The organism is Chloroflexota bacterium, from assembly GCA_016235055.1.
Lineage (GTDB): Bacteria > Chloroflexota > Anaerolineae > JACRMK01 > JACRMK01 > JACRMK01.
The window spans coordinates 1-102,096 of the sequence record JACRMK010000012.1; the positions used below are offsets into that span (position 1 = coordinate 1).

Here is a 102,096-nt window from a genome sequence, read left to right on the forward strand (position 1 = left end):
ATTCTTAGGGGAGGTGCGCGGCGGCTGCGCCGCCGCGCACCTCCCCGTTAGCTTTTCCCCTTCTCCCCCGCGCGCGCGGGGGAGAAGGGGCAGGGGATGAGGGGGCATATTGGCAGCCGACTCCAAAATGAGAATTGCTGCGCTCTCGGTTGACCACTGGACATTGATGTGATAATATAGCTATTATTATAGCCATCTGGAGGCAACCATGTCGAAGCAATACTCCATCGCCAATGCGCGACAGAACCTCGCCGCGCTCGTGCACGAGGTCGAGCACAAGTCACCGATCGAATTGACGCGGCACGGTGAAACCGTGGCCGTGCTCGTCTCCGTGGCCGAGTACCGTCGCCTGCACGCCGGCCGGAGCAGCTTCTGGAAAGCGTACGGCACCTTCTGCCAGGCCGTTGACCTGACGCAACTCCAGATTGATCCGGACATACTGGCAGGGCTGCGCGATCAGTCGCCGGGCCGCGAGGTGCACTGGTGACGCTCAAGTACCTGCTGGATACCGGCATCATCTCTGAGCCGTTGCGCCCGACGCCGAATCCGTCCATTCTCAAGAAGCTCCAACGCCATGAAGACGAAATGGCGATCGCGACGGTCGTCTGGCACAAGCTATGGTTTGGCTGTTTCCGCCTGCCACCATCGGCCAAGCGCAAGGCGATCGAAGCCTATCTGACACAGGTCGTGGCACCTTCGCTGCCGATCCTGCCGTATGACGAGGCCGCAGCCATCTGGCATGCGGGCGAACGCGCGCGCCTGTCGCGCGCAGGCAACACGCCGCCATTTGCCGACGGGCAGATCATCGCCATCGCAAAAGCCAACGACCTGCGTCTCGTCACGCTTAATCTCGCCGACTACGCGACGTTTCACGACGTGAAAATCGAGGATTGGCGATAGATAGCTGCTGCCATGCCCCCGGGTTCGCCGACCTTAAGCAGTCGCGCTCGTTCTCGATGCCCCGGTTCGTGCCTTTCGCGGCCTTTCGCGTCATTCGCGTTCCAAACGCCCCCTACGGCGTCCACAGCGTTCCATCCGGCCAGCGGCTCTGTGTCCACTCAATCGGTGCGACGGTGATCGGATACTTCGCAGCCTTGCGCTCATCAATGTCGAGACCGAATCCCGGCTGCTCATTGGCCCACAAGTAGCCACCGCGCAATTCCGGCATGCCCGGAAAGACCTCGCGCAAGGCGTCGCCGAAGTAGATCACCTCCTGGATGCCGAAGTTGTGGCACGCCAGGTCGAGGTGCAGGTTCGCCGCGTGGCCGACCGGCGAGCAGTCGCCCGGCCCGTGCCAGGCGGTGCGCACGCCGAACGACTCGCACAGCGCGGCGAGTTTGCGCGCGGGCGTCAAACCGCCGATCGCCGACAGGTGCGCACGGATGAAGTCGATCAACTGCTCCGCGATCAACGGCTTCCACTCGGCCGCATTGACGTGCAGTTCGCCCATCGCGATCGGCGTGGCTGTCTGCTCGCGCAGGCGCCGGAACCACTCGATCTGGTCGGGCGCGAACGGGTCTTCGAGGAAGAACAGCCTGAACGGCTCCAGCGCCTTCGCCATGCGGATCGCGTCGATCGGCGCAAGCCGCTCGTGGATATCATGCAAGAGGAACAGGTCGTCGCCAACTTTGCTGCGCACATGCTCGAACAGCGGTGGGATCGAGCGCGCGTACTGGTCGGGGTCGTAGTACACGCCGGGGAAGTCGCTGTCGAGCCGGTCCAGGCCCTTGCCGCGGTGCGTCGCCTGCGGCGCTTTGCGCGACGGCCGCGCGTTGTGCTTTCGGATGTCCTGCGCGCGCCCGCCGTAGCCGCCCATCTGGCAGCGCACCGCCCGCGCGCCTTCCGCGCGGTACTTGAGCACGTTGTCCAGCACCTCCTGCTTGTCGCGCCCGTCGGCGTGGCGGTAGACCATCGCCGCCTCGCGGCACTTGCCGCCCAGCAGGTCGTACACCGGCATCCCGGCGACCTTGCCCTTGATGTCCCACAGCGCCATGTCAACGCCGGCGACGGCGTTATTCAGCACCGGCCCGTTGCGCCAGTACGAGTTGACCATCATCAGGTGCCAGAGGTCGTCGATGTTGCGCGGGTCGCGGCCACGCAGCAGCGGAGCGAGATACTCCTCCACCGCGCGCGCCACCAACGTCGGCCGTTGGGTGAACGTGGCGCAGCCGAGGCCGTACAGCCCGGGCTGGTCGGTCTCCACTTTGACGATGACCAGCGCAATGCCGTCCGGCGCGGTCAGGATGGTGCGAACTTTCGTGATTTTCATGGTCTCAGCTTGGGCTTGGGCGTTCAACTAGCGCGGTTTGCGAAATGATCCGATATGGTGACACAGGGCTGCGCGACGCATGTAGGTAGGGACAGGCCTTTGGCCCGTCCGGCGGGCAGGTCAAAGACCTGCCCCTACGCGGCGAACCGCTTGGCGTGCCCGCTGTTTCTGCAAAACACTCTAAACGCCCGTACAGTCCATGCACGGGTTCTCGCCGAGCAGGCGGCTCTTGCGCATCAGCGCGCAGGTCTTGCTCGCGCTGGCGCGCCCCGGCTACGCGTGCGTCCAGCCAAGCATGCGCTCGGCCTTGCGGCTGTCGTAGAAACTGTTGCGGCCGCTCAGGTCGCCTCGCACCGGCACCTGCGGGTGGAACTCGCGCGCCAGTTCCAGCGACGGCACATCGACGCATGTGTCGCGCGCGGTAATGAAAAACGCCTCGTGCCCGCGATAGTCGGCCTGCAGCGCGAGCAGGCACGCCTTCGCCGCCGCCTCGACCAGCGTGTACGCCCAGACCTGCTTGACCTGCTGCGGGTCACGCGCTTTCGCGGTTTTGGCCGTCGCCATATCCGGGATGACCCAGTGGAAGCGCATGCTGGAGATCGTCATCTCCTCGTACCGCCGCGCGAACGAGTCGCCCTGCGCCTCGCAGATCCACTTCGAGAGGCTGTACGGGTCTTCATTATATGTCGGGTGCGCCTCATCGAGCGGGAAGTAGTCAAAGGTGGACTTGCGGCTGTACGACAGGCCGAGCGCGTTGACGCTCGATGCCTGGCAGACGCGCCGGATGCCGTGATCGACCGCCGCGCGCAGCGCATTGTAGCTGCCAACCACGTTGTTGTTGTGCACGATATGATCTGGATGGCCGAACGGCTGGATGATCGCGCCCAGGTGCGCCACCGCGTCGCAGCCGACGAACGCGCGCGACAGCGCATCGTAGTCGGTCATGTCGGCCTGGATAAACGGCACGCCGGCTTGTAATGCGCCAGGCGCAGGCGCCACGCGATCGATGCTGACCGCTTCGTGGCCCTGAACCAATGCCACCTGAATGATGGTGCGGCCGATCAGTCCGGTGCCGCCGGTGACTGCGATACGCATAGAATCGTCTCCTGTGAGTGCGCGAAGCGCGGATAGTTGCCACCAAGGATACTCGATAATGCGCTGCCTTCGCAAAGTCGCACCTATGAGCCGTACCGTGAGCCTGTCGAAGGGTACTGCACCGTTTGACAGCCGGCAGCGGCGCGGCAGATCAATCCGGCCTCGCTGGCTGCCCGTGCCAACTCGGCTACGCGTACGACGTGGCGAATCGCCTCAAGACGCAGGCGGAGACGGTGTACGCTTTTGCCTGCGCTGGCGCTGGTGATAGACTGAAGCAGATCGTCAACGTTAGCAACGCCTCGACGTACACGCTCGACCTGAATCCTTTGGCAGGCTCAGGACACGGTGCTGGGCTGACGCGGCGCTAAGACCCGTTCAGCAATGCGCTGGCGAGCAGCCCGATGCGCCCGGGCTCGGCGTCGACTTCGATGAAGCGCTGGCGCACATGCGGGCTTATCGTTTCTGGGAAGCGCCGCACTGGCAGTGGACCGACGGTTCTGTTCAAAATTGGTAGGGTGGAGATTCCTATGTCGCAGTATGACAAGCAGATCGTTTTCGCCAGCGGCTATGCAACCGCTGCCGAGCCCGGCATCCGCGCATACGCGTTTGATACGGCTCAAGGCACCTTGAGCGCACGCGGCGCATTCAGCGGCATCATCAACCCGTCGTACATTATCCCGCACCCGAACGGACGCTGGCTATACGCGACCAGCGAAACGAGCGCCACCGCCGACGGCATGCCCGGCTCGGTCTGGGCGCTGCGTACCGAGCGCGACGCGGCAGGCAACGTCACGTTCTCCGTGCTCAACCGCCAACCGTGCGGCGGCGAGGTGACCTGCCATGCCATCTTTGATGCCACGCACCGCTGGCTGATCGTCTCGAACTACGGCACCGGCTCGGCCGCCGTGCTGCCGGTGCAGGCCGACGGCTCGCTCGGCGCGATGAGCGCGCACGTGCAGCACAGCGGGCACGGCCCCAACGCGTCGCGCCAGGCAGGCCCGCACGCCCACTCGGCCATTGTGTCGCCCGACAATCGCTTCGTCATCGTCGCCGACCTCGGCATCGACCGATTGATGATCTACCGGTTCGACGCGGACAGCGGATCGCTCGCGTCGCACGGCGAGATGGCGGCGCGCTCCGGGGCGGGACCGCGCCACATGGCGTTCCACCCTGGCGGCCGCGTGCTCTACGTCGCGAACGAACTGGGCAGCACGCTCGGCGTGTACACCTACGATCCCGCAGACGGGACGCTGAAGGAGATACAGAATCTCGACACATTGCCCGCGAACGCGCCGGAGAACATCGTGGCGCACGTCGCCATCAACGGCCAGCGGGTGGTCGTTTCCAATCGCGGCCATAACAGCCTCGCCGTGTTCGAGATGAGCGCCGATGGCCTGCTGAACCGCGCAGCCATCGCAGACTGCGGCGGCAACTGGCCGCGCAACTTCGCGTTCGCACCGGGCGGGCAGTTCGTGCTGGTCGCCAACCAGTATAGCGGCGAGATCTGCGTGCTGCCGGTCAGCAACGGCCCGCCGGTGATCGGCGAGCCGGTCGCGCGCGAGTCGTTCCCGCAGGTGTCGTGCGTGCAGTTCACGCCGAGCACTGTTCCAACCAGATAGAGCATCTCGATAGAAAGCAATACAGCCGCTGTGGATCATCGGATCCACAGCGGCTGTTGTTTTTATGCCGGACGGCGCGCTTACGCGTCGCGCAGGTCCAGCCACGCCATCTCAACCTCGCTCAGCTTCTGCGCGCAGGCGGCCAGGTTGACCTGCAGTTCTGCGCCGCTCTGATGTCCGATCAGCGCGAATATCTGCAGTGGATGGTTCAACACATAGGCCAGCGCCACCTGCGGGATCGACAGCCCGCGCTTCGTTGCCAGTTCCTGTACGCGATCGAGCCGGCGGAAGTTGTCCTCGACGCCGTACGAACGCACCGCCAGGCGGTCGTTCTCACCCGCAAATGAAGCCAGGTTGTCGCGGCGGAAGCGGCCGGAGAAGAAGCCGCCCGCCATGCTCGACCAGACGAACAGTGGCAGTCCCGCGCGCGTGTACCAGTCGCGCGCGGCCTGCTCGGCCGGGCCGCTGATCGTGATGCAGTCAGCCCACGGCGGCTCGACCTGCGCCGCAAGGCTGAAGTGCGGGCTGCCGGCCGCGAACCCCTTCAAGCCGTGCGACTGCGCGTATGCATTGGCCTCGGCGATGCGCGCGGTCGACCAGTTCGACGCGCCGAACGCGCGCACGCGCCCGGCCGACTGGTGCTCGTTCAACTTCTCGACGATCGGCCCGACCGGCACGGCCGGGTTGTCGCGATGCAGCAGGTACAGATCGATCGTATCGATCTTGAGCCGCGCCAGCGAATCGTACAGGTCGGAATCGATGTCGTGCGGCGTTACGCGCTTGCGGTCCGCGTTGTGGTGCGCGCCCTTCGTGATGATGAACACCTTCTTGCGCTGCCCGCGCGTCGCCAGCCAGCGCCCGACCTGCCGCTCCACCGCGCCATCGCGATACTGGTGCGCCATATCGAACGCATTGCAGCCCAGCGCATAGACCTCATCCAGCAGATCCGGTATGCGCGCTTCGGCGGCGGTGTCTGCTACGGAAAGCCCCTGCACGATCCGCGACACTGGGCCATCGTACCACGGCACGCGACCGTAAAGCATGCTCATTGCCTTTGCCTCCGAGCGATAGTAGCGTCAGATTGCGAATTGACGCTGGCCGGGCATCCCGTCCGGTGCCGCAAAGCACGGACAACCAATGCCGGTTTGCGCCTGCTATGCTATGGCGGATGGCGGCTACTGTCAAGCACGAAATATTCCTCGTGCGCGAGTCCATGTTTTGCGTTGGGCCTCACTATGGCGGCCTTCAGACCGAGCAGACAGCACACCCGCACGCCTCGATCGTGAGGCGGCGGGTATCTGACCCGACGGAGTGCGTACGCCGCATCCAAGTTGCGGCCGGTCGCTGGACCGCCAGCCTGGACAGGTCAGAGACCTGCCTCTACGTCATGGGCTGCATGGCCGTGTGCCGTGCGCTCCGGCCGAATGGGCCGAATGTCCTCCTTGCATCCTCTCGCCGGCTTCACTATAATCGCGACTGAAACCGCGCCATGCAGGCGTAGAGAAGATCCACTGCCAAGACCTCGCAGGTTTCTAGAACCTGCGAGGTCTGGAGATTCCATGACCAAAATCGCATTCATCGGCGCCGGCTCGACGGTGTTCGCCAAGAACCTGCTCGGCGACATCCTCTCCTTCCCGGAACTGTCCGGCGCGCAGATCGCGTTGATGGACATCGACCCGGAACGCCTGCGCACCTCGGAGATCGTGGCGCTTAAAGTCGCGGCGGCCACCGGCGCGCACCCGCAGGTGACGGCGACCGCCGACCGGCGCGCCGCCCTCGATGGCGCCGACTACGTGATCAGTATGTTCCAGGTCGCGGGCTACAAACCGGGCACGGTCATCGACTTCGATGTGCCGAAACGCTACGGCCTGCGCCAGACCATCGCCGACACGCTCGGCATCGGCGGCATCATGCGCGGCCTGCGCACCATCCCGGTGATGCTCGACCTCTGCCGCGATATGGAGGCGCTCTGCCCCGACGCCTGGTTCCTGCAGTATGTCAACCCGATGGCGATGAACTGCTGGGCAATCGCGCGCGCCTCGCGCATCAAGACCGTCGGCCTCTGCCACTCGGTGCAGGGCACGGCGATGCAACTGGCGCAGGATATCGGCGTGCCGTACGACGAGCTCGACTATCTCTGCGCCGGGATCAATCACATGGCGTTCTACCTGCGCTTCGCCCGCCGCGACGGTGAAGACCTCACGCCGTGTATCCGTCAAGTCATCGCCGACGGTCGCGTGCCCGACTGGAACCGGGTGCGCTACGAGCTCTTCCAGCGCTTCGGCCACTTCGTCACCGAGTCATCGGAGCACGTCGCGGAGTACGTGCCGTGGTTCATCAAGCGCGACCGGCCCGAGCTGATCGAGCAGTTCAATATCCCGCTCGACGAGTATATCCAACGCTGCGAGGTTCAGATCGCGGCGTGGCACGCCATGCGCGAGTACCTGGAAGGCGACGGCGACGTGGTGGTCGAGCGCAGCCACGAGTACGGCTCGCTGATTGTCCACAGCATGGAAACCGGCGCACCGCGCACCGTATATGGCAACGTAATGAACCGCCAGAGCGGGCCGGACGGCGACCGCCTGCTGATCGACAACCTGCCGCGCGACTGCTGCGTGGAGGTGCCGTGCCACGTCGGCGCGGCCGGACTGGTGCCGCAGTCGGTTGGCGCGCTGCCGCCGCAGTTGGCCGCGCTGATGCAGACCAACATCAACGTGCAGGCGCTGACTGTCGAGGCGGCGCTGACCGGCAAACGCGAGCACGTCTACCACGCGGCGATGCTTGACCCGCACACCGCCGCCGAACTATCGCTCGACCAGATTGCCGCGCTCGTCGACGATCTGCTGGCCGCGCACGGCGACTGGATTCCCCAATTGGTTTGAGACAATCTCCAACACACAGCCACAAAGTCACCAGGAAAACCGCTTTGAGTTCTTTGTGCCTTGGTGTCTTTGTGTTGAACACTTTCGATCTGGGAGGATGCGCATGAAACTATCCGGCAAAGTCGCCATCGTCACCGGCGGCGGCAAAGGCATTGGTCGCGCGACATGCCTCGCGCTAGCGCAGGAAGGCGCGGCGGTCGCCGTGAACTACTCGCGCTCGCAGGAAGATGCCGACGCCGTCGTGGCGGCGATTACGTCGGCGGGCAGGCAGGCGATCGCCGTGCGCGCCGACGTGCGTATCGATGCTGAGGCGCAGGCACTGGTCGCGGAGACGGTGGCGCGCTTCGGACGGCTCGACATCCTCGTCAACAACGCCGGGTGGACCCGCCGCACGCCGCACCACCAGCTTGAGTTGCTGAGCGACGAACTGCTCGACCGCACGTTGGATACAAACGTCAAGGGGCCGCTCTACTGCATCCGTGCCGCCGTGCCGCACATGCAGGCGGCCGGCAGCGGCTGCGTCGTCAACATCACGTCAGTCGCCGGCATCATGGGCCAGGGCAGCTCGATCATCTACTGCGGCTCCAAGGCCGCGCTGATGGCGATGACCAAGTCGCTGGCGCGCGCCTTCGCGCCGACGATCCGCTTCAACGCCGTGGCGCCCGGCTTCGTGGATACCGGCTTCGTCTACCCGTCCGGCGGCGACGCAGCCGCCAACGCAATGAAGCGCACCCACATCGGCCGCATCGTCACGCCGGAGGATTGCGCCGGCGCGGTGCTCTTCTTCTGCACCGACGGCGCTGGACTGACCGGCGAAGAGATCGTCGTCGACGGCGGCATCGTCAAGCTGGGCGCGCGGGTTTCGTAGGGGCGCATCGTGATGCGCCCGAACCATCATCGGAGGTTCCCATGACCATCAAGGTCGGTGTCATCGGCGCGGGCTTCATCGGCCCCGCGCACGTCGAAGCCGTGCGGCGAATGGGCGACGTCGAGGTGATCGCGCTCGCCGCGTCGAACGACGCGCACGCGCAGGCGCGCGCCAAAGCGCTGCACATCCCGCGCGCCTACGGCTCGTGGCGCGATCTGGTCGCCGACAAAGACGTGCAGGTGGTGCACAATACGGCGCCAAACGTTCTGCATTTCGAGATCAACAAGGCGATCATCGCCGAGCGCAAGCACCTGCTGGCCGAGAAGCCGCTCGGCATCAGCGCGCATGAAACGCGCACGATGCTGCGCGCCGTGCGCGCCGCGCGCCTCGTGCACGGCGTCTGCTTCAACTACCGCATGTACCCGATGACGCAGGAGATGCGCGCGCGCATCGCCGCCGGCGCGGCCGGGTCGCCGCGCCTGATCCACGGCCGCTACATGCAGGACTGGCTGATGTACGACGCCGACTACAACTGGCGCGTGGACGCCGCGCGCAACGGCCCGTCGCAGGCGATCGGCGACATTGGCTCGCACTGGTGCGACCTGGCGCAGTTCGTGACCGGCTTGCGCATCACGGCCGTCTGCGCCGACCTGCACGCCTTCGTCACCGCGCGCAAACGACCCGTCGGCGAGGTTGAGACGTTCGCGGGCAGCAGCACAGGCGAGACGGAGTGGATGGCTGTCACCGGCGAGGACTACGGCGCGCTGCTGCTTGAGTTCGAGAACGGCGCGCGCGGTACGTGTCTCATCTCGCAGATCAGCGGCGGCCACAAGAACGACCTAGTGGTTGAAGTCAACGGCGCGGCGGCCAGCCTGCGCTGGGCGCAGGAAGACCCCGAGAACTTGTGGATCGGCATGCGCGACACGCCGAGCGCGATTCTGCCCAAGCAGCCCAACATGCTCACGGCGGTCGCGCGCTCGTTCGCCGGCTATCCCGGCGGTCACGTCGAGGGCTACCCGGACGGCTTCAAGAACCTGATCGCGCGCTTCTATTCATTCATCCGCGACGGACGCGACCCGGCGCACGATCCGACCGACTTTCCGACCTTCGATGACGGCCATCGCGCCGCACTGGTCGTGGACGCCATCCTACAGAGCGCAAAGACGCGCGCCTGGGTGAGCGTGCCCGAACAGTAGGGGCGAAGCATTCGCGCAAGTGCGCCCGCGTCGAGGCGCGCGCCGCCGGCGCGAATGCTTCGCCCTTCCTGAAGAGTATCAATGTACGGGGGGTGATTCGGTTTCTCGCCAATGGCTATCCGGCAGACGCGAGAGCTTCATGACGAGGCGCAGCGCCTCGTTGACGGCGTCCGAATCCTTAAACGCTTCGGCCACATCGGGCGCCAGTAACACGATATTCGTGCCAGCGGCATACCGTTCCGCGTAGGGGTTGGGGCGCGCCTGCTTGAGGAGCGCGCGCAGGTCATACTCGGCGCGCAGGTCATCTGTCAGAGAATCGCTATCAGGCTGTTTCATAGGCTTCTCGTTCCGCGCCAGTCACTGTGCGCGCGCTGATGATTCGTACTGTGTCATCATGATCCACAAATGCGACGATGAGCAGGCGATGCAGTGAGGACATTCCGATCAGCAGGAACCTGTCTTCGGTTTGCGAGTGGTCGGGATCATTAACCAGATGCGCCAAAGGATCGCCAAAAACGGATGCACCTTCCAGAAACGTAACGCCATGTTTGCGCTCGTTGACGGCAGCCTTCTGAGGATCCCACTCAAACTGCATGGTAGTATTGTAAGTGCAATGAGGAAGCCGTCAAACTTGGAACGCGGTTGGAGCACATCGCGTGAATAACCCACCCACCCACCGCACCGTCACGTTCCTGTTCACCGACATTGAGGGCAGCACGCGACTGACGCCGCAATATTCTGCAAAGTGGCTGATTAGCGAACCACTAGCCATGCGAGCGCCGCTGCCAAGCCAAACACCATCGGCACGACCACCCGCAGCCGGTTGGCAATTGGCTCCGAATTGCCAAATTCCGCCGCCAGGTGGTAACGCGCCGCTTCGCGTTGCATGTTGGCAGCCCGCTTCTTCCCAATTTCCAGCGCCATAATCTCTTGACCGTCCATGTGAAGCTCCTTTCGCCCTAAGTGGTTTACCGGCCGTCAGAATCGGCGTATAATGCCCTCAAGCTCACCATCGATCGACAGCATCATTAAATCACGTTTGTCTACCCAGCATAAGTACTTTTGTGATAGCGATCGTGATATAAAAAGTGATAGATCACCCCACGCCCCCCTCGTTCGGCTTTGTGGGGGCGAAGCATTCGCACACGAGCGCCCATGTTGTGGCGCACGCTTCCCGCGCGAATGCTTCGCCCCTACTAGCGAACCATCAGCACCGCAAGCGCGGCCGCCAACCCCAGCGCCATAGGGACAACGAACCGCAGCCGGTTGACGATCGGCTCTGAGCAACCGAACGAGGTCGCCAACTGGCTCTGCGCCGCATCGCGCTGAAAGCAAGCAGCCTTGTCCTTCGTCAATTCCCACACCACAAACTCTTGACCGTCCATGTGTAGCTCCTTTCGCCCTAAGTGGTTTACCGGCCGTCAGAATCGGCGTATAATGCCCCCAAGCTCACCACCGATCGACAGCATCATTAAATCACGTTTGTCTACCCAACATAAGTACTTTTGTGATAGCGACCGTGATATAAGAAGTGATAGATCATCCAACACCCCCCTCGTTCGGCGAATGGCTGAAGTCCCGGCGCAGACACCTGGATCTGACCCAGGCTGAACTGGCCAAGCAGGTCGGCTGCGCGCGTGTCACCATCCACAAGCTCGAAAGTGACGACATGCGCCCCTCCAAGCAGTTGGCCGACCTACTGGCAAACGCTTTGCAAATCCCCGCCACGGAACGCGAGGCGTTTCTGGCGGCCGCGCGCGGCACGCAATGGCTCGAACCGCCTCGCGTCCCCGTTCCAACCGCCGGGCCAACCCACACCAATCTGCCGACTCAGTTGACCTCGTTCATTGGGCGCGAGTCCGAAATCGCCGAGGTGCGCCGCTTGCTCGGCGGCACACGTCTGCTGACCCTGATGGGCGCGGGTGGCGTCGGCAAGACGCGCCTCGCCCTACAAGTCGCCGCCGATGAACTCGCAACGTATCCCGACGGCGTCTGGCTGGCCGAATTGGCGCCGCTGGCTGACCCGGCACTGATCGCTAACACGATCGCCTCATCCGCAGGCGTGCGCGAGGAGCCGAACCGCCCGATGCTCGACACGCTGGGCGACTACTTCCGTGCAAAGACCGCACTTGTCGTGTTGGATAACTGCGAACACCTCATCGCTGACGCCGCACAAGTCTGCGACTCGCTCCTGCACACAGCACCACGGCTCAAGATTATTGCCACCAGCCGCGAGGCGCTCGGCATCGGTGGCGAACACGCCTACCGCGTGCCATCGCTCGGCCTGCCTACAGATTCGATGACGCTCGATGCGCTCTCGCATGTTGCATCGGTACAGTTATTCACCGAGCGCGCCCGTGCCGCGCGCGGCGACTTCGCGCTGACCACCGCCAATGCACCCGTCGTCGCACAGATCTGCCGCCGCCTCGATGGTATCCCACTGGCTCTCGAACTCGCAGCCGCGCGCGTGCGCAATATGACAGTGGAACAGATCGCGGCACGACTGGATGACCGCTTCCGTCTGCTGACCGGCGGCAGCCGTACCGCCCTGCCGCGCCAGCAGACGTTGCGCGCCATGATCGATTGGAGCTACCGGTTGCTCAGCGAGCCGGAGAAGACACTGCTCCGTCGTCTGTCGGTGTTCGCCGGCGGCTGGACGTTGGAAGCAGCGGAGGCGGTCTGTGTGGATCCCGCAGGGGCGAAGCATTCGGGTTCATCTCCGAATGCTTCGCCATTACTCGGAACCGACATCCTCGACCTGCTTTCGCACCTCGTCGATCGTTCGCTGGTCACGCTGGACGAGACAGGCGACGAACCCCGTTACCGCATGCTGGAAACGATTCGGCAGTTTGCGCGCGAAGAACTGAATCGATCGGACGAAGTGAGGCGCGTTCGAGACGCACATCTGAAACACTTTCTAGGCTTTGCTAGGCGAGCTGAACATGAACTGGAATCGGGCGGACAAGTCGTTTGGCTGCAACGATGCTCCGATGAGCTTGATAACATTCGAGTAGCGATCGAATGGGCCACTGGCAAAGGTGATATTGACAGCGCACTGAAAATACTCAATGACATGGGGCTTTCTTTCTGGCAGATAGGCAACAGAGTTAATGAATGGCTGTCGGTCATGTACCGGGTGCTGGGAAACTCGTCCGCTACCATATCCGCGAGCCGTGCCATAGCATACGGGACCATCGCAATGATGGAATATGGGCCACGGAATCTCGATGCAGGGGATAACGCGGGGCGCGAAGGGCTACGATTAGCCGAGATCTGCAATGACCCGGGAGCCCGTGCGTGGGTTCAACTGAATTGGGGACGCGTACTATACGGAAAGGGACACTACGCGCAGGCACAATCCGTCCTTGAAGAAAGCATGGCGCAACTTCAGATGCAAGGGCGCGCGTATTGGGTGGCCGCGGCCAAATCGGTGCTCGCGGCTATCGCGACCGGCCAGTCAGAGCATCTGCGCGCCGAGGCATTGCGTCGCGAGGTATTGGAAATCGTCAAACCGTTCGGTGTAACCATTCTTGGCGCAAATGCACTTGGCCAGCTAGGGCGCGACGCAGTACGCAGGGATGACTACAAGGCTGCTGCTTCGCTTCTGAAACAAGGCCTCACTCAGCAAATTGCACTGGGACAAACCATCTTCCTAAATGCATGCATATCGGACATTGGAGGGCTAGCTTTGGCGCGCGGAGACTGCGCCAATGCAGCCAGAATAAAAGGCGCATGCACGGCATGGCGGATGGCGAACTCTCTTGTTCTAAACGTGTTCTCTCAATCTCGCGACGACCAGGATCTCACATCGCTAAAGGAACGCATGGGTCCCGCTGCTCTTTCCGCCGTATGGGATGAAGGGCTCGCGCTGACTCTGGCACAGGCCATTGCGCTGGCGTGGGAGGTTTTGGGCGCATAGGTAGGGGCGAAGCATTCGCGTAAGTGGCGCAGTGCAGAGCCGTGGATTCCCGCGCGAATGCTTCGCCCCCGCTTCCCGCCTCGCCCGTCCTGCGGTATGATGAATGCCAAAGGACAGCCCTGACTCCATGCTCACAACCATCCTGACGGAAGCACAAGCACAACTGCTGCGCGACGAAAAAGCCGCGCTGGCCGATCTGCGCGCATCACTCGCCGGCCTCGACGTGCCGCGCGAATCGCTCGACACGCTCCAGCAGGCGATCCTGCAGCTTGACGAGCTGTTCCTAATCGTCGTCGTCGGCGAGTTCAACGCCGGCAAATCCGCGCTCGTCAACGCCCTGCTCGGCGAAAAGGTGCTGGAAGAGGGCGTCACGCCAACCACCTCGCGCGTGACACTCGTCAAGTGGGGCGCGGAGCCGAAAGAGACGATCCTCGACGAGGGCTTCGCGACGTTCACGCACCCGCACCCGCTGCTGCGCGAGCTGAACATCGTGGACACGCCCGGCACCAACGCCGTCATCCGCCAGCACGAGCGGCTGACCAGTGACTTTGTGCCGCGCAGCGACCTGGTGTTGTTCGTGACCTCCGCCGACCGGCCGCTGACGGAAAGCGAGCGCCAGTTCCTCGTGCAGATCCGCGACTGGGGCAAGAAGGTCGTCATCGCCCTGAACAAGTCCGACATCCTGGAGGACGATACCCAACGCGCGCAGGTGCGCGACTTCGTGTTGCAGCACGCCAGCACGGTGCTCGGCGCGACGCCGGAGTTCTTCCCGGTCTCCGCGAAAATGGCGCAGCGCGCCGACAGCGAGGACAGCAAGTCCGAGAGCACCCGCCTGCGCGCCACCAGCGGGCTCGACGTGCTCGTTGGCTACATCACGCAGACGCTCGACGACACGGCCCGCCTGCGGCTCAAGTTCGCCAACCCGCTTGGCGTCGCCGAGCAGATCGTGTCCCAGGCGAGCGCGGTGGCTTCCGCCGAGGCCGACGCGCTGCAGGAGGACCGCGCCACGTCCGACGCGATCGACAGCGTCATCACAGCCTACGAGCGCGAACTGCACGCCGAGCTAGGCCCGCGCTTGGCCGAGGTGGAGACGATCGTGCAGCGGCTGAAGGCGCGCGGGCTCGACTTCTTCGACAGCACGATCCGCCTGACGCGCATCTTCGACCTGGCGCGCGGCGACGCCGTGCGCGCCGAATTCGAGAAGCAGGTGCTGGCCGACGTGCCCGCGCAGATCGACGATCGGGTCCGCCGCCTAATCGACTGGCTCGTGGAGAAAGACCTGCGCCAGTGGCAGCAGATCATGACCTACCTCCAGCGGCGGCAGGCGCGCTACACCGAGCACATCGTCGGCGAGGGCGTCGCTCCGCTGGACGTGCGCCGCCGGTCGCTGATCGACACGGTCGGCCACAGCGCCAGCACGATCGTGGACACCTACGACCGCAACCAGGAGGCGAGCGAACTCGCAGCGCACGTCGAAGCGGCGGTCACACAAACCGCCCTGCTCGAAGCCGGCGCGGTCGGCTTGAGCGCTGTGCTGGTAGCATGGCTCGGCGTAACCGCCGCCGACCTGACCGGGTTCCTGGCAGCCGGCACGATGGCGCTCATCGGCTTCTTCGTCATCCCGTACAAGCGCAGGCAGGCCAAGGAGAAGTTCACCGTCAAGATCGACGACCTGCGCGCGCGCCTGCTGGGCGCGCTCGAGACGCAGTTCACGCACGAGAGCGAGAACGCCGTCACCCGCATGAAGGACGGCGTCGCGCCGTACACACGCTTCGTGCGCGCCGAGCGCGAGCGGGCCGACAAGACGCTCGACGCCCTCGGCGGCGTGCAGCGCGTGATCGAAGCGCTGAAGGCGCGCGTCCAGCAGATGTAGGCGGGCGCTGCACGCGACGTGACAACCCTCCTCTTCTACAAGCCATACGGCGTCGTATCCACATTCGCCGATGACGAACCGGACGCGGGACGCCGCACGCTCCGGGATTATGTAGACGTGCCCGGCCTGTCCGAAGCCGGACGGCTCGACCACGACAGCGAAGGCCTGCTGGTATTGACCGACGATGGCGACCTCGCGCACCGACTGACACACCCGCAGTTCGCGCATCCCAAGACGTACTGCGCGCAGGTCGAGGGCATCGCCACCGATACCGCGCTGGAGCCGATGCGACACGGCATCGTCATCGGGGGGCGCCACACGCTGCCCGCCGTGGTCAGCATCATCCCGCCGCCGCAGTTGCCGCCGCGCAGCAAACCGGTGCGGTCCGATAGCCCGACCACGTGGCTGCAGATCGAGCTTCGCGAGGGCAAGAAGCGCCAGATTCGGCACATGACCGCCGCCGTTGGCTTCCCCACCCTGCGGCTGGTGCGCGTCGCGATCGGGCCGCTGGCGCTGGGCGACATGCAGCCCGGCCAGTGGCGCGCGTTAAGTGACGCCGAACTGAACTCGCTGCAGCAGAGCCTATCCGTGCGGCCCGCCGGACGACGGGCCACACACAGCCGCGCCACCCCGCGCGGCCACACCACCCAGGGAGCCAGCGCATGGACTTCACGACCGTCACGCCGCCCGCCGCGGCGGGCATGAACCCGGAGCGCATCGCCGAATTGCAGCAGCGCGCAAGCGCGCAGGTGCGCGACGGCCGCGCGCTCGGCATGCAGGTCGTCGTCGCGCGCCACGGGCAGGTCGTGGTCGACGCCGCGCTCGGCGCGGCGCGCCGCAACCCGCCCGCGCCGGTCACGGCCGAAACGCTTTTCTACTCGTGGTCGGTCGCCAAGCCGATCACCGCGATGGCTGTGCACCTGTTGATTGAGCGCGGAACGCTGTCACTGGACACGCCGATCGCTGAGGTCTGGCCGGCGTTCGCGCAGGAAGGCAAAGAGGCCGCGACGGTCGGCCACGCGCTATCGCATCGCGCCGGCGTTCCGCTGACGCCCCCCTCGCTCGCCTGGCACCAGTACGCAAGCTGGACGGCGTCGGTGGACGCGATTGCCGCGTCGCATCTGTCATTCCAGCCCGGCAGCGCCGTGCAGTATCACTCGCTCACCTTCGGTTGGGTCCTCGGCGAAATCGTGCGCCGCGTCGATGGCCGCCCGATCGAAACGTTTGCGCGTGAGGAGTTCTTCATACCGCTCGGCATGCTTCACAGCACCCTGAAACTGCCCGAGTCGCTGCTGACCCAGACGGCCGAACTGGCCGCCAGCGCCGACTTCCCCGACGGCATGCAGGCGATTCAGGCGTGGAACCTGCCGCTGATGCGCCAGGCCGTCATCCCGGCGGCCGGTCTGCACTCCACCGCCCGCGACCTGGCACGCTTCTACCAGATGCTGCTGAACGACGGCGAACTGGAGGGGCGGTGCGTGCTCGCCCCGGAGAGCATCGCCCGGGCGCGGAAGCCGTCGACCCTGCCGGGCGAGCGGGAACAAGACACGAATGAGCTGTCGCATCGCGCGTTCGGCTTTTCGCTGGGCGGGCATGCGCAGTCGTTGTGGGGCGGCGAGGCCAGCGGCCCGACGACGTTCGGCCACAACGGCTGGGCGACCAACGCCTCGTTCGCCGATCCGGAGCGCGGGCTGGTCTGCATCATCCTGAACAACCTGATGCTGGACGACGAGGCCAATAACCGGCGACTGCGCGCATTGACCGATCTGGTTTTCGCCGCTTGCGAGTAGCCGCTCGCGTGGGGGAGCGAAATGAATGAGGCGCATCAGTGGATGCGCCTCGTGCCGTTTCACGTCGTCAGCGTGACTTTCTGGATGCCGCGCGGACGGTCGGGGTCGTAGCCGCGCGCGAACGTCAGATGATACGCCAGTAATTGCCCGGCGATGATCGCCACGATCGGCGATAGCCACTCCGGGATGCCCGCCGGCACCGGGATCGGCGCAGCCGCCAGCGCCAGCGACTCGGCGCGGTCGGAGATGACCACCGGCTGTGCACCGCGCCGCCACAGTTCAACCAGCAGATCGTCCATCTCGGCGGCGACCTGCCCACTCATATTGATCACCACGACCGGAAAGCCGTGCTCGATCAGCGCGATCGGCCCGTGCAGGAAATCGGCTGCCGAGTACGGCTCAGCCGCGAGCAGCGCCAGTTCCTTGGACTTGATCGCCGTCTCGTGCGCCGTCGCGTAGTTATAGCCGCGCCCAATCACCACACAGTGATCGGCATGCGCCAGATGCCGCGCAGCGCGCACCGCCGCGTTGTCGGGGCCGGCCAGCGCCGCCAGTGCCTGCGCCGCCCACTCCGGCACGCGCTCCAGTTCCGCCAGTCGCGCCTCATCGCCCGACAGCGCCGGCGAGAGCATCGCCACCGCCAGCAGTTGCGCCGTGAACGTCTTGGTCGCAGCGATGCTGCGCTCCTCGCCCGCATGCAGCGCCAGCACGTCGTCGGCAATCGCGGCCAGCGGCGAATCCGGCACATTGGTCAGCGTCAGCGTCCTGCAGCCTTGCCGCTTGCCTTCTGCCAGCACGGCCAGCAGGTCGGGCGACGCGCCCGACTGCGAAATGCCGATCACCAGCGCCCCATCCATGCGCGGCGGCGAATGGTAGCGCGTAAAGAGTGACGGCGTCGACAGCACCGCCGACAGCCGGTTGTGCGCGCCCAGCACATACTGCGCGTAGCGCGCGGCGTTGTCGGACGTGCCGCGCGCGGCGATCACCGCGTAGCGCGGATCGTAGGCGCGCACCCGCGCCGCAATCTCGCGCACATGCGCGCGCTCGGCCGCCAGCAGGCGACGCAGCACGCCAGGTTGTTCGTGGATTTCAGCCAGCAGTTGGGACATGCACTCAACCTCAAGCACGCTTGCCACAGAGACACGACAGTTTGTCATCCTGAGCGCGAAAGTCAGGCGCTTTGCTTGTTAGGTGTCACGCGCGCGAAGGATCTTGAATCTATGAACTATCGGCGCTTCGCATTTCGAGGTGAAGCGTTTTGCTAATAGGCACGAGATGCTTCGCGCATTCAGTACACATCACGCGCAGAGACTTGCCTCCGCGCTAAGCGTGACGTAACTTCGCAGGTAAATCTTGTGTCTCCGTGTCTCTATGGTGAAAATGGATTCAGAGCATCGCGACCGGGTTTTCGCGGTCGTACAGCAGCGCGCCGGCAACAAACGTCAGCCGCACGTGCAGCGTCTCGTCCAGCACCGCCAGGTCGGCGGCGGCGCCCGGCGTGATCCGCCCGATCTGCTCCGCGCCGAGCAAGCGCGCCGGCGTCGTGCTCGCCATCGTCAGCGCGTCGGCCAGCAAACACGCCCCCCACGTCACCAGGTTGCGCACCGCCTGGTCCATCGTCAGGATGCTGCCTGCCAGCGTGCCATCGGGCAGCCGCGCCGAGGTCGCCGTCACCGTCACGGTGCGGTCGCCCAGCGGGTACTCGCCGGGCGGCATGCCGGCCGCCGCCATCGCATCGGTTACGATCGTCATCCGTTCCGGCCCGGCCGCGCGCATCAGCCACTTGAAGATCGAGGGGTGCACGTGCACGCCGTCGGGAATCACGCCGAACATCGCCGTCTCGTGCGCCAGCAGCGCGCCCAGCAGGCCCGGCTCGCGGTGGTGCAGCGGGTTCATCGCGTTGAACAGGTGCGTGCCCCACGTCGCGCCGGCGTCAATCGCCTCATTGGCCAGGTCGTGCGTCGCCGTGCTGTGTCCCAGGCTGGCGACGATGCCGCGCGCGCGCAGATCGCGAATCGACTGCATGGCATGCTCCAACTCGGGCGCCAGCGTCATCAGGCGCACGCTCGGATCGAGCAGACCGTCGGCCCGCGGATCGGCGCGCTGCCGCAGGTACGCCTTGTTGTGCGCGCCCGAGCGGTGCGGCGACAGGTACGGTCCTTCCAGGTGCAGCCCGAGCACCCGCGCCTGCCGCCCGCTGCGGCCGAACAGCGAGAGCGGCGACAGCACCTCGAACGCCTTGCGGTAAACGTCGAGCGGCGCGGTGATGATCGTCGGCAGGAACGCCGTCACGCCCTGCTGCAAGACGCGCGCCGCGACGTGATAGATCGTGTCGGGGTTGGCGGTGAAGTCCTCGCCGTACCCACCGTTCAGTTGCAGGTCGATGAAGCCGGGCGCGATGATATCGTCCGGCGCGGAATCGACCACGCGCACCGACGCAATCCGCTCGCCCTCGATCAGCACCTCGCCCGGGCGCAACACGCCGTCGGCAAAGAGCACCTGCCCGCGCAGCGTCATTCCAGCCATGCAAACGTCTCGCCTTTCAGGTGATCGAGCGCCATCCATGCCGCGCCAACCGCCGCATCCACCGCCGGCACGACCGGGCGCGCATGCGCGGTCCGCTCGCCGAGCGCGCGGCGCATCGCGTACTCGTACAGCACCGAGCGGAACAGGCTGCCGAACAGCACCACGTCGAACGGCGCGCTGTGCAGGGCCAGTTTCTCGGCTGTCACCTGCACCGCCGCCGCCAGCATATCGACCCCGGCCTGCACGATCGCCAGCGCCGGCGCGTCGCCCGCCTGCGCGGCCTCGAACGTCAGCGGCGCCAGTGCGGACACCGCATCGCGCGTCCAGTCAGGGCGGTACGCCCAACTGATCAGTTCTCCCGGCCGCGCCAGCCCCAACTGCCTCAGGTAAGGCTCCGTCATGCTCGTGGCCGGCGCGCAGCCGTCATGCGCCCGCACAATGGCCCGCAGCGACTGCTCGGCCAGCCAGTAGCCGCTGCCCTCGTCGCCCAGCCGGTAGCCCCAGCCGCCCGCGCGCGCCGTGCGTCCCTGCGACAGCCCATACACGATCGAGCCGGTGCCGGCGATCACGACGACGCCCTCCGGTTTGCCGACGCCGCTGTATAGCGCGGCCACCGCGTCGTTGCAGATCAGCACGCGCGCGCCGGGCAGTACCGCGCACGCGAAACCGTCCGCCACCGCGCGGTCCGCCGGGCGGCTGACGCCGCTCATCGCGAAACAGGCAGCCGCCATGTCGGCCGTGCCCAGACCGGCCTGCGCCAGCGCATCGGTAACCGCTTTGCCAATCGCCTCCTGAGCGCCATCGCGTCCGGCCGTGTGGTAGTTGCCGGGGCCGCCCGTGCCGCGCCCGAGTTCGCGCCGCTCGCCGTCCAGCACAACGACGCTGGTTTTGGTGCCGCCCGCATCAAGTCCGATGACGTAGTCCATACGTCCACGATTATAGCATTACGGGGCATAAGGCGTGCCCTGCGCCTGTCGGCATGCCGTGAGCCCGGCGACGCGAACAGGGGAAGGAGTGAATCCCCTCGCCTGCGACGCCCGCGATGCGGTGGGGCTTCGGGCCCCGCCGCGCTTATCGGTCAGCGGCGCGAAGCCGCTGACCAGCGCGTCGCGGGAGAGGGTTAGGGAGAGGGCAAAGCCAATATTGAAAATGCCTGGGCGGCGCGCTCGCCTGACTTGACCTCATCGCAGGCATGCCCTGCGCTTGTCGAAAGCCGGGCCCTGAGCCTGCCGTACCGCCCCGCGTAGACGGGGTCGAAGGGCAAAGTATGCGTTATACTCGCCTTCGACGAGCTCAGGCGACGCGCTTGCGTGGCTTGACCTTATTGCAGGCGCGCCCTGAGCTGGTCGGTGAGCCTGTCGAACCGGTCGAAGGACGATATAGCATTTCAGGGGGATTGCGCGGCGGCACCGGACGTGCTACACTGCGCGCCAGACCGCACGGATAGCAAATCAATAATCTGCTGGAGAGGGAGACTGCTATGATCAATCTGGGTGTCGTGGATATTCTGCTGGCGGTCGTACTCGTCAGTGTGGCGTTCTACGCGCGCCGCAAACGCGAGATGCTGATCTTCTATCTCGCGCTGGTACTTGTCCTGCTGATCGAGGTCGAACGGCTGGTGCCCGGCACGCTGCGGCTGGTCGGCGAGGGCATTCGCGGCATCGACACCGTCAACGCCGCCCTGCCGCACGTCGAGATCTCGCCGATTATCACCATTAGGCAGTAATCGCAGGCCTCACCCATTGCAGACCTCGCGGGTTCTAATAACCTGCGAGGTCTACCCGACGGCCAGCAGCGCGCCGGTCGCGAACAGCAGCCCGCTGATCACCAGGCGAAAGACGCGCTCGTTCATGCCCACGTGCAGGCGCGTGCCAAGCCAGCTGCCCACGAACGCCGCCGGCAGCATGACCGCCGCAGTTTGCAGCGCCTGCGTGGTGATCAGATTGCCGATCACGTAGCCGCCCACGCGCACCGTGTCCACCGCGGCGAAATAGGCGATCAACGTCGCCCGCAGGACCACCCCGGAGTCGATCTGGTTTTCGAGGAAGATGACGATCGGCGGGCCGCTGGTGCCGAACAGCGCGCCCAACATGCCGCTGATCACCGCGGCCAGGTAGCCCCACGGTCGCGGCCAGCGCGTGCGCTCGGCCTGCGCACCGCGCAGAGCGAATATCTGCCGCAGCGCGAACAGCATGACGACAATGCCAAGCCCGCGCTTCAGTAGCGTGCTGTCGAACTGTACCAGCACGACCGCGCCGGCGATGATGCCGATCAGGCTGGGCGGCAGCAATAGTTTGAGGTGGTCGCGGCTGACCTGCCGGCGCACCTGGTACAGCAGGGTCAGTCCGATCACGGCCTGCACAATCGCCGCCGAAACAATCGCCAGCTTGGGGTCGAAGACGAGCAGCAGCAGCGGCGTCATGACCAGCGCGGCGCCGAAGCCGGTCAGCCCGCGCACGATCATCGCCAGCAGCGCGAACGCTGCGGCCGCGAGCAGTTGCAGCATGGCGTGTTAGCGGATCACCAGCAGCAAGCCGGCCAGCAGCAGCAGCCCGCCGACCACGGCGCGGAACAGTTTCTCATTCATGCGCAAGTGCATGTGCGTGCCGATCCAGTTGCCCGCAAATGCCGTCGGCAGCATGAGAACGCCCGTCATGAGCGCATCCGGCGAGATGATGCCGTTGAGCGCGTAGCTGCCGAGCCGGGCTGAGTCGAGCACGGCGAAGAATGCGATCAGCGTGCCACGCAGGACCGCGCCGGAATCAATCTGGTTTTCGAGGAAAATGACCACCGGCGGGCCCGCGGTGCCGAACAATGCGCCCAGCACGCCGCTGGCGAGCCCGGCCACATGTCCCCACGAGCGTGGCCAGCGAGAACGCGCCGGCGCCGAGCCGCGCAGGCCGAGCAACTGCCGCAGGGCGAACAGGCTGACGACCGCACCCATGCTGCGCTTCAGCAGAGCGCTATCGAACTGCAGCAACGCCGCCGAGCCCGCGATGACGCCCAGCAGACTCAACGGCAGCAGCAGCACCAGGAAGTCGGTGCGGGCAGAGCGGCGCACCTGGTAGATCAGCGCCACACCGAGCGCCGCTTCGATGACCGTATCCGCCACCAGTGCCAGCCGCGGCTCCAGCACCAGCAGAAGCAACGGCATCGCGATCAGCGCCGACCCGAAACCGGTCATGCCGCGCACAATCATCGCCACCAGCGCGATGGCTGCCGCGAGCATGAGCGTCGGCAGCATCAGCGAATCACCAGCAGCAGGCCGGTCAGCATCAGTATAGCGCCGACCACAGCGCGGAACAGTCTCTCATTCATGCGCAGGTGCAGGTGCGTGCCGAGCCAGTTGCCGGCCAGAGCGGTCGGCAGCATGACCGCGCCCGTCAGCAGCGCGTCCGGCGACAGGAAGCCGCTGAGCGCGTAGCCGCCCATTCGCACCACGTCAAAGACGAAGAAGAACACGATCAGCGTGCCGCGCAGGGCTGCGCCGGATTCAATCTGGTTTTCGAGGAAGATGATTACCGGCGGGCCGGCGGTGCCGAACAGTGCGCCGAGCAGGCCGCTGGCGAGACTCGCCACATAGCCTAGCCAGCGCGGCCAGCGAGCGCGCGCAGCGCCCGGGCCGCGCAGGGCCAGTATCTGCCGCAGGGCGAACAGCATGATGACCACACCCAGGCTGCGCTTGAGGAGCAGATTGTCAACCTGCGCCAGCGCCGCCAGGCCGGCCATCACGCCCAGCAGACTCAATGGCAGCAATTGCCACACATAGTCAAAGCGGGCATAACCCCACACCCGGCGAAGCATCGTGAGGCCGATTACGACTTCAGTGATGGCGACGGCCACGATGGTCACCCGCGGCTCGATCACCATAACCAACAGTGGAATCATGATCAGCGAGGAACCGAAGCCGGTCATGCCGCGCACAATCATGGCCAGCAGCGCTATCACTGCGGCGACAACGAACGGGAGCATACGTTATGGCCGGCGCGCGGCAAAGCCACCCGCGCCGGTACGACTCCAAGAGTGCATCGGCGCGTTCGTGCATCGCCCGGACGGCGAGCCATGCACTGCCCGATGGGGGCCGTGTCCACGCACGGCACTGCACAGTGCGAGCCGGACACGGCCGGTTCGCCCCCCTCCCCGCGCCCTGAACGTCTAGGCGCGCCCGGCCAGTTCCATCGCGCGGCGGTACAGCGCCATGTCGCGCATCGGCAGGTTCAGCATGCTGAAGCCGTCGGCGATGCGCTGCTCGATGTTGGCCATGCTGACCTGCGGCGAGCCGTACGGCACGCCGAACTCACGGCAGATCTGCGCCGCTTCCTGCACCGCCGCGTCGACTTCGGCGTGCGGATCGCCGCCATACCCGAGCGACACCGACAGGTCGCCTTCGCTGATCAGGATCAGCCCCGGCTTCGGCATCGCGCGCAGTATGTCGCGCAGGTTCTTGACCGACTCCTGCGTTTCGCACTGCATCATCAGCAGGATCTCGCCAGCCGGATCGAGCGGCCAGACGTCGGCCTTCGCGAAGTACTCCGGCTGGCTCACACCCCAGTAACGCACGGCAATATTGGGCGAGTGGCCGCGTCGCCCGACCGGCAACCGGTCAGGCGCGCCTTGCGCCTGGATGTAGCGCGCCGCCATCAGAGCCGACAGCGCGTCGTCCGGCGTGTTGATCATCGGCAGCAGGATGCCGAAAACGCCGATATCGAGCACCTGCTTGATGATCCAGTTGTTATTCTCACGCCCGTTGACCGGGATGCGCACCATCGGCGCGACCGCCGGCGCGATGCCGCGCTCCGCAATCTGCCGGCGGCTCAACATGAACTGCAGCGTTAGCCTCAGCGTTTCCGGGTTGTACGGGTTGTGCTCCATATCATAGATCACGCCGTCATACGGGCTGTCGGCGAACCACTGCGCCTCCCCGATCGATCCAGCGGTGCCGAGCGGCACGAACGCCACCTTCCCTTGCTCCATCACCTCGATAACTTTGTTTAAACGCGGCATCCGGTTCTCCTTGCAGCGTGCTGGCCGGCGGACCTACGCCCGCCCGGCCAGTTTCATGCCCATGTTGAAAGTCGCCATGTCGCGAGCCGCCGGCATCAGGAACTTGAAGCCGTCCGCGATGCGCTGTTCGACGTTGCTCGCATCGACCTGCGGGGAGCCGTAGATCACGCCGAACTCGCGGCAGATCCTGGCCGCTTCTTGCACGGCCGCGTCCACTTCAGGGTGCGGCTGCGCGCCGTAGCCGAGCGACACCGACAGGTCGCTCTCGCTGATCAGGATGACGCCCGGTTTCGGCGCCGCGCGCAGGATGTCGCGCAGGTTCTTCACCGACTCCTCCGTCTCGCACTGCAGGATTGGCAGGACCTCGCCGTTCGGGTCGATCGGCCAGACGTCGGCCTTCGCGAAGTACTCCGGCTGGCTGAGGCCCCAGTAACGCATGGCGTTATTCGGCGCGTGGCCGCGCTTGCCGACGGGCAACTGGTCGGGCACGCCTTTGGCCTGGATATAGCGCGCGGCCGTCAGCGCCGACAGCGCGTCGTCGGCCGTGTTGATCATCGGGAAGATGATGCCGTACACGCCGATATCGAGCACCTGCTTGACGATCCAGTTGTTGCGCTCGCGGCCGTTGATCGGGATGCGCACCATCGGCGCGCACGACGGCGCGATGCCGTTCTCGGCGATCTGCTTGCGATTCAGCATGAACTGCAAGGACAGGCGCAGCGTCTCCGGGTTGTATGGGTTGTGCTCCAACTCATAGGCGATGCCATCGTACGGGCTTGTCGCGTACCATTCGGCCTCGCTGATCGAGCCGGCGGTGCCGAACGGCACAAACGCCACCTTGCCCTGCTCCAACTGGCCAATGACTTTGTTCAGGCGCGGCATATCTGCTCCTTCGGGCGTAAGAGTGTGGCGCGCTCAGGCGGAGACCGCCTGCCACGCGCCGGTACGGAACGATTCCAGCGCAGCGTCAATGACTGTCTGCGCCTTCCAGCCGTCGTAGAAACTCGGGGTAATCGGCCGGTCGGCCAGGATGGCGTCGATGAACTGGCGCGGTCCCGCCGCCTGGCGCATGAACAGATCGTATTGAACTTCGGGCCGCGCCACACCCCACAGTGCCGGGGGCGTCACCAACGGCTTCATCTGCAGGTCGCCCTGCCGCAAGCCGTTCAGGGATGTGTTCGATACGTGGGGCGCGGCTTCCAGCGTGCCTGCCGCGCCATGCAGGCGCGTGTGCTGGATGTGCCCGCTCTGCCCGGCGTGCGCCACCGCGCTGACGTGCACCACGCCCTGCACACCGCTCGCAAACTCCAGCAGCACGGCGGCCGCATCGTTGGCCGGCTCCGGTGTGTCCGGCCGCGCGACAGTCACCGACAGGTGCGCGCTGACGCGGCGGATGTCGCCGACCAGCCAGTGCGCCAAGTCGATCATGTGCGAGCCGAGGTCGGCCAGCACGCCGTTCGCGCGGCGCGCATCGAACCGCCAGGCATATTCCGGCCGCCGCGCGTAGCCCGCCAGTTGAATGAACTGCGCATGATACGGCGCGCCGATGTACCGGCCGTCCAGCAACTGGCGCATGTACTGGAACTGCGGCATCCAGCGGTAGGTGAAGAATGTCATGTGCTTGACGCGTTTCGCCTCCGCGCACTCCAGCATCTCGCGCGCCTGCGCGGCATTCATCGCCAGCGGCTTCTCGCACAGGACGTGCAGACCGGCGTCGATAGCCGCCATCGCGATCGGGTAGTGCAGATCGTCGGGCACGGAGATGACCAGCGCATCGAGGCGCGCGCGGTCGATCATCGCGCGGTAATCCGCATACACCTGGGGGATGGCGTACTTATGTGCCACCGCGCCGGCCCGCTGGGCGTCGCGCCCGGCCAGCGCTACGACCTCGGCCGCCGGGTGGCTCGTCAGGCTCGGCAGGTGCACCAGATCGGCCCACCAACTGGTGCCGACCACGCCAATGCGGATTGTGGGGCGGTTCATGCGCGGGCGTATGATAGCCGAGTCGGCCTGTAGCTGTCAATCGATGAACAAGACAATTGACGGGTGCAGCAATTCTCAATTGGGCTTTGGACGGGTACTTTCCAATGTCGGCTTGTCATGCGCTGGTGTTCAAGTGCTTATCCCGTAAGCCGATTCGACGAGTAAGCAATGCTGCCCTACCCCCGTCCCCCTCCCAACTTCGTTGGGAGGGGGAGAGATTCGACGGGGATTGGCGCGGCGGCAAAGCCGCCGCGCACCTCCCCACTCACTTTTCCCCTTCTCCCCCGCGCGCGGGGGAGAAGGGGCCAGGGGATGAGAGGGGGCAACTTGGGGCCATACTTCAAAGTGAGAACTAATGTTGACGGGTGCTCGCCGTTTGATTTGCCGGGCCGATTCTGGTATAAGGGAGATGAAGACCATCGTCCACTGCATATACCCTATCCAATATCGGAGGAAGCATGTTTACACTGATCTCGTCTCTGTCCCTGCGGCGGCTCCTGATCGAACAGGCCCCGGTCATGGTCCTGTCGTTCATCGTCGCCGAACTGTTCTACAAGTTCCACTCGTTCACGCTGGAGACCGGCGCGTTCCTCGTCACCTGGGGCGCGCTCGACTTCATCGTGCAGTTCGCGATCAAGCGACTCGCGCCCGCCAGGCCCACCGCCTGACACGATTTACCGTTTCGATTTGACAGCGTCTTCGCTGGTGAGCCGGTCATCCTGAGCGCGAAGGCAAAGCCCCACGCCTTCCGGGCGTTACGCGCGCGAAGGACCTCAACTCCGTGCTCTCCTGTGACACAGCTCGGGCGAGGCTCTTGTGAAAGCCTCGCCCGCTTTTCGTTTCGTCACCACGCCACTGGCAGAACGCCCAAAAGGTACTGCTTTGTGCCTTGGTGTCTTTGTGTTTCTCTTTCTGCTTGCTCGTTCACCCGTATAGCTCCAGCACCGCCGCCAGCCGCGCCGCGCTGTCGTCCAGCCCGCCCGGCCGGTTGCGCTCCAGCCAGAGCGCGCGGTACTCCTCAATGATATCCTGCATGTTGCGCTTCAGCTTGCGCTTTAAGGGGCGCGCCACCTTCGGATCGTCCTCCTGCGCGAAGATGCCCAGCCCGCAGGCGTGGTGCAGCATATCGGCCGCGCACTCGAACTCGGCCTCGATCAACTCGGCATCGGCGCACGCCATCCGGTGTTTTTCCAGCGGGCGCATCGCCTTCGCGATGACGACCATGGCGCGCTCGTAGTTCGTGATGCCCAGACTTTCGAAGTCGCGGATGATCGTCAGCGCGTCGTCGTTCTGCGATGGGATCTGAAGGATGCGCGCCAGCCCCGATGCGTTGTGCAGCTTCACGCCAAGCGACTGATAGACGTTACCGAGATCACACGTCATGCGCCCCATCACGCCGGCTCGGTCGCGGAACACAAAACGGTCGAGTGCGGCCGGCACGTCGAGCGCGCGGTTCGCCTCGACGCACCAGCCGAGCGCCGCGCCGTACACAAAGCCGGGATACGCGAACGGCAGAAACTGCCAGTGCCCATGGTCGCCCCAGTCGGTGATCAGATAGCCGCTCGCGCCGTGGCGCAGCCCGTTCTCGGCCGCGTTGAGCAGGTTGGCGAAAGCGTTGTCGGTGCGGCCGGCGATGCTGTTCCAGCTTGAGGTGCCCGGGCAGACATAAAATGGCAAACCGGCGCGCGCGAACAGTTCGCCGTGCGCCGCAAACGGGTGATCGGCCTCGTAGCCCCACTCCAGCGCAAGCGCATCGCGCGGCAGCCCCGGCACGAGCTCCGGGTGCTGCAATATGATGTCGCCCCAGAACAGCGGCGTGCGGCCGCGCGCGCGCACTTCAGCACACAGCGTCGTAAGGTAGTCCAGATAGACGCGCCCCCCCCCGCGCTCGGCGCACACCTGCCTGCTGCGCCCCATGCCGAGGTCGAATGTCTCGTCGCAGCCGATGTTAAACAGGCGCGAGGAGAAGTTCGGCAGCAGTTCGTCGTACAGCCCGCGCAGCAGGTCGAGCGTGCCGGGATCGCCAGGGCACACGCTGAACGGATGCGGCCCCCACCACGGCCGGAACGGGTACGAGTCAATTTCCGCCAGCGACCGGTACGGCGCGTGCCGCAGCCAGCGGTGCATGTGCCCGAACGAGTTCTGGTTCGGGACCAGATCGATGAAGCGCCGGCGGCAGTAGGCGTCGAGCGACAGCACCTCTTCCTCGCTCAGCGGCGACGCGTGCTCCCACACCTCCAGATGATCGCGGTAGGTGAAGGTGTGCTCCATGTATAGTTGAAGTTGGTTGATCTTCCACGCCGCCAGCAGGTCGACCAGCCCGAACAGGGTCTCCATCGTCGGGACTTTGTCGCGCGAGATGTCGAGCATCACGCCGCGCACCGGGAAATCGGGGTGATCGGCAATGTGCAGGCACGGCAGGCTATCGGCGGACTGCTCGACGATCTGCGTCAGCGTGCATGTCCCGTAGTACAGTCCGGCCGCGTCGCGCGCTTTGACCGTGAACGCGTTCGACGTGATCTCCAGTGTGTAGCCCTGTGCCGGCACGTCACACGCCGGATCGAGCCAGAGCACGCCGCCGATGTCACGCGCCGGCCCGGCCTCGCTCGCCGCCAGCGACCAGTCAACACCGGCATGCTGGCGCAGCGCCATCTGCACGCGCTGGGCGGTGAGCAGCACGTCCTGCGCCACCGGCGCATCGATCACGAGCCGCCAGTCGGATTGCAGGTGGTACGTGCCGCCAGTAGAGTTGAGCGAGCGTGGCTGAGGTAGAAGCTGAAGTTCTGTCATAGTTTTATAGCGGTTTCCAGAAACAACCGATACGCAAATTGTCATTGCGAGAACAGCATGGTGGGGCCGCCATGTTGTGGCCCCAAAAACTTGGGCGCGGCTGGCGGCCAAGCCGTCATGCCGGCGAAAGTTGGTGATGCGCCGGGGGCGCACACCCCGCGCATGAGAATAGCCCTGCCAATGGTGGGACGGGTCTTTGACCCGTCCAGTCGGCCAGGTCAAAGACCTGGCCCTACCACAGGATGCGATCCATTTTCATGGGAGCCGGCATCCAGGGGTGTTGACTCTGGCACGGTTGGAGCGGGGGAGCGGGTATGTCAAATGTTTCTGCAAACCGCTCTAAGGTAAGCGGTCGATAGAGCCTTCCTTTGTGTCTTTGTGACTTGGTATTGGAAGTTTTCTTTAGCTCCGCACGTGCCACGCCGCCAGCAATTCCGCTTCGCGCGCCGGCTTCATGCCCGCGCGGCGCGGCAGTTCCGTCTCGCCGGGGCGTGTGCGCTCCCAGGCCAGCGTGTCGCGCACCGTCTCGCGCAGCGGCCGGAACTCCAAGCCGGCGGCGATCGCCTTCTGCACGCTCACAGACAGGATGCCCGCGTTGTCCTTGCCCGGCAGCCAGAGCGGCAACTCCGACCACGGCGCGACCTTCTGCTCCAGCAGGAACGACTCGGGCACATAGGTGACACGTGCGTCGCTGCCGCTTTCCGCACTGCTCGCGTCGAGCAGCGTCCCCATCGTCAGCGGGTAGTCCGGCCCGGTCGCGTTGTAGACGCCGGTCTGCTTCTGCTCCGTCATCTGCACAGTCCACAGCGCCAGATCGCGCACGTCGACTGCCTGGACCGGAAAGTCGGGGCCGACCGGCGCCAGCATCTCGCCGCCGCGCGCCACGCGCACCGGCCAGTAGGTGAAGCGGTCGGTTGGGTCGTTCGGCCCGACGATCAGCCCCGGCCGCACCTGCAAGACTCGCCCCGGCACGGCGCGCTCAACCGCCTGCTCGCACAGCGCCTTCAGCGCGCCATACGCTTTGCCGATGTCCTCCATCGTCTCGTCCGCGACTTTGGCGACCGGGTAGCTTTCGTCGATGCCGTTCACTTTGTAATCGGCGTACACCGAGATCGTCGAGATGAACACGTAGCGCTCGACGGCGTCGGCCAGCAGTTCTGCCGACTGGCGCACGACGCGCGGCAAATAGCCGCTCGGGTCGATCACGGCGTCCCAGCGGCGACCCTTGAGCGCGTCGAGCTGGCCGTCGCGGTCGCCGCGCAGCTTCTCCACCTGCGGGAACAGGTCGGCGTTCTGCTTGCCGCGATTGAACATCGTCACTTCGTGCCCGCGCGCCAGCGCGCAGTCCACAATATGCCGCCCCAGAAAGACCGTGCCACCCAATATCAACAGTTTCATGCCGCTCCTATGCGTTCAGCAGGCCGCGCAGCGCGGCGGTCGCTTCGGTGGGATTGAACTCTGACGGGCCGGGGCCGCCCCGGTAGGCGATCCGCCCGTCCGTGCCAATGATATAGATGCGCTCCGGCCAGGCCGCGAACCGCTCGCTTGCGGCGTTGTCCATCGCGTCGACGAGCGTGGGGATCGTCAGGCCGAGCCGCTCGGCGCAGAGGCGCGCGGCGGCCATGCGTTCCGCGAACGTCGTATGCTGGCGGATGCAGATGCCCGCTTCCTCGTTCGACTCCATCTGCCATTCGTTCTCGGCGTGCGCCTCGGCGATATAGACGACGTAAATATCCGCCCGATCGCGGAACGCCTGATACAACGCTTCGAGCGCGCCAGACTGGCGGCGAAACGGTGGTCAGGTATACGAGCCAAACAGCAGCACCAGCGGCCGCCCGCGCACCAGGTCGGGCAGCGACACTTCGCCGCCACCGGTCAGCCGCGTCAGCGGCAACGCGGGCACCGGGTCGCCCGCCGCCAACCGGTCGGCGCGCCGGTAGCGCGTCAACGAGTCGGCGACGACGGCACGCTTGTGCTCGTCGGTCAGGCGGTCGAGGTACTCGCGGTCCTCGGAGTTGAAGTACGGCTGGGATGTCTCAGTCATCGAGCTCTCCGGTCGCTGCGCGCCTCACGGGCGTCGTGGCGCGCATATTGTACCGGATTGCGCGCGGTTGCGAAACAGGCATCCTGCGGTACACCTGAATCATGTGGCGCTCAAGCGATAACAATACGTCATGCCCGCGAAAGCGGGCATCCAGAGGTAATGCCACTGGACTCCCGCTTTCGCGGGAGTGACGACCTTTATTATCCAGGCGCCAGTTCGCCCCGAACCTAAAATGCACCCTGTTCCGTATTGCCATCCCAAGCGCGCAGGCAGCGCGTTGGGTTTAGCGGCGGCCACGCGCGCAAGCGATCTCTGCCACACGTATCTCAAGCCGCCGTCAACGCACGCAGCACATCGGCCAGCACGTCAACCGCCTTCAGGTACTCGTCAATCTCGATGTGCTCGTCGGGTGTGTGGTCGAGGTTCGAGTCGCCCGGCCCGTATGCCACGATCGGGCACTGCCAGACGGGCGCGACCACGTTCATGTCGGCGGTACCGGTCTTCACTGTGAAGCCTGGCGTCGCGCCGTGCGCTCGCAACGCGCCGAGGAAGGCGCGCACCAGCGGCGTGTTCTTGTCGGCGCGGTACGCCTCCTCCTCGCTGGCGAACGTCAACTCGGCTTCGCTGGCGCACGCGGCGATCTGCGCCTTCAACTGCGCGATCGTCACGCCGACCGGCACGCGGATGCCGATCGTCATCTCGACGCCGTCCACGAACGGGTCGTCGGCGGTGTGGATGCGCCGCAGCGACGGGTCGAGCCGGTCGAAGGCGCGCTCCTTGCCGATATTGTACTGCGCGCACAGTTCGCCGACGGCGTTCCAGAACGCGACCGCGCCTTCGGCAACGCCGCGCGCCTGCCCGGCCGTGTGGCTCATCGTGCGTGTGTGGCGATAGTGGATCAGCAGGCGTCCCTTGTAGCCGAGCGTGACGCGGTCCCAGCCGCTCGGCTCGCCAATCACGCAGAACGCCGGCCGGTACTGCGTGGCCGCGAAGCGCGCCCCTTTCGAGGTGGCCGCCTCCTCCTCGACCGCGCCGACGACGACGATGCGCCAGCCGGGGCGGACGCCGGCCTGCGCCGCCGCAGCAATGAATGTGCAGAGCGGCCCGCGCGCATCGACCGCGCCGCGCCCGTAGAGCTTGCCGCCCTCGCGCCGCACCTCGATGTAGCCGGGCACGGTGTCCATGTGCCCGAGTAGGACGATCTCGCGGGTCGCGCCGCCATCTGGCTCGGTGATGCCGACCGCATTGCCGGCTTCGTCGCGGAACGCGCGCATGCCGAGCGCGCCCATTTGCTCGACCAGGTACGCACCGATCTGCGCTTCCTGCGTCGACGGGCCGTACACCCGCAGCGCGCCTTCAAGGAGTGCTATGGAATCCAGTTGTTGTTCCTCCAGACATGAGTCAATGCGGAAAGTTTACGGTAACTACCGCGTAACGTCTGTTACCGACCAAATCAAATCCTCCAGATCAGAGAGGCTCTCGGGGGCAGGCGGGGCACCGAATTCATGTTCCACACACATGTGCCGATCACCAATATCCACGCAGACTGTCACAAAGCCCGTGTCCTTCACTATAACATTGGTACGTTTATATTCCGTGCGTAGGTCAAAATACCGCGTTGCATCAAGTGCCGATATCAGGCGATCGACATCTCCTGCAGGAACCCAAAAGTACCTGGACCTTGCAGCTCGCAACCATATTGGTTCATCGCCACCGCCTAATCGGACAGCGACTAGACCGCTTCCGAACAACGTAATGCTACTATAATGAAACATGCCGATTCTCTCTTGCGTAATGACAACGCGAGTCCCGGCGGGCGTCATGGGGAGCCAGTACCATGCCGCGGCCGACATTACCGCAAAGAATACGACAAGCAGAGCCACCAATTTCAGCAGTTTGCGCGTCATTTCTCACCCGGTATCCGAAGCCTGGAGCGTCCGCAAGAACAAAACGATATGCGATCCGTCGTTGCGAGGAGCGGTGTTTGCGACGAAGCAATCTCGGTTTGATCTGCGCTGTGACAGCACAGCGGCGCTTTAGCATGGCTTCGCTGTCTCGACCTGCCGGAAGCCGAGATTGCTTCGCCCCCTACGGGGGCTCGCAATGACGCTCGCATGCGCCGTATCAGATCACTCGTGACAACGCTCTAATCTTAAATATTATTATGCCTGCTTGACAATCAGAACATTTGTGCTATATTGTGATTATGAACGATACACAGGCAGTTGTACGGGCGCGTTGCACGCGCCCCCGTCACCACATCAAAGGGTGGCTGCAATTGCGTTGCGCCGCACCGGGACGAGTTGATTGATCGCCGCCATCCGGCCCGTTTCTTTTGAAAAATAACGCGCCCGAACCCAATAGAATCAGGCCAAACAGCCCATGGCGTTCGATTCTTTGAAATCGACCGCAATCAAACGTCGGCCATTTCCGCATTCGCCCTATTCGCGGATCCGCTTCTTCCTGCCTCCGTGCAACACCTCGATAATCTTGCGCTGCGCCACTGGCCACGCGAAGCGCTCCAGTTCACTCAGGCGCGCCCAGCGCACGCGCTCCGACTCCGGCGCGTTCGGCTCGCCACTGGCGTATTCACAACGCACAGCATGCAATGTCACGCGCATATGCGAGAAGGCGTGATCGACCGTCGCGATCGGCTCGCCGGCGCGCACCGTCAGTCCCAGCGCTGCGTGCGCCACGCGCCGGCACGCGGCTTCCGCTGACTCGCCGCGCTTCATTCGCCCGCCGGGGAACTCCCACATGCCGCCGAGCAGCCCGTCGGCCGGCCGTTGCGCGATCAGCACGCGCTCACGCTTGAACACAACCGGCACGGCCAGTTGGTGATGCGGCACTTTCTTCTTCGCCGTCTTCTCCGGTAGTTCGTCTTGCACACCCTCGGCCAGCGCGCGGCAGTCGGTCTGGACAGGGCAGAGCAGGCAGCGCGGGCGGCGCGGCACGCAGATCCGCGCGCCGAGATCCATCAGCGCCTGGTTGAAGTCGCCGGCGCGGCCGCGCGGCAGCAGCGCGCGCGCATGCGTCCACAACCGTTCTTCCACCGCCGCCGACTTCGCATCGCCGCGCACGGCGAACAGCCGCGCCAGTACCCGCCGCAAATTGCCGTCCAGCGCCGGCTCGTCCAGCCCAAACACCAGGCTCGCCAGCGCGCCCGCCATGTAGCGGCCGATGCCGGGAATGCGCCGCAGCGCCGCCACGTCGCCCGGCAGCTGCGCGCCCATCTCGCGCACCACCAGTTGTACGCCCTTGTGCAGGTTGCGCGCCCGCGCGTAGTAACCGAGCCCCTCCCACATCTTCAGCACGTCGTCGAGCGGCGCAGCCGCCAGCGACTGCATCGTCGGCCAGCGCGCGATGAAGCGCTCGTAGTACGGCAGCGCCGTGTCCACCTGCGTCTGCTGGAGCATCACCTCCGAGACCCAGATATGGTACGGGTCGCGCGCGCCGCGCCACGGCAGCGCGCGGCCATGGCGCGCATACCACGCCAGCAGCCGGCGCACCGGAGGGGTTAGTGCGCCCACAGATATTTCGCACTACGGATTAGTACTAAAGTCCTATTCCGTTCCACGTTCCTCATTGTATCATCATGCCACAGGCATTGCATTGTTGTATAATGGACTGCGAGTGGGCGGGCCGAAAGCTCCGCTGTTCAGGAGAACGAATGGAAAACACCGGATTGTTGAAAGTTGGCGATCTTGTGATCTTGCCGGACGCCAGGCGCGCCGTCATTGTCGCCATATCACTGGAAACGGAGATCCCGCGTTACACGGTTGAACTCAGCGACGGCTCCCGCCACGAAGTCGGCGCCGATGTTGTGCTGCGCGCCCGCACGTACGCCAAATGGGTTGCGCCCGATTCCAACTGGGACGGCGAGGAGCGGCGCATCGGCCGCCCTGGCTACAATGGACAGGATCGCCGCCGCCCGGACTAGCGGCGCACGGAGCTAGTTATGCAAGCATACGCGTTCCCGCAGGCACTGACCAACGCCGGCGCATTTGGGGAGGAAGGCCATCCCAGCACGGGTCTGCCGTTCTACCGGCTGACCGGCGCGACGGTGCGCCAGGGCGTGAGCGCGTTCATGGTCGTGACCGTCTTCGGCAAGACCGCCCCCGCCGTCGGCGTCAAGGTCATCAACCTGTTCCCGGACGGCAACGGCGAGGTTATCCAGACCGATGGCAGCGGCGTGGTCCGCTTCCAGTTTGCGGCCTCATCGGCCTTTACCAACCCTGGCACCGGACCGTTCACGGTCTTCATCGCTGACGACGGCGCATTTAAGGATTTCGACGCATCGCCAAAGCGCGTGGCGTTCTCGCACAAACTGTCGGACATCGTGCACTCGCTGGGCGACTTCCGCGGCGAGCACACTGAGATCTACCTGCAGTTCGTGGAGCAGGACGACAGCGCGCCGGCGCCCACCCCGGATCCGACCCCGACGCCCACGCCGCAGCCGACCCCCACCCCGCCGCCCCTGCCGGCTGACTTGCTGCGCAAGGGCGATCTCGACGGCCTAATCAACGCGTTCGAGCAGGTCGTCGCGGAACTAAAGAAGTTGCGCGGTTAACGCCGTCCGACGTGACCAATGACAACCGCCACCTGCAATGGGTGGCGGTTCTTTATTGCGCTCAGGACACGGCCCCCCCGGACACGGCCAGGAACAGGAAGATCTTGTCGCCGTCCTTGACCGGCGCTTCGGCGACCTTCTCCCAGTGCACCAGCCGGTCGTTCACGAAGATGTTGTACGGCAGATCGTGCTCGCCGCGCTTGACTTCGTCGTAGAAGCCGGGGTAGATGCGGTCGGCTTCGCCGAGCATGCCGGCCACGGTCGTGGCGCCGCCCAGCGGCACCGTCACCGAGTTCTCGCCGACCAGCGTCGCCAGCGGCTCGCCGATCTTGAATGTGACACTCATCAGCCCCCCCTCCCCAATCCAGTTTGAACCGTTCCACTCCGGGGTCGTCCTGAGCGCGGAGGCAACGCCGGGTGCTTGACGTACGCTGCACGCGCGAAGGACCTCGAATCCACAACTCGCGCTTCCATACCGGTTGCACCGGCACCGCCGTGCACTTTCTGAACGCCGCACGAGAAGGTTCGCGCCTCGTATCATACTGAAAACCGCAGCACACGCAAAAACAACACGGCCAGCAATTCTCATTTTGGAGTCTGGCCACCAGGCTGCCCCCTCATCCCCTGGCCCCTTCTCCCCCGCGCGGGGGAGAAGGGGAAAAGTGAAGGGGGAGGGTGGCATGACGTACTCGTCGAATCGGGCTTGGGTGATAAGCACCTGAGCACCAGTGCATGACGAGTCGACATTGGAGAGTACCGGCCAAAGCCAAATTGAGAATTGCTGAACACGGCAGGGATGCGAATACGTCCCTGCCGTGTCATCCCAACCGCGCGCGCGTCCCGCGCGGCGGACTAGATCTTCTCCATGTACTCCTCGAGCTCCCACGGCGTAACCTGCATGCGATACGCCTGACACTCCGCGCGCTTGGCGCGCACGAATGCGTTGTATGCACCGCCCAGGGCAGTCTTTACCACCTCGTCCCTGGACAGCTCGTCGAGCGCCTCATCCAGCGAGGTCGGCAGCGTGCGAATGCCCTTCTCGGCCAACTGCTCGTCGGTGAATTCGTACGCGCTCTCCTCGATCGGGTCCGGGGCTTTCAGGCCGCGGCGGACGCCGTCGAGACCGGCCGCCAACATCGCGGCGGCGGCGAGGTACGGGTTGCTGCTCGAATCGGGGCAGCGCAGCTCCAGGCGGGTCGACTTCTCGCGGCCCGGCGAGTAGTGCGGGATGCGGATCAGCGCGGAGCGGTTGATCTGGCCCCAGCAGAGGTAGACCGGCGCTTCGTAGCCCGGTACCAGGCGCTTGTACGAGTTGACCGTTGGGTTGATGACGGCGGCCAGCGCGCGCGCGTGCGCGATCTGCCCGGCGATGAACGAGTACGCCATCGGCGACAACTTGTACTCGTCTTTCGCATCGTAGAAGACATTGTCGCCCTTGGCGTCAAACAGGCTCTGGTGCGTGTGCATGCCCGAGCCGTTGATGCCGGCGATCGGCTTCGGCATGAACGTCGCGACCAGGCCGTTCTTCGCGGCAATCGCCTTGATCGTCGCCTTGAGCATCAGCGTGTTGTCGGCGGTCGACATCGCCTCGTCATAGCGGATGTTGATTTCGTGCTGGCCGACGGCGACTTCGTGGTGCGCCCGCTCGACGACCATGCCCAGGTCGGTTAGCGCTTCCATCACTTCCTGGCGCACTTCGGCCGCCAGGTCGCGCGGCGAGTAGTCCCAGTAACCGACGACGTCGTGCGGCACCGGCTTGGTGCTGTTGTGACCTTCGCCCGCGAACAGGAAGAACTCGCACTCGGTGCTCGTGTGGAACGTCAGCCCGAACTCCTTCATCAGGCCGTCGACCGCGTTCTTGAGCACGCGGCGCGGGTCGCCGCCGAACACCTCGCCGCTGGTGCGGAACACGTCGCACAGCAGGCGCGCCGTCGCGCGGCCGTTCTTGGTCCACGGCACCACGCGGTACGAGGCCGGCTCGACCTGCAGGAACATGTCGCTTTCGTGAATACGCGAAAAGCCCTCGATCGACGAGCCGTCGAACCAGATGCCCTTCTCGAGCACCTCGGCAAGCCCGGAGACCGGGATGACCACGTTCTTGATTGAGCCGACGACATCGGTGAACTGCAGGCTGACAAACTTCACATTGTCTTCGAGCGCCTTGTCCATCACGTCTTGAGCTGCGGGTGACAGTTTGCTTGGCATCGTTTCTCTCCTCCGTTTGGTATGGGGTATTGGGGTCAGAATACGGTATTTGGCGTGCGGCGCGACAAACAAAAACTCACGCGGCGGACGCTGAAACCGCGGCAACCGCGGCTTCTGTACAACGTGCGTCCTGGCGTGAGCTATGCAATTACGGCCCTGAACTCCGGCCGAATGCAGAAATTATACGCAGAATTGCGCAAGCGCCAAATCAAGCCAGATCATAGCAGGCTGCGCGATACCGCTGCGCCTATTTCTCCGCCGCCTGCTTGACCAGCTCGCTCATCAATCCGGCCTGGCTGTCGGTGCTGTCGGTCAGCAGTCCGGCGATAACGCCTTGCCGGTCTGGCATCGGCCGGTTCTGGCTCGCCTTCCACTTGCCCTGCACTCCCGTGATCTCGACGCGAATCGCGACGGTGCCTTTCATCAACTGCTGCACGTAGTCGGCCGGCGCATCGTCCACATGCCAGGGTGCGGACCGTGGCTGCTCGAGTTTGTTCGTCAACAGTTCGATCGCGTACCGCTTATCGGCCTCCTCGTGCGATACGATCAACGGCCCGTATATATGGACGCTGGCGTAGTTGTAGGTCGGCACGGTCTGGTGCGTCTGCTGCTTTGTCGGATACCAGGTTGGCGTGATGTAGGCCGTCGGTCCCTGGAAGATCGCCAGGACTTCGGAGCCGGCTAACTGCCACAGCGGGTTGGCCTTCGCCAGATGCCCGATCAACTGGCTACCCGCCGTGGGATCGCCGGCGAGCAGCATCGGAACATGATTCGCTGTCAGCTTGCCGTCCTGGACCGCTACAATGCACGCCAGCGGAAAGTCGCCAATCAGGCGGGCAATCTCGGCGGCATCGTCCTGCTTAAAATGTGCTGGGATGTACATTACAGTAGTTTAGCACAAACGAATGTTGGGGCGGTGCGCCCGTCGTAGGGGCCGACCTGCGTGTCGGCCCGCACGGGATGCGGGCGCATTGCCATGCGCCCCTACACGGGCATGACGGGTTGGTCGTTTAGCGACCCGTTTCTCTGTCACCGCACACGGTTGGAAACCGCCGTGGGCTTCTCGCAATGACGGCTGGCCGCATCACCACTCTCGAGGACTACTCCACCGTCACACTCTTGGCCAGGTTGCGCGGTTGGTCCACGTCGCGCCCGAGCGCGACCGCCACGTGATACGCGAACAGTTGCAGCGGCACGACCGCCAGCAGCGGCGATAGCGCCTCGTCGGTCGCCGGCACCGTCAGCACATCGTCGCAGTGTGCGCGCACCGTCTCGTCGCCCTCGCTGACGACCGCCAGCACACGCGCCTGCCGTGCCCGCACCTCCTGGATATTGCTGATCAACTTCTCGTGCGTGCGCCCGGCCGTCGCGACGGCAATCACCGGGATCGACGGCTCCAGCATCGCAATCGGCCCGTGCTTGAGCTCGCCCGCTGCGTAGCCCTCGGCGTGGATGTAGGAGATCTCCTTGAGCTTGAGCGCGCCTTCCAGCGCGACCGGGTAGCCGAGGTTGCGGCCCATGAAGAACGCCGACGACGGGTGGCTGTACCGCGCCGCCACTGCTGCCACCTCGTCCCCGCGCCGGATGATGTCGGCGATCTGGCCCGGTATGCGGCGCAGCCCATCGGTCAGGGCGCGCACCTGCGCCGGCAAGACGCTGCCGCGCGCGGCCCCCAGGTGCAGGGCGAGCAGCAGCAACAGCGACGCCTGTGCCGTAAACGTCTTGGTCGCGACCACGCCGATCTCCGGCCCGACCTGGGTGTAGATGATGGCGCTGGCGCCGCGCGTCAACGACGAACCTTGCGTGTTGGTCAGCGCGACCGCCGTCGCGCCCGCCTCCAGCGCCAGCCGGAACGACGCCAGCGTGTCGGCCGTCTCGCCGGACTGCGAGACGAACACGCACAGCGTCTGCGCGTCCAGCACCGGCGCGGCGTAGCGAAACTCCGAGGCGACTGCCAGTTCGACCGGCAAACGCGCGTACTGCTCGATATAATATTTGCCCAGCATCGCGGCGTAGTACGCCGTGCCGCAGCCGATCAGCGCCACGCGCCGGAATTGCGACAAGTCGAGGTGCGCCAACTCGGGGAACGAGACGCCGTCGCGGTTCATGCGCCCGACCAGCGCCTGGGCCAGCGCATCCGGCTGCTCGTGGATCTCCTTCAACACGAAGTGCGGGTAGCCGCCCTTGCTGATGCTCTGGGCGTCCCACTCGACGTTGAACGGCTCGCGCTGCACCGCCGCGCCGTCGAGCCTGCACAGTTGCACCGTATTGCGCCGCACCGCCGCCACCTCGCCGTCATCGAGCGTCAGCATGGTGCGCGTATGCTCCAGCATCGCGGCGATGTCCGACGCGACGAGGTTCTCGCCGTCGCCCAGGCCGATCACCAGCGGCGCGTTCTGGCGCGCGGCCACCAGCAGGTCGGGGTCGTCGCGGCACAACGCCACAATCGCATACGCGCCGCGCACCGTCTGCAGGGCGCGCCGCACCGCCTCCGCAAAGTCGGGCGCGCCGGCCGCGCGCAGCGCGCGGTATTCGTCCTCCACCAGGTGCACGATCACCTCGGTGTCGGTTTGCGAACGAAAGGTGTGGCCGCGCGCGGTCAGATCGTCGCGCAGCGACTGGTAGTTCTCGATGATGCCGTTATGTACCAGCACCATGCGCCCCTCGCAGTCCGCATGCGGGTGCGCGTTGGTGTCGGTCGGGCCGCCGTGGGTCGCCCAGCGCGTGTGCCCGACGCCCAGCGTCCCTGCGGGCGTGGACGCGCCGACGCTGGCGATCAGGTTGCCAAGTTTGCCCTCGCGCTTGCGCATTTCGAGGGCGCCGTCCGGCGAGAGCACGGCGATGCCGGCCGAGTCGTAGCCGCGGTATTCGAGACGGCGCAGGCCGTCAATCAGGATCGGGGTCACCGGGCGCGCGCCCGCATAACCGATGATGCCGCACATGGGTAGCCTCCGTGAACGGGTGGGGCCGGCGACACGAGGCCACGCGCATTTCGCGCGGGCCGCAGATAGCTCCGCAGCGCACGCGCGCAGGATCGTGACCGGCTGGCTGTTGGGAATCCAACGCGCCACAGCGCGCCATGAATGGCGCGCGTTCGTTCTGGGGGAGAAGACGAGGAGTGTGGCGCTCCCCGGAGGCATCCGCTGATGTTTCGATTTTCCCGCGTCGGCGCATGTCCGCGCGGTTAACTCCGCCAATGGCGAAGAACCTCCACCTCGTTGCCGCACACGGCGGCCCATACGCTATCTTTCCCGGTATTGTGATTATGGGATGTCTGGGCGCCTCCTTGAATCGCTGGATGCGATCATCATAGGACAGAATGCCGTACCGGCCAAGTCGCACGGCTATCGCGGACACCCGCTAAAGCGGTTTCCAGAAACAACCGATACGCAAATTGACATTGCGAGAAGCCTATACCGCCGCACACTATGCGAGGCGGCAGAAACTCGGACGCGGCCGATCCAAGATGTCATTCCGGCGAAAGTTGGTGATGCGCCAGGGACGCACACTCGCGCATGGAAATGGCCGTGTCGGTGTAGGGACGGGTCTTTGACCCGTCCGGTTGGCCAGGTCAAAGACCTGGCCCTACGCCTAGAGTTGCCTATTTCCATGGGAATGGGAGCCAGAATCCAGGCGGACGCATCCACGGCCTGCACGCACGTCACATGCGGGCGTGGATGCCGGCTAAAACCATGCCGGCATGACGGATTGGGGCGTATGACCAGACCGATAGTCGGTGAAGTTTCTGAGCAGGAGGCGAAGTCGACGAAGCAATGCTAAAGCACCGCTTCGCTGTCTCGACAAGCCGAAAGCCGAGATTGCTGCACCCCCTACGGGGGCTCGCAATGACGCTCATAGGTCCCGTATCAGATCATTCCGAAAAACGCTCTAGCGCGCGACGGGCGCGTGCAACGCGCCCCTACGGAGCCACGCGCACTATCGCATGATCACGGGAAGATACTGATTCGTGACATGCGACGGCACGCACGCCGCGAACTTGAACGATCCAATGCGTGTGCGCCAGTTAACCGTGTCGCCTGATGCAAAGTATTCATTAGTGTACCAGAACGTGCAGTTGTCGGTCGGGTCAATCGTCATCGCCGAGTAGTCGCCCCAGCGCGGGCATGCCGGGAAACTACCGCATGCTGTAATCTGCGAAGCGGAGCCGGCAAACAGCGTCGCCTCCCCCTGCCCGAGCGTGCCGAGCGGGTCGGCCGCCAGCCGCCCGGCATAGGCCAGCGACGGATAACTGCTCGTGTACGATGTGCTGAACCCGATCGCCATGTTGCCGTTGCCGTCGACCGCCAGGCTCGGTATCCAACGGTACAGTGCGTCGCCGCCATTGCTGTAGATCTGCTGCTGCACCGGCGTCGTGGCGATCGTGCCGCCTGTCACATTGATCTGCGCCCACTGCAGGCGGGTCGTCGACGTCGAAGATGAACGAACCGTATGCGCCACCCAGAGCGATTCCACGCCTCCGATATTGCGATACTGCGCCTGCATCATTAACCGATCGCCAATGGAATCAAGACGCGACGCGGTATCCGGCTGCGGAATGATGCGGTTGGAAAAGGTCGTGTATGCCGTCTGGCTCACATTCGTCGGGCCGGTGAACGTCGACGCGCCTGGAGTCGCCCAGTTGACGGCGAACTTCCAAACCGAAAATGCCGTGGACAGCCAGGACTGCGACACAAAATAGGCGGGCGTACCGGCCGGCGGCGGCATGCCGCGCATATTCGAAGGCAGCAGCGCAAAGTAACTGGTACTGAGGTCGGCCACCAGCACGGTCACTGCCGCGCCGGCCTCCATTTGCGCCAGGTTGAGCGCCCAGACGCGCACGCCGGCAAACGACAGCGACGAGTTGAACATGTTGGCGGACATGTACAGGCCGTCACGCCAAACGCCTAGCTTGGGGTAGTCGTTCAACCATGGGTGCGAAGCGTCGTCGGCGCGCAGCGCGTAGAGGTACCAGCCGCCGCTGACCGGGTCTGCGCCGCGCGACACGGCGATGCACTCATAGAACGGCGTGGCGGTGCTGCTGGCAAACGCGAAGTCACTGACGATCCAGCGATCGCCCTGCGGGTCGTATACCACAACCGGATCACCCCGGTTCTGGCTATCACAATTGGTACCGGTGAAGGCGCCGCTCCAGAGCGAGTTAAAGGTAAACCCCGCGAGCCGCGTGCCCGATTTGTTGAAAATGCCGACAGCGGTATTGACGGCCTGCACGTAGTGATTCGGGCCAACGTCGCCGTTCGTATCGGGCGGCCAGCCGCCGCCGCACGAACCGCCCGCGCACGAGTCGTTCTTCGCCAGCCCTTCGAAACTGGCCGACGGACTCGGCATGGCGTTCGGCACGGCAGGCGATTCGGCGGGCGCCGGTGCGCCGTCAAGCCGCGTGCCGGTTGGCCGTGCCACATCCGTCGTCAGCAACGGGCGCTCGTCCGGCGTGGCGGCCACGCTCGGCAGGTTCCGCACATCGCCATCGAAGACAGCTGGTGCCGACAGTGTAAACGTTGTGATTGGCGCGCTGCCCTGTCCGTTGACCGGACCCGGAGACCCGGCGAGTGCCCATATAGCCAGCAGGAACAGCGAGAGCACCAGACCAACCGGTGTGCTACAAGAAGTTCGTGTGTTCATTGGACTCTAATTTAACGTACGGTGTGCGTCCGAAATATTGAGGACGCTACGGCTTGCCGGGCGGCGGCGTGCCCGGAGCGCGCCCCGCGCCGCCCAACAACTGCCAGCGCTTGACCTTGCCGATGTAGGTGCGTGGCAGATCGCGCGTGAACTCGATGCTACGCGGTACGAGGTAGTCGTCGAGCCGCCCGCGGCAGAAGTTGATCAACTCATCGGCCAGCGCGCGCTCGCCGTCCTTCAGGATGATGAACGCCTTGGGCTCGTCGCCGACCGGCACCACCACCGCCTCGCGCACCTTCGGGTGCTCGTACAGCACCTCCTCGATGTCGCGCGGGAAGACCGGCCGGCGCGAGAACAGCGGCTCGTGCGGGTACCAGATGTTGGCGCGCCGGTCGATGATCTGGAAGTAGCCGTCCTCGTCCATGCGCGCCACGTCGCCGGTGTGCAGCCAACCGTCGGCGTCGAGCGCTTTGGCCGTATCGGCTGGATCGTTCCAGTAGCCGCGCATGATCTGCGGCCCGCGCACGCACAGTTCGCCGATCTCGCCCGTCTGCATCAGATGCCCGTCGTTCAGGTCGACGATACGCGCCTCGGTGGACGGCACGGGGATGCCGATCGAGCCGACCTTGACGCGCCCGCCCAGCGGGTTGGCATGCGTTACCGGCCCGGCCTCCGTCAGCCCGTAGCCCTCCACCAGCCGCCCCTTGGTCAGCCGCACAAACGCCTCGGCGATCTCAACCGGCAGCGGCGCGGAGCCGCTCAGGCAGGCGCGCACCGAGCTCAGGCGATACTGCCGCACGCGCGGGAAGTTGTTGATCGCCACATACATGTCCGGCACGCCGGGGAAGATCGTGGGGCGCTGATCGCGGATCGTTTCCAGCACTTCACGCGTCTCGAACGTCGGCAGCAGGATCATCGCCGCGCCGAGGCAGGCAGACAGGTTGAGGCAGGCCGTCAACCCGTACATGTGCGTGAACGGCAGCGCCGCCAGCACGCGCTCGCGCCCGTCGCGCGCATCGGAATACCAGTGCCGCGTCTGAATGGCGTTGGCAACGAGGTTGGCGTGCGTCAGCAGGACGCCCTTGGGCAGGTTCGTCGTGCCGGTCGTGTACTGGATCAGCGCCGGGTCGTCCGGCCCCACCGCCACATCGGGCGGCGTCGGCGACTGCTCCTTGAGCAAATCGTTAAGCCAGCGCGTGCCCTCATCGGTTCGCACGTCGGCGCGGTGTCCCTCGCGGCGCTCGCGGGTCAGCGTGAACGCCAGCCGCATGTGCGGCGACAGGTGCTCCTTGAGATTGGTCAGGATGACGTTCCGCAGGCCGGTACGCGCGGCGGCCGCCCCGACGACGTCGTGCGCCTTGCTCAGCGCGACCACGGCAACTGCGCCGGTCGACGCCATCGCGTGCTCGAACTCGTCGACGCCGGCCAACGGGTTGAACGGCACCGCAACCGCGCCGACCATCAGCACGCCGTAGTAGCAAAACACCATCTGCGGCACGTTGGGCAGTGAGAGGATCACCCGGTCGCCCTTCTGCACGCCGCGCGCCATCAGCACCCGCGCAAAGCGGCTGGACAGCGCATACATCTCGGCCCAGGAGAGTGCGTGGCCGTAAAAGATCGTCGCCGGGCGGCTGCCGAAGCGCCGGGCCGCCGAGGCCAGGAAGCGGTGCAGTGGCTGGGACGGCGCGATGATGGTGTGCGGCACCTCCGGCTCGTACGATTTCAGCCACGGCCGCTCGCGCACCAACTGCGCCCGCGCGCTCTCGCGCTGCTGCCGCCACGCGGCTGAGACCGGCCCGAGAAAACGCTGGATGGCGCGGTTGGTCGCGTCGGCGCGCTCCAGGTGAACCAGGTGCGCCGACACCGGCACAATCACCTCTTGCGCGCCCGGCACCAATTGCGCCACCTTGCCGTAGGCCGCCTGCGGGAAGACGAAGTCGCGATGCCCGCGAATCACCAGCGTCGGCGTCTGGATCTCGCGGAAGAGGCGCCCGTCCCACGGCTTCAATGCATTCTCGTAATATGCTTTGAGCGATTGCGCCGTGCCGAAGACGTTGCGCATAAAACGGGAGATCACGAACTGCAATACGGGCGTTGGCACGCGCTGCGCCAGCCGCAGTTGCAGTCCCAGCTCGAACTCGGTGGCCGTGCCGATTAGCACGAGCTTCTCGACGCGCTCCGGGTGCTGTGCGGCGTACGCCGCCGCGACCGCGCCGCCAAAGGAGTGCCCGAACAGGATGAACTTCTCCGGCACCCGGCACTCGGCCAGCATGCCGTTGAGATCGCCGAGTAGCTCCTCGATGGAATAGCGCGAGGCGGGCTTGTCCGACCAGCCGTGACCGCGCAGATCGGGTGCCAGGATGCGGTAGTCGTCGGCGAAGAAGCGGATCTGCGCCTGCCACTGCGCCGCCTGGCCGCCGAAGCCGTGCACGAATACCATCGCGCCCTGAGCCAGCGGCCCGGGATCGATGTCGATGACGCTCAAGCGCACCGGCGGATCCTGGGAGACGACGATGTCGCGGCGATACAGTTCAAGGTCGATGCGCATAGGTGCCTTTGCGGACGTGCGTGACGTGTGGACGATTGACGGTGCGATTGTAGCCGCATACCAGCCAGCCTGTCAACGGCCGCACATCGGTGCGGGCAGGCATAGCGGAAAACTGCCGGAGGCCAAGAAACCAGCCGCAACCCACAACCCGTCATTCCGGCACGTTTTTGGCCGGAATCCCCTCGAAGTGTACGACGCTGGGGGCGCGCTTGCGGTTAAGGTGGATGCCGGCTAACGACATGCCGGCATGACGAACTTGCGAGTTCCGACAGTCTGACGGCACACCTGGGGCGGGCATATGCTTTGACAGGCTCCAGCAGCCGTGTTAGACTCTCTGCGTTATTGATAACGGTTTTCAATTAGCCTATGCCCGCCGAAACGCCCGAATTCAGCCACAGCCTGCACGCGCACCAGCGCAAACTGACGCGCCCGCGCCAGGCCGTGCTCGACGTGATCATCGCTGCCGACCGGCACCTGACGCCGCAAGACGTCTTTCGCCGCGCCAAGACGCGCTATTCGGCGCTCGGCCTGACGACCGTCTACCGCACGCTCGATCTGCTCGTGGAGTTGGGCTACATCCAGCGCATCCACCTCGACGACGGCTGCCACTCCTACGCGGCACGGGCCGGCGGGCACGGTCATCATCTCGTCTGCGCGCAGTGCGGCCGCGCCGAGGGGTTCGCCGACTGCGACCTGGAGCCGTTGATGCGCGCCTTGCAGAGCCGTACCGGTTACGCCATCGAACTGCACATGCTGGAACTGGTCGGCCGCTGCCCGGAATGTCAGGGCAAGGCAGCGGCGGCGCGCCGCCGGGCTAAGACTAAATAGACTGTGGATTGGGGCATCGCCTGACTATGAGTCGCAGAGGTTCGCTTTTCGTCGGGTTGGCCTTATGTGTCGCACTCCTGTCAGCCTGCGGGCCGTCCGCGCCGCCCGCCGGCGGCCGCATCGTCGTCGTGAGCACGACGACTCCCGTCACGGCGCTCGTGCAGGTGGTCGGCAGAGACAAGATCGCGCTGACCGCCCTGCTCAAATCGAATGTTGACCCGCACGAATACGATCCGCAGACCGACGACCTGCGCGCCGTGGCGGGCGCGCGCGTCATCTTTAAGAGTGGCGTCGGGCTCGATGCATGGCTCGACAAACTGATTCAGAACTCCGGGACCAAAGCGCCGGTCGTCGACACCTCAAACGGCGTCATCGTCCGCAAGGGCGATTCGCATACGCCCAGTGGCGACCCGCACATCTGGCACTCGGCCGCCAACGCGATCATCATGCTCCATAACGTGCGCGACGGTCTGGCGCAGGCCGACCCGGCCAATGCCACAGCATACCGCGCCAACGCCGATGCCTACGAGAAGGTTCTGAACGACACCGACGCTTACATCAAGCAGCAGATCGCATCGATCCCGGCCGCCCAGCGCAAGCTGGTTACGAACCACGACACCTTCGGCTACTATGCCGAGCGATACGGCCTGACGGTCGTCGGCTCGATCATCCCGAGTCTTGACACCAACGCGCAGCCGTCGGCGCGGGAGCTCGCCGACCTCGTGCGCCAGATCAAGGCCGAGAACGTCAAGGCGGTCTTCACCGAGACGTCGATCAACCCGGCGCTGGCGCGACAGATCGCGCAGGAAGCGGGCGTGAAGATCGTCGAGGGCGGACTGTACGGCGACACGCTCGGGCCGCCCGGCAGCGGGGCCGAGACAATCGACGGCATGCTGCGCAAGAATACCGACCTGATCGTGACCAATCTAAAATGACACCCCAACCGCCTGCCCTGGCGTTCGACAACGTCTCGGTCGCTTACTCCGAACGCATCGTCCTCGCGCATGTGACGGTCGACATCGCCGCCGGCGAGTTTGTCGGCATCGTCGGACCCAACGGCGCGGGCAAATCGACCCTGCTGAACGCCGTGCTCGGCATCGCGCCGCACGTACGCGGCAACATCTGCGTATACGGCCGCGCCTGCAACGCCGACGCGCGCAGCCATATCGCCTACATGCCGCAGCGCGAGGCGGTCGACTGGACGTTCCCGATCACCGTCGAAGGCGTGGTGCTGATGGGCCGCCAGCGCCGCATCGGGTGGTTCCGGCGGCCGGGTCCGCGCGACCGCGCGGTGGTCGATTGGGCGCTGGAACAGGTCGAGATGCACGAGTGGCGCCGCGCGCCAATCGGCGCGCTGTCCGGCGGCCAGCAGCAGCGAGTGTTCCTGGCGCGCGCGCTCGCCGAGGAAGGCGACGTGCTGATGCTCGACGAGCCGATGACCGGCGTGGACGCGCCGACCCAGGAGACGATCCTGCGCCTGCTGCAGGGCATGCGCCAGCGCGGCCAGACGGTGCTGATGACGACGCACGACCTCGGTGTGGCGCGCATGTTCTGCTCCAAGCTGATGTTCCTGCACCATACATTGATCGCCTACGGCGCGCCGGCCGACGTGTTCAACACCGATGTGCTGCAGCGCACCTACGGCGGCCACGTCATGCGCCTGTCGCCCGATGAAGTCGCCGATGACGCGCTGCTGGTGCTCAAGGACGACACACACCACCATCACGCTGAGGGCGGCGGGCACATCCACTAAACGGAACTCCCAAATCCCAAACTCCAAACCCCAATTCCCCTCGCCTGCGACACGGTGTTTGTGTCGCGGGAGAAGGTCAGGGAGAGGGCAGTTCCGGTTTTGGTAATTGCCACGATCGAATACGAGAGCAATGGACTTATACGTACTCTGGCAGGCGCTAATCGAGCCGCTGCAATTCGCCTTCATCCAGCGCGGCATCGTGGAGGTTGTGCTGATGGGCGCGGTGTGCGGCGCGATGGGCGCGTTTGTCATCGCGCGCGGCTGGGGCTTCATCGGCGACGCCATCGCGCACGCCGTCTTCCCGGGCGTAGTCATCGCCTATCTCGGCCACTTCAGCTTCTTCCTCGGCGCGCTGGCGTTCGGCGCGCTGACCGCCATCGGCGTCGGCGCCATCAGCCGCAGCGACCGGCTGAAGGAAGATACCGCGATCGGCATTCTCTTCGCCGGCATGTTTGCGCTCGGCGTCGTGCTGATCAGTTCAGCGCGCTCGTACACGGCAGACCTGGGCGCGATCCTGTTCGGCAACGTGCTCGGCGTCAGCGACGCCGACCTGCTGGCGGCACTGCTGCTCGCGGCGCTCGCTTCCGCAGTCCTCTTCTTCATGCACAAGGAACTGGTGCTCGTCGCGTTCGACCGCACGATGGCCGCCGCGGTCGGCCTGCCGGTCGTCTGGCTCGACCTGCTGCTGTTGCTGCTGCTGACGCTGACAATCGTCGTCTCGCTGCAGGCGGTCGGCAACATCCTCGTCGTGGCGATGTTGATCACGCCGGCGGCCACGGCGCGCCTGTATGTCGAGCGCTTTCACACGCTGATGCTGCTCGGCGCGCTAATCGGCGCGCTGTGCGGCGCAGGCGGGCTGTACCTCTCCTACCACCTGAGCCTGGCCTCCGGCGGCACGATCGTCCTGCTGACTACCGCCGTCTTCCTGGCCAGCTTCATCTTCTCGCCCAAGTACGGCTGGATCGTCGGCTACCGGCAGCGCCAGCGACTGGCGCGCACCGACAGTGAGCACTTCCGCCACGCAGATTTCCACCCGGAAGAGCGCGGCCCGCAGGCGCATGACTGAGCGCCTGCTCGATGCGTGGATGCCGCGCGCCGACTTGTCGACGCGACAGGCGATCATTCTGGATGCCTCAGCCGCCCGTGTCTACACCGCCGCGCGCGCCCACTCACTGATGGACACACCACTGGCGCGGCTCCTGCTGCGGGTGCGCGCCCTGCCCGCGCTGTTCGATCCGCGCGGCTCACCTGAGACTGCACACTCGCTGATCGTGCTGGCCGAGGATGCGCCGCGCGAGATTCTGTTCGGCCTCGCCGGGCCGTTCTGGCACCCGTCGCGCAACATCGTGCCGCTGGCCAATGCCGAGGCGTGGAGAGCGTTCGCGCGCGACGGCATGGCCAAAGCGGCCGTCTCTATCGCGGTCGCAAGCGCGGCGGACGGGCGCGCGGAGCTATCAACCGAAACGCGCGTGCTCTGTTACGGCGACGCGGCGCGACGGTCGTTCAGGTTATACTGGCTGTGGGCTGGAGTGGGAAGCGGGCTGATCCGCCGTGTGTGGCTGAGGGCGGTGCGTGGGGGTCTGGAAAACAAAAACCTGTGAGGTTTTGAATACGTCACAGGTTGAGAGCGGTTTGCAGAATGATTCGGCGCAGCTACGCAGCGCGTTGCGCAAAGTGTAGGGACAGGTCTCTGACACCCCAAAGGGTGCGACACGTCGCCTGTCCGCGCGGACGGGTCAAAGACCCGTCCCTACATGAATGAGACGAGAGCGCGCGAAGCTCAGGAATTCTGAAAACCGCATTGGTTATCGCAACGAGCAGGCGAAGAACAACGCGATGCCCTCGTCCGCGTAGTACTGATCGTTGTAACCGCAGAAGACAAAGCCGGACTGGAGGTAAAGGTTGATTGCCGGGTGATTCTTCGGCTGCGCTTCCAGCATCAGTACCCGCACCGAACGCTGCTCGGCCCAGATGCGCGCCGCCTTCAACAGCGCGCGCCCCACACCGCGCCGCCGGAAACGCCGCTCCACCACGATCCCGTGAATCCAGCCGGCGTTCTCCGTTTTGTCGTGCGTCAGATCGATCCAGCCGAGCAGATGCCCCTGGTGGCGCGCCACCAGGAAGCAGTCGTGCAGTTCCCAGTGCTCGCGCAGCATGCGTATATCCGGGTAATTGTGCACGGTGACGGTGCGCGGCAGGCGCGTGCGCTGGACGAGCGTCTCGATCCGCTCGTCCTCGATCTGTGTCTGTACCTGCCAGACAAAATCCGTGTCGTACGACGAATCCATTTCCGCGCACGGTGCCAGATCGGCCGCGCGGGCGAGTTGAAGTTCCATGCAGGGCGTCAGGCGGCCCGGTAACGCCCGCCTGGCTCGAGCGCCTGGCTGAACGCGACCGCCAAATCCTCGTCTTTCTTGACAGTGTAGATGGGTACGTTGGCGCTGATCAGGCCGGCCTGCACCTTCTCGCTCGATTGCGTGCCGCCAAACGACCGGGCATCCAGCAGCGCGGCGACCGGCTGCAGGCTGCGGCGCGCCATGTCGCGCATGATGCTGAGCCAGTCGGTGAAGATCGACGGCGTGATGACCACCACGGTCACGTTGCGCCCGAACGTCTGCCCTTCGGTGGCCAGCACCTGCGCCAGCGGGATGCGCCCCACGGCGCGCACCACCGCCAGCTCTTCCAGGATCTTGTTTAACTGGCGCTCGCCGCGGTCGGCCATCACCACCTCGCGGCGCTGGCCGTAGGTAATCAGCCCGACCGACTTGCGGCGCGCCAGGAAGTGTTTCGCAATCGAGGCGGCGACGACGATACTGTACTCCTCGGTCGTCGGCTCGATGCGGAACGCATCGGTGCGCGACACCCAGAGCGGCAGAAATTCGGTCTCTTCTTCGCCGGCGGCCGGCGCGGGCTTGCCCACGTGCGCCGTCTGCTCCATGTCGAGGAAGATCCAGATGTCGGCGCTCGGATCCAACTCGAACTCCTTGACGATCAGCCGATTGTGGCGCGCCGTCGAGCGCCAGTGAATGCGGTTGAATGAGTCGCCGGGATAGTAGTCGCGAACGCCGGAGACGTTCGCGGTGACGTGGTGCGTGCGGCGCTGCAGCGCCTCGCCGCCCGTCAGGCGGCCAATCGGCGGCGAGAACGACGGCAGGTCGACCGTCTGCGGCCAGACGACCAGGTGCTCGACAATGTCGACCGGGCGCTCGTTCTCGAAGATGCCGAACGGGTCCGCGCTGCGCAGGGTGATCGGGCCGAGCGTGAACCGGCCGCGCTGCTGGCAGACCGTGCGCACCAGCCACGAGCGCTCCGCGCCGCCCGGCAGGAAGTCCACTACGCGCCCGGCCAGGTGATTCGGCAGGTCGGAATGGTCGCGCACTTCCAGCCACAGCTTCGGCAGGCGGCCCCGGTTGCGCAAGACGATGCGCTCCTCGTGCACGCGGCCCACCTGCGTGCGATGCGCCCGCTCGATGCGCTCGATATCGACCCAGCGCACGCTGATCCAGACCCAGGCAAACGTCAGGAACAACAGCGCGCCCATCAGGTACGACAACTGGTAGAACAGGTCGCGCCCGGTGGCCAGCGCGGCGCCGAGCAGGAAGCCGAACAGCAGGAAAGGCTTGATGTTGATCTTCATGCGCGCCGGCGTTACGACTTGGGCTTGACCCGCGCGCCGGGCACCGGCACGCTGTCGATGATCTCCTGCACGACCTGCGCCGACACAACATTCTTCAGGCGCGCCGCCGGGCTGATGATCATGCGGTGCGCCAGCGTGGCAATCGCCAGCGCCTTGATGTCGTCGGGGATGACAAAGTCGCGCCCGTTGATCGCCGCGCGCCCCTGCGCCGTGCGGTACAGCGCCAGCGATCCGCGCGGGCTCGCGCCGAGATAGATGTCGGCGTGCTTGCGGGTGGCGATGACGATGTTGACCAGGTATTCTTTGATCTGCTGGTCGAGGTAGACTTCGCGAATCTGCTTCTGCGCGCTCAACAGTTCATCCACGGCGACCGCCTGCCCCAGTGCGTCGATCGGGTGCACCCGCTGCTGGGCGTCGAGCACCGCAATCTCTTCAGCCGCGCCGGGATAGCCCAAGCTCAGGCGAATGAGGAAGCGATCCAACTGCGCTTCGGGCAGCGGGAAGGTGCCCTCATACTCGATCGGGTTCTGCGTCGCCAGCACGAGGAACGGCTCCGGCATGGGGTAGGTGACGCCATCCACCGTCACCTGGCGCTCTTCCATGCTTTCCAGCAAGGCCGATTGCGTCTTCGGCGTGGCGCGGTTAATCTCGTCGGTCAGCACGATCTGTGCCATGATCGGGCCGGGCCGGAACTCGAACTCGCGCGACTGCTGGTTGAACACCGAAATGCCGGTCACGTCGCTCGGCAGCAGGTCGGGCGTGAACTGGATGCGCTTGAAAGAACAGCCGATCGAGCGCGCAAACGCTTTGGCGAGCATCGTCTTGCCGACGCCCGGCACGTCCTCGATCAGCACGTGGCCCTTGCAGAGCAGCGAGACGAGCGCCAGGCTCACCTCGGCACGCTTGCCCACGATCACGCGCTCGACATTGTCGATGATCCGGTTGGCAATCTGCTGAACGTCCTGTATCGGCACAAGGCCCTCCCCCGGTTTGAGATGATAGCAGGTCGATTATACCATTCAAGGAGAAAATCCCAACTCCCAAATGCCAAATCCCAAACGCCACCCGACTCCCGGGCGCCAGCATGTGCGATGCGCGCTGCCTCGGGAGCTGCGCAAACGACTCCGATCTGGCGGTTCGGATTTGGTGTTTGGAGTTTGGGGTTTGGTTCTTGGGATTTGGTGTTTGGGATTTGGGATTTGAAATTGGGCCTTGCCCTCATAGGTAATATAATGACGATTATGTCCAACTCTGCGAGCCGCTACCAGCGGCAGATCATCTTCCCGGGTGTCGGCGCCGACGGGCAGCAGAAACTGCTGGCGTCCAAAGCGGTCGTCGTCGGCTGCGGCGCGCTCGGCAGTTCGATCGCGAACTTGCTGGCGCGCGCGGGCGTGGGCCACCTGGTCATCACCGACCGCGACTTCGTGGAGCTCACGAACCTGCAGCGGCAGGTGCTGTTCGAGGAGGAGGACGTGCGGCGCGCCCTTCCGAAGGCGGTCGCGGCGGCCGAGCGCCTGCGGCGCATCAACTCGGAGATCCGCATCGAGGGCATCGTCGCCGACGTCAACAACGAGAACATCGAATCGCTGATCGCGGGCGCCGACGTGGTGCTGGACGGCACCGACAACTTCGAGACGCGCTACCTGATCAACGACGCCTGCGTCAAGCACGGCATCCGCTGGGTGTACGGCGGCGGCATCGCCGGCCACGGCATGACGCTGACGATCCGCCCGGGCGAGAGCGCCTGCCTGCGCTGCCTGTACCGCAAGCCGCCGCGCCCCGGCTCGCTGCCGACCTGCGACACGGCCGGCGTCGTGTCGCCGATCATCCAGGTCGTCGCCGGCTGGCAGGTTGCCGAGGCGATGAAACTGCTGACCGGCAAGGGCAAGCTGAACGACGGCTTGATGCACTTCGACGTCTGGGAGAATCAGATGGAGCAGTTCAAGGTGCAGCGGCACCCGGACTGCCCGACCTGCGGCCAGCGCCAGTTCGACTACCTCGACGCGCGCGTGGGGACCGTGGCGACATCGCTGTGCGGGCGCAACGCCGTGCAGGTGCGCGTGCAGGGCCACGCGCCGATCGCGCTCAGCGCGCTGGCGCAGAAGCTCGCGCCGACCGTCTCGAACGTCGTCTCGAACGAGTACATGCTGCGGTTCACTGCCGGCGACTACGAGTTAAGCGTCTTCCCCGACGCCCGCGCCATCATCAAGGGCACCGATGACGAGAGCGTGGCGAAGACGCTGTACGCAAGATATATTGGGAGCTAAGATTTCAGATTCGTTCGACCTCCATCTGAAATGTCAGTAACGGCGTACGTGCAGTTGCCAGAGGTGAGATTATGAAGGTCTTCATATTTGGTGCCGGCGCATCGAGAGGAGCTTTTGAGCACGACCATTCAGATTCCGCTTTGGTTGCGCCGCTTGTAGATGAGCTGTTTGAAACGCGATACGACCGGCATGCTACAAGTATCCTTGAGGCAGGTGACCTAGATGAATGCCGACAAGGGCTAATCAAGTACGGCTCTGTGGAGAAGTGGTTGACGGAACGGTGGGAAAGGGTTCAGAGATTTGAACAGCCCTCGAGCCAGCAGAGCGAGCGCGCGTTTTTCGGCAGGATATCACATTATGTTCGCCGTCTCCTGCAGTGGGTTTCCAATGCGTACAACGACACAAATGCATATGCCACCCTGCTTAGAAAACTTGTGGCCCGAGATGAACGGTTTGGCTCAATTTCGTTCAACTACGACACTCTCCTCGACAGGGCGTACTCCCGCCGTCTCGGTCGATCATTTGACTCTTTTGACGCCTATTCCGAGGCGAGTTATGTGAAGCCTCACGGATCAGTGAATTGGCTTATCAGAAGGTCAGCAGCCAAAGAACTACAACATGGTCGCTTATTTGACCATCAGTTGTTCTTCAACTATGCGACATCTAGTATGTTCAACTGCGGAAATCATGGCTTCGATGAAATTCGTGTGATTGACCCAGATCACAGGCTGCTTCAGGAGGAACAGGAAATATACCACTATCTTGACAGAGACTACTTCTACCCAGCCTTATATATGCCTCTTACTGTAAAGCTCTACCCCTTCATAGAGGGATTCTACGAGAGGGTCGTCACCGAATCGCGAAAAATGTTGAATGAAGCGACCGACGTCTATCTTGTGGGATATCGGGCGGCTGATCCGATAATACAAGACATATTCCGTGGAATAATAGCAAGACAAGTAACTCTGCACGTCGTTGGACGCGATGACTCTGCCGAAGTAATGAATACGGTACTCGCATGGTCCCGCGACCATTCTGTTGTAGATTACGACATGGAACTCAAGCGCGGCGAAGTGTCTGGTGACGGCTTCTGGGCATTCGCCCAACAGTATTAGAGCCGTTTGCGAAATTGTCCGACATTGTGCCGCACGCCGCACGTGTAGGGACGGGCCTTTGGCCTGTCCGACGGGCAGGTCAAAGACCTGCCCCTACAGGGCGAACCGCATGCCATGTCCGATTTTTTTCAAAACACTCTGGCAAACAAGAAGCCCTTCGGGTTTCTTAGATCCAAAGGGTGTGTAATTATGCAGGTGCTACCGCTCCCTCCTCGACAGATACCACCCCGTCCGTGACACGCCCTCCGGCGTGATGCCGGCATCGGTCGCTTCCAGCAGGACGAAGCCGTGCGGCGCCAGCGCGCGACGCACATCGTCGGCGTTCATGCCGACCGGCCCGCGTTCCCCGCGCCAGCGTGTATGGCGGTGCGCCACACCCGGCTTCATGCCGTACACATAGTGGACGCTGCCCGGGCGCGTCACCCTGGATAGCGTCGCCGCATATTTCGTGCGCCCCGCCTCATCGAAGATGTGCATCACGCCGACATCCATCACAAAGTCAAAAGGGCCCGGCGCCGGAAAGTGCGCGCTATCCAGCACGTCGGCAACGTAAAACGGAACCGGCTGGCGGGCCTCCTTTGCCTTGCGCTTTGCGCGGTCGATCGCCATGCGCGAAAAGTCGACGCCGGTCGCCTCGAAGCCGTGCCGCTGCAGGTAGAGCACGTTGGTGCCGGTGCCGCAGCCCAGATCGAGCGCGCGCCCCGGCGGCACGCGCCCGCTCTCGATCAATGCCACGATCTCTGGCGGCGTGATGTTCGTGTCCCACGGCGTCTTGCCAATCAGGTAGTACAGCTCGAACCAGTTCATAATCAGGGGTCAGGGGGCAGGGACCAGGGATCAGCGGCGGTCATCGCCGGGCGCAGCATACGCAAACATGGCTACGGCGCCAAGTCCCAGAGCCATAGATTGGAGTCTTTGGCGTTCAGGAACACGACCTTCGTGCCGTCGGGTGAGACAGCCCAGTCGCCGTTGGCAATCTTGAACGGCGTCGTCGTGGGGTCGGTCAGCGCACGCGACGCGTCCGTACGCGCGTCGTACTCGTAGAACACGTGACTGGGCTTGCCCATTTCCAGCGGAACGTACAGCAGGCGATCGCGGTCGCGCCACTGGAACGAGCCGAAGAACGGCAGCTTGCGCCGCACCTTGCCGTCGGTGCTGACCAGCCAGATGCCGTTGTTCTGCGCGTTGCTGTCAAAGTTGATCGTGTAGACGATCCAATTGCTGCCCGGCGATGTCTGCGTGGCGCGCAGGCGCTCCGAACGCGCCAGTTCGGTGCGCGCGCCGGTTGACAGCGAATAGACGAACAGCGCTACATCTTGCGACTTCGGGTCGGGGCGCGCCGTCAGCAGCAGGCGGTCGTCGTCCAGCCAGCCGGAGACGCCGCCGCGCAGCAGCCACAAGATCGGGCGAGCCTCGCTGCCATCGATGTTCGCGCCCATGATCTGCGCCACGCGCGTCTCGTTCGGACCGCTCTGCGGCGTCTCAGTCCAGACGACGCGCGTGCGATCCGACGACAGCTGCACATTGCGGCCGCCGGTCTTGATGCGGAACTTCTGACCGTCCGACAGCCGCTCGATCGTGGCGTACACCGGATCGACGGTCGTCACGTACTTCATATCGGCCGTGTAGAACGCCACGCGCTCGGTCATCAGCTTAGGCGCCGCGGGCGCGCTCACATCCACGCTATAGTAACCGGACGGGGCGTCGTCGTCCGGCTTGTCGATGAAGACCACCTGCTTCGAGTCCGGCGACCACGACGGCTGGGTGCAACAGCCGCCGCTCGTCAGTTGCTTCAGGCGCGGCGCCGGCGTCGGGCTCGGCGTGAGCGTCGGCATCGGCGGCGGCGTGGGCGGCGGGGTCGTCGTCGGCGTGGCGGTCGGCGGCACCGTCGCTTTCGGGACGGTTGTGTCAACAACGGTCGGCGCGGTGGTCGGCGGTACGCCGGCCGCGGCCGGATTACAGGCCGCCAACGCGGCAGCGAGCGCGATGACCGCGATGATCAGCGCCTCGCGGGATGTTCGGTTACTGTTCACAGGCGTTAGCGGGTGCCCGGCGAAGGCGGCCACGGGCGGGCGTATTCATTGAGGAACGGCTGGTTGAAATCGACTTCGGGCTGGTCGAGCAGCGTCTGCCACTGGCGCGGATTGTCGAGGTCTTTCTCAAACCCGCGACTGAATGAACCGGTCAGCGCCAGCGAGTCCCAGTCCGCGTTGATGAACACCATCGGATTGTACCAGTGGATGTAGTTTGCACTGCGGATCTCCAGATGCAGGTGCGGCCGCGAGTAGCAGGTCTCGTCCGGATCGCCGGTCAGCGCGACCGGCTGGCCTTTCCTGACGGGCTGCCCGCGCTGCAACTTCGGCATCTCAAGCAGATGGCCGTACATGGACGAGTAGCCGTTGGCGTGATCGATCATCAGATTGTGCGGCAACGAGCCCCACGGCCCGTCCGCGCCAGCCACGATGCCGTCGCCGATGGCGACGACGACGGTGCCGCACGGCGCGCTCAAGTCGACGCCGAAGTGAACGCCCTGCCCGCGGCTGTACTGCGAGCGCCGCGCAGAGTATGCGCCGGTGGTGTTGCCGTACGCCTGACCGACCAGCCACGTCGAGGGGCCGGGCGGATCGGCAAACGGCAGGCCGAACGGCGGCTCGCCGGCCGCCCATGCGGGCGGCGTGGCCTCGTCGAGGAAGGCGCTGGCCGTGCCGGCCAGCAGCAGCGCGAGTAGCATCGCAAGCAAACGGGTGCGCATGGCCGGCCCTTAGATCTCGCCGATCGCGAAGAGGTTCTGCAGATCGAAGTTCGAGAAGACCTTGAACGCCATCAGCGTCTCGGTGCGCTGGATGCCGTTCACGCTGCGGACCTTCTCGGTGACCAGATCGGCGATCTGCTCGTTGGACTGCACGCGCAGGATCGCGACCAGATCGTACTGCCCCGCCACGGAGAAGACCTCGGTCACGCCCTTGAAGCCAAGCAGCGTCTGCGACACGTCGTTGATGTGCTCGCGCCCGCAGTTAATCAGGACAATCGCCGTAACCATCGGTTGCCTCCGCTCTCGTCAAATACCGCGCATCTCCGCCGCTGCATGCAGCGGCGGCAGCGCCGGCGTTTCGCGGCGGGCCGGCTGCTTGAGGCCGCCGAATACCGCGCGCTCCACCTGCCGGTAGAAGATGTCCACCTCGCCGAAGCCGGCCGCGCGCATCCACGCCAACTGGTCGTCCAGCGTGTCGGGCAGGTCGCCGCGCAGCTCGCAGCGCGCCAGGTGGGTCGCAAAGTCGTAGCCCTCGGTCCCGCGCGGCGTGCCGTCGCGCCGCTGCAAGCGATCCCACAACTGCTGGTGGAACGGGAACAGCGCCGCCGAATCCATCTTCACGCGATCGGCCAGCACAAGCAGTCCGCCGTCGCGCGTCGCGCGCCCGACCCACTGAAACAGTTGCTGCTTCTCAACGCCGCTCAGGTGATGCACGGACTGAACGCCGAACACGGCATCGAACGGGCCGCCGTCAAGCTGCAGCTCGTGGGTCTGCCGCAGGTCGGCGACGCGCAGCGTGAAGCGGCCGTGGTACGGCGACAGGCGCGCCCGCGCGGCGTCCAGCATCGGCGCCGACGAGTCGATGCCGACGACGTACGCGCGCGGAAAGCGCGACAGGAACAGCTCGTCCACCAGCCCGTCGCCGCATCCGAGATCGAGGATGCGGTGCTCGTCGGGTTGCAGCGCGGCCAGCAGTTCCAGCACGATTTCCAACTGTTCGACGCGCGTGCGGTTGCCGCCGCGCAGCCGGTCGCCGAGCCATTCCTGCACCCGGGCCGGGTCATGCCAGTCAAAATGGGGCGGGCTTATCACGGCGCGATTTTATCACAGGAAGATTGGATTTGACAATAGCATACCCTGTTTCATAATCAAGGCTATGCGTATTGCAGGCACAGTCATTCTAGCGCTGATTTTGGCCGTTACCGTCTGGGCCGCCGCCGCGCACGCTGCGCCGGACCCCGACGAATTGCTGCTGGCCGCCGAGGGACATCGCAGCGCGGGAAACTACCCGGCCGCGCTCGACGGCTACCGGCAGGCGTATGACGCCGCGTCGGCCGACGGCACGGGCGCGACGCGCAACGTCGCGCGCACGGCGCTCTACCGCATGGCGCAGACGTACGCGCTCGACGGACGCGCGCCGCAGGCGCTCGACACCTGGACGCGCTTCATGCAGGCCTACCCGGACGACGCGCGCTTCCCGCTCGCCCAGTTGCAACTGGCGAACAGCCTGCGCGACACGAAGAACCTGCCGGGGGCGTACCTGGCCTACCAGGCGTACCGCGCGTCCGCTTCCCCGGACGATTCACTGCTCGGCTATATCACGCTCGGGCTGGCGCAGGGCTATTACGACGGCGGGCAGTACATGCTGGCGGCGGGCGAATATTCCGCCGCGCTCAAGCGCGCCGACTGGCTGCCGTCCGTGCGCGTGCTGGCCACCCAGCGGCTGGGCGACGCGCTCGGGCGGACCGGCAACTTCACCGACGCCATCAGCGCGTACGACATGGCGCTGCTGCTGGCACAGACGCCCGCCACCCGCTCGCAACTCGACGTCGCGGCAGCGCGCGCGTTGAAGGAACTGGGGCGCACCGACGAGGCGATCAGCCGGCTCAAGCGGGTGCTGAGCGATACGCCGTCCGGCGATGCCGCACCACAGGCGGTCGAGCTCCTGCAGACACTGGCGCCCAAAGAACTGAGCTTTTTCCAGGCCGGATTGGCCTACTACTACCGCCGGCAGTATGACGCGGCGGTACAGTGGTTCCACCGTGCCCTCGACGAGCAGGGCGACCCCGAACTCGCTCACTATTACGCCGCGCGCTCCTACGAGTTGAGCAACCAGCAGGACCGCGCGATCCGCGAGTGGAACAACTACATCAGCACGCACCCGGCCGGCAGCAAGCTCGTGGAGGGCATGTTCGAGCGCGCCGACGACTACTGGCGGATCGGTCAGGATGCCACGGCGATCCGGCTCTATCAACAGTTGGCGGCGGACTATCCCGCGAGCACCTACGCCGAGGACGGCCTGTTTGCGGTCGGCCGCATCTACGAGGTCGCCGGCAAGAACGCCGAGGCCGCGAAGGCGTATGAGGCGCTAGTCACGCGCTACCCGTCCGGCGCGCGTGCCGCCGAGGCGTTGACCGCCGCCGGATATATGCGCTACCGCGCGAACGATCTGGCCGGTGCGCGCGCAACGCTGGAGCGGCTGGCCGCTTACCCCGATGGCGCGCAGAAGGCGCGCGGCCTGTTCTGGCTCGGCAAGGTGCTGCAGAAGCTCGGCCAGCCGGCCGAGGCCAGCGCGCGCTGGATGGACGCCTATCGCGCCATGCCGGCCGACTACTACGGCCTGCGGGCGGTCGATCTGGCGCAGAGCGCCACACCGGCGGGCACCGAGCGCCGGAGTTTCGCGCTGCCCGCCGTGTTTCCCGGCGAGCGCCTAGACATGGAGCGGTGGCTGCGCGGCTGGGTCGATTTGTCGCTCGATGCGCCGATCCGCGACCGCAATCGCCTGTCGAGCATGCGCGTCGAGCTGTCCAGCGACCGGCGCATGGTACGCGGGCGGCTGCTGCTGGAAACCGGCTTCCGCAATGAGGGCCGCGCCGAATTGCGCGACCTGGCCGACGCGTATCGCGACGACGCCGTAGCGCAGTACCAGTTGGCGATCGCCTTCCGCGAGCTTGGGCTGAACGACATGTCGATCCGCGCCGGCAACCGGCTGCTCACCTTGTCGAACGCGCCGACCACCGCGCAGGCCCCAGCCTTCCTCCAACGGCTCATCTACCCCGCGCCGTTCGACCCGCTGGTGGTGCAGGAGGCGCAGAAGAACGGCGTGGACCCGCTGCTCATGTACGGGCTGATGTGGCAGGAGAGCCAGTTCGATCCGTACGCCACATCGACCGCCGGCGCGCGCGGCCTCGGACAGGTCATGCCCGGCACCGGCGGCGATATCGCGCGCTGGCTCAAACGCGGCGATTTCAAGATCGACGATCTCTACAAGCCGTACGTCAGCATCGAGTTCGGCGCCAACTACTACGCGCGCACACTCGAGTTCCTCGACGGCGATTTCATGATGGCGCTGGCAGGCTACAACGGCGGCCCCGGCAATGCGGCCAAATGGAAGCAGGCCGACCCTGATCTTGCCGTGGAAGGCATCACCCTGAGCGAGAGCCGCACCTACGTCAAACGCGTCTACCAGGCCTACTGGTTCTACCGCAAACTGTACGGCCAGCCGGCCGGCAACTGACCCGCGCACCCCAGGAGGGTACACCCATGTCTCCCCGCTCTTCACGCAACGCCGCCCCAGCTCGCGGGCCATCGCCATTCGTGCGCGCCATGCAACGCATCGCTGAATCGAGCGACAAGATCAAACGCGTCGACTTGCAGGTGCTGTCCAATCCCGATGCCAGGAGCATCGCCGAGTTTAAGACCGAGTGGCCGAAGCTGCCGCCGGAGCGCAAACGCGTACTGATCCAGGCGATGGAAGATGCCGCCGAGGAAACGGTGCAGTCCGAGTTCAGCGACCTGCTGCTGACCCTGCTCGACGAGCCCGACGACATTGTGCGCGCGGCGGTGGTGCGCGGGCTCTGGGAAGTCGACACGCCATCGTTCGGCAAGCGCCTGCTCACGATGGCGGCCAGGGACACGTCGGCGCCGGTGCGGGCCGCCGCCGCCGCCGGCCTGGGGGAATACCTGATGGAAGCGGAGGAAAACGAGCGCTCCATTCCACAGTCTAAACCGATTACCGACTGCCTGCTGGCGCGCTTTCACGACCCGAACGAGGACCTGGAGGTGCGCCGCCGCGCGCTGGAGTCGGTCGCGTATTCCGGGGACGAACGGGCGCACAGCGCGATCCAGGAAGCGTACGACGAGGGCGACAGCGACATGCGCGAATCATCGCTGTATGCCATGGGTCGCAGTGGCGACACCTCGTGGACGCCCATTGTGATCCGCGAACTGAAGAACCCCGCGGCCTCGCTGCGTTACGAAGCGGCGATCGCCGCCGGCGAATTGTCGGCCTCCGACGCGCTGGCGCAGTTGATCAAGATGGTGCAGGACCCCGATGGGCAGGTGCGCGAGTCGGCAGTCTGGGCGCTTGGGCAGATCGGGGGGCGCGAGGCGCGGCGCGTGCTCGAAGCAGTGCTGGAGAGCGACGACGAGGAGTTGCAGGAGGCCGCCGAAGACGCACTGGCCGAGCTGGAGTTCATTGAGGGCATCGACAACCTGAACATGTTCGACTTCGAGATCGCCACGCTCGACGGTCTTGTCGACGACGACCTGGACGATGACGAGCTTGACGACGATGACGACGCCCCGGACATAGCGCCCAGAACCCCCCGCCCCAACTAGCAGGTCCGGCCGCATCGCCGGCGCGTCAAGCGTTGGCGGTGCGGCCCATCTTAGCTCGACCGGTTCGCGATCCCCCATGAACGCCCTCATCAACGTCATCCTGCCTGTTTTCATCATCGTCGCGCTCGGCTTTGTGCTCGGCAAGTTGCGCGTGATCGACATCAAGCCGCTGTCCACGGTCGCGATCTATCTCATGATACCGTGCCTCGTCATCTCGTCGTTTACGCGCCGCAAGGTGGAGAGTGGCGAGTTGACGCAGCTTATCGTGTTCACCGTGCTGGTCGCCCTGGGGGCCGTCGCGCTGGCCTGGGTCATCGCGCGCATGCTGCACCTCGACCGCCGCTGGGAAAGCGCGCTGATCCTTAGCTCGTCGTTCGGCAACGTCGGCAACTTTGGGCTGCCGCTGGCGCTGTTCGCCTTCGGCGATGTGGGCCTGCAGCAGGCGTCGATCGTCTTCGTCGCATCCGGCATCTTGTCGTTCTCGCTCGGCATCTTCATTGCGTCGCGCGGGACCTACACGCCGGTGCAGGCGTTCCTGCAGATCTTCAAGATGCCGCCGATCTATGCGACCACAACCGCGCTGATCATCAACGCCTTCAATATCACGCTGCCCGACTTCATCAACCGCCCACTCATCATGTTGGGCGATGGCTCGATCCCGCTGCAACTCGTGATGGTCGGCGTCGGGTTAGCCGGCGCCAGCCTGAAGGGCACGACGTCGGTCGTCGGCTGGGCGGTGGCGGCGCGGCTGGTCGGGGGGGTGCTGCTCGGCGCGCTGGTGGCAGCCATGCTGGGGCTCGATGGCGTCGCGCGCCAGGCGGCGATCCTGCAGATGGCGATGCCGGCCGCCGTGAACTCCAGCATCTTCGCGGTGCAGTTTGACCTGCACCCGGAGTTTGTCGCCAGTGTCGTCGTGGTCTCGACGCTATGCAGCCTGGTGACGCTGACGGTGGTGCTGAATCTGCTATAGGATCGCGCCCGGGAGCAAATCGCGACACCGTCCTACGCGCCGCGCAGAGGATGTCGAGTACCGTGCGCTGCACGCCGGGATGGCGTCGCAGCAACAGTGACGGGATGACCGCATGACAGGGTGGCAAGGTGAATCAGAAACGCATGCTCGCGTCACCAAGTCGCCTTGTCACCTTGTCATCTCTTCATCATGTCATCTTGTCATCGGGTTACTTCGGGAGCGGGTTCGTGCGCGCCACGATCTGGCTGCGATTGCCCGCCGGATCATCGAAGTAGCCGAGGCGGTCGGCCGAGCCGGCCGGCATCGGCGGCTCGACGTTCACGCCGGACGCCTTCAACCGCTCAACCGTCGCATCGAAGTCGGCGTGCGAGACGCCAAAGGCAAGGTGGTTCGGCGCCGGGACGGCCGGCAAGCCGTATGCCATGATCTCGATGCGCCCGCCCTGCCCATCGCTCACAAACGCGATGTTGCGGCCCTTGGCATCCACGACTTCGCGAATAACCTTCATGCCGAACACGGTCGTGTAGAACTTCACGGTCGCCGCAAACGTCTCCGGCGTGGTCGAAATCGCCATGTGCTCAATAGTGGCCATTCTCAATGCTCCTCGTTTGGTATGTGCGCCTGGCCCCGTATCGCCACAGCGCGTGGTCGTTGCTTCTTGGGATTTGGGATTTGGAAGTTGGGATTTGCCTCAGCCGCTCTTGTCTGCCTGCGCAGCCCTGAGTATCTCCGCCGCGCTCTGCTCGCCCGCCTCGCCGGTCGCGCCCAACATCTGCGCCAACTCGCTCACGCGCGCGTCGCCATCGAGCGTCACAATGGCGGTCGAGGTGCTGTTGCGCGCCATCACCTTGTCGACCCGGTAGTGCGCGTCGCCGTACGCCGCGATCTGCGGCAGGTGCGTGATGCAGATAACCTGGTGCGCCGGGCGCGACTTGCCGCGCCCCTTGCCGCTTGCGGTCAGGTTCCACAGCTTCTTGCCGACCACGCTGCCGACCCGCCCGCCGATGCCCACATCGATCTCATCAAAGATTAGCGTCGGCACCGCATCGGCGTTGGACAGCACCGTCTTGAGCGCCAGCATCAGCCGCGCCGTCTCGCCGCCGGAGGCGACCTTCGCCAGCGGCTTAGGCGGCTCGCCCGGGTTGGCCGAGACCAGGAACTCGACACGGTCAACGCCCGATGGCCCAAAGGCATAGCGCTTGCCTTCCACCGGCGCGCCGGCCGGGTACTCCTGCCGCTGGAAATCGACGGCAAACTTCGCGCGCGCCATGCGCAGGTCGTCCAGTTCGCGCTCAATACCGGATGCCAGCTTCTCCGCTGCCGCTTTACGTTTGCCCGACAACTCCGCAGCCAGCTTGCCATACTCGCGCAGCAGCTTGTCCTCGCTCTCGCGCAGGTCGGCGATTCGCTCGCTGCTGTGCGTGATGTTGTCAAGCTCTTTGGCCGCGCGCTCGCCGAACGCGATGATCGCCTCGATCGATTCGCCGTACTTGCGCTTCAGGTTGAAGATCAGCGTCAGGCGATCTTCGATCTCGCCGAGGCGCGCCGGGTTGAACTCCACATTTTCGCGGTAGTCGCGCAGGGTCTGCGCGGCGTCGTCGAGCAGGCCGATCGCGTCGTCCACCTGCTTGGCCGTCTCGGTCAGCGATGCGTCGAGCTTGGTCAACTGCACCAGCGCGTGCTTCGCCTCACCGAGCAGGTCGAGCGCGGCCGCGCTTTCGTCGTCGCCGGCACGCAGGGCGCTGTACGCCTCATCGGCATGCTGGGTCAGCCGCTCCGCGTTGGACAGCCGAGCGCGCTCCTGCTTCAGCGCGTCCTCTTCGCCGGGCCGCAGGCGCGCCGTGTTGATCTCCTCGACCTGGAACGAGAGCAGGTCCACGCGCCGCGCCAGTTCGCGCTCGTCGCGCATCAGCGATTCGAGCTCGCGGCGCACCTCGCCGATCTGCTTCGCCCGGGCCGCGACGCGACCGCGCAGTTCCCACAGGTCGGCAAAGCGGTCGAGGTAGTCCACATGCGTGCGCGCGTTCTTGAGCGAGAGGTGCTCCGACTGGCCATGGATGTCCACCAGCCACGCGCCGATCTGCTCCACCACGCGCAGCGGCACCGCGCGCGAGTTGATGCGCGTCACCGCGCGGCCGCCGCGCACGACCTCGCGGCTGACGATCAGCGCGCCGTCCTCGGCGTCGATGCCGTGCTCTTCGAGCAGCGCGGCCAGGTCGGCATCCGGCTTCTCCACCGCGAAGATCGCCTCGACCCGCGCCATATCGGCATCCGAGCGAATCATCTCTTCGCTGGCGCGGCCGCCGAGCACGACCGACAGTGCGTCGATGATGATCGACTTGCCCGCGCCGGTCTCGCCGGTCAGCACGTTAAAGCCGGGCGCGAAGCCCAGGTTCAGGGTAGTGATGATCGCGAAATTGGTGATCGACAGTTCGCTGAGCATGACACTCATCCGCCGCGAGATGCCGCTAGGCCAGATACCCCAGCTCGCGCAGTCGCTCCTGCACGAGGTCTTCTTCCTCCGGCGTGTAGGCCGGGTCGCCGGGTACCACGCTGTTCTTGCCGGCCTCGCTCTGCGTGTCGCCGCGCGCCGCCAGCCAGTCGTCGTCGAACGCGGAGCGCAACACCCGCCCGTCCATGTTGTCCGGCACCGGCACGCCCAGCGCATACAGGATCGTCGGCGCCAGGTCGACGATCGCCGCGCCATCCAGCTGCGCGCCGCGCCGGACGCCCGGCCCGTTTACAATGATGATGCCGTTCATGCGATGGTAGCCGGTCATGCCGAAGATGCGGCCAGTGACGCGGTTGTTGCCGAAGTCGGTCGTGCCAAACGACACGTACTCCAGGCCGCGCGACAGCGCGATCAGATCAGGCGCATCCTCGTAATGGCCGCCGTGATATATGTCGTCGCGGCGCAGGACGGTTTCGATGAACGGCTTGCCGGTCATCGGGTCGATGTACGCCTTCAGCCCCTCGGCAATCTCGCCCATCAGGCGCTCGTACTCCGCGCCGGGCTCGACGATGCCGTGCTGCTGGCGGCCTCTGAGGTTCAGATAGACCTGGCCGAAGTTGCCGAACGAGAAGGCGCGCGTGCGCGTCCAGTCGATATCGTCAAATGAGAAGAACAGCTTCTTCTGCAGGCCGTACTGCTGGCCGAAGCGGAACCCCTGCCGCAGCCAGGCCAGATGCAGGTACGTCAGCGCCTTGAAGACGTTCATCGGCGTCAGACCGAGCCGGAACGTCCACTCCTTGAGCGCGTGCCATGGCCCGCGCTTGCGTACGAGGTAGCCGTGGTCGAGCAGCCAGTTGTTGACATAGAACAGATGCGTAACGCGCCCGAAGCCGTGGTCGCTCATCAGGATCACGGTCGCGTCCGGGCCGACCGCCTTCACCATCGTCGCCAGGTGCGCGTCCAGCGTATCGTAGAACTGCTGCCACTGCGGCAGGTACTGCGCCGCCTCCGCCGCCGAGTAACGCGGGTGCGACGGGTCGAACAGCCGCCAGAGCTCGTGCTGCAGCAGGTCCGTGGACTGGAAAACGAATGTGAACAGGTCCCACTCGCGCGTCGTCATCAGGTGCAGGACCGTCTCGACACGGTTGCGCGTGCTCTGCGCCACTTCGGCCAGGAACTTGCTGATGTCGCCGCTGCGGTGCTTCTCGCTCAGTGCGGCCTCGAAGTGAAAGCCCTGCGCGATCAGTTCGTGCTTCAACTCGCGCGGATACGCGTATTCGCTCGCCGGCCCCGGTGTCATGAAGCACGACAGCATGAAGCCGTTGACCGGATCCGGCGGATACGTCATCGGCACCGAGACGATGCCGACGCGCTTGCCGTGCCGCGACGCCACGCTCCAGAGCGGCTCGGCGTCGCGCAGCTTCGGGTTCGCCACCAACACGTCATACGACCCGTTGCGCGGGAAGACGAAATCGAACAGGCCGTGCTTGCCGGGGTTGACGCCCGTCGCAAACGAGACCCAGGCCGCGGCCGTCAGCGGCGGCATGGTCGATTCGAGGTCGCCGTGCGCGCCGGTGTCGATCAGATTTTTGAGAAAGGGCATGTGCCCTTCGGCCATCCACGGCTTGAGCAGGTCGAACGTCGCCCCGTCCAGCCCGATGACCAGAACTTTTCCAGGCAATACTAGCTCCCGGCCACCACCCGACGGGCCCACAGCCCGCAGCGTGCTTCCCAGCGCTGCGCTACAGCCGCAGGCGCTGGGACAGATTGGCGTAAAAATAGTTCTTCGGCCGCGTGCGCACGAACCGGCTAACCCGGTCGCTGGTCGTCACGCGCACCGTATCGAATGATTGAAGGCTAAGCTCCACCTGCCCGTCCATCGAAACCAGCGCCGGGTAGTCGCTCTCCACCGTGATCTCGACCACCGAGTTATCCGGCACCAGCATCGAGCCGAGCAGCGAGAGGTGCGGCGCAATTGGCGTGATGATCATCGCCCGCACGCGCGGGTCGGCGATCGGTCCGCCGGCCGCGACGGTGTATGCCGTCGAGCCGGTCGGCGTGGCGACGATGATACCGTCGGCCGTATGCCGGATCGACTCCATGTGGTCGATCACCACGCGCAGGCGCACCACCCGCGCCACCGTGCCGCGCCCGATGACCACGTCGTTCAGCGCAAAATGCTCGCCGAGCGTCGTATCGCCGCGCAGCAACTGCGCGTGCAGCACCGCGCGCTCCTCGATCCAGTACTGCCCATGCACCAGGTCGTTCAGGCAGGTGAGCGCCTGATCCGGCTGGTACTCCGCTAGGAAACCGATGCGCCCGAAGTTGACCCCGGCGATCGGAATCCCGTAATCCAACCCCAGACGCGCGGCGCGCAGGATCGAGCCGTCGCCGCCGAGCGTGATCAGCATCTCAGTCTGCGGTAGCAGCGGCTTGATCTGCTCCTCGTCCCAGGCCGAGAGCGACCACGTGCACACGCCCTCCTGCGCGAGGCGCGCGCACAACTCCTGCGCCACCTCTTGCGTGCGCGGGATTTTGGGGTGATGGAGAATGCCGATCGTTTGCATGACGATATTCGCCATTTACACACTTACATGGGATAACTTACGAATTATACACCATGTCCCGATTTGCGCGTGCCGCGCCAACGCACCGGGTATACCGGCAAACTGTCGGCCCCCATCAGGGTGTCATTGCGAGAAGCGTTGTTTGCGACGAAGCAATGCTAAAGCACCGCTTCGCTGTCTAATTGCCGCTCAAGCCGAGATTGCTTCGTCGGCACACAACGCCTCCTACTCAGAAATTTCGCTGCGACCAACGGCAAGGAGCCCAGGTTGTCGCCCCAGCGAAAGCCGGAGCCTAGAGTCAACACCCCTGGATGCCGGCTCCCATGAAAATGGATCGCATCCTGTGGTAGGGCCAGGTCTTTGACCTGGCCGACTGGACGGGTCAAAGACCCGTCCCACCATTGGCAGGACTATTCTCATGCGCGGGGTGTGCGCCACAACATGGCGGCCCCACCATGCTGTTCTCGCAATGACAGGTTGGGCCTGCCTGCCCACTCGAAGCGCGGCAACTCCGACACTCTTCCGGTATACCTACCGCACCACGCGCAGTCTACGCAGAAAGACGCGGTCGCCAGCAAGTTGGCCATCCGCGCCCCAGATGTTCAACCGCTTGAAGTTGTTCTCCAGATCGTACGCCCCGATCTCCAGTTCGTACACATCGGCAGGCGTATCGGGCTTGACCGTGACGACGTAAGCGTCTTCGATCACGTCGCCGGCGCGCCAGGCGCGCATCGGCAACTGCCGGTCCACCTGCCCCCAGATCGCGTCCTGCTTGCCGAGCACATGCACGAAGATCGAGTAGTCCTTCGGCACGCTCCCGGCGCGCCAGTAAAGCGTCAGCGTGAACGACTCGCCCGGACGCACAGCGACCCGGTCGATTCGGTAGCCGGTCAGCGTGAAGAACTGCTCGAAGCGGAACGTCACCGGCGCCGGCGCGCCACTTTCGGCCCGCGCCAGCAGGTCGATGACACCGACCACCGGGTTGTCACCTTGGGCCGAGGCGAGGCGCTTTTGCGTCGCGAAGTCATAGACGCCGACCCGGATGGCCGGGCGGCTCGGCGCCAGCGCCGATTCGTCGACCTTGATGCGATAGGCGTCGCGCACGATGTCGCCCGGTTTGAGTTGAGTCGTCGGACGCAAACCCAGGCCGGGGTACGTATCGCGCTGGCCGACGATCAGGTCGCCGGCGTCGAGCAGGTGCACGAAGACCGAATAGTCCGCGCTCATCGGGTCGATGGCGCGCCAGTAGAGCGCCACGTCGATCGTGTCGCCGGGACGTGCCGCGGCGGGCGGCGGCTCGACGCCAATCAGTTCGAGTGCATCGCCGAAGCGCACCGGCGGCCGCGCAAACGCGGCAGGCACCGCCGACGCCAGCGGCGCGGCCGTGTACGCCGGCGCGATATCCAACAGCGCGGTGCGCAGGGAGAGGACGCCCAACACAATCGTCAGCGCGTAGGCGGACCGCGCGCGGGTATTCAGCCCGCGCAGGTCGGCATCGGGCGCGAACGGCGAGCGTCGGTGCGCAAGGTTCGTCACGTAGATCAGGCACGCATCGAAGCCGAGCGCCAGCACGAGCGCGATCGTCGCGAGCGCCGGGAAGATCAGGCGGCCCTGCGTGGCCGGCGTCACCAGCGTCCAGCGTGTCCACGAGACGACGAGCACGACGGCCCACGCCGACAGCCACCCGAACGCCGTAACCGCACGCGACAACCCGCGCACTGAGCGGCGCAGGGCGAGATGGCGAACGATCAGCAGTATTATTCCGATGCACCCGACTGCGAGTAACAGATCGAACACGCCATACTGCCATGCCGCCGACAAGATGTTGACGCCGCCGAATAGCCCCCAGAACGACAGGCGCATCCCTTCAAGCTCGGCCCGCAGTAACGGTAGCAGTGCGGGAGTGCCCTGTCGTGTACCGACGATGGCGAGCATCCGGTTCAGGCCGGTCGGGTCGCCGTAAAGCATGACGTTGCGCGCGTACCACCAACCGGCGATCACCCCGACCGGCAGCGACAGGAGCAGCCCGGCGATCAGTCCCTCGCGCCACGGGAAATCGCGCTTCGCGGCGCGCGCGTCGAGCACAACGCGCGCCAGCACCAGCAGTCCGGCCACGCCGGCCAGTCCGAGCGCGTTCAGCTTCGTCAGCGCATCCAGACCGAGCACCACGCCGAGCAGCAAGACGCCGCGCCGGGTCAGCCCGTCCTGCCAAAGGCGCACCATTTGCCAGAGCGCGAGCGTCGAGAGCAGGATCACGAGGTTATCGTTGTTGACTGCGCCGGCGAGAAACCCGATCATCGGATTGAACGCGACGAACGCCGCCGCCAGCAGAGCGACCGGCTCACTCGGAGCGATGCGCCGCGCCAGCCGGTAGACCGCCCAGACCGTCACAGTCGCCATCGCCAGCGACAGCCAGCGGATCAGGTGCACGGCCAGCGCGGTGCGGCTGTAGGGAAACGCCTCGGCCGCCGTATGCACCATCATGTTGCGGTTGTCGCTGGAGCCATAGGCCGGCACGCCGATGATGGCGTGCGGGTTCACGGTCAGCCGTTCCGCCGCGTCGCCCGTATCGACCCAGAACGTCAGCAGCGCGGCGAGCATGTAGTACAGCGGCGGCTGGCTGCCCTCCTGCCGCCATGCCTGCACATCGTCGGGGTCTTGCAGTGGCAGCCCGTTGCCGGTCGCGATCTGCCGAACGTACGGGTAGTGGAACTGCTCGTCGCCCGCCTCAAAGATCGGCGTAGCCGTATCGTACACGAGGCCGAGGCAGACGAACGCCGCCAGCAGCCAGTGGATCGGCGCCAGTGTCCGCGAACCCTGAGCCTGTCGAAGCGTGGCCGCCGCGCTCACGTGCCAACCGATTGCGCGCGGGGATTTGTGCTACAATCGTTTTCTATGAAGATCACCATGGCCGATACCCTGTTCTGGGCCGCAGCGCTCATCCTGTACGCGGCCGCCTGGCTGGCGCTCAAGCGGCGGCGCGCCGATCTGGCCGCGGCCGGCTGGCTCGGCCTGATCACGGCGGGCTTCTTCTGGCGCGTGCTGTTTGCGGGGGCATTCATGCCCGAGGGTGGCGGCGACATCTCAGCCATTCTATACCCGGTCTATCACTTCGCGCAAGAAAACTTGCGGCAGGGCGTCATCCCGCTCTGGAACCCGTACCTGTACGGCGGCATCCCGTTCGTCGGGCACATCCAGTCGGGGCCGTTCTACCCGCCGAACCTGCTGATGTTCTTCGTCACGCCGGAGGTGACGTATCGCGCGCTGGAGTACCTGCTCATCGCGCACTACTGGCTGGCGGGCGTGCTGATGTATGCGCTGCTGCGCGATCTGCATTCGCCGGGAGGACAGGTCAAAGACCTGCCCCTACTGGGGCGGCATGATGGGCTGACCCAAGGCCTGCCCCGACTGACGCGGCCGGCGGCGATGCTCGGCGCGGTCGTCTTCATGTTCAACGACTTCAACATCACGCACATCGGCAACCCGAACATGGTCGCGGTCGGCGCGTGGCTACCGCTCGTGCTGCTGCTGTACCGTCGCGCCGTGACGCAACGCCGTTCGTTCTGGGCGATGGCGGCCGGCGCCGTGACCGGCATGGCGTATCTCGCCGGCCACATCCAGCCGTTCCTCTACATCCTACTGGCGGTCGGGCTGTACGCCGTGTACGAAGCAGCCTGCGATCTGCGCGAGCGGCGACTGTCCGGCATCGTCGCAACACTCCGCGCACTGGTCTACCCGGTCGGCCTGCTCGTGCTGTTCATGGCGTTCACGGTCGGCGCAGGTGCGATCTCCCTGCTGCCAAACGTCGAGATGTCGGCGCAGTCGCTGCGCGACACGCTCAACTACGCCGATGCGGCGCGCTTCTCCCTGCCGCCCGCCGAACTGGTCGGACTGTTCGTGCCGGGGCTGTTCGGGCGCGGTCCCAATATCCACTGGGGCGCATGGGAACGCGTCGAGATCGGCTATGTTGGAATCCTGCCGCTGGTGCTGGCCGCGCTCGGCGCCATCTGGCGCAAGGATCGCCTGCCGCGCTTCTTCCTCGCGCTCGGGCTGCTCTCGCTGGCGCTGGCGCTCGGCTTCTTCAGCATCGTGCACGGCTGGCTCTACCTCATCCCCGGCTACTCCCAAATCCGCGTGCCGGCTCGCTTCATCTATCTGATGGACTTCGCCATCGCGGCGCTCGCCGCCTACGGCTTCGATGCGCTGCTGCGCCCCCTGCCGCGCGCCTGGCGGCTGGCGTGGCGCAAACTGCCAATCGTTCTGGCCGTCACATTGGCCGCAACGCTATTCATTCTCATGCCATTGCAGTTCTCGGCGCTGGCCCAGTCACAGTCACAGGACATCAGCATCTTCAACCGCATCGCCAACGGCTTCAACGGCCTCGCCCTCTTCGCCCTATTGATCGGCGGCTCGCTCGCACTCGTGCTGGCGCGCCGCTCACACTGGCTGAGCCGATCGGCATGGGCAGTCGCAGTTATCGCGTTCGTGTTCATTGACCTCGCCTCACTCGGCGCGTACCTGGACACCGGCGAGAAAGATCCAACCGCCAACTTCAGCCACCCCGAGGCGTTCGCGTTCCTGCGCGCCGACACGTCGTTGCACCGCATCGAGACACCGGAAGAGTCGTGGTTCCAGTTTCAGCCGAATCTCGGCCTGATCGCGCATCTCGACGACGCGGCCGGCATCTACAACCCGCTCCTGCTCCAGCGCTACGCCCGCTACTGGGGCATCGCCAGCGCGCGCGACAACGTGTTGTACGACCTGCTGAACACGAAGTACCTGATTGCCAGGAAGGACGCGAAGGTCGCCGCGAAGTTCACGCCGGTGTTCGACGGCGCGCCACTGGTGAACGTCTATCTGAACCCGAAAGCCCTGCCGCGTGCATTCATGGTGTACAATGCGGTCGCCGCGCCCGGCGGCGACGAGGCGTTTGCGGCGATCACGCGGCCCGGGTTCGACCCGACGCAGACAATCGTCATCGAGGGTGCGGCATCGCTGCCCGTGCCGGCGCCGCGGTCGAACCCGCAGGCGCAGATCGCGCTGAAGGCACGCGGCGCCAACTACGAAGAATACACCGTCACGAACGATGTCGACGGCTGGTTCTTCACCGGCGATGTCTATTACAGCGGCTGGCGCGCCACGGTGGACGGCCAGGACGCGCCGCTCCTGCACGCCGACTACCTGTTCCGCGCGGTCTATCTGCCGGCCGGCACACACACCGTGCGCATGGTCTTCGACCCGCTGACGTTCAAGCTCGGCGCGGCGCTGACGGCGTTGGCGGTGGCGGCGCTCGCGGGGGCGTGGTGGCGAATTCGGTAGGGGCGAAGCATTTGCGCGAAAGCACGTTGCATGTTGCGATTCCTCGCCGCGCAAATGCTTCGCCCCTACGACACAATGATTATGCATCATCGTCGTTCCATCCGTCTACGCGGTTACGATTACACGCAGCCAGGCGCGTATTTCATGACGATCGTCACACGTGGGCGCGAGCACCTGTTTGGGGCGATTGTGGACGGCGAGATGCGTCTCAATGAAGCGGGGCAACTGGTCGCAGACTGCTGGTCCAGGATTCCACGCCATTTTCCGTTCGCGGCCGTCGATTCGTTCATCGTCATGCCCAACCACCTGCACGGCATAATCATTATCAACGGTGACGGTAGGGGCGAAGCATCGACGGAACGCTCCTGGACGATCTCGGGTGCTTCCGTCGATGCTTCGCCCCTACAGCCACGGCCGCACGGCACTGCGCCGGGATCGCTGGCGGCGATCGTGCAGAATGTCAAATCGGTTTCCACGCGTCGCATCAATGCCACGCGGCAAGCGGATGGCAGCCCAATCTGGCAACGCAACTATTATGAGCACATCATCCGGAGCAACACTTCGCTAAACCGCATCCGCGAGTACATCGTGGACAATCCGGCCCGGTGGGATACCGACAGCGAGAATCCAGTGGTTAGGTAGAGGCGAAGCATTGGCATCAAAGGCTGGCGCCATAACTTCGTACCCGCGCGCCAATGCTTCGCCCTTACACCGCCCGCCAGGAGGAGCGCTATGGATATTTTCAGGCAACTCCAGGTATTGTCGGAACAGATCGGCTCATTCGCTGGGCCAATTGAGCCCTTAATTGCGCTGATCGCCATCGTCGCTGGAGGCGTTACCTGCTTCGCAGGCGTTCGCTTTGCGAAGGCGGTACTCGCGATGATGGGCTTCATCGCCGGCGCCGCATTGGCAACGGTGATCGGCCTACTGGTCACGCGCGGCAATACCGACGCCTTGCTGATCCCGATTATCGTCGGCGGATTGGTCGGCATGGCGGTGTCCCTCGGCATCTACTTCGCCGGTCTCATCCTCTCCGGCGTGCTCGTCGGCACTTTCGCCGCCGTCTGGCTGGGGGCGCTCGCGAACGCCGGGCCGAACCTGCTGGTGGTCATCGCATTGGCCCTGCTGGGCGGATGGGTATTTGTCGCCGCTGAAAAGACCGCTCTGACATTGGCCACTGCGCTTGGCGGCGCGTGGGCGCTCGTCTCCGGTGTTTCCATGCTGGCTGGCGGTGGCGGTCTGAACGTGATAGCCTACTTGCGCGATTCACCCGCCGCCGGATTCGGCGCCACCATGCTATTTGCCGGGTGGCTGGCGGTCAGCGTCGTGGGCGCAATCGTTCAATTTGGGAAGGTCCCGGGGCTTGCATTGAAGATTCCCGGCGAACAGTTGCGCCGATTGCTCATGGCCGGCGGCGCTGTCGTGACGTGTGGAGCATTGTTCGCCATCGCTTTCAGCGCGTGGGCGCTTCCGCCACCGGCGATTCCCGCACCCACCAAGGCGAGCGTGCTGGCCGGGACGCCGCGGGCCACATCAGCCAGCGGCACGCCCGATGCATCAGCCACAGCGCTGTCCGCGACTGCCACGGCGATGACCACGCCGCCGCCGGATCAGTCCGCGACCGCTACGTCCACTGCGCCCACCGCCACGCGCACGCCCGTTCCCAGCCCAACGCGCGATCCGGCGAGCTACACCTTCCGCGCCGACGGCCTGCCCGTAGTCGACCGCAGTCGCAGGTGCATCGGCGGATACTACATCTACGGCATCGTCCGCGACAGGCTCGGACAGCCGATGAGCGGCGCGCGAATCAAGTACGGCACGGCGACGGTTTTCCCGCCGGTTGCCGTCACCGAGGCGAAAGGCTACGAACTGACGGTCGGCTCAACCGACGGCGAGTGGTACGTGCGCATTGTGGACGACAAGGATGTAGAGATCAGTCCCGTCGTCGTCGTGCGCACGGCGGGACTCGATAATGGAGACTGCTGGGTTCGGCTTGATTGGAAGAAGAACTGAGGCGGGGCATTGGTGCTTTGGTGCGTGGCAATCGCAATGACTTGCCGCACAAATGCTTCGTCCCTACAGCGTAATGATTATGTATCACCGGCGTTCTATTCGTTTGCCCGGTGACGACTACGCGCGGCCCGGCGCCTATTTTGTGACCATCGTAACGCGCAGGCGCGAGCACCTGTTGGGCGCCATTGTGGGCGGCGAAATGCAGCTCAACCAAACGGGGCAATTGATCGTCGATGTGTGGCACGGAATGCCCGCTCATTTCCGGTTCGCAACTGCCGATGCGTTCGTCGTCATGCCCAATCACCTTCATGGTATTATCGTCATCGGCGGCACAAGCAGGGGCGAAGCATTGGCGGAAGCAGCCGGGGTATTCCAAGATGGTTCCGCCAATGCTTCGCCCCTACCCCCGCGCGATGGGAATCCGACCGCGAAAACCAATAGCCCGTGTAAACGCAAACATCCGGCACACTGTCGCGTGCCGGATGCCGATTTGCACCGTATGAGGAACTGCGCCGTCTACGGGGCGATGCCTTTCTCTTTCAGCAGCGCCAGCACACCGTCGCGTGCCACGCTCGACTGCTCGCCGCCGCCCATCGGCTTCACAGCGACCTTGCTCTCGGCCAGTTCCTGCTCGCCGATGATCAGCGCGTACTGCACACCCTCACGCTCGGCCTGCCGCATCTGCGCCTTGAACGAGCGGTCGTCGAACGTCATCACGGCGCGCACGTCGGCGGCGCGCAGTTCCTGCACGAGCCGCACCGCTTCATCCTTGGCCGCTTCACCCATATAGGCGACGAGCACCTGCGCGGTCGGCAGAGGCGGCGGCGTGATCCCCTCCTCCTTCATCGCCAGCCAGACGCGATCGAGTCCGGCCGCGAAACCGACTGACGGCGTCGGCTTGCCGCCCAGCGTCTCGATCAGATAGTCGTAGCGTCCGCCGCCGCAGACCGCCGCCTGCGAGCCGCCGAGCGAGGTCGCCCAGACCTCGAAGACCGTGTGCGTGTAATAGTCCAGCCCGCGCACCAGCCGGTGGTTGATCGTGTAGGGACGGCCGGCGTTTTCCAGGTAGCGTCGCAGGCTCGCGAAGTGCTTGGCGCACGCATCGCACAGGTAGTCCACGGTCTTCGGTGCGCCCGCAATGACCGGCTGACACTTCTCCACTTTGCAGTCGAGCACCCGCAGCGGGTTCACCTCTATGCGTTTGCGGTCGTCTTCGCAGACTTCGTCGATGTGCGCGCGGTAGTATTCCTGCAGCGCCTTGACATAGTTCGGCCGGCAGTTGCGGTCACCGATCGAGTTAACCTGGAACGACAGGCCCTTGAGGCCGAGCGTCTCGTAGAAGTCCCACGCCACCGACATGACCTCGAAATCGGCGGCCGGGTCGTTCGAGCCGACCGCCTCGACGTTGTACTGCCAGAACTGGCGGTAGCGGCCCGCCTGCGGGCGGTCGTAACGGAAGATCGGCCCGAGCGAATACAGCTTCACCGGCTGGGGCCGCGTGTGCATGCCGTGTTCGATATACGCGCGCACAACGCCCGCCGTGAACTCCGGCCGCAGCGCGAGCAGATCCTCGCCGCGGTCCTTGAAGACGTACATCTCTTTGTCGTGGATGTCGGTGCCTTCGCTGATACCCTTGAGAAAGAGCATCGCGTCCTCAAAGATCGGCGTGTCAAGTTGGCCGTAGCCGTATTTGTCCGAAATGTGGTGCATGGTGGCGATGATGCGACGCCAGTAGGCCTGGTCGTCGGGCAATATGTCGTAGGTGCCGCGCGGTGAGTTGTATTGGGGCATAGGAAACACTCCTTAACGGGTACGCAGTGCGGCCTGTATTATATCAGACTGCAATTGCGCCCGCCCTACCGCGTATGGTATGCTATGCGCCGAAACGGGTATCCGAGACGCTTTTGAAAGGACACGCCAATGAGCGACAAGCGCATTATCCTGAACAACGCGACGGTGCTGGACGTGAACGCCGGCACGCTGCTGCCCAACCACCGCGTAGTGGTTAGCGACGGTAAGATCGAGCGAGTCGAACCGACCGCAAACGCGGCCGCCGCCGCGCCCGGAGACGAAACGATCGACTGCCAGGGCATGACGGTCATGCCCGGCTTGTGCGACGCGCACGTACACGTCACATCGTGGACCGCGAATCTCTCCGAGCAGGGGCGCGGCTCGCCGAGCTACACCACCGCGCGCACGGCGCACATCCTGAACGGCATGCTGATGCGCGGCTTCACGACCGTGCGCGACGAAGCGGGCGCGGACTACGGCATCGCGCGCGCCGTCGCCGACGGCTTCATCGACGGGCCGCGCGTGCTGATCTGCGGGCGCGCGCTCTCGCAGACCGGCGGGCACGGCGACAGCCGCGGGCGCGGCGAGATGGTGCTGGATACGATCAGCGACAGCGTCGGCTTCAGCCAGATCGTCGATGGCGTGGACGACGTGCGGCGCGCCTGCCGTCACGAAATCCGCAAGGGCGCCAACCACATTAAACTGATGCTCTCCGGCGGCGTCGCTTCCCCCACCGACCGGCTGACCAATTCGCAGTTCTCGCTCGAGGAGATCCGCGCAGCGGTCGAGGAGGCCGAAATGTCCGGCCTGTACGTCACCGGCCACTCGTACACCGTCGCCGCGGTCAATCGCGCCATCGAGTGCGGCGTGCGCTCGCTGGAACACTGCAACCTGATCGACGAGAGCAGCGTCGAGTTGTTCGTCAAGCACGGCGCGTTCATGGTGCCGACGCTCGTCACCTACGAGTCGCTGGCGCGCGACGGCGTGAAGGCGGGGCTACCGAAGGAGTTGGAGGCGAAGATCTACGAGGTACTGGACAAAGGGCTGCACGCGCTCGATATTGCCTACCATGCCGGCGTCAAGATCGCCTACGGCACCGACCTGCTCGGCGCGATGCACAAAGACCAACTGCAGGAGTTCTCAATCCGCAACGAAGTCCAGCCCGCCATCGAGATCATTCGCGGCGCGACGACCGTCGCCGCCGACCTGTTCAACGAGGTGGGGCAGACCGGCGTGCTGGCGGCTGGCGCGCGCGCCGACCTGCTCGTGGTGGATGGCGACCCGCTGGCCGACCTGCGCAAGCTGCAGGACCCGGAGCGCTACCTGAAAGCAATTATGAAGGACGGCAAGTTATACAAGAACCAACTGGCGTAGGTTAGCCGACAAAGCAAAAGCAGCCGGCGCCACATGACGCCGGCTGCTTTTCACTTCAGGGTTCTGATTATGTTCGGTGAAACCAATCTGGCCGCCCTCTTGCGCCCACGTAGTCGCGCCTTCACGAATCGCCATACGTGTTCGGCGTCGTCGCGCGCGACGCGTACGAGCGACTGCCGTTCATGCCACTCGGCATGTTCTGCGAGGACGAAGGCATCACCGTCATCGCCACGCAGGCGCAGGCCGATACAGCCGGGTTGGCCTACGCGGGCCAGTGGGCGTGCATCACGCTCACCATTCATTCGTCGCTGACCGCCGTCGGCTTCATCGCCGCCATCAGCGCACCGCTCGCCGCTGCCGGTCTGAGCATCAACCCGGTGTCGGCGTACTACCACGACCACCTGTTTGTGCCGTGGGAAGTACGCAAACGGGCCGTGCAAGTGCTCCACGAAATTGCGGCGCAACCATACAGGCGATGATCACTCCTCGTCGGCGGTCCACTCCAAGTGAGGACCGTCTAATCGTATCGACATCGAGTTCAGCACGTTGCGCCCGAGGATGCCCCAGCTCTGATCTATCGAAAGAAATAGCCCGCGGAATGATTTTAGGCCCAAGTGCATCTCAAGGCGCGCAGCATTCACAAGCGCCGAGCCGCCGCCATAGCCGATTAACTCATACTGCCCCTCGGCTTGTTGATCGATACCCAACTGTTTCAATGCATCAATCGGAACGAGTGTTACGTCGGCGCCGGTGTCCATCAGCATAAGTACGTCCGAGACCGTGATGTCGAGATGCGGATGGCGCAGTTCAACACGGGCTACAGGCGCTGCCGGACTGAAGAGCTCGCCGTTATAAGCCGCCATTGGGCCGCTCCTGCACTTCCATTCGAAAGTCGGCAATCTGTTCAGGGTGCGCAAGATGCGGCGACGTCACGCGCGCCATCGGCCGTTCCGGCCCACTTGGAATGACGATATACACGCGCGCATGTTCCGGAAGCAAAACGCCCTGCGGCACTTTGATTTGGCCGTTCTCCACAACGCCTTCAATCGTTACGACATTCATCATGCACCTCCAATCGAGTCAGCCGCGTACTCAGCGTGCGGGCCTATCGCCGCCGTCCGCCTCGAACGCCTCCATGTAGGCGCGCAGGAGTGCATTGATTTGTGTCTGGTAGCCACGTCCGCGCGCACGGAACCAGGCAACGACGTCGCCATCGACGCGCACAGTCAATTGCACCTTGCGCGGTCGAGGCGTGAGTCCCCGGTGCACGATGGCGCGGGCGAACATGTCAGGTGTCACTTCCGGCACATCCGACAGATCGATGTCGCCGTCCTTCATGGCGCGAACGCGCTTCCAGTCAGTGGCCGATTTCTTTGAAGAACGCTTTGACTTCATTCCGTGTAGCCTTTCGCATGGAGATGATGCGAATGTATTCTGTTTCCTCCGTGTGTGCGACAACAATCACGATCCCGTTGACCATACCGAATGTAATGAATCGCAGCTCGCCGTAGTCTTTGCGTGCGTCGGGCATTGTCAGCGTAACACCGTCGAATACACGCGGCGCATCGGCGAAGTCGAACCCATGCTTCCGAATGTTGGATTGTCGTTTCCGTTCGTCCCATTCGAAATGCATATACAAATTGTAGTTACATTGCTGAGTTTGTCAAACGTGCCTTTAGCGTCAGCGTCGCGACCAAGGCGCCGCGCCCTTACGCCTCGTACACCCACCGCCCGCCGACCATCGTGCGTTCGATCGGCACGTTGATCAACTGGAATGGATCGATCACGGTCGGGTCCTGGCCCAGCACGACGAGGTCGGCCAGTTTGCCCGCCTCGATGCTGCCCTTCAGATGTTCCTCATACGATGCATACGCGCCGTGCAGGGTCGCGACGCGGATAGCCTCTTCGACCGTGATGCGCTGGCTCGGCCCCCACAGCGTGCCGCGAAAGTCGGTGCGCGTCACCTGCGACTGGAACGCCATCATCGGCTCGAACGGCCCCGGCGGGTAGTCCGACGTCTGCGTAACCATCACGCCGGCATCGAGGAACGACTTGACGGCGAACATCTGCTCCAGCCGTTCCGCGCCGTATTCGTGCATCTTGTCGCCGTGGTAGTAGACGTACGTCGAGAACGGGTTGGGCAGCGCGCCGAGCGCCTTGATGCGGCGAATCAGATCCGGGTTGACGATCGTGCAGTGCTCCAGCCGGTAGCGCGGGTCGCGGCGCGGCATCTCGCGCTGCAGACGCTCGTACACCCGCACCGTCATGTCAATCGCCACGTCGCCGTTGACGTGCACGGCGACCTGCCAGTCGTTCTCGTGCGCTTTGCGCGCCTGCGCGTACAACTCGTCCTCCGTGATGACGAGGATGCCGAAGTCGTCGGGACGGCCGACGTACGACCGCGAGATGGCGGCGGTGCGCTCGGAGAGCGAGCCGTCGCAGAACGTCTTCATCGGGCCGACGCGCACCCATTCGTTGCCGTAACCGGTACGCAGCCCGGCGGCGATCATCGCGTCGAGAAACGGGAAGCGGATGAAGCAGTTGATGCGCGTCAGCAGTTCGCCCGCCTCGTGCGCGTCCCAGTAACCGCGCAGGTCGTCCGGCGTGCCGCCCGCGTCCCCGATCGACGTGATGCCGGCGCGCGCCAGCATTTCGGAGATTTTCTTCGCGCCTGCGCGGTAGTCGGCGCGCGTCAGTGTGTCCGGTATCTTCGCGCGGAACGTGTCGCGTGCTAGTTCCGCCAACTTGCCGTTCAGCCGCCCGGCGTGGTCGCGATACATGTGCCCACCGAACGGGTCCGGCGTGTCTTCGGTGACGCCAGCCGTCTGGTATGCCAGTGAGTTGACATACGAGGTGTGGCCGCCGCGGTGCGTGATCATCACCGGATGGTTCGGCGCGGCGAGGTCGAGGTCTTCGCGCGTGAGCGGCCGCCCCTCGGCCGTCTTGGTGTCGTCGTACTTGAAGCCGAGCACCCACTCGCCGGGCGGCGTCTGCGCGGCGCGCTCGCGCACGGCGTCCATGATCTCCTCGATGGAACGCAAGTCGGCGTCGATCTCGCGCAGGTGGCGGCGGCCCGCCGCGCCCGGGTGTGCGTGCGCGTCAATCAGTCCCGGCACGATCGTGTGGCCGCCGATGTCGACGAGCCGGGTGCCTGCGCTTGCCAGCGGTTTGATCGCATCATCGCTGCCGACGGCGAGGAAGCGATCGCCCATGATCGCGATGGCCTGCGCGCGCGGCTGCGCCGCGTCGCTCGTGATGACGTTTGCGTTGTGCAAAACCAGATCGACTCGCATGAGCATGCCTCCGTGGGGGTTTGTGCGCTATTATAGCACCGCGACCGCCGACCGGATCCGCGCTTGCCATCGGCTCCGGAACAGCGTAAAGTGAACTTGAACGGGGACACCGAATCGCAGCGGAGGCAACGATGGCAGAGAACGGTTTTAACATTGATGCGTACGCGCCGGCCGAGATGGCCCAGCGGGTCGAGACCGTCGGCGTCAAGAAGGCCGAGATGAACGCGTGGACGATGCTGGCGCTCGCCGTGCTGGCCGGCGCGTTCATCGCGCTCGGCGCGAACTTCGCGACGCTCGTCTGGGCCGACAACGGCCTGCCGTACAGCCTGTCGCGGCTGGTCGGCGGGCTCGTATTCACGCTCGGCCTGATCCTGGTGATCGTCGGCGGCGCGGAACTGTTCACCGGCAATAACCTGATCGTGATGGCGTGGGCGGCCAACAAGGTCTCGACCGCGCAACTGCTGCGCAACTGGCTGATCGTCTACATCGGCAACTTCATCGGCGCGGTGGCCACGGCATACGGCGTCTACCTGTCGCGCCAGTGGGCGTTCGACGCGTACAAGGTCGGCGCAGCCGCGCTGAACATCGCCAACGCCAAGTCCTCACTCGACTTCGTCCCGGCGCTGGTGCTCGGCGTGTTTTGCAATGTGCTGGTCTGCCTGGCGGTCTGGCTCTGCTTCAGCGCTCGCACGACGACCGATAAGATTCTGGCGATCATCCCGCCGATCAGCGCCTTCGTGGCCGGCGGCTTCGAGCACTCGGTCGCCAACATGTACTTCATTCCGCTCGGCCTGTTCCTGCGCGACGAGCCGCGCGTGCTGGAGGTGGCCGGGCGCACGGTCGACCAACTGGCGAACCTGACCTGGGCCGGCTTCGTGTTCAACAACCTCGTGCCGGTCACGCTCGGCAACATCATCGGCGGCGCGGTCATGGTTGGCGCGATCTACTGGTTCATCTACCTGCGCCACGCGCCGGAGCACCGTTTTTCGCGGCGCGGCGGCGGGAAACAATGAATCCCAGGGCGGCTCACAGGGCTTTCCCAAAATCAGTACTTCCCCCACCCTAACCCTCCCCCGCGACGCAAATACGGCGTCGCAGGAGAGGGGATTGGCCCCTTCCCCTGTTCGCTGCCGTTGCGAACGGGGGAAGGTTGGGATGGGGGTAGCCTCGACCAGGACTTTGGAAAGGCCCTGGGACAACTCAAGGCGCTGCAATGAATTCGGCGCAACCGAACGTATAATACAGAGACTTACGCGGGGCGGCTCGTTGGCCGCCCCGTCGCACACTGGCAGGCCATCACACACGACGAGGGGGAGAACGCATCATGGGCAACGGATTGACGGTTCTGGGCTGCTTCGCGCACCCGGATGATGAGGGATTGGTTACGGGCTCGTTCGGGCGCTACATCGACGAAGGCGCGCGCTGCGCGCTGATCTGCGCCACACGCGGCGAGGTCGGTGAGATCGCGGCCGGCGTCAACGCCACGCGCGAAACGCTCGGGCAGGTGCGCGAGCAGGAGTTGCGCACCGCCATGGCGCACATCAACCTGAGCGAGATCATCTTCTTCGACTACCGCGACTCGGGCATGGACGGCACGCCGGAGAACAAAGACCCGCGCGCGTTCATCAATGCCCCGGACGACGAGGTCACCGGCGCGCTCGTGCGCCACATTCGCTCCATCAAACCGCAGGTGCTGGTGACGTTCGATCCCAAGGGCGGCTACGGCCACCCCGATCATATCAAGATCCACCACGCGACGATGGAGGCCTTTGACCTGGCTGGCGATCCGAACGCCTTCCCGGAGCAGATCAAGGCAGGGTTGCAACCGCACACGCCGCTCAAGCTGTACTGGACCGGGTTCTCCCGCGAGTTTTTTGAGGAAGTCGGGCGCTATCTGAAGGAGCAGGGCGTCGACCTGTCGCAGTTCGGGCCATTCAACCCGCAGACGCGCGTCAGCATGATGGAGCACGACGTGACGACCCAGGTGCACGTGGCCGCCTATGTCGAACTAAAGGAGCGCGCGTGGGCCTCGCATGCCACTCAGCAGAATCCGAACAGCGTGCTCGGCAAGCTGCCGCGCGACATGTGGCGCAAGTTCCGCATGACCGAGCACTTCATTCTGGCGAAGACGCGCGTGCCGCATCCCGGCGGCATCATCGAGGACGACCTGTTTGCGGGGGTGCGAGGCTGAGTCGTATTTGACACTCCCCGCATGTGATGTTACTATCGCTTTTAGCAATCGAATAGGATTGATCATCCAGAGCGGCGGAGGGACCGGCCCAATGATGCCGCGGCAACCAACTAGTAACTAGCGACTAGTCGCTAGCGGCTAGCCTGGTGCCAAGTCCGTCAGACAGCAGTTCCGTCTGGGAGATGACTTGTAGTGAACAGACTCTCCTTTTGACGGAGAGTTTTTGCTTTTTAACAGGCCCGCCGATGCGCACCGTCTTCTGGGACGATAACCAAGTGAAGATGATCGACCAGCGCAAGCTCCCGCACGAGCTGGTCGTCAACAGCTACGACACCTATCAGGGTGTCGCCGAGGCGATCCGTACCATGGTCGTGCGCGGCGCGCCGGCGATCGGCGCCACCGCCGCCTTCGGGCTGGCGCTGGCCGCCGTGAACAGCAGCGCCACCACCCGCGACGCGCTATTGTCCGACCTCGACGCCGCCGAAAAGATTCTCGCCGCCTCCCGCCCTACCGCCGTCAACCTGTTCTGGGCGCTGGAGCGCATGCTGCGCGTGGCGCGCGACCCGCAGCACACCTCGCCCGCCGCCGTGCGCGATGCGCTGATCGCCGCCGCGCAGGACCTGGCCGACGAGGACGTGGAGATCAACCGGCGCATGGCCGAAGCCGGCGCCGCACTCGTCAAGGATGGTGACACCATCCTGCACCACTGCAACACCGGCGCGCTGGCTGCCGTGGACTGGGGCACCGCGCTCGGCGTCATATTCATGGCGCACGACCAGGGCAAGCACATCCATGTGCTGGTCGACGAGACGCGCCCGCGCCTGCAAGGGGCGGCCCTGACCGCCTGGGAACTGATGCAGCGCGGCATCGACATGACGCTAATCGCCGACAACGCCTCCGGCTACTTCCTGCACTCCGGCCAGGTCAACCTCTGCTTCGTCGGCGCCGACCGCATCGCCTCCAATGGCGACACGGCCAACAAGATCGGCACGTACAAGATCGCGGTCGTCGCGAAGGAGAACGGCGTGCCGTTCTACACCGTCGCACCGACCTCGACGGTCGATCTCAACCTGCGCTCCGGCGACGACATCCCGATCGAAATGCGCGATGCGCGCGAAGTGACGCACATCGGCGGCCATTCCATCGCGCCGCTGGGCGTCAAAGTCGCCAACCCGGCGTTCGACGTCACACCGCACCGCTACCTGAGCGGCATCGTCACCGAAGAAGGCATCGTGCGCCCGCCGTTCACCGACGGCCTGCGCGCGGCCGTGGCGCGGGCGCACAGCCGGCGCGCGGCCCGGTAACTCAAATATGGAGAACGTGTTGTGAGCATTCTGGTCGTCGGTTCCATCGCGCTGGATTCAGTGCAGACCCCGTTTGGCACGGTCGAGGACGCCCTGGGCGGCTCGGCCACCTATTTCTCCGCCGCCGCCAGCCTCTACGAGCGCGTGTCGCTCGTCGGCGTCGTCGGCACGGACTTCCCGCCCGCGCACGTCGACTTCCTGCGCAGCCGCAATGTCGATGTGACCGGCCTGCAGCGCGTGGAGGGCAAGACGTTTCGCTGGAAGGGCCGCTACGACTACGACCTGAACACGGCGCAGACGCTCGACACGCAGTTAAACGTCTTCGCGACGTTCCACCCCCAGCTGCCCGACTCGTACCGCGACTCCGATTTTGTCTTCCTGGCGAACATCGATCCCGACCTGCAGGTCGAGGTCGCGAAGCAGATCCGCAAGCCGAAGCTGATCGTGCTTGACACGATGAACTACTGGATCGACTACAAGAAGGACGCGCTGACCGAGGCGATGTCGCTCTCCGACGTGATCCTGCTCAACGAAGCCGAGGCGCGGCAGTACGCCAACACGTTCTCGCTGATTCGCGCGGCGCGCAAGGTGCTGGCGCTCGGGCCGCGCGCGGTCATCGTCAAGAAGGGCGAGTACGGCGCGGCGCTGTTCACGTCGAGCGGCAACCTGCTCTCGCAGTACTTCTTCGCGCCCGCCTACCCGCTGGAGAAGATCTCCGACCCGACCGGCGCCGGCGACACATTCGCGGGCGGCTTCGTCGGCTACCTTGCCAAGCATGACGCGACCGGCGATGACGCGCTGAAGCGTGCCATCATCCACGGCAGCGTCATCGCGTCGTTCACGGTCGAAGGCTTCAGCATCGAGCGGCTGCGCACGCTGACGTGGGAGGAGATCGCCGAACGGTATGAGCACATGCAGCACTTCACGCACTTTGAGACGCTGAACGGCACGGGCGCCACGGCATGAGCGTTGTTCACCGGCTGACGACGCGCGGCGAGATTCGCCCGTGGCTCGAGCGCGAGCGCCCCTGGGCGATCTACGCGCTGGGCGATCTCGAAGACGGCATGTTTGAGCTGTGCGAGTGGTACGCCGCGCGCGACGCGCTCGTGCTGATCTTCAAGGGACTTGGCTTCGTGCCGCTCGTCACCATCGGCGGCGCGGACGGCATCGCCGACGTGCTCGCGGAAGCGATCCGCCTGCCCGGCGTGTACCTGAACCAGCGCGACGAGCACCTGGCGGCGGTGCAGGCGTTCTATGACTGCGCCGAGCCGCACCGCATGCTGCGCATGGCGCTGGACGATTTCCGGCCCGCGCCGCCGCCCGCCGACGGCTCGCGGATCGTGCGGCTCGGCATGGGCCGGCTGGCTGAGTTGAACGCGCTGTACGCCGCGAGCAACGCCGGCGACGCGTTCGCCCCGTACCAACTGGCGACCGGTTACTTTCACGCCGTCGAGCTTGACGGGCAGATGGTCTCGGTCGCGGGCGTCCACCTGGCGTCGCGGGCGTACGCGGCCGGTCCGGTCGGCAACGTGGCCACGCTGCCGGTGTATCGCGGGCGCGGCTACGCGGCTGCCGCGACGACCGCCGTCGTGCGCGCGCTGCAGAACGACGGCATTACGACCATTGGCCTGAACGTCGAGACGACGAACACCACCGCCATCCGGGTATACGAGCGGCTGGGCTTCGTCCGCTATTGTGAATTCACGGAAGGCGCCGGCGTCCGGCGCGGTCCATCAGCGCCGCAGGCGTCCGCCTGACGGCACCACCTCAGAAGGAGATGCATAGTGCCTAAGAAGGATTTTGACGTTAAAGACCTGTCGCTGGCCGAAAAGGGCCGCAACCGGATTGAGTGGAGCGCCCGCGAGATGCCGGTGCTGAAGCTCATCGGCGAGCGCTTCGCCAAAGAAAAACCGCTCAAGGGCCTGAAGGTTTCAACCTGCGCGCATGTGACCGCCGAGACCGCCAACCTGATCAAGGTGCTGGCACTGGGCGGCGCCGACGGCGTGCTGTGCGCCAGCAACCCGCTGAGCACGCAGGACGACGTGGCCGCCTCGCTCGTGACGCACGACGAGGTCGCCGTCTTCGCCATCAAGGGCGAGGACACCAAGACCTACTTCCAGCACATCAACGCCGTGCTCGATCATGGCCCATCGCTGCTGATCGACGACGGCGCCGACCTGGTGTCGGAAGTCAACAAGAGCCGCCAGCGCCAGATCGCCGACATCTTCGGCAGCACCGAGGAGACGACCACCGGCGTCGTCCGCCTCAAAGCGATGGCCGCGCAGGGCAAGCTCGGCTGGCCGGTCATCGCAGTCAACGACTCGATGACCAAGCACTTCTTCGATAACCGCTACGGCACGGGCCAGAGCACGCTCGACGGCATCATCCGCGCCACCAATGTCCTGCTCGCGGGCAAGGTGTTCGTGGTGGCCGGCTACGGCTACTGCTCGCGCGGCATCGCAACACGCGCCGCCGGTCACGGTGCCAACGTGATCGTCACCGAGGTCGACCCGGTGCGCGCCATCGAGGCGGTCATGGACGGCTACCGCGTCATGCCGATCGCCGAGGCGTCGAAGATCGCCGACTTCATCGTGACCGCGACGGGCGACATCAACGTCGTGGACGCGCCCGCTTTCGCGAACATGAAGGACGGCGCGATTCTGGCCAACAGCGGCCACTTCGACGCGGAGATCAACCTGAAAGCGCTCCAGTCTCTGACGAAGAGCATCAGCACCCCGCGCGACATGGTGCAGCAGTACCACCTGACCGATGGGCGCACGATCGTCGTGCTCGGCGAGGGCCGCCTGGTCAACCTGGCTGCTGCCGAGGGCCACCCGTCGGCCGTGATGGATATGTCGTTCGCCAACCAGGCATTGGCCGCCGAGTACCTGATGAAGAACCGCGGCAAGCTCGGCAACCAGGTCTTCACCCTGCCGGAAGCGCTCGACCGCGAGATCGCCCGCCTGAAGCTGCACTCGATGGGCGTGCAGATCGACACGCTGACCGACGAGCAGCAGCACTACCTGACATCGTGGGAGTCGGGCACGGCGTAAGCTGCCGACGGAACCATGCACGCCAACCCCAGGGACCGCCAACTCGCCGCGCAGACGGCGCTCGCCGAGCTCAACCGCCAGCCGATCTTCCTTGACACCGAGACGACCGGGCTCAAGGACGCGGACGAGATCATCGAAATCGGCGTCATCGACTATCACGGCGTGACGCTGTACGAGTCGCTGGTGCGCACTGCGCGCACGATCTCGCCGGGCGCGCTGCGGGCGCACAACATCAGCACGGCGGTGCTGCGCGGCGCGCCGACCTGGGCCGAGGTCTGGCCGCAGGTCAAACCGCTGCTGGAAGGCAAGCGTGTCGGCATTTACAACGCCAGGTTTGATCTGGGCATGATCCAGAACTCGCACCGCGCCCACAAGCTGGCGTGGGCCGCGCAGGACTGCGACGCGTTCTGCATCATGGAACTGTACGCGCAGTTTTACGGCGAGCAGCAGGGCGGCTACCGCTCGTATCGCTGGCAGTCGCTGGATGCTGCGGGGCGTCAGTGCGGTATCAAGCTGCCCAACGCCCATCGCGCCGTTGCCGACGCGCAACTGGCGCGCGCCGTCTTGCTGCACATGGCGGCCGCGGCGAAACCAACTCAACCATCCTTGTTGTAAAAGAGTGCGCGGCGCGCCGTGTGCGGCCGCGCGATTAACCGAAGGAGAATTAGTTATGTCCAATACATTCATGACGGCAAATAAGATGCTGTTGACATCCGAGTCGGTCACCGAGGGGCATCCCGACAAGCTCTGCGACCAGATTTCGGACGCGGTGCTTGACGCGGTGTATAAGCAGGACCCGATGGGCCGCGTGGCCTGCGAGGTCGCTGCGAAGTCGGGACTCGTCGTCGTCATTGGCGAAATCACCACACACGCGACGATCGACGCGCAGGACATCGCGCGCAACGTCATCCAGGAGATCGGTTACAACGACTCGCGCGTCTGCCTCGATTACAAGACCGCCGGCGTCATCGTCGGTCTGCAGAAGCAGTCGCCGGACATCGACATGGGCGTCAGCCACGCGCTCGAGCAGAAAGACGGCGGCCGCGACCCGATCGACGAGATCGGCGCGGGCGACCAGGGTATGATGATCGGCTTCGCCTGCAACGAGACGACCGAGTACATGCCGCTGACGATCTCGCTGGCGCACAAGCTGACCAAGCGCCTCGCGAAGGTGCGCAAGGACGGCACCCTGCCCTACCTCGGCCCCGACGGCAAGGCGCAGGTCACCGTCGAGTACAGCAAGGGCCGCCCGGTGCGCGTCGATACGATCGTCGTCTCCACTCAGCACGACGACGCGGCGACACAGAAGCGCATCCAGGCCGACATCATGGAGCACGTCATCAGGCCGGTCGTGCCCGCCGAGTATCTGGACAACACGCGCTACTACATCAACCCGACCGGCCGCTTCGTGATCGGCGGCCCGATGGGCGACGCCGGCCTGACCGGCCGCAAGATCATCGTCGACACCTACGGCGGCATCGCCCGGCACGGCGGCGGCGCGTTCAGCGGCAAGGATCCGACGAAGGTCGACCGCTCCGGCGCCTACATGGCGCGCTACGCCGCCAAGAATGTGGTGGCCGCCGGCCTGTGCGACCGCTTCGAGATTCAGGTCTCGTACGCCATCGGCGTCGCGCACCCAGTCTCGATCATGTGCGAGACGTTCGGCACCGCGCATGTCGCCGACGCGCGCATCGAGGAACTGGTGCGCTCGATCTTCGATATGCGCCCGGCCGCGATCATCCGCGACCTCGACCTGCGCCGCCCGATTTTCAAGGCGACGGCCAGCTACGGCCACTTTGGCCGCGATGACATCGACGCGCCCTGGGAGCGGATCGACAAGGCCGAGATCCTGCGCGACGAAGCCGGCCTTTCGTAACCGCAATTCTCTGGATCAATGAAACGCCCGGAACGTGTTATGCGTGCCGGGCTTTTTCGTGCTTAGTCGCTGGCTGCTACGCCTGCGGGAAGTGCAGGATGCGGCTCAACGGCTTCTCCGTTTCGCCGTCCGCCACCGCCTCGACTGAGTTATGATGGGCGCATGTCCGATCTGAGGCAGAACAACTTCGCCGCCACACAGGCGCCACCATCGTCACTCCCGCGACAGCGGGAGTCCAGCACAAAACCGCTGGATGCGGGCGCACGGCCATGCGCCCCTACGCGGGCATGACGATTTGTCGCCCAATAACCGCCTCAGGCGTGAAATGCCCTCGTTATGATCAGCACAGCTTGATTTGGAATATGGTTCCCGCTTTGAGTATAATCCGCGCAACCTGCATCGAAGGAGGCCAAACCCATGCGGAATACTACAGCCATCCTCGTTTCGGTCAGCATGCTGATTGGCCTGCTGCTCGGCACGTCCATGCTTGCCGCGCCCTCGCAAGCCACCGCACCGTTGCCCGTGGTTCCAGCCTCGAACACTCCGCTCACATTCGGCAAAGTTGCTGTCGGCGACGACCATGTCTGCGCCATCGTCAGCGGCGGCGAGGTCTACTGCTGGGGACGCAACCACTACGGACAACTGGGCGACGGCACTACGCTTAACCGGTCCCGTCCCGTGAAGGTGCAGGGGCTTAACGGGCTGGCCGCGATGGATATCACGGCCGGCAAAGATCACACCTGCGTGCGGATCTTCACGGGCGGGATGCGCTGCTGGGGCTACGCCGCCAACGGCCAACTCGGCTTTGGCATCTGGTCCAGCCAGTTCTACTCGACGCCGGTCTCAGTTGTCGGTCTGTCCGCCGGCATCGGCGCGATCGAGGCGGGCAGTTCCGGCACGTGCGCCGAAGTCAGCGGCGCGGCCAAATGCTGGGGCGACAACGTCAGCGGACAGATGGGGAACGGTCTGCAGCCGACCGACTCGATCATACCGACCCAGGTCATGACCCTGACCAACGGCGTTACATCGATCTCTATCGGCGCCCAATCAGCCTGCGCCGTCATTCCGGACGTCCTCGCCGATGCCATCAGGTGTTGGGGGGCCAACGGCATGGGCCAACTGGGCACCGGCATTACCAGCAGCGCATCGATCAGTGTGCCCGTCGCTGTCAATGGCCTGCAGCCGAGTCATATTGCATCGGTCGGCGTCGGTTACTCTCACGCCTGCGCCCTCTATGACGGGGGCGCCGTGGATTGCTGGGGCGGCGGCGTGTACGGCCAGATGGGCAACGGATCATACACATCAGTCAGCCTGACGCCGGTCGCCGCGTCGGGCTTGCCGCTGTCCAGCCAGATCTCCAGCGCCGCCTACACCGTCTGCGCGCGCACCAACGGCGGCGCGGCGAGGTGCTGGGGCTATGGCGCCTGGGGGCAGCTCGGCAACGGCACGTTCAACAACAGCGCCACACCGGTGGTCGTGACCGGCCTGAGCACGGGCGTGCTGCAGGTCGCGGTCGGCTACTTCAACGCCTGCGCCGTCATCTCCGGCGGTGGGCTGAAGTGCTGGGGCAGCAACCAGTACGGCCAGCTCGGCAATGGCACGTTCGCGGACAGCGCGGTGCCGGTCAGCGTCCTGACCGTCTTCAACTACTTGCCAATCATCGCTCGCTAGCACCCAACCGGAGAGGCCGCTGTCTATGCCTGCGGAAAGTGCAGGATGTGGAACAGCGGCTTCTCCGCCTCGCCATCCACGACCGCTTCGACCTCGATGTGCGCCTCCAGCCCCGAGCCGGTCAGCTTGTCCTTCATCAGTTCGTCCACCTGGAAGATGCCGGCCGAGTTGTTCATGTGGATACGCACCCGTACCGGCCGCGTCTCGCTGCTGCCGAGGTCCACCTTCTCGATCGCCGCAGCGGAGACCGAGTGAATGTTGACGTGCCCGGCCTCGAACGGGATGCGCGAGCGCCCCTTCGCCATGTCGAGCGCATCGGCAAAGCGCACCACGCCGGCCTCCAGCGTCAATGGCGCACCGCCGGCGCGATGCGAGATGATGGCGTGCAGCACCTCCGAGCGCATCACCGTTCGCTCCGCCTCGCCGTACAGGTCGCGCAGGATGTCGTCGAGAATCGGCTGCGCGACGAAGAGCGAGTACGTCTCATGGTCGATGCGGTGAATGCTCATGCCGAGGTCGTGCATCAGCGCCGCCAGCACCACCACGACCTCGGCGTCGTACTGCTCGAAGCCGAAATCCTCGTAATCTTTGACGATGTTCGGCGTAATGCCGCGCTCCGTCAGCATCCGCAGCAGTTTCAGCGCGATATTGGCGACCACCTGCATATGCACCGGCCCGTGGTCGTTCATGCCGAGCCGTGTGATCGCGGTGACGTTCTGGACCTGCCAGAGCGTCCGCAATCCGGTATGCGCGTTGACGCGCTCGATGATCTGCCGCAGCTTGTCGTTGCGGCGCGCCGGCAGGCGTATGGCGTCCAGCCGGGTCTTGGCCGTCACGACGTCCGGCGTCAGAATCGGCAGGCTGGCTTCTTCGATCGGTTCGCTCATGGATTACCTCTCCCGTCTTGCACAGTGGTGCGCTTGATAGTTGTCAAACTTGATTATAGCCAATCGATGCAAACGGCATGTGAGCGATTTGTAACGGCTTTGTAAACAGTGCAAGTCGCCGTCGTGCCGGAGGTCGCCAGGCGGCCCCGCAATTCGAGTGTTTCGGGTTATAATAGGCGTATGATCTCACGCCTGCGCGCCCGCGTCGTCGCCAAGGGGAGCGACCATATCATCGCCGACCTGAACGGGCTGGGCCTCAAAGTCCGCATGCCCGGTCCCCTGCTGGACACGATTAACACGCTCGGCCACGAAGTCAACCTGTTCACGCACTTCCGGCTGGCCGAAAACGGCCGGGAGATCGAGGCGATGCTGTTCGGCTTCGGCGCGCCGGAGGATCTATCCCTGTTCGAGTCGCTGCTCTCCGTGTCCGGCATCGGGCCGAAAGTGGCGCTGGGCGTCCTGTCGGCCGCACCGGCCGACGCGATACGGGCCGCCATCATGCAGGGCAACGCGCAGGCGCTGACTCAGTTCCCCGGCATCGGCAAGAAGACCGCCGAGCGCATCGTAATGGAGTTGAAGGGCAAGATCAAGGTGGCCGAGTCCGACGAGATTCTAGCCGTGTCGGCGGCCGACGCTGAGACACTGGCGGCGTTGACCGCGCTCGGCTACAGCGTCATGGAGGCGCAGCGCGCCCTCGCGGCCGCCGGGGATGGAGCCACTACAGTCGAAGAAAAGGTGTTTGCCGCGCTGCGCTATCTGGGCGGCTCATCATAACGCCAAAAGCCGCCGCCGGGGGCGACGACTCACAGCCTGTCTGATGAAACCGTTCGTGAAGGAAGCGGCGCGCGACGATGCCGGGCCCGTGCGCGGCGACCGCTCGCGGAACGGCAGTTAGCGGCCCATAGCGGAAATGACGGTGCCGAGCACCATGCTCAGCGCGACGATAACGCCAAGCACATACATGGTAATCTCACCGCGCGACATCTTCTTGGTCGGCACGGATCTCTGCGAGCGAATCTTGCGGGGCATGCGAAAGACCTCACTGAAAGTTACTGGTCGACTGGTTGCTCTATTAATTATAGCACAGCATACGCCGCCGGCCATGTTGGACGGGGCGCGATTTTCGCGGTTTCCTTGACGCCTCTGCCGCGGGTTGGCTATAATCATCTGTAAAGATTAGCGAGGCTACCGATGGATACCCTAAACTGCTTCTACTTTGCGCTCGTCGGGGCCGGCGTCCTGTACGCCGTGATCGCCATGGTCACCGGCGGCATTCATGACGTGGCCGGCGGGTTGCACCTGCCGGTGGACATCGGCGGCGCGCATACCACCATCGACCTCGGGCACGGCGGCGACACGTCGGTGCCGTCGCTCTCGCCGGTCACGATCGCCACCTTTGTCACGGCCTTCGGGGCGTTCGGCATCATCAGCCAGCAAGGCTTCGGCGCGAGCAGCGTCGTGAGCCTTATCTCGGCAGCGGCGGGCGGTCTGGTCGCGGCCGTCATCGCGCACTTCGCCTTCGGCTATTTTCTGATCGCGCCGCAGGGCTCGACCGAAGTCACCCAGAAGGACATCGTCGGCGCGACCGCCGAGGTGATCACGCCGATCCCGGCCAATGGTATGGGCGAGGTGGCGTTCGTGGCGCAAGGTGCGCGAGTCGCATACCCCGCGCGCAGCGTCGACAACCAGCCGATTGAGCGGCGCACGATCGTCAGCATCGTCGAAATCGTGGGCACTATCGTCTCGGTGCGGCCCCGCTAGGCATCCAAGTTCCAACCCCCAAAGGAGATTCTATGGACATCGTAACCCTGTCCCTCGCCTGTGCTGTAGGCGGCCTGCTGCTCGTGGCGGTGCTCCTCGCCTTCGTGTATTCGAGCCGCTACAAGAAAGTCGGCCCCAACCAGGTGCTGGTGATTTCAGGGCGCCGCCACACCGTAGTGGATCCGGTAACGAACACGCACGTCCAGCGGTCGTTCCGCGTGGTCAAAGGCGGCGGCGCGTTCATCTGGCCGGTCGTCGAGCGCGTGGACGAACTGTCGCTCGAACTGATGACACTCGACGTGGTGACGCCCAAAGTGTACACGATGCAGGGCGTGGCTGTCACGGTCGACGGCGTCGCGCAGGTCAAGATCCGTGGCGACGATGTTTCGATCGCCACCGCCGCCGAGCAGTTGCTGTCTAAGAACACCGACCAGATCAAGAACGTCGCCCTGCAGACGCTGGAAGGCCACCTGCGCGCCATCCTCGGCACGATGACCGTCGAGTCGATCTACAAAGACCGCGACGCGTTCGCGACCAAGGTGGCCGAGGTCGCCACGGCCGACATGGCGAACATGGGCATGACGATCATCTCGTTCACCATCCGCGACATCCGCGACGACCAGGGCTACCTGGACGCGCTCGGCATGGCGCGTATCGCCGAAGTCAAGCGCGATGCGACGATCGGCCAGGCGCAGGCCGAGCGCGACGCTCGCATCAACGCAGCGGCGGCGCAGCAGGCGGCGCGGGAGGCCGAACTGGCCGCGCAGACGCACATCGCCGAGGCGGACAAGAACTACCAGGTGCAGAAGGCCAACTACGACGCCGACGTCAATCGCCAAAAAGCGCAGGCCGAGTTGGCGTACGTCCTGCAGCAGAACATCACGAACCAGCAGGTCAAGGCCGAGGAAGTGCAGGTGCAGGTCATCGAGAAGCAGAAGCAGATTCAGGTGCAGGAGCAGGAGGTTGCCCGCCGCGAGAGGGAACTGGAAGCGACGGTACGCAAGCCGGCCGAAGCCGAGCAGTACCGCATCCAGACGCTGGCCTCGGCGAAGAAGTACCAGTTGACCACTGAAGCCGAAGGCCAGGCCTCCGCCATGAGCTCGGTCGGCGAAGGCGAGGCGTCGGCCAACAAAGCAAAGGGTCTGGCCAACGCCGATATCATCAAGGCGACCGGCCTCGGCGAGGCCGAGGCGGTCAAGGCCAAAGGCCTGGCGCAAGCGGAAGTCATCCAGGCGCAGGGCTTCGCCGAAGCCGAGGCGATGCAGAAGAAGGCGGCGGCGTGGCAGAACTACAACGAAGCCGCCATCATCCAGAACCTGGTGGACAAGATGCCGGCCATCGCCGAAGCGATCTCGAAGCCGCTGGCGCAGACTGATCGCATCGTCGTCATCAGCAATGGCGGCGGCGACGGCGCCGGTGCTGGCGCATCCAAGATCACGCAAGACATAACGAACATCGTCGCGCAGGTGCCGGCCACGGTCGAAGCGCTGACCGGCGTGGACATCGTCGGCGGCATCCGCAACCTGCCGACTTTTCGCAAACTGAGCGGCCGGTCCGACGACAAGGACGCGAAGCCGGGCTAACCGCGCGTTAATCCGCAGTATACCTACGAGACCCTTCGGGCCGCACCCGGAGGGTCTTTGGGTTGTTCTCTATGACTCCACCTGAAGTGGACTTGCACCATACAGTCACCGCGCCTTCTGCGGGCAGACGTTCATGCCTGAGCTCGTTGCGATGAAAGCGCTTCTGCGGCACGACCTCCCGGAGAACTGATTCCCGCTCCCTGTTCCCTGTGCCCTGTGCCCCGCTCCCTGCTCCCCGTTCCCGCTTTTGCCCGCGCGCCCAATTCTCCGTTACAATGACGCGGACGTGCGCCGCCCGTCCGGATCGCCAGTGTGGGTGTGCGCTCGAAAGGATCTGCCTTGCTCAAACACTACCTGCCATTGGCCATCGTTCCCGTGGCGTTGATGCTGTGGGGCATCTTCGGCGCAACGCAACTGGCGACCGCCAGCTTCGGTTCGCTGGTGCGCTACCGCACGCCGTACACCGTGCACCCCGCGCCCGGCGCCGAGGGCGCGGCGGTCAGCGAGCACGTCGTGCTCATCCTCGCCGACGGCATGCGGCTCGACGTGTCGCAGACGCTGCCGAACCTGAATGCGCTGCGCAAGCAGGGCGCCGACCGGTCGCTGCGCATCGGCCTGCCGTCACTCTCCCTGCCCGGCTGGACCGTCATCAGCACCGGCGCATGGCAGGAGCAGCACGGTCAGACGACCAACTTCGGCTCGTGCGACGGTGCGCGCGACGGCAAGCCGGCGACCGTGCTCTGCCCGGCGCAGATGGACAGCATCTTCGCGGCCGCGAAGCGCAAAGGCTATACTACGGCGCTCGGCGGCACGCCAACCTGGCAGACGCTGCTGCCCGGCGTGTGGGACACGGCGCTCGTCGCGCCCGACCCGCCCAACGCGCACATGGACACCGCCGCAGTGACGGCGCAGAACGACCAGATCGAAGCGAACAGCCTGCGTATCCTGAAGGAGCAGAACCCCAACCTGACGCTGATTTACTTCAGCGATCCGGACAACGCCTCGCACGGCTACGGCGTTTTCGGCCCGCAGGGCCAGGCGGCGGCGCAAAGCATCGATGCACGCGTCGGTCGCATCATCGCCACGCTCGACCTGAACACGACAACGGTCCTCTTCACCTCGGATCACGGCCACATCGCGCGCGGCGGACACGCGGGCGACGACCCGGAGGTGATGATCGTCCCGCTCATCGCCGCGGGCCGCGGCATCGTGCCGGGCGCGTACCCGGCCGGGCGGCAGGCGGATGTCGCTCCGACCATCGCCGCGCTGCTCGGAAGCTCGTTCCCGGCGGACAACCAGGGCACCGCGCTGTTTGACATGCTATCGATGGGACCCAACGCGCTGGCGGCCCGCACGGTGGACTGGGCCAGCGAGATCGCGGCGCGCTATGACAGCATCGTGAAGGTCATCGGCGTCACGCCGCCCGGCCATCCGGCGCTGGACGAGGCGCGGCTGCGACTGGCTATGCGCGACACTACCGGCGCAATCGCGTCCGCGCAGGCGGAGGTTGATACGGCGCGAAGTCTCGCGGGCGCCGTCCGCGAAGGCCGCCTGCTGCAGGAACGGCTGGCGCGCACGCCCCTGCTGCTCCTGCTCGTCGCACCGCTGGCAATTTACGTATGGTTCATGCGGCGCATGCAGTGGGAGTTCAAGCGGCCCGTGATCGCCGCCATTGTCTACGTCGCCGTGTACTATGCGATCTTCTTCGGGCGCGGATACTGGATCTCGCTAAGCATGCTGAACGACGACACACGCATCGGTGCGTGGTTCGCCGAGCGCACGGTGGACGCCATCATCGCGCTTGTCGCCGCCAGCGCCGTGCTCGGCGTCCTCTCGCGTGATGAATACCGCGTCTGGACCGTGCTGAACACGTTCAACGCCGCGTTCATCGTCGCCGCCGCGCTCTGGCTTCAAATCTGCGGCTTCTACTGGCTGTGGGACTTCACCTGGCCATGGTATCTCCCCGACATCACGCAGGGGTTCAAGTACTATCTCGACGTGCTGCAAACCGGCGCGTTCACGGTGGTGCTGGGTGGCATTCCAATTCCGGTCATACTCATCCTGCCACTCGTTGCGCTGGGCGCGCAGTGGCTGACCGCGCGAATCTTACCGCCCGCCGAGCACAAGGCGCATGCCACAATATGAGCAGCCGTTCGCGGGCAACCGGCAGGCCGCTTCTGCCCCAAAACGGCAATTGGCGCTGGTTAGTCGCACTGCTATAATGACTAACCACCCGATATTTTCGAGCGTATAGTCTGTAAACTTTCGAGAACGGTGAGCGAGAGAGAACACACTGCATGGATATTGAGCATCTGATTATCACGACGGGGTACGTCGGCCTGTTCGCGATCATCTTCGCGGAATCGGGCCTGTTTTTCGGCTTTTTCCTGCCCGGCGACAGCTTGCTGCTGACGACCGGGTTGCTGGCGCTGAAGGGCTACTTCGATCTGTGGCTGCTGCTGCCGATCCTCTTCATCGCCGCCGTGCTCGGCGACAACGTCGGCTACTGGTTCGGCGCCAAGATGGGGCCGCGCCTGTTCAATCGCGAGGACAAGCCGACCTTTGAAGGCCAGGGCCGCATCAAATGGCTGGCCAACAAGCTGTTTCGCCGCAAGAACCTGCTGGCCGCCAAGGCGTTCTACGAGAAGCACGGCGGCAAGACGATCACGCTGGCGCGCTTCCTGCCGTTCATCCGCACCTTCGCGCCGATCGTGGCCGGCGCCGCAGAGATGCAGTACAGCCGGTTCGTCTTCTTCAACCTCTTTGGCGGCCTGTTCTGGGCCGTCGGCGTTACGATGGCCGGGTACCTTCTGGGCACACTGATTCCGCCCGAAAAATTGGACCAGTACTTCCTGATCATCGTCTTGGCCGCGTTCATTATCCCCGGCCTGCCCACGCTGCTCCACCTGTGGAAGGAAGAGAAGGACGCGATCATCGCGTTTGTGAGGCGGCTGGTGTTGAACAAAGAGACGCCAGAGGGCGCAACAACCGCGCCGAGCTTCGGCGACGCCGAGAAATAAATCGGCGCACTCCTGGAATGACGAGCGGGCTGCCGTGACTACGGGCAGCCCGCTTTTTGTCTGTGCAGGAATTGTGCGCGGCGCGCACTTACGGCCCCAGATGCCGCACGAAGAACCCCATCACCCACTCGCGGTACTCCTTCGGGCGCAGATGATCGATCGAGGTGTGCGCTGCGCCGTCGACCAGCCATAACTCGGTCGGGCCGCTGGCCGCCTCGCGCAGCGCCTCGGCCTGCGCCGGATCAATGTACTCGTCCAGCGTGCCGTGAATGAGCAGCAGCGGCCGCTCGCCAAATTGCCGCACCATCGCCAGCGGGTCGGCATCCTCCAGCCGGCAGCGCAGACGGCGCTGCACCAGCCGCCAGATCAGCCGCTCCAGCATGCGCGCCAGCGGCTGCACCGGCATCTGGCGGCTCACAACCCCGGCGACCACCGGCCGCACATGCGCGAACGCAGAGTCCGACACCACACACACGATATTCTGCGAGAACGGCGCCGCGGCCAGCGCCGTCGCGGCGCCCATCGAAAAACCGAACAGGCCGATGCGCGTCATCCCGCGCGCCGCCAGCCAGTCCACCGCGCCCAGCACGTCGTAGCGCTCATAATAGCCGATCGACGTTAGATCGCCGTCGGACAGCCCATGATTGCGGAAATCGAACAGCAGCAGCGGAATGCCGGCCTCGCGGAACCAGATCGCCAGGTTGATATGCGGCGACTTGTCGCCGCCGTGCCCGTGGCACACGATGACGGCGGGGCGCGGGGCATCGCCGGCTGTGGTGGGCGCATCAAAGAACCAGCCGCGCAGTCGCACGCCATCGCGCGCCGGAAACTCCACATCGGCGTACCGCAGCCCCCAGCGCGCCGGCGTGTCGGGCCAGCGCACGCGCGGCGGGCGCATCCATCCGTTCACGCCCATGGCCGCCAGCCGCGCAAACTGCAATACGGCCAGTCCGGCCCCGAAAACCAGCCAGCCCGAACGGTTCTTCATCAGTTTTCATGCTACTCTCCCGCTCCGCGCCTGTCAAAGCTGTCCGTCGCCAGCAATTCTCATTTTGGCTTTGGACGGGTACTTTCCAATGCCGGCTTGCTATGAACTGGCCCCCCTGGTGCTTGTCACGCAAGCTGGCTCGACAAGAAAGCGGCGTTGCCCTCCCCCCGACCCCCTCCCAACGAAGTTG

General features: G+C 65.0%; 94 protein-coding genes and 1 riboswitch. Of the genes, 44 read left to right on the forward strand and 50 right to left on the reverse strand.

The features are described from left to right. The first annotated feature begins 208 nt into the window (after positions 1-208). Positions 209-487 carry a type II toxin-antitoxin system Phd/YefM family antitoxin gene (locus HZB53_03080; GenBank protein ID MBI5876608.1) on the forward strand — a complete coding sequence of 93 codons (279 nt, stop codon included), beginning with the start codon at positions 209-211 and terminating at the stop codon, positions 485-487. Beyond that, a complete protein-coding gene (locus HZB53_03085) occupies positions 484-900 on the forward strand; it encodes a type II toxin-antitoxin system VapC family toxin (protein ID MBI5876609.1) in 417 nt (138 codons plus the stop codon). Before HZB53_03080 ends, HZB53_03085 begins: the two co-directional genes overlap by 4 nt. Before the next feature lie 112 nt (positions 901-1,012). Here HZB53_03085 and HZB53_03090 read toward each other — a convergent pair whose 3' ends face one another. Both HZB53_03090 and HZB53_03095 read right to left on the reverse strand, forming a co-directional pair. After that, positions 1,013-2,269 (reverse strand): starvation-sensing protein RspA, encoded by a 1,257-nt coding sequence (locus tag HZB53_03090; GenBank protein ID MBI5876610.1) that lies wholly within the window; start codon positions 2,267-2,269, stop codon positions 1,013-1,015. A 273-nt stretch (positions 2,270-2,542) separates the two neighbouring features. Beyond that, entirely contained in the window at positions 2,543-3,364 is an 822-nt protein-coding gene (locus HZB53_03095; protein MBI5876611.1) for an NAD(P)-dependent oxidoreductase, read from the reverse strand. 125 nt (positions 3,365-3,489) lie between these two features. Here HZB53_03095 and HZB53_03100 point away from each other — a divergent pair, with 125 nt between their 5' ends. Next, complete coding sequence (locus HZB53_03100; protein MBI5876612.1) at positions 3,490-3,732, forward strand: hypothetical protein; 243 nt, start codon at positions 3,490-3,492, stop codon at positions 3,730-3,732. Between the two features lie 159 nt (positions 3,733-3,891). Beyond that, complete coding sequence (locus HZB53_03105; GenBank protein MBI5876613.1) at positions 3,892-4,983, forward strand: lactonase family protein; 1,092 nt, start codon at positions 3,892-3,894, stop codon at positions 4,981-4,983. 80 nt (positions 4,984-5,063) lie between these two features. Here HZB53_03105 and HZB53_03110 read toward each other — a convergent pair whose 3' ends face one another. Then, positions 5,064-6,026: an aldo/keto reductase gene (locus HZB53_03110; protein MBI5876614.1), complete on the reverse strand. Its 963-nt coding sequence runs from the start codon at positions 6,024-6,026 to the stop codon at positions 5,064-5,066. Positions 6,027-6,542: 516 nt separating this feature from the next. On the opposite strand from HZB53_03110, the gene HZB53_03115 reads away from it, so the two are divergent. The 3 genes from HZB53_03115 to HZB53_03125 all read left to right on the forward strand — a co-directional run bounded on the left by HZB53_03115 (position 6,543) and on the right by HZB53_03125 (position 9,929). Beyond that, positions 6,543-7,865, forward strand: coding sequence for an alpha-glucosidase/alpha-galactosidase (locus HZB53_03115; GenBank protein MBI5876615.1), 1,323 nt, complete (start codon positions 6,543-6,545; stop codon positions 7,863-7,865). A 103-nt stretch (positions 7,866-7,968) separates the two neighbouring features. After that, entirely contained in the window at positions 7,969-8,733 is a 765-nt protein-coding gene (locus HZB53_03120) for a glucose 1-dehydrogenase (GenBank protein ID MBI5876616.1), read from the forward strand. Between the two features lie 41 nt (positions 8,734-8,774). Beyond that, positions 8,775-9,929 carry a Gfo/Idh/MocA family oxidoreductase gene (locus tag HZB53_03125; protein ID MBI5876617.1) on the forward strand — a complete coding sequence of 385 codons (1,155 nt, stop codon included), beginning with the start codon at positions 8,775-8,777 and terminating at the stop codon, positions 9,927-9,929. A gap of 78 nt (positions 9,930-10,007) precedes the next feature. On the opposite strand, the gene HZB53_03130 is transcribed toward HZB53_03125, so the two are convergent. From HZB53_03130 to HZB53_03145, 4 genes are all read right to left on the reverse strand, one after another. Beyond that, positions 10,008-10,265, reverse strand: a complete 258-nt coding sequence (locus HZB53_03130) for a hypothetical protein (GenBank protein ID MBI5876618.1) — start codon at positions 10,263-10,265, stop codon at positions 10,008-10,010. Then, positions 10,252-10,524 carry a BrnT family toxin gene (locus HZB53_03135; GenBank protein MBI5876619.1) on the reverse strand — a complete coding sequence of 91 codons (273 nt, stop codon included), beginning with the start codon at positions 10,522-10,524 and terminating at the stop codon, positions 10,252-10,254. The genes HZB53_03130 and HZB53_03135 overlap by 14 nt, the downstream gene beginning before the upstream one ends. A 158-nt stretch (positions 10,525-10,682) precedes the next feature. Further along, the gene (locus HZB53_03140) at positions 10,683-10,871 is read right to left on the reverse strand and encodes a hypothetical protein (protein MBI5876620.1); all 189 of its coding nucleotides are present in this window, start codon (positions 10,869-10,871) and stop codon (positions 10,683-10,685) included. A 254-nt stretch (positions 10,872-11,125) separates the two neighbouring features. Continuing rightward, positions 11,126-11,314 carry a hypothetical protein gene (locus HZB53_03145; protein ID MBI5876621.1) on the reverse strand — a complete coding sequence of 63 codons (189 nt, stop codon included), beginning with the start codon at positions 11,312-11,314 and terminating at the stop codon, positions 11,126-11,128. 146 nt (positions 11,315-11,460) lie between these two features. Here HZB53_03145 and HZB53_03150 point away from each other — a divergent pair, with 146 nt between their 5' ends. The 4 genes from HZB53_03150 (at position 11,461) to HZB53_03165 (ending at position 17,511) form a co-directional block, all read left to right on the forward strand. Next, positions 11,461-13,848: an XRE family transcriptional regulator gene (locus tag HZB53_03150; GenBank protein MBI5876622.1), complete on the forward strand. Its 2,388-nt coding sequence runs from the start codon at positions 11,461-11,463 to the stop codon at positions 13,846-13,848. Between the two features lie 127 nt (positions 13,849-13,975). Then, positions 13,976-15,721, forward strand: a complete 1,746-nt coding sequence (locus tag HZB53_03155) for a dynamin family protein (GenBank protein MBI5876623.1) — start codon at positions 13,976-13,978, stop codon at positions 15,719-15,721. An 18-nt stretch (positions 15,722-15,739) separates the two neighbouring features. Beyond that, entirely contained in the window at positions 15,740-16,426 is a 687-nt protein-coding gene (locus HZB53_03160) for a pseudouridine synthase (GenBank protein ID MBI5876624.1), read from the forward strand. Next, positions 16,384-17,511: a beta-lactamase family protein gene (locus tag HZB53_03165; GenBank protein MBI5876625.1), complete on the forward strand. Its 1,128-nt coding sequence runs from the start codon at positions 16,384-16,386 to the stop codon at positions 17,509-17,511. The genes HZB53_03160 and HZB53_03165 overlap by 43 nt, the downstream gene beginning before the upstream one ends. 59 nt (positions 17,512-17,570) lie before the next feature. Here HZB53_03165 and HZB53_03170 read toward each other — a convergent pair whose 3' ends face one another. The 3 genes from HZB53_03170 to HZB53_03180 form a co-directional block, all read right to left on the reverse strand. After that, positions 17,571-18,620, reverse strand: coding sequence for an SIS domain-containing protein (locus HZB53_03170; GenBank protein MBI5876626.1), 1,050 nt, complete (start codon positions 18,618-18,620; stop codon positions 17,571-17,573). Positions 18,621-18,897: 277 nt separating this feature from the next. After that, entirely contained in the window at positions 18,898-20,037 is a 1,140-nt protein-coding gene (gene nagA / locus HZB53_03175; GenBank protein MBI5876627.1) for an N-acetylglucosamine-6-phosphate deacetylase, read from the reverse strand. Beyond that, positions 20,025-20,963, reverse strand: coding sequence for a hypothetical protein (locus HZB53_03180; protein MBI5876628.1), 939 nt, complete (start codon positions 20,961-20,963; stop codon positions 20,025-20,027). The genes nagA and HZB53_03180 overlap by 13 nt, the downstream gene beginning before the upstream one ends. Positions 20,964-21,517: 554 nt before the next feature. Here HZB53_03180 and HZB53_03185 point away from each other — a divergent pair. Then, positions 21,518-21,763: a hypothetical protein gene (locus tag HZB53_03185; protein ID MBI5876629.1), complete on the forward strand. Its 246-nt coding sequence runs from the start codon at positions 21,518-21,520 to the stop codon at positions 21,761-21,763. A 51-nt stretch (positions 21,764-21,814) separates the two neighbouring features. On the opposite strand, the gene HZB53_03190 is transcribed toward HZB53_03185, so the two are convergent. The 6 genes from HZB53_03190 to HZB53_03215 all read right to left on the reverse strand — a co-directional run bounded on the left by HZB53_03190 (position 21,815) and on the right by HZB53_03215 (position 27,024). Beyond that, positions 21,815-22,543: a sulfite exporter TauE/SafE family protein gene (locus tag HZB53_03190; protein MBI5876630.1), complete on the reverse strand. Its 729-nt coding sequence runs from the start codon at positions 22,541-22,543 to the stop codon at positions 21,815-21,817. Positions 22,544-22,549: 6 nt separating this feature from the next. Beyond that, a complete protein-coding gene (locus tag HZB53_03195; protein MBI5876631.1) occupies positions 22,550-23,281 on the reverse strand; it encodes a sulfite exporter TauE/SafE family protein in 732 nt (243 codons plus the stop codon). Then, the gene (locus tag HZB53_03200) at positions 23,281-24,009 is read right to left on the reverse strand and encodes a sulfite exporter TauE/SafE family protein (protein ID MBI5876632.1); all 729 of its coding nucleotides are present in this window, start codon (positions 24,007-24,009) and stop codon (positions 23,281-23,283) included. Before HZB53_03200 ends, HZB53_03195 begins: the two co-directional genes overlap by 1 nt. A gap of 183 nt (positions 24,010-24,192) precedes the next feature. Further along, positions 24,193-25,041 carry an aldolase gene (locus tag HZB53_03205; GenBank protein ID MBI5876633.1) on the reverse strand — a complete coding sequence of 283 codons (849 nt, stop codon included), beginning with the start codon at positions 25,039-25,041 and terminating at the stop codon, positions 24,193-24,195. Positions 25,042-25,074: 33 nt separating this feature from the next. Then, the gene (locus HZB53_03210) at positions 25,075-25,923 is read right to left on the reverse strand and encodes an aldolase (protein ID MBI5876634.1); all 849 of its coding nucleotides are present in this window, start codon (positions 25,921-25,923) and stop codon (positions 25,075-25,077) included. 33 nt (positions 25,924-25,956) lie between these two features. Then, complete coding sequence (locus HZB53_03215; protein ID MBI5876635.1) at positions 25,957-27,024, reverse strand: Gfo/Idh/MocA family oxidoreductase; 1,068 nt, start codon at positions 27,022-27,024, stop codon at positions 25,957-25,959. 458 nt (positions 27,025-27,482) lie between these two features. Between HZB53_03215 and HZB53_03220 the strand changes: the two genes are divergently transcribed. Then, on the forward strand, positions 27,483-27,692 hold the full coding sequence (locus HZB53_03220) for a hypothetical protein (GenBank protein ID MBI5876636.1): 210 nt from the start codon (positions 27,483-27,485) through the stop codon (positions 27,690-27,692). Positions 27,693-27,948: 256 nt separating this feature from the next. On the opposite strand, the gene HZB53_03225 is transcribed toward HZB53_03220, so the two are convergent. From HZB53_03225 to mutY, 6 genes are all read right to left on the reverse strand, one after another. Next, entirely contained in the window at positions 27,949-29,814 is a 1,866-nt protein-coding gene (locus HZB53_03225) for a family 20 glycosylhydrolase (GenBank protein ID MBI5876637.1), read from the reverse strand. Positions 29,815-30,216: 402 nt separating this feature from the next. After that, entirely contained in the window at positions 30,217-31,212 is a 996-nt protein-coding gene (locus tag HZB53_03230) for an epimerase (protein MBI5876638.1), read from the reverse strand. 7 nt (positions 31,213-31,219) lie between these two features. Beyond that, on the reverse strand, positions 31,220-31,576 hold the full coding sequence (locus HZB53_03235; GenBank protein MBI5876639.1) for a hypothetical protein: 357 nt from the start codon (positions 31,574-31,576) through the stop codon (positions 31,220-31,222). Positions 31,577-31,612: 36 nt separating this feature from the next. Further along, the gene (locus HZB53_03240) at positions 31,613-31,858 is read right to left on the reverse strand and encodes a hypothetical protein (protein MBI5876640.1); all 246 of its coding nucleotides are present in this window, start codon (positions 31,856-31,858) and stop codon (positions 31,613-31,615) included. Between the two features lie 326 nt (positions 31,859-32,184). Continuing rightward, positions 32,185-33,237, reverse strand: a complete 1,053-nt coding sequence (locus HZB53_03245) for a [LysW]-lysine hydrolase (protein ID MBI5876641.1) — start codon at positions 33,235-33,237, stop codon at positions 32,185-32,187. A gap of 1,062 nt (positions 33,238-34,299) precedes the next feature. Then, a complete protein-coding gene (mutY, locus tag HZB53_03250; protein ID MBI5876642.1) occupies positions 34,300-35,388 on the reverse strand; it encodes an A/G-specific adenine glycosylase in 1,089 nt (362 codons plus the stop codon). Positions 35,389-35,528: 140 nt separating this feature from the next. Here mutY and HZB53_03255 point away from each other — a divergent pair, with 140 nt between their 5' ends. Then, positions 35,529-35,798, forward strand: coding sequence for a hypothetical protein (locus HZB53_03255; GenBank protein ID MBI5876643.1), 270 nt, complete (start codon positions 35,529-35,531; stop codon positions 35,796-35,798). An 18-nt stretch (positions 35,799-35,816) separates the two neighbouring features. Continuing rightward, on the forward strand, positions 35,817-36,428 hold the full coding sequence (locus tag HZB53_03260) for a hypothetical protein (protein ID MBI5876644.1): 612 nt from the start codon (positions 35,817-35,819) through the stop codon (positions 36,426-36,428). 61 nt (positions 36,429-36,489) lie between these two features. Here HZB53_03260 and HZB53_03265 read toward each other — a convergent pair whose 3' ends face one another. The 6 genes from HZB53_03265 to HZB53_03290 form a co-directional block, all read right to left on the reverse strand. After that, positions 36,490-36,774, reverse strand: coding sequence for a MoaD/ThiS family protein (locus tag HZB53_03265; protein ID MBI5876645.1), 285 nt, complete (start codon positions 36,772-36,774; stop codon positions 36,490-36,492). A gap of 506 nt (positions 36,775-37,280) precedes the next feature. Continuing rightward, a complete protein-coding gene (gene glnA / locus HZB53_03270) occupies positions 37,281-38,633 on the reverse strand; it encodes a type I glutamate--ammonia ligase (GenBank protein ID MBI5876646.1) in 1,353 nt (450 codons plus the stop codon). Between the two features lie 247 nt (positions 38,634-38,880). Further along, positions 38,881-39,516: an FMN-binding negative transcriptional regulator gene (locus HZB53_03275; GenBank protein ID MBI5876647.1), complete on the reverse strand. Its 636-nt coding sequence runs from the start codon at positions 39,514-39,516 to the stop codon at positions 38,881-38,883. Between the two features lie 217 nt (positions 39,517-39,733). After that, entirely contained in the window at positions 39,734-41,575 is a 1,842-nt protein-coding gene (gene glmS / locus HZB53_03280) for a glutamine--fructose-6-phosphate transaminase (isomerizing) (GenBank protein ID MBI5876648.1), read from the reverse strand. Positions 41,576-42,569: 994 nt separating this feature from the next. Continuing rightward, positions 42,570-44,273 carry a hypothetical protein gene (locus tag HZB53_03285; protein MBI5876649.1) on the reverse strand — a complete coding sequence of 568 codons (1,704 nt, stop codon included), beginning with the start codon at positions 44,271-44,273 and terminating at the stop codon, positions 42,570-42,572. 46 nt (positions 44,274-44,319) lie between these two features. Continuing rightward, positions 44,320-46,821, reverse strand: coding sequence for an alpha/beta fold hydrolase (locus HZB53_03290; protein ID MBI5876650.1), 2,502 nt, complete (start codon positions 46,819-46,821; stop codon positions 44,320-44,322). A gap of 366 nt (positions 46,822-47,187) precedes the next feature. Between HZB53_03290 and HZB53_03295 the strand changes: the two genes are divergently transcribed. The 5 genes from HZB53_03295 to HZB53_03315 all read left to right on the forward strand — a co-directional run bounded on the left by HZB53_03295 (position 47,188) and on the right by HZB53_03315 (position 51,003). Beyond that, positions 47,188-47,649 carry a transcriptional repressor gene (locus tag HZB53_03295; GenBank protein MBI5876651.1) on the forward strand — a complete coding sequence of 154 codons (462 nt, stop codon included), beginning with the start codon at positions 47,188-47,190 and terminating at the stop codon, positions 47,647-47,649. Between the two features lie 26 nt (positions 47,650-47,675). Beyond that, positions 47,676-48,584 (forward strand): zinc ABC transporter substrate-binding protein, encoded by a 909-nt coding sequence (locus HZB53_03300; protein ID MBI5876652.1) that lies wholly within the window; start codon positions 47,676-47,678, stop codon positions 48,582-48,584. Continuing rightward, positions 48,581-49,402 (forward strand): metal ABC transporter ATP-binding protein, encoded by an 822-nt coding sequence (locus tag HZB53_03305; GenBank protein ID MBI5876653.1) that lies wholly within the window; start codon positions 48,581-48,583, stop codon positions 49,400-49,402. Before HZB53_03300 ends, HZB53_03305 begins: the two co-directional genes overlap by 4 nt. A 130-nt stretch (positions 49,403-49,532) precedes the next feature. Beyond that, positions 49,533-50,468: a metal ABC transporter permease gene (locus HZB53_03310; GenBank protein MBI5876654.1), complete on the forward strand. Its 936-nt coding sequence runs from the start codon at positions 49,533-49,535 to the stop codon at positions 50,466-50,468. Further along, positions 50,461-51,003 (forward strand): hypothetical protein, encoded by a 543-nt coding sequence (locus tag HZB53_03315; protein ID MBI5876655.1) that lies wholly within the window; start codon positions 50,461-50,463, stop codon positions 51,001-51,003. Before HZB53_03310 ends, HZB53_03315 begins: the two co-directional genes overlap by 8 nt. Positions 51,004-51,207: 204 nt before the next feature. Here HZB53_03315 and HZB53_03320 read toward each other — a convergent pair whose 3' ends face one another. The 3 genes from HZB53_03320 to HZB53_03330 are packed head-to-tail and all read right to left on the reverse strand — an operon-like array spanning position 51,208 to position 54,007. After that, positions 51,208-51,738 carry a GNAT family N-acetyltransferase gene (locus HZB53_03320; protein ID MBI5876656.1) on the reverse strand — a complete coding sequence of 177 codons (531 nt, stop codon included), beginning with the start codon at positions 51,736-51,738 and terminating at the stop codon, positions 51,208-51,210. Between the two features lie 8 nt (positions 51,739-51,746). Then, positions 51,747-53,039 carry a DUF58 domain-containing protein gene (locus HZB53_03325; protein MBI5876657.1) on the reverse strand — a complete coding sequence of 431 codons (1,293 nt, stop codon included), beginning with the start codon at positions 53,037-53,039 and terminating at the stop codon, positions 51,747-51,749. 11 nt (positions 53,040-53,050) lie between these two features. Then, positions 53,051-54,007, reverse strand: a complete 957-nt coding sequence (locus tag HZB53_03330; protein ID MBI5876658.1) for a MoxR family ATPase — start codon at positions 54,005-54,007, stop codon at positions 53,051-53,053. A gap of 273 nt (positions 54,008-54,280) precedes the next feature. Between HZB53_03330 and HZB53_03335 the strand changes: the two genes are divergently transcribed. Beyond that, the gene (locus HZB53_03335; GenBank protein ID MBI5876659.1) at positions 54,281-55,306 is read left to right on the forward strand and encodes a ThiF family adenylyltransferase; all 1,026 of its coding nucleotides are present in this window, start codon (positions 54,281-54,283) and stop codon (positions 55,304-55,306) included. Positions 55,307-55,377: 71 nt separating this feature from the next. After that, on the forward strand, positions 55,378-56,421 hold the full coding sequence (locus tag HZB53_03340; GenBank protein ID MBI5876660.1) for a hypothetical protein: 1,044 nt from the start codon (positions 55,378-55,380) through the stop codon (positions 56,419-56,421). Positions 56,422-56,619: 198 nt separating this feature from the next. On the opposite strand, the gene HZB53_03345 is transcribed toward HZB53_03340, so the two are convergent. From HZB53_03345 to HZB53_03365, 5 genes are all read right to left on the reverse strand, one after another. Further along, positions 56,620-57,228, reverse strand: coding sequence for a class I SAM-dependent methyltransferase (locus HZB53_03345; protein MBI5876661.1), 609 nt, complete (start codon positions 57,226-57,228; stop codon positions 56,620-56,622). Positions 57,229-57,299: 71 nt separating this feature from the next. Then, complete coding sequence (locus tag HZB53_03350; protein ID MBI5876662.1) at positions 57,300-58,454, reverse strand: PD40 domain-containing protein; 1,155 nt, start codon at positions 58,452-58,454, stop codon at positions 57,300-57,302. A gap of 5 nt (positions 58,455-58,459) precedes the next feature. Continuing rightward, on the reverse strand, positions 58,460-59,173 hold the full coding sequence (locus HZB53_03355) for a M23 family metallopeptidase (protein ID MBI5876663.1): 714 nt from the start codon (positions 59,171-59,173) through the stop codon (positions 58,460-58,462). Between the two features lie 9 nt (positions 59,174-59,182). After that, positions 59,183-59,461 carry an Lrp/AsnC ligand binding domain-containing protein gene (locus HZB53_03360; protein MBI5876664.1) on the reverse strand — a complete coding sequence of 93 codons (279 nt, stop codon included), beginning with the start codon at positions 59,459-59,461 and terminating at the stop codon, positions 59,183-59,185. Between the two features lie 18 nt (positions 59,462-59,479). Continuing rightward, a complete protein-coding gene (locus tag HZB53_03365; GenBank protein ID MBI5876665.1) occupies positions 59,480-60,265 on the reverse strand; it encodes a class I SAM-dependent methyltransferase in 786 nt (261 codons plus the stop codon). 64 nt (positions 60,266-60,329) lie between these two features. Here HZB53_03365 and HZB53_03370 point away from each other — a divergent pair, with 64 nt between their 5' ends. The 3 genes from HZB53_03370 to HZB53_03380 all read left to right on the forward strand — a co-directional run bounded on the left by HZB53_03370 (position 60,330) and on the right by HZB53_03380 (position 64,763). After that, positions 60,330-62,690: a transglycosylase SLT domain-containing protein gene (locus HZB53_03370; GenBank protein MBI5876666.1), complete on the forward strand. Its 2,361-nt coding sequence runs from the start codon at positions 60,330-60,332 to the stop codon at positions 62,688-62,690. An 89-nt stretch (positions 62,691-62,779) separates the two neighbouring features. Continuing rightward, positions 62,780-63,793, forward strand: coding sequence for a HEAT repeat domain-containing protein (locus tag HZB53_03375; protein MBI5876667.1), 1,014 nt, complete (start codon positions 62,780-62,782; stop codon positions 63,791-63,793). 76 nt (positions 63,794-63,869) lie between these two features. Then, a complete protein-coding gene (locus HZB53_03380) occupies positions 63,870-64,763 on the forward strand; it encodes an AEC family transporter (GenBank protein ID MBI5876668.1) in 894 nt (297 codons plus the stop codon). Between the two features lie 208 nt (positions 64,764-64,971). On the opposite strand, the gene HZB53_03385 is transcribed toward HZB53_03380, so the two are convergent. The 5 genes from HZB53_03385 to HZB53_03405 form a co-directional block, all read right to left on the reverse strand. Further along, positions 64,972-65,355, reverse strand: a complete 384-nt coding sequence (locus HZB53_03385) for a VOC family protein (GenBank protein MBI5876669.1) — start codon at positions 65,353-65,355, stop codon at positions 64,972-64,974. Positions 65,356-65,454: 99 nt separating this feature from the next. After that, the gene (recN, locus tag HZB53_03390) at positions 65,455-67,206 is read right to left on the reverse strand and encodes a DNA repair protein RecN (GenBank protein ID MBI5876670.1); all 1,752 of its coding nucleotides are present in this window, start codon (positions 67,204-67,206) and stop codon (positions 65,455-65,457) included. Between the two features lie 25 nt (positions 67,207-67,231). Further along, complete coding sequence (locus tag HZB53_03395) at positions 67,232-68,896, reverse strand: alkaline phosphatase family protein (protein ID MBI5876671.1); 1,665 nt, start codon at positions 68,894-68,896, stop codon at positions 67,232-67,234. Positions 68,897-68,957: 61 nt separating this feature from the next. Next, on the reverse strand, positions 68,958-69,797 hold the full coding sequence (locus HZB53_03400) for an NAD(+)/NADH kinase (protein MBI5876672.1): 840 nt from the start codon (positions 69,795-69,797) through the stop codon (positions 68,958-68,960). A gap of 516 nt (positions 69,798-70,313) precedes the next feature. Then, positions 70,314-72,632, reverse strand: coding sequence for a glycosyltransferase family 39 protein (locus HZB53_03405; GenBank protein ID MBI5876673.1), 2,319 nt, complete (start codon positions 72,630-72,632; stop codon positions 70,314-70,316). A 45-nt stretch (positions 72,633-72,677) separates the two neighbouring features. Between HZB53_03405 and HZB53_03410 the strand changes: the two genes are divergently transcribed. The 3 genes from HZB53_03410 to HZB53_03420 all read left to right on the forward strand — a co-directional run bounded on the left by HZB53_03410 (position 72,678) and on the right by HZB53_03420 (position 77,114). Then, positions 72,678-75,101, forward strand: coding sequence for a YfhO family protein (locus HZB53_03410; protein MBI5876674.1), 2,424 nt, complete (start codon positions 72,678-72,680; stop codon positions 75,099-75,101). Between the two features lie 75 nt (positions 75,102-75,176). Further along, complete coding sequence (locus tag HZB53_03415; protein MBI5876675.1) at positions 75,177-75,743, forward strand: transposase; 567 nt, start codon at positions 75,177-75,179, stop codon at positions 75,741-75,743. A gap of 90 nt (positions 75,744-75,833) precedes the next feature. Then, positions 75,834-77,114, forward strand: coding sequence for a TMEM198/TM7SF3 family protein (locus HZB53_03420; protein MBI5876676.1), 1,281 nt, complete (start codon positions 75,834-75,836; stop codon positions 77,112-77,114). A 516-nt stretch (positions 77,115-77,630) separates the two neighbouring features. On the opposite strand, the gene HZB53_03425 is transcribed toward HZB53_03420, so the two are convergent. Beyond that, entirely contained in the window at positions 77,631-78,905 is a 1,275-nt protein-coding gene (locus HZB53_03425; GenBank protein MBI5876677.1) for a histidine--tRNA ligase, read from the reverse strand. A gap of 129 nt (positions 78,906-79,034) precedes the next feature. Between HZB53_03425 and HZB53_03430 the strand changes: the two genes are divergently transcribed. After that, positions 79,035-80,279: an amidohydrolase family protein gene (locus HZB53_03430; GenBank protein MBI5876678.1), complete on the forward strand. Its 1,245-nt coding sequence runs from the start codon at positions 79,035-79,037 to the stop codon at positions 80,277-80,279. A gap of 137 nt (positions 80,280-80,416) precedes the next feature. Continuing rightward, positions 80,417-80,758, forward strand: coding sequence for an ACT domain-containing protein (locus tag HZB53_03435; GenBank protein ID MBI5876679.1), 342 nt, complete (start codon positions 80,417-80,419; stop codon positions 80,756-80,758). Here the strand turns inward: HZB53_03435 and HZB53_03440 are convergent, their stop codons facing one another. The 5 genes from HZB53_03440 to HZB53_03460 all read right to left on the reverse strand — a co-directional run bounded on the left by HZB53_03440 (position 80,759) and on the right by HZB53_03460 (position 83,572). Then, the gene (locus tag HZB53_03440) at positions 80,759-81,142 is read right to left on the reverse strand and encodes a hypothetical protein (GenBank protein MBI5876680.1); all 384 of its coding nucleotides are present in this window, start codon (positions 81,140-81,142) and stop codon (positions 80,759-80,761) included. It abuts the gene before it with no gap. After that, a complete protein-coding gene (locus tag HZB53_03445) occupies positions 81,129-81,344 on the reverse strand; it encodes a hypothetical protein (protein ID MBI5876681.1) in 216 nt (71 codons plus the stop codon). The genes HZB53_03440 and HZB53_03445 overlap by 14 nt, the downstream gene beginning before the upstream one ends. A gap of 27 nt (positions 81,345-81,371) precedes the next feature. After that, positions 81,372-81,674, reverse strand: coding sequence for a BrnA antitoxin family protein (locus HZB53_03450; protein ID MBI5876682.1), 303 nt, complete (start codon positions 81,672-81,674; stop codon positions 81,372-81,374). Next, the gene (locus HZB53_03455) at positions 81,637-81,912 is read right to left on the reverse strand and encodes a BrnT family toxin (protein MBI5876683.1); all 276 of its coding nucleotides are present in this window, start codon (positions 81,910-81,912) and stop codon (positions 81,637-81,639) included. The genes HZB53_03450 and HZB53_03455 overlap by 38 nt, the downstream gene beginning before the upstream one ends. A 76-nt stretch (positions 81,913-81,988) precedes the next feature. After that, positions 81,989-83,572, reverse strand: a complete 1,584-nt coding sequence (locus tag HZB53_03460) for an amidohydrolase (protein MBI5876684.1) — start codon at positions 83,570-83,572, stop codon at positions 81,989-81,991. 131 nt (positions 83,573-83,703) lie between these two features. Here HZB53_03460 and HZB53_03465 point away from each other — a divergent pair, with 131 nt between their 5' ends. The 9 genes from HZB53_03465 (at position 83,704) to HZB53_03505 (ending at position 93,667) form a co-directional block, all read left to right on the forward strand. Beyond that, positions 83,704-84,585, forward strand: a complete 882-nt coding sequence (locus HZB53_03465) for a formate/nitrite transporter family protein (protein ID MBI5876685.1) — start codon at positions 83,704-83,706, stop codon at positions 84,583-84,585. A 311-nt stretch (positions 84,586-84,896) separates the two neighbouring features. After that, positions 84,897-85,763: a PIG-L family deacetylase gene (locus tag HZB53_03470; protein MBI5876686.1), complete on the forward strand. Its 867-nt coding sequence runs from the start codon at positions 84,897-84,899 to the stop codon at positions 85,761-85,763. 59 nt (positions 85,764-85,822) lie between these two features. Then, positions 85,823-85,952: riboswitch (SAM riboswitch) on the forward strand. A gap of 56 nt (positions 85,953-86,008) precedes the next feature. Further along, positions 86,009-87,067, forward strand: a complete 1,059-nt coding sequence (gene mtnA / locus HZB53_03475) for an S-methyl-5-thioribose-1-phosphate isomerase (protein MBI5876687.1) — start codon at positions 86,009-86,011, stop codon at positions 87,065-87,067. 21 nt (positions 87,068-87,088) lie between these two features. Continuing rightward, complete coding sequence (locus HZB53_03480) at positions 87,089-88,033, forward strand: sugar kinase (protein ID MBI5876688.1); 945 nt, start codon at positions 87,089-87,091, stop codon at positions 88,031-88,033. Further along, complete coding sequence (locus HZB53_03485; protein ID MBI5876689.1) at positions 88,030-88,824, forward strand: GNAT family N-acetyltransferase; 795 nt, start codon at positions 88,030-88,032, stop codon at positions 88,822-88,824. Before HZB53_03480 ends, HZB53_03485 begins: the two co-directional genes overlap by 4 nt. A 27-nt stretch (positions 88,825-88,851) precedes the next feature. Beyond that, positions 88,852-90,120, forward strand: coding sequence for an adenosylhomocysteinase (locus HZB53_03490; GenBank protein MBI5876690.1), 1,269 nt, complete (start codon positions 88,852-88,854; stop codon positions 90,118-90,120). Positions 90,121-90,135: 15 nt separating this feature from the next. After that, on the forward strand, positions 90,136-90,735 hold the full coding sequence (locus HZB53_03495; GenBank protein ID MBI5876691.1) for a 3'-5' exonuclease: 600 nt from the start codon (positions 90,136-90,138) through the stop codon (positions 90,733-90,735). A 70-nt stretch (positions 90,736-90,805) separates the two neighbouring features. Beyond that, entirely contained in the window at positions 90,806-91,996 is a 1,191-nt protein-coding gene (locus tag HZB53_03500) for a methionine adenosyltransferase (GenBank protein ID MBI5876692.1), read from the forward strand. A gap of 417 nt (positions 91,997-92,413) precedes the next feature. Beyond that, on the forward strand, positions 92,414-93,667 hold the full coding sequence (locus HZB53_03505; GenBank protein MBI5876693.1) for a chromosome condensation regulator RCC1: 1,254 nt from the start codon (positions 92,414-92,416) through the stop codon (positions 93,665-93,667). A gap of 23 nt (positions 93,668-93,690) precedes the next feature. On the opposite strand, the gene HZB53_03510 is transcribed toward HZB53_03505, so the two are convergent. Further along, positions 93,691-94,554, reverse strand: coding sequence for an HD domain-containing protein (locus tag HZB53_03510; GenBank protein ID MBI5876694.1), 864 nt, complete (start codon positions 94,552-94,554; stop codon positions 93,691-93,693). A gap of 180 nt (positions 94,555-94,734) precedes the next feature. Here HZB53_03510 and ruvA point away from each other — a divergent pair, with 180 nt between their 5' ends. Next, a complete protein-coding gene (gene ruvA, locus HZB53_03515) occupies positions 94,735-95,328 on the forward strand; it encodes a Holliday junction branch migration protein RuvA (GenBank protein ID MBI5876695.1) in 594 nt (197 codons plus the stop codon). A gap of 117 nt (positions 95,329-95,445) precedes the next feature. On the opposite strand, the gene HZB53_03520 is transcribed toward ruvA, so the two are convergent. Further along, entirely contained in the window at positions 95,446-95,583 is a 138-nt protein-coding gene (locus HZB53_03520; GenBank protein ID MBI5876696.1) for a hypothetical protein, read from the reverse strand. A 162-nt stretch (positions 95,584-95,745) separates the two neighbouring features. Here HZB53_03520 and HZB53_03525 point away from each other — a divergent pair, with 162 nt between their 5' ends. The 4 genes from HZB53_03525 to HZB53_03540 all read left to right on the forward strand — a co-directional run bounded on the left by HZB53_03525 (position 95,746) and on the right by HZB53_03540 (position 100,918). After that, positions 95,746-96,315 (forward strand): NfeD family protein, encoded by a 570-nt coding sequence (locus HZB53_03525; GenBank protein MBI5876697.1) that lies wholly within the window; start codon positions 95,746-95,748, stop codon positions 96,313-96,315. A gap of 32 nt (positions 96,316-96,347) precedes the next feature. After that, complete coding sequence (locus HZB53_03530) at positions 96,348-97,898, forward strand: flotillin family protein (GenBank protein ID MBI5876698.1); 1,551 nt, start codon at positions 96,348-96,350, stop codon at positions 97,896-97,898. 339 nt (positions 97,899-98,237) lie between these two features. Continuing rightward, the gene (locus tag HZB53_03535) at positions 98,238-100,043 is read left to right on the forward strand and encodes an alkaline phosphatase family protein (GenBank protein MBI5876699.1); all 1,806 of its coding nucleotides are present in this window, start codon (positions 98,238-98,240) and stop codon (positions 100,041-100,043) included. A 152-nt stretch (positions 100,044-100,195) separates the two neighbouring features. Beyond that, entirely contained in the window at positions 100,196-100,918 is a 723-nt protein-coding gene (locus tag HZB53_03540) for a VTT domain-containing protein (GenBank protein MBI5876700.1), read from the forward strand. A gap of 88 nt (positions 100,919-101,006) precedes the next feature. Here the strand turns inward: HZB53_03540 and HZB53_03545 are convergent, their stop codons facing one another. Then, positions 101,007-101,906, reverse strand: coding sequence for an alpha/beta hydrolase (locus HZB53_03545; protein MBI5876701.1), 900 nt, complete (start codon positions 101,904-101,906; stop codon positions 101,007-101,009). Positions 101,907-102,096 lie beyond the last annotated feature (190 nt).

What these genes read in the sequence shown, in the direction of transcription:
- HZB53_03080 (MBI5876608.1), top strand. Translation starts at nt 209, where the DNA reads ATGTCGAAGCAATACTCCATCGCCAATGCGCGACAGAACCTCGCCGCG.
- HZB53_03090 (MBI5876610.1), bottom strand. Translation starts at nt 2,269, where the DNA reads ATGAAAATCACGAAAGTTCGCACCATCCTGACCGCGCCGGACGGCATT.
- HZB53_03095 (MBI5876611.1), bottom strand. Translation starts at nt 3,364, where the DNA reads ATGCGTATCGCAGTCACCGGCGGCACCGGACTGATCGGCCGCACCATC.
- HZB53_03105 (MBI5876613.1), top strand. Translation starts at nt 3,892, where the DNA reads ATGTCGCAGTATGACAAGCAGATCGTTTTCGCCAGCGGCTATGCAACC.
- HZB53_03110 (MBI5876614.1), bottom strand. Translation starts at nt 6,026, where the DNA reads ATGCTTTACGGTCGCGTGCCGTGGTACGATGGCCCAGTGTCGCGGATC.
- HZB53_03115 (MBI5876615.1), top strand. Translation starts at nt 6,543, where the DNA reads ATGACCAAAATCGCATTCATCGGCGCCGGCTCGACGGTGTTCGCCAAG.
- HZB53_03120 (MBI5876616.1), top strand. Translation starts at nt 7,969, where the DNA reads ATGAAACTATCCGGCAAAGTCGCCATCGTCACCGGCGGCGGCAAAGGC.
- HZB53_03125 (MBI5876617.1), top strand. Translation starts at nt 8,775, where the DNA reads ATGACCATCAAGGTCGGTGTCATCGGCGCGGGCTTCATCGGCCCCGCG.
- HZB53_03130 (MBI5876618.1), bottom strand. Translation starts at nt 10,265, where the DNA reads ATGAAACAGCCTGATAGCGATTCTCTGACAGATGACCTGCGCGCCGAG.
- HZB53_03135 (MBI5876619.1), bottom strand. Translation starts at nt 10,524, where the DNA reads ATGCAGTTTGAGTGGGATCCTCAGAAGGCTGCCGTCAACGAGCGCAAA.
- HZB53_03140 (MBI5876620.1), bottom strand. Translation starts at nt 10,871, where the DNA reads ATGGACGGTCAAGAGATTATGGCGCTGGAAATTGGGAAGAAGCGGGCT.
- HZB53_03145 (MBI5876621.1), bottom strand. Translation starts at nt 11,314, where the DNA reads ATGGACGGTCAAGAGTTTGTGGTGTGGGAATTGACGAAGGACAAGGCT.
- HZB53_03155 (MBI5876623.1), top strand. Translation starts at nt 13,976, where the DNA reads ATGCTCACAACCATCCTGACGGAAGCACAAGCACAACTGCTGCGCGAC.
- HZB53_03165 (MBI5876625.1), top strand. Translation starts at nt 16,384, where the DNA reads ATGGACTTCACGACCGTCACGCCGCCCGCCGCGGCGGGCATGAACCCG.
- HZB53_03170 (MBI5876626.1), bottom strand. Translation starts at nt 18,620, where the DNA reads ATGTCCCAACTGCTGGCTGAAATCCACGAACAACCTGGCGTGCTGCGT.
- nagA (MBI5876627.1), bottom strand. Translation starts at nt 20,037, where the DNA reads ATGGCTGGAATGACGCTGCGCGGGCAGGTGCTCTTTGCCGACGGCGTG.
- HZB53_03180 (MBI5876628.1), bottom strand. Translation starts at nt 20,963, where the DNA reads ATGGACTACGTCATCGGACTTGATGCGGGCGGCACCAAAACCAGCGTC.
- HZB53_03185 (MBI5876629.1), top strand. Translation starts at nt 21,518, where the DNA reads ATGATCAATCTGGGTGTCGTGGATATTCTGCTGGCGGTCGTACTCGTC.
- HZB53_03190 (MBI5876630.1), bottom strand. Translation starts at nt 22,543, where the DNA reads ATGCTGCAACTGCTCGCGGCCGCAGCGTTCGCGCTGCTGGCGATGATC.
- HZB53_03195 (MBI5876631.1), bottom strand. Translation starts at nt 23,281, where the DNA reads ATGCTGCCGACGCTCATGCTCGCGGCAGCCATCGCGCTGGTGGCGATG.
- HZB53_03200 (MBI5876632.1), bottom strand. Translation starts at nt 24,009, where the DNA reads ATGCTCCCGTTCGTTGTCGCCGCAGTGATAGCGCTGCTGGCCATGATT.
- HZB53_03205 (MBI5876633.1), bottom strand. Translation starts at nt 25,041, where the DNA reads ATGCCGCGTTTAAACAAAGTTATCGAGGTGATGGAGCAAGGGAAGGTG.
- HZB53_03210 (MBI5876634.1), bottom strand. Translation starts at nt 25,923, where the DNA reads ATGCCGCGCCTGAACAAAGTCATTGGCCAGTTGGAGCAGGGCAAGGTG.
- HZB53_03215 (MBI5876635.1), bottom strand. Translation starts at nt 27,024, where the DNA reads ATGAACCGCCCCACAATCCGCATTGGCGTGGTCGGCACCAGTTGGTGG.
- HZB53_03220 (MBI5876636.1), top strand. Translation starts at nt 27,483, where the DNA reads ATGTTTACACTGATCTCGTCTCTGTCCCTGCGGCGGCTCCTGATCGAA.
- HZB53_03225 (MBI5876637.1), bottom strand. Translation starts at nt 29,814, where the DNA reads ATGACAGAACTTCAGCTTCTACCTCAGCCACGCTCGCTCAACTCTACT.
- HZB53_03230 (MBI5876638.1), bottom strand. Translation starts at nt 31,212, where the DNA reads ATGAAACTGTTGATATTGGGTGGCACGGTCTTTCTGGGGCGGCATATT.
- HZB53_03240 (MBI5876640.1), bottom strand. Translation starts at nt 31,858, where the DNA reads ATGACTGAGACATCCCAGCCGTACTTCAACTCCGAGGACCGCGAGTAC.
- HZB53_03255 (MBI5876643.1), top strand. Translation starts at nt 35,529, where the DNA reads ATGGAAAACACCGGATTGTTGAAAGTTGGCGATCTTGTGATCTTGCCG.
- HZB53_03260 (MBI5876644.1), top strand. Translation starts at nt 35,817, where the DNA reads ATGCAAGCATACGCGTTCCCGCAGGCACTGACCAACGCCGGCGCATTT.
- HZB53_03265 (MBI5876645.1), bottom strand. Translation starts at nt 36,774, where the DNA reads ATGAGTGTCACATTCAAGATCGGCGAGCCGCTGGCGACGCTGGTCGGC.
- glnA (MBI5876646.1), bottom strand. Translation starts at nt 38,633, where the DNA reads ATGCCAAGCAAACTGTCACCCGCAGCTCAAGACGTGATGGACAAGGCG.
- HZB53_03275 (MBI5876647.1), bottom strand. Translation starts at nt 39,516, where the DNA reads ATGTACATCCCAGCACATTTTAAGCAGGACGATGCCGCCGAGATTGCC.
- glmS (MBI5876648.1), bottom strand. Translation starts at nt 41,575, where the DNA reads ATGTGCGGCATCATCGGTTATGCGGGCGCGCGCCCGGTGACCCCGATC.
- HZB53_03285 (MBI5876649.1), bottom strand. Translation starts at nt 44,273, where the DNA reads ATGAACACACGAACTTCTTGTAGCACACCGGTTGGTCTGGTGCTCTCG.
- HZB53_03290 (MBI5876650.1), bottom strand. Translation starts at nt 46,821, where the DNA reads ATGCGCATCGACCTTGAACTGTATCGCCGCGACATCGTCGTCTCCCAG.
- HZB53_03295 (MBI5876651.1), top strand. Translation starts at nt 47,188, where the DNA reads ATGCCCGCCGAAACGCCCGAATTCAGCCACAGCCTGCACGCGCACCAG.
- HZB53_03300 (MBI5876652.1), top strand. Translation starts at nt 47,676, where the DNA reads ATGAGTCGCAGAGGTTCGCTTTTCGTCGGGTTGGCCTTATGTGTCGCA.
- HZB53_03305 (MBI5876653.1), top strand. Translation starts at nt 48,581, where the DNA reads ATGACACCCCAACCGCCTGCCCTGGCGTTCGACAACGTCTCGGTCGCT.
- HZB53_03310 (MBI5876654.1), top strand. Translation starts at nt 49,533, where the DNA reads ATGGACTTATACGTACTCTGGCAGGCGCTAATCGAGCCGCTGCAATTC.
- HZB53_03315 (MBI5876655.1), top strand. Translation starts at nt 50,461, where the DNA reads ATGACTGAGCGCCTGCTCGATGCGTGGATGCCGCGCGCCGACTTGTCG.
- HZB53_03320 (MBI5876656.1), bottom strand. Translation starts at nt 51,738, where the DNA reads ATGGAACTTCAACTCGCCCGCGCGGCCGATCTGGCACCGTGCGCGGAA.
- HZB53_03325 (MBI5876657.1), bottom strand. Translation starts at nt 53,039, where the DNA reads ATGAAGATCAACATCAAGCCTTTCCTGCTGTTCGGCTTCCTGCTCGGC.
- HZB53_03335 (MBI5876659.1), top strand. Translation starts at nt 54,281, where the DNA reads ATGTCCAACTCTGCGAGCCGCTACCAGCGGCAGATCATCTTCCCGGGT.
- HZB53_03340 (MBI5876660.1), top strand. Translation starts at nt 55,378, where the DNA reads ATGAAGGTCTTCATATTTGGTGCCGGCGCATCGAGAGGAGCTTTTGAG.
- HZB53_03345 (MBI5876661.1), bottom strand. Translation starts at nt 57,228, where the DNA reads ATGAACTGGTTCGAGCTGTACTACCTGATTGGCAAGACGCCGTGGGAC.
- HZB53_03355 (MBI5876663.1), bottom strand. Translation starts at nt 59,173, where the DNA reads ATGCGCACCCGTTTGCTTGCGATGCTACTCGCGCTGCTGCTGGCCGGC.
- HZB53_03360 (MBI5876664.1), bottom strand. Translation starts at nt 59,461, where the DNA reads ATGGTTACGGCGATTGTCCTGATTAACTGCGGGCGCGAGCACATCAAC.
- HZB53_03370 (MBI5876666.1), top strand. Translation starts at nt 60,330, where the DNA reads ATGCGTATTGCAGGCACAGTCATTCTAGCGCTGATTTTGGCCGTTACC.
- HZB53_03375 (MBI5876667.1), top strand. Translation starts at nt 62,780, where the DNA reads ATGCAACGCATCGCTGAATCGAGCGACAAGATCAAACGCGTCGACTTG.
- HZB53_03380 (MBI5876668.1), top strand. Translation starts at nt 63,870, where the DNA reads ATGAACGCCCTCATCAACGTCATCCTGCCTGTTTTCATCATCGTCGCG.
- HZB53_03385 (MBI5876669.1), bottom strand. Translation starts at nt 65,355, where the DNA reads ATGGCCACTATTGAGCACATGGCGATTTCGACCACGCCGGAGACGTTT.
- recN (MBI5876670.1), bottom strand. Translation starts at nt 67,206, where the DNA reads ATGCTCAGCGAACTGTCGATCACCAATTTCGCGATCATCACTACCCTG.
- HZB53_03400 (MBI5876672.1), bottom strand. Translation starts at nt 69,797, where the DNA reads ATGGCGAATATCGTCATGCAAACGATCGGCATTCTCCATCACCCCAAA.
- HZB53_03410 (MBI5876674.1), top strand. Translation starts at nt 72,678, where the DNA reads ATGAAGATCACCATGGCCGATACCCTGTTCTGGGCCGCAGCGCTCATC.
- HZB53_03415 (MBI5876675.1), top strand. Translation starts at nt 75,177, where the DNA reads ATGATTATGCATCATCGTCGTTCCATCCGTCTACGCGGTTACGATTAC.
- HZB53_03420 (MBI5876676.1), top strand. Translation starts at nt 75,834, where the DNA reads ATGGATATTTTCAGGCAACTCCAGGTATTGTCGGAACAGATCGGCTCA.
- HZB53_03425 (MBI5876677.1), bottom strand. Translation starts at nt 78,905, where the DNA reads ATGCCCCAATACAACTCACCGCGCGGCACCTACGACATATTGCCCGAC.
- HZB53_03430 (MBI5876678.1), top strand. Translation starts at nt 79,035, where the DNA reads ATGAGCGACAAGCGCATTATCCTGAACAACGCGACGGTGCTGGACGTG.
- HZB53_03440 (MBI5876680.1), bottom strand. Translation starts at nt 81,142, where the DNA reads ATGGCGGCTTATAACGGCGAGCTCTTCAGTCCGGCAGCGCCTGTAGCC.
- HZB53_03445 (MBI5876681.1), bottom strand. Translation starts at nt 81,344, where the DNA reads ATGATGAATGTCGTAACGATTGAAGGCGTTGTGGAGAACGGCCAAATC.
- HZB53_03450 (MBI5876682.1), bottom strand. Translation starts at nt 81,674, where the DNA reads ATGAAGTCAAAGCGTTCTTCAAAGAAATCGGCCACTGACTGGAAGCGC.
- HZB53_03455 (MBI5876683.1), bottom strand. Translation starts at nt 81,912, where the DNA reads ATGCATTTCGAATGGGACGAACGGAAACGACAATCCAACATTCGGAAG.
- HZB53_03460 (MBI5876684.1), bottom strand. Translation starts at nt 83,572, where the DNA reads ATGCGAGTCGATCTGGTTTTGCACAACGCAAACGTCATCACGAGCGAC.
- HZB53_03465 (MBI5876685.1), top strand. Translation starts at nt 83,704, where the DNA reads ATGGCAGAGAACGGTTTTAACATTGATGCGTACGCGCCGGCCGAGATG.
- HZB53_03470 (MBI5876686.1), top strand. Translation starts at nt 84,897, where the DNA reads ATGGGCAACGGATTGACGGTTCTGGGCTGCTTCGCGCACCCGGATGAT.
- mtnA (MBI5876687.1), top strand. Translation starts at nt 86,009, where the DNA reads ATGCGCACCGTCTTCTGGGACGATAACCAAGTGAAGATGATCGACCAG.
- HZB53_03485 (MBI5876689.1), top strand. Translation starts at nt 88,030, where the DNA reads ATGAGCGTTGTTCACCGGCTGACGACGCGCGGCGAGATTCGCCCGTGG.
- HZB53_03495 (MBI5876691.1), top strand. Translation starts at nt 90,136, where the DNA reads ATGCACGCCAACCCCAGGGACCGCCAACTCGCCGCGCAGACGGCGCTC.
- HZB53_03500 (MBI5876692.1), top strand. Translation starts at nt 90,806, where the DNA reads ATGACGGCAAATAAGATGCTGTTGACATCCGAGTCGGTCACCGAGGGG.
- HZB53_03505 (MBI5876693.1), top strand. Translation starts at nt 92,414, where the DNA reads ATGCGGAATACTACAGCCATCCTCGTTTCGGTCAGCATGCTGATTGGC.
- HZB53_03510 (MBI5876694.1), bottom strand. Translation starts at nt 94,554, where the DNA reads ATGAGCGAACCGATCGAAGAAGCCAGCCTGCCGATTCTGACGCCGGAC.
- ruvA (MBI5876695.1), top strand. Translation starts at nt 94,735, where the DNA reads ATGATCTCACGCCTGCGCGCCCGCGTCGTCGCCAAGGGGAGCGACCAT.
- HZB53_03520 (MBI5876696.1), bottom strand. Translation starts at nt 95,583, where the DNA reads ATGCCCCGCAAGATTCGCTCGCAGAGATCCGTGCCGACCAAGAAGATG.
- HZB53_03525 (MBI5876697.1), top strand. Translation starts at nt 95,746, where the DNA reads ATGGATACCCTAAACTGCTTCTACTTTGCGCTCGTCGGGGCCGGCGTC.
- HZB53_03530 (MBI5876698.1), top strand. Translation starts at nt 96,348, where the DNA reads ATGGACATCGTAACCCTGTCCCTCGCCTGTGCTGTAGGCGGCCTGCTG.
- HZB53_03540 (MBI5876700.1), top strand. Translation starts at nt 100,196, where the DNA reads ATGGATATTGAGCATCTGATTATCACGACGGGGTACGTCGGCCTGTTC.
- HZB53_03545 (MBI5876701.1), bottom strand. Translation starts at nt 101,906, where the DNA reads ATGAAGAACCGTTCGGGCTGGCTGGTTTTCGGGGCCGGACTGGCCGTA.